The sequence below is a fragment of the Bacillus sp. FSL M7-1345 genome (assembly GCF_038006985.1).
Classification (GTDB): domain Bacteria; phylum Bacillota; class Bacilli; order Bacillales; family Bacillaceae_G; genus Bacillus_A; species Bacillus_A cereus_U.
In genome coordinates, this window is the sequence record NZ_JBBOWG010000001.1 from 3015731 (window position 1) to 3131073 (window position 115343).

Here is a 115343-nt window from a genome sequence, read left to right on the forward strand (position 1 = left end):
CAATTTTAGAGGTTCAAGTAGAAAAATCCCACAACATATTATAAATATGCTGTGGGATTGATATTAAAGTATTCTTTAGAAATTAAGCCTTAATAAAGATTGTATTTCAAATTCACTGGTTTACTAGCACTTTTGTTTTCAAATATGTAAGGATCCTATATCCCTTTAAATTTCACTATTTATTTCGTTACTTCTCCAAATTGCGCTCTCGTCACTTTCATCAAATCTTCAACTTTAAGCTCAATTTGCACGCCGATTTTCCCTCCGCTTACAATGATCGTTTCAAGTGATTGGGCACTCCCATCAATACATGTAGAAAGTAACTTCTTCATCCCTACTGGTGAACAACCACCGCGAATATACCCTGAAACTTTCGTAATATCTTTAACAGGAATCATTTCAATCTTTTTTTCACCGACTGCTTTTGCGGCTGCTTTTAAATTGAGTTCCTCATCTACTGGGATAATGAACACATGATAATCTTTACTATTCCCTTGAGCGACAAGTGTTTTATATACTTCTCTCACTTCTCTACCAATTTTCCCCGCAACTGATACGCCATCAATTTTCCCATCGTCTGGATCATATGACATCATCGAATATTCAATTTTTTCTTTATCTAATATTCGCATCGCATTTGTTTTATCTTTTTTCATGAGGCTCTCCTTTTAATACATAGAAATTTATTTCACATCATTAATTTTCCTTTTATTATACACCTTTTTCAAATTCTCCTACAAAACTTCACATATTGTTCAATTTAAAGTAAAACTTTAATTATTAGGTTTTGACTCTAAACATCCTCAACTTAAAGGTACTAAGAGAGAAAAAAGAAAACCGACTCTCACCTTCAAATAAAAGGCTTGATGTCGGTTTTACATTTAACGTCCAAACTCCTTATTAAATATTTTATCCCTCCCCTCAATAACCTCCGGACCTACTGCATTGATAGCAGTTACTAAAATATGCTCTCCTCCAATAGGTCCACCGACCCTCGTTTCAAATCCATAAGTCCCACCAGCATGCCCCCAATATGATTGTCCGTCCGGTGTTTTTTCTTCATAAATTCCTAGTCCAACCTTACCTATAGGTGAATCTACTGTTGTGAACATCTGATCCATTAGCTCTTGATTTAGAAGCTTTCCGCCCAACAGTGCACTAAGGAAGGTAGTCAAATCTTTCGCTGTTGAAACCATATCTCCAGCTGCATTCGCCCATGACTGATTTATTTCTGTCAAATCATACAAACGACCCGATCTATCCATATTATACCCATTAGCATGTTCACCCGGTATATGCGAACTTACTTCCATTACAAATGTCTCTTTTAACCCTAACGGTTCAATAAATCTTTTTCTAATTTGCTCGGCATACGTATCTCCTGTTACCTTTTGAATAATCTTCCCCGCTATAACAGTATTTGTGTTCGAATAGTCCCATCCCTCCCCCGGCGCAAATACAGGTGGCTTTGCAAGTGCTAAACTGATAAGTTCATCGGTACTATAGTAACGAAATGGGTTTTGGGGCAGTGTAAAATCTCGCATATCCTTATCTATATTGGTTGCAATTCCACTTGTATGATTCAACAACTGACGAATTGTAATTTTATTCCCATCATATCCGTTACCCTGTACGACTCCTGGCAACCATTTTTCGACTGAATCATCAAGGTTTAATTGTTTCTCTTCAGCTAGTTGTAGTACAACAGACGCTGTGAATGTCTTCGTTATACTTCCGATACGGAATGAAAAATTCGGCTCTACAGGTTGTGGTACCTCATAACTAGCTGTTCCTGTAGCATACGACCAGTTCTTTCCGTCCTTTAATCCGCCGGCTATAACACTTGGAATTTTTTTATTCGTTATTACTTGATCTATTACGTTTTTCACTTCTTCTCGATGTTTACTTTTCTTTTCCTTATCTACGGGGTCCTTTTTAGATTTTGCCGCAAATTCTGAAGCTAAAATATTGTTAATCTGTTTTTCTGCTCCTAATACATTAATGTTTATCGAGATAACATGTTGACCAGCTTCCGTTCCACCAGCAAAGTTAGTAAAACCAGGAATACCACCACCATGTCCCCATACTTCAGTACCGTCTGGCAATTTTGTTGCGTGAATGCCAAGCCCATACTTTCCTAATGGGGTATCAACTGTGTTAGTCACCATCTCCTTCTGCATTTCCGGTGTCAGTAATTTACCACCTAATAAGGCACGGAAGAACGTTGTCATATCTTCTCCTGTCGAAATCATTTCGCCACTAGCATTAGCAAATGATGGATTAAACAAAGTAATATCTACTAATTTATCTCCCGTATTCAAGTAGCCACGTGCATTTTTTTTCGGAATATCCATTGAGCTTCCAGGAAGGACCGTTTCTTTTAAACTAAGAGGTTCAATAATTCGTTTTTTTATCTGCTCGGCATACGATTCCCCTGTTACCTTCTGAATAATTAATCCTACAATAACCATATTCGTATTCGAGTATGACCAGCCTTTTACTGATTCTAATTGTAAAGCACGAGAAATTAATTGTTCCGCTGTATAATTCTCACTTGGATTCTCTATTAATTTCTCTTTAAGATCTGGAGTCAAATAATCTGCAATTCCGCTTGTATGATTTAATAGTTGGCGAATCGTAATTTTATTACCATCATAGCCGTTTCCATTTATAAGTCCCGGCAACCATTTCTCTACCGTATCATCAAGACTTAATTTCTTCTCTCCCGCAAGCTGCAGTACTACTGTAGTCACAAAGGTCTTTGTTGTGCTCCCGATTCTAAAAGCAGAATCAGCATCCACTTTATGATTTCTCTCAATATTCCCTTCACCTGAAGCATATGACCAACTTGCCTCTCCATTTTTCACAGTAACAATGACCCCTGGAATATTTTTCGTATCGGCAGCTTTATCGACAGCTTGCTCGGTTGATGTCTTTTTATTCACCGCTTGTATGTTTCCATAAGAAGGTATTGCTAGCGCTCCAACCAATATAGTTGCTGTTAAGGTAAGTGCAGTTCCTTTTTTAATGATGAATGATTTCATAATGCATCGCTCCTATTATTTTGAATTTTTCTATTGCTTCACACACTCACCTTAACTTCAATATTGTTAAATAACATAGTGACAAAACGCTTTAATTTACTCGTTACACTATGTGGAACTCTGTCACATAAAACATGTGACAAACTGTCAACTGCTTCATATGACATGCTTTGTTGTCTGTCTTTCTATTGACGATTTAAAAGATATGTTACATGATGAATCTGAATCATTAGATAATTAATCTTAAAATATAAGTAGGTGCTTAATTTATGTTCTCATTCACAAAAAAATGGATTTGGTATGACTGGATATTTGTGCTCATACGAACAGTTTGGCTAATTGTTATCATCGGTACTAATTTTATGTTTCCATCATTCATTCATACGTCAAGTATAATCGTACTTGCTCTCGCTTTTGTCGTTTACCTTGTACCATTAATTATTCGATATAAGAAAACAGAATGGTACCCTGCATTCGATATTATCACCGCAGGTTGTTTTTATCTTTATTTAGCATCCGTAGCCCCAAATTTACTTTGGCCTTTCATTTTACTCGTAATCACTATTGGCCTATGTAGTAATCAAAATAATTATATATGGAGCGGTATTTTTTGTGGATTTGTATTCCCATTATTGAACGCCTTGATTGCCGGGCGGTCGCCATACGAAATGATTGTTAGTTGTAGTATCGGTTTTGCCATTGGCGTTTCTTTTAATATATTAATTCAGTATCATAAACAATCTCGAATTATTGAAGAGCAAAAACTACTATTAGAACAACATATTAAAAGGATTGAAGAGCTTACTCTAATAGAAGAGCGTAATCGATTGTCACATGAGCTACATGACACAATTGGTCATACCCTTACTTCTCTCATCGCTGGCGTCACATCACTAAAATCATCAGTACCGAATTCACAGTTTGAAAGAATTGATTCACTTATCAGCATTGCTCAGCATAGTCTAGATGACATTCGAAAGCATCTACACGAGCTATCTCATAATCCACTTAGTAATTCATTAAGTGAATCACTGCAACAATTAACAGAAGAATTTATAAAATCTACAGGTACAACCGTTACATTTCGTACGATTGGCAATGAAACTCTTGTGATGCAAAAAGTGAATTTTTGCCTATATCGTTGTCTTCAGGAGTCGTTAACAAACGCTGTTCGGCATGGTAAAGCAAGCACCATATCCGTTCAACTGCATTTCGATGGACAACAGCTTCGATTACAAATTGAAGATAACGGTATTGGAATGGAAGAAATTCAATTTGGCTTTGGACTCAGTGGAATGAAGGAGCGACTTGAACAATTTCACGGTACATTATCGGTTCATTCTAGTGCTGAGCAAGGAACATTCATCGTTTGTAATATTCCATTACAAACAGAGCTTGTACATAACATAATTCGCTTATTGGTCGTTGATGATCAGGAACTTATTACAAATAGTTTAGAGCAAATTTTAGAGCATCACACTGATTTTACTGTTGTTGGTAAAGCACACGATGGAGCTGAAGCTGTAAAACTATGTGAACAATTACGGCCTGGCATTGTACTAATGGACATTCAAATGCCAGAAATGAATGGTATTGAAGCTTTACTAGAAATGAAGCGACGTTGGCCTAATATGAAAATTGTTCTTATGACAACATTTGAAGATTCCTTACAAGCAGCAACTGCACTAGAGCATGGAGCTGAAGGTTACATGTTGAAGTCTATTCATCCACAAGAAATGAAGGAAGCCTTGAAGCTTATTTATAATGGTGGGACTTGGATCGATCAATCGGTTGCTACACGAGTTTTCGAGGAAATGAAACTTCAGCGTGAGCAATTAGATAAAATCAAATTAACTAAACAAACTTCTCCGTATGGACTTACAAAACGCGAAATGGAAATTTTAGAACATCTATCAAAAGGATTACGCTATAAATCTATTGCTGCTAAGCTATTTTTATCTGAAGGAACGATCCGTAATTACTGTTCAAATCTCTATTCAAAGCTAGGTGTCAGCAATCGTGAAGAAGCGGTAAAAATGGCACGAACAGAAGATATCTTGTAGCTACTGTGGAATTAATAGGCTTCCCTTCAAAACTGAAAACATTGATTTTTCAAAATTCATCTGATATAATTTTGAAAAACTTATGTTAAGGAGAGATTTGTAATGCGAAATTTTAATACTTCTTTCCAACTTCATCATCATACGTAACGCCGTGTATCCGAAGAAAAATTTTTCTTCGTGGGTACAGGGCTTTTCCTGTTGACCCACGAAGCGTTCATAAAGCTATGTGGGTATTTTTATACCCGCATAGCTTTTTTTAATTTAAAAAAGGAGTGATTCTAGTGGAAATGAAAAATGTAAAAGGAACAAAAGACTATTTACCAGAGGAACAAGTACTGCGAAATAAAATTAAAAGAGCATGTGAAGATACATTTGAACGATATGGATGCAAGCCTTTAGAAACTCCAACGTTAAATATGTATGAACTTATGTCATACAAGTACGGCGGTGGTAATGAGATTTTAAACGAAATATATAAACTTCAGGATCAAGGGAAACGCGACCTTGCCTTACGTTACGATTTAACAATTCCCTTCGCAAAAGTTGTCGCGATGAATCCGAACATCCGCCTTCCTTTTAAACGATATGAAATTGGTAAAGTATTTCGAGATGGTCCGATTAAACAAGGGAGATTTCGTGAATTCATTCAATGTGATGTTGATATAGTTGGTGTAGAGTCTGTCATGGCAGAAGCTGAACTTATGAGCATGGCATTTGAACTATTCCGAACGTTAAACTTAGAAGTAACGATTCAATATAATAATCGAAAATTATTAAATGGTATTCTCCAGTCTATTAGCATCCCTACCGAATTAACGAGTGACGTAATTTTATCATTGGATAAAATCGAAAAGATTGGGATTGATGGTGTACGAAAAGATGTATTGGAGCGTGGAATTTCTGTAGAAATAGCCGATACAATATGTAATACCGTTTTATCTTGCCTAAAACTTACTATTGCCGACTTTAAAGAAACTTTCAATAATCCACTCGTTGCCGATGGAGTAAACGAATTGCAACAATTACAGCAATACTTACTCGCTCTCGGAATAAATGAAAATACGATATTCAATCCGTTTTTAGCAAGAGGACTCACAATGTATACAGGCACTGTGTATGAAATCTTTCTAAAAGATGGCACGATTACATCTAGCATTGGTAGCGGTGGTCGATACGATAATATTATCGGAGCCTTCCGTGGTGATAATATGAACTATCCAACTGTAGGGATTTCATTCGGTTTAGATGTTATTTATACCGTGCTTCAAAAACAAGAAACTATAACATCTACAGCAGATCTTTTTATCATTCCACTCGGGACAGAATTACAATGTTTACAAATCGCCCAGCAATTGCGCTCTACTACTTCCTTAAAAGTCGAACTTGAACTAGCTGGACGTAAATTGAAACGTGCCCTAAACTATGCAAATAAAGAAAATATCCCGTATGTGCTTATAATTGGCGAAGAGGAAATTGTTACAGAAACAGTAGTGCTGCGCAATATGAAGGAAGGTACTGAAGTGAAGATTCCCCTCTCTTCTTTACGTAATTATTTATAATACGAACCACCCTCATTTGGGTGGTTTTTCTAGTGCATAAATAAAGAGTCATTCAGTTTACATAATATAATTATCGATTGCTATAAATATGATTTTCAACCATATACAAAAAAAGAGGGCAGATATGCATCTCCCTCTTTTGTCTAACTATTATTATTCTTGTTCTTGCTCGTCCATAATCTTCTCAAACGCAGCAGATACTTTTTCAAATTCCTCGTCATTCTCTATGTATGAGAATTCATTATCTTCTTCTACTTTTAAAAAGAAGATATCAATGTCTTCCTCGGTTTCTGTTTGAATGTCTTCTACAAAGGCAACCGCAATATATTCTGCTCCTTCGACATCCATCGCTCCAAGCACTTCAACTTCCTGTTCTTCATTATTCTCATCGGTAAGACTAAAAATTTCGCCTACTTCAATTGCTTCCATATTCATTCTCCTCCTAGCATACTCTAAAAAATAAAACGTTCAAATTGCACACTTACTAACATATCTTTCCATAAAAAAGTTGAATTCATACAGAAAGAACAACAAATTCTTGCTGGTTCAGCAAAAGTATTCAACTATAAGGATATCATTTATGAATAGGAATGAACATATTTTTAATTAGATAATTGGATTAACTAATTTTAAATCCTCCATGTTCCATAATGATTCTTTCATATAGGTAGCAGATATGTCACCTTTCAATCTGTAAGTAACTACTAAAATGGTACCTCATACCCTGATTCGTTTCCGTACGTTTTTAGGATGAGAGATAAATCCTTCTATATAAACTAAAGAGACTTATGCTGATATTATCCCCTTTAAGTAGACAGTGTAAAAAGACCATGCACATACATGGATGTTACACTATTACTTGGAGGGGATTTTTCATGACTAAAAAAGGTTCAATATTTATTACATATTCAGAAGAATTAAAGTTAGCGGCTGTTCAAAGTTATTTAAACGGAGAAGGAAGTTACAATATGATAAAGGAAAAATATCAGATTAGAAGCTCTACACAACTAAAAAATTGGGTGAAAAAATATAAAGAATTTGGTGAAATTACAGATACTCGTGGAAAAAATGGTGGAATGAAAGGTATATCAAATCCTCTAAAAGGCAAACGCGTTCATTTTAAGACGATTGAAGAGGAACGTGACTACTATAAGGCACAGGTTGAATATTTAAAAAAGCAGTATCCGAATCTGTAAATGGAGGTGCACTAAAATATACGGTGAGGTATCATATCATTGAATCATTAAAGGGGAAATATCCAGTTATATGGCTTACGAAATTTGCGGGTGTACATCGTTCAAGTTACTATAAGTGGATTCATACAAAAAGTATGAAAAACATGCGACTAGAATCCGAGAAACGATTAAAAAAAGTAATACAATCTATTCACGTAAGGCACAAGGAATATGGTTATCCACGTATGAAAATCGCTTTACAGGAAGAGGGATATTTTATAAATCACAAAAAAGTATATCGCTTAATGAGCGAGCTCAACATTCAATCTATTATTCGAAAGAAGCGTCGCTTCTTTAAAGGGAACTATTCCAATGTTTTTCCGAATGTTTTAAACCGTGAATTCAAAGATCGCCAACAAAATGAAGCGCTTGTTACAGATATTACTTACCTACGATTCCAAGAGGGATTTCGGTATCTTTCTGTTGTACAAGATATTTATAATAACGAAGTTGTTTCTTGGAAAATATCCAAGCGCAACGATAATGAACTTGTATTAGATACAATTGAAATGTTGGCACAAAAAAGAGATGTGCGTGGAACCATTCTCCATTCAGATCAGGGATTCCAGTACACATCTCACGCCTACAACAAACGACTTTTAGGTTTAGGTATCATTGGCAGCCACTCTCGCAAAGGAAACTGCCATGATAATGCCTGTATTGAGTCATTTTTCTCCCATTTTAAATCGGAAATGTTGTATTTGAATCATTTTAAAACAGAAGCAGATTTAATACAAGCAATTGAAGAGTATATTTATTTTTATAACTATAAACGGTTCCAAAAACGACTCAACCACCGAGCTCCGATAGAATATCGAATCTCGATGGCTGCTTAGTCTTTTTAATATTGTCTACTTGACAGGGATAAGACCATGCAGCAATTCCAGTACATCTTTCATCGCAAAAGGACCGTCTTTTTTTACATGCTCCGCGAATTCAGAAACGAGACGTAATGTTTTCACACTTTCGATTGGATGATCCCCTGACGCACTTTCAGCAGAAAGCATAACAGCATTCGTTCCGTCCAATACAGCCTGAAATACATCAGTTACCTCAGCTCTTGTAGGAATAGAGTGATCTACCATAGATTGAAGCATTTGTGTCGCTGTAATTACATATGTATTCGTTCGATTGCACTCACGAATCATCATTTTTTGTAAAAGCGGAATAAATTGATACGGCAGTTCCACACCTAAATCTCCCCTTGCGATCATAATGCCATCTACTTCTTTGCATATGTCTTGAAAATTCTCGATTGCTTCCATCGTTTCTATTTTTGCAATTAAATTCGGGGAAGTTTCTTTATGTTCTTGTATAAACTCTCGTATTTCCTTTATATGACTAGGTTTTCGCACAAAGGAACACGCAATAAAATCAACATTCTCTTCTAAAAGAAACTGAATGTCTTTTTTATCTTTCTCTGTAATAGCTGGTAAACTAACAATTGCACCTGGTAAATTTACCCCTTTATGAGAGGCAATATTTCCACCTGTTTTTATCCTCGTTTCTATTTTGTCCGCACTTACCTTTTCAGCGATTAACTCAACTTCTCCATCATTTATAAGAATCCTACTACCAACTTTCACGTCATTCCCAATCCCTACATAATCAACACTTGCTTCTTCTTTATTCCCTTGTACTGGATGAGTATGTAAAATAAATAACTCCCCTGCTTCAAGTGTAATTTGTTCCTCTTTCATTTCACCCAATCTTATTTTAGGACCTTGTACATCCCCTAGAATTTTAATAGAATCGTCTAACGATTTTACTAAACGAATGATATCTTTATGACTTTCATGCGTGCCATGTGATAAATTCAACCGAACAATTTTCATACCATTGTTTATTAACTGCGCTAATGTTTCTTCATTATTACTTGCTGGACCAATTGTACAAACTCGATCAATTGTCATTTTCCCACCATCCTTTTTTAAATGTTTCCCATAAAATAAAGAGAAGATTCTTTTTATAGGAAAGACCGTGCAACTAAGGGCACACAGAGGTTTATATGAGGAGAAGCGATTGCTGAGTAAGTAGCTTAAATTTAACTTTTTGACTCCATAGTTATTGTTAGTTTCGTTGCAATAGGGTACTACTAATAATAAATCTTGTTTACATACGAACGCTAGATTGGGATATCGAAAACAACCAATGGAGGAACCACAATGACTACTCTTCGTAAAAAAATAATGGGACTAACTTTAGCGGGAACGGTAGTGCTATGGTCATTAGCAGCAGGAAGCATGATGAACGGTAACGAGGTAAAAGCTGAGGTGACAAAAGTAGGAAAGCAACCTAAAAATGTAATTTTTATGGTTATAGATGGGACAAGCTCTTCTGCTACAACATTAGCCCGGTGGTATAAAGGTTCACCTCTTGCACTAGATCAAATTGTATCCGGAGGTGTTCGTACGTATTCAGCAGAATCAGCTATTACGGACTCTGCACCGGCAGCTACAGCTTTAGCGACCGGAAATAAATCTAATTCAGGCTACGTGGGCGTATTACCTTCTGTTGTGAATTCACCTGGCTTAGAACCAGTGAAAGAAGACTGCAAGTTTCGTCCAGTTGCCAACGTCTTAGAAGGCGCAAAACGTTCCGGCCGCGCGACAGGAATCATTGCTACATCAGAAATTCAGCATGCTACTCCGGCTAGTTTCTCTGCCCACCATGCTAACCGCAAGAATTTTGAAGTGCTTGGTGAACAGCAAGTTTATCAAAATATAGAAGTTGTATTAGGTGGTGGAAAGGCAGCACTTCAGCCTACGACAAGCAATGGAATTCGTAAAGACAACGAAGATTTAGTAAAAGTGATTCAAGGAAAAGGGTACGACTTTGTCGAAACAAAAGATGCGTTATTAAACTCCAACTCAAATAAAATCTGGGGTTCTTTCTCTAATACTGCCCTTGCGTTCGATATGGATCGTGAAGAAAATCATCCTGAGCAGCCAACTCTTTCCCTGATGACGAGAAAAGCAATTCAAACATTATCAAAAGATAAAGATGGTTTCTTCTTATTCGTAGAAGGTAGTAAGGCAGATTGGGCAGCACATGCAAATGACCCAATTGGGATGATTAGCGATGTATTGGCGTTTGATGATGCGGTTACAGAAGCGTTAACATTTGCGAAGAAAGATGGTAACACTATGGTCATTGCTTTAGCGGATCATGGTAATAGCGGTATTTCCATCGGTAACAGCAATACAACAAAAGGATATGATACTACACCAGTATCAGCTTACATTGACCCACTGAAAAAGGCGAAAATGACACTTGAAGGTGCTACAAGTAAACTAAAAGATGATTTATCTAATATAAAAGAAGTAGCTGCACTTTACGGTTTAGACAACCTAACTGATGATGAAAGAAAAAAATTAAAAGCTGCACATAAGAAAACTGATGTAGGTCCAATCCTTACTAAATTATTGGCCAACCGGGCGAACATCGGTTTTACAACTGGTGGTCATACAGGTGAAGATGTATTCTTATACTCTTACGGTCCTCAAAAGCCATACGGTTTAGTCCAAAATACAGACATTGCGAAAATAATGGCCAAAGCAATGGGCTTTCAATTAGGAGAAATCACTAAGAAATTATTCTTAGATGCTGAAACAGCCTTTAAACAAATTGGTGCAACTGTAACGATTGACAAAAAAGATGCACGAAACCCGGTGCTTGTAGTAAAACGCGATAATACGGAGGCCAAATTGTTTGTTAATAAAAACATTATCTGTATCGGTGGAAAAGATCATGAATTAGGAAGCATCGTTGTAGAAAGCAATGGGAAATTCTATGTACCTGAAAAAGCAATTCAACTATTCACTAAGTATTCTCGCTAAAATAAAAAAGAATCCAAAGGACCTACTACATGCTCGTTCGCTGTACAAACCCAACATCTTTAGCGATATGGGACAAAAGACATTGAATTTCCTGTGCAAATAATTGTAACTCGTCAGATTTAAAAACAGACATAAAAAAACGCCATCCTTTCTATAAAAAGGATGGCGTTTTTTTCGTTATATAGATACAAATTTATCTTATTGAATCCATTCAACAATAGTATCCATAGTTTGTCTTGTTTTATTAAATTTTGGTTCTCCTTTACGATATCCGAATGCAACCATAACTGATACTTCAAGATTACCATCTTTTAAAATTCCTTCTTGACGAAGTAAAGAATCCACTTTTTCTTTATCGAATCCTTCCATTGGACAAGAATCAATACCGATTTGAGCTGCACTAGTCATCATATTAGCTAAAGCAATATAAGATTGCTTTGATGACCAATCAAATACAGCACGTTCGGAGTCTAACAATTTAAAATCCGATTCTTGGAATTTTTTGAAGAATTCATATCTCATCTGTTGAGCTTCTTCAGGCAATCCAATAATATCTTTCATCATGTGCTGAATATACTCTGCATCATAGTGCATATCTTTGATGGTTCTTGAAAGAACAATGACAAAATGACTTGCTGTTGAAAGCTGCCCACCTGCTCCCCATGAATATGGTAATAGTTTTTCTCTTAATTCTTTATTTTGAACCACAACAAATTTCCAAGGCTCATACCCAAAAGAAGAAGGAGATAATCTTCCTGTTTCTAAAATAAACTCAAAATCATCTTCTGAAATTTTCTTCATAGGATCAAACTCTTTACACGCATGTCTAAAGTTAAAAGCTTCCATAATTTTTTGTTTTGTGTTAGTCATAAAAGTTCCTCTTTTCATTAATTTATTACTTAACTAAATTATATTTTTTAAGTAATAATGTTACAAGTACGCACATTTTTGTGCTATAGTATCAAAAAAGATACTATTGTTAAGGGAGAGTCTTTTTATGATTAGTTCAAAAGAAGATGATGTAAATTATCCATTTTTAAATAAATATTCTTGTCCAGTAGAAGCTATCGTCGAGGTTATTGGCGGGAAATGGAAAGGGGTTATTCTTTATCATTTGTTAGATGGTAAAAAACGATTTAATGAATTAAAAAGATTAAAACCTAATATCACCCAAAGAATGTTAACACTTCAACTTAGAGAACTTGAAGCAGATGGCATCGTACATCGGGAGGTATATCGTGAAGTGCCCCCTAAAGTAGAATATTCGTTAACTGAACTTGGTGAGTCACTACGTCCAATTATCCTTTTAATGATGGAATGGGCAACTAATAATATGGAGCAGGTTTTGGAGAGTAGAAATAACACTAAATAATATTTAAAACCTGTACTTAACCATTACAAACAACTCAAAAAAAGATTGCCTCTTAAGATACAGGCAATCTTTTTTTCTTTTTTTAAATATGAAATTTATGTTTTTGCAGCCTATCTCCATCAAAGAGCTATTTTTGTTTTGTCATTTTCCGCTATAAAACATATACAGTTTCATATGGTAACGATCAAAAAGACATTCCATCCTGTGCAATCTACATCATATAATACGATTGTGATGGATAATACGAATGTAATGAATAAAACGATTGTGATGGGTAATAACTATGTTGCATTTGTTGCGCTTGTAATGCTTGTTGCTGTGCTTGTATAGCCTGATGAACGGCTTGAATAGTACTTTGCGCAGGCCCTTGACCTCCTAAAAGACGCATTTGCGTTTCATTGTAAAAATAATTACAAAGCATGCTTTATTCACCTCACCTCTGTAAATATTTTTGTATTCCATCTTTCATACTATGAATATTGAATGAAAAGGGATTATTCATTAAACTTTTCACCTTGCAATTCCTAAATCTCTTTCTATATCAAATAACGTTTTTGTTCAGTTTTCACTTTCATAATTCGATATGCAATATTTCATATTTTATTATCGTAATATCACTTTATTCCCTGTACTTCGTTGGAACCCTATTGATTTCAAGCGTTATATCAACATTTGTAATTTAATTCCTTATTTTAATCCTCTAATTTTACCATTAAACACTATATTCAAATAATTATATTGGATTTTTTTGCTCTACACATATATATAAATTTTGTGTATTATGTAGCAGAAGGGTAATTAAAAGACTTACTCTTTGCTATTGAGGGAAGAGCCTGAGAGCCATATCAGGCTCTTCTTTGCTTATATACCATGTATTATAATACGGATTTTATTACATTAACTTCTAACGCAACCACAGCATGTGTATCCACCCAAGGAAATAATACTTTGTTCTTTTCGGATCAAGTATTAGTAAACGGTAGTCCTGCTGTAGGGGTAGTAGTCAGCTTTTCATTTAGTAATCCTTCTCTTGCTTTTATGGTTCCTCTTGCTACCATCACCAATGCTTCAGGTAACTTTACCGCTGTATTTCTAGCCGCAAATGGACCTGGAACGGTAATTGTTGCTGCGTCACTTCTTGATTCTCCTCGAACAATGGCTAGCGTCACAATTACCATTGTGAATTGTCCGTAGTGGTTTTATTTTTATCATTGGGATGTTAAGTCTGTATTTCTTAACACCCACCGAAAATGAACAGTAAATAAAAAGATTTAGATAGTATATGGTGAGCCTCATATACTACCTCAACAAACTAAAAAGGCCTACTCGCACGAGTAGGCTTTTGAAACTATGAAAGCTTCGTTAATAATTGATTTAAATCTTTTTTCGTTTTCATCGTTAATGACTTCATTTTATTAACATCTATCTTTTCTTTCTCCGCTCCTACAATTAACGGATACATACTTTGCCCGATAGTTTTAAATTCAGTCGGGTGTGATGCCTCTAAATCTTTCTCAATTACATCCCACTTCTCATTAATTTGTTTTCCAAGTTTATTAACTGTTTCTAATTTAGGGCTTGCAGCTAATTGCTTGTCTAAGCTTTCAATTAATGTAACGACTTCTTTTACATTTGTTTTCACAGCTACGCTTTTCTTCGGATCTTTCGTTGTCTTTCCGTTATTGTTTGTACTTGTGCTTTGATCTGTTGTTTTCCCGCTAGTAGTTTGATCATTCGTTTTTCCTGTCGTTTCTTTTTCTTTTGTTGTTTTGCCGTTACTTTCTGTTCCTGATGATTCCTTTGTATTTTTTGTATCCTTATCTGTTTTTTCATTCGAAGAAGTATTTGTGTCTTTTTCAGTATCTTTCGTTGTTTTTGACGCTTCATCTGCACTTGTCGTTTTTGATTGCTCTTCATTTTGCGCTGTTGCTGGATCCTTCTTCGCTTCATCTTTATCTGTGAAGGTACTACAAGCTGCCATTGAAAGCATTGTACCAATTGCTACTGATGCGATAGCGACCTTTTTCATTTTCATAAAAATCCCCCTATGTTTATATAATTTATCCTCCTCTTTACGATTCTATTTTCTCTTAAAAAATCCCTTTTCACACGAATCACCATCTTTCCGACAGTAATCTTCATAATAATACGTACAAAAAACGATAAATTTATTTTAATATTCGAGTTTCTTCTACCTCATTTTTCTTCTCTGTAGCAAAAGAAAAAGAGTATGTTGTCACATGAAGATTTACAATCTACAAATGACAACATACTCTCCTATCAATTTTTTATCTTTCTTGACATTTTATTTACACAAAAAAATAAAATAATTCCTATTTTTTTATTTCTCAACACTTGTTAACATAATATTTTTATGAAAAACCACCGTTCGAATGAATGACTTGCCCAGTAACCCACTTCGCCTCTTCACTTACTAAAAAAGCGATTAAACGGGCAGCATCCACCGGTTCTCCCACTCTACCTTGCGGGAATTTCCATACTAAATGATACTGTAATTCCTCTGTAATCCATCCTGTATTCGTTGGTCCTGGATCAACAGCATTGACTGTAATCCCCTTCTCCATAGCTACTGGTGCAACTGACTTTGTAAATGCTTCTATTGCTCCCTTTGTTGCTACGTATGCCAGTTCATCTGGCATTGGCGCTAGTGACTGCCCAGAAGTAAGATTGATAATACTTCCACTCGTTTTAAGTGAAAAATGTTTCATAAATAATGAACTTAATAGCATAGGAGCACGAACATTGACCGTATAATGTTTATCTAACTGCTCTACATCTAACTCTTCAATTTTCGTATGAGTAGAATACGCCGCATTATTAATAAGAATAGATGGCTCACCTAAACGTTCTGATACCATATACAATACACGATTAGGCGAATAAGACTGCGATAAGTTGATTTCTGCCATTTCACATCGAACGCCGTAACTTTCAATTTCCTTTTTCAACAAAAAGGGTTCTTGATCATTCATTCCCCACGGCATTGCTTTATCATACCGAGGCCAGTACGTGAAAAAGACGTCTATCCCCTTTTGAGCAAGCACCTTGCATACAGCTGCACCAATTCCATTCAGACGAGTTGCCCCTGTTACAATTGCTATTTTCTTCACCTTTTCTCCTCCATCTATAGGTAGATCCTCTGCACGAATACAGAGGATCTACCTTCTTATTGAATATTTGACAATATACGCTCTGCACCTAATTTTAAAATTCTAATTAAAATTAAATTGGCAATGGTAAACAGTATAAATAAAATAATAAACATAACCCACAGTCCTACCTGAAGGACAAAGTATAATACACTTACTCCCGCTACAATAATTAAAGCTATTAAAATATTAGCTAAAAAATTCCATAAAGTTGTGTATCGACTCTTAAATAATTTCTGTTCTGTATCCCAATGTATATCTGCAGTTTGTGCATCCCAGCGCGTACCGATCAAATTAATTAACAATAACCCGTTCGCACTTAGCAAGAACCAAAGTATCATAAAGACTGGGGAAACTTTTGCTACAACTGCCATCGTAATACCGAATACTGCTAAAATGACCACATTAATTAACCAAGCAGTTATTGCTTTCGCAAAAAAGATATCCGAAGCCTTTACTGGTAAATAACGATTCACAAACCAAGAGCTTCCATCTCGTGAGAATGACGTTGTTGCAATAACATTACTCCCCATTAAAAATAAGGATGCACAAAGGCCAACACCAATTGCGAAACCTGCAGATTCTGGATTATCAATATATTCCGTAATCCATTTTAAATTTCCATCTTGTACAAATAAAACAAAGAACAGCATAATTGGCATAACGAAAGTTTGCACAATACAATTTAAGAAAAATTGTGGCGTGCGGAATAACGTTTTAAATTCTTTTTTCACATATGCTTTTAAATGTGAACTTTGTACCGTTGATTTCTGTAAACCTTCTGCTGAAATTACCTCTTTCTTTGCTGTACTCGTTGAAAGACCAATAACCCCTTTTAAATATGTACGCTCTGCAATGTAATAAAATATCCCGAAACATACGATTGAAATAAGGATAAAAATAATTACATATAAAAGACCTTTCCACGATGCGTTTTCTACTAATCCCATCGCTCCAAAATATGTAGTCGGAAAATAATTTGTCATTTGAACGAAAAGAGAGGATTGATTATTTACAAGGTAGTCCGCAGCTGTGTCTCCAGAAAACGCACTTTTATTTCTCCACTGCATAAATACATTAATCCCTACGATAAACAGTATACTTACGATTCCGATAAATATATTTCCTCGGTCTTTATTTTTCGCTATATTCGTATACCTCATAATAATTGTCATAATCAATGAAGCTAAAACTAACGGAAGGATCGGGAAGAATAAGTAAATGACAATCATATATAGGTAGTATGTAATAAACGCACCACTCTTTAAACCGTAAGTAATAAAGATAGGCCATAAAATAAACGAACTCATTACGTATTGTGTAATTAATACTGTAAAAAACTTCGCTGAAATAATTTGGGATGGTTTTAATGGTAATGGTAACAACATTTCAATGTCATTACTATAATAAAATACCGTCAAAATGTTCGTTATACTCATTAAAAATACCCATATACTCGCAATCGCTAGTCCCATTGCAATAATAATTCCTGGCTCCTGACCTATTTGTTTCATACCTTCATATATTCCATGCGTCATCGAACCAAATATTAAAAACCCAACAAATAAAATCGCTGCAAAGGAGAATAAATATGCCCATCGTTTCTTTTTATCAGTTATAAAATCTGCATAATTTAATTTCAATAATACCTTCGTTAACGTCCAAATTTTACTCATTACCCGTCATCTCCAAGAACATTTTTTCAAGTGATTCATTGGATTTAAAATGATCTCTCATTTCATTTAAATTTCCTTTAAACTGCAAATTCCCCTTATTAATAATAGCGACGCGGTCACATATTTTTTCCGCCACTTCTAATACGTGTGTAGAGAAAAATACAATCTTCCCTTTATCTGCATGTTCTCTCATCATTTCTTTCAAAATATATGCAGATTTCGGATCAAGCCCTGTTAACGGTTCATCTAAAATCCATACATCCGGCTCATGTATAAGCACACCAATAATAACAATCTTTTGCCTCATACCGTGTGAATAACTTTGAATTTGATCAGATAAAGCATTATAAAGATCAAACTTCTTCGCTAAAGACTCTATTCGTTCTCGCCTTACTTCCTTCGGCACTTCGTACATATCAGCCATAAAGTTTAAATATTCAATTCCTTTTAATCGTAAAAACATATCCGGGCTATCTGGAACATAGCCAAATGTTTTCTTCGCTTCCATCGGGTTTTTCATAATATCTTTACCATTGATTGTAATGGTCCCTTTGTCCACCCCATGAATACCAGTAATCATCTTAATTGTCGTTGATTTACCTGCACCATTCGGTCCTAAAAATCCGAATATTTCTCCGCTAGGTACAGATAAACTTAAATCTTTTACTGCGTAGTTAGATCCATTATAACTTTTTGACACATTCACAATTTCAATCATTACATCCAATCCTTTCCTTAATTACCAATTAACTATATTGATATTATAGCATACTTATATTTTCAGATTTTTACATTTTTCAGTTTTTTAACCTTTAAAATAAATATAAACTCCTAATCCAACGATTAAAACAACGGCTAGTATAATATAAATCATCGTAAGTCGTTTAATATTTCCTTTTGTCGCTTTACTATAATTCGCATCACCATTTCGCCCAATTAACACCGTTCCAATTACAGTAATCACTACAAGTAATATAACGATCATTATCCCAGTTAACATTTCTTCCTCCCCCTCCTTACAACCATTTTACGATATTTCCCTTTTTATTTTACAGAATATTTAACCTTTTTTACTATTATTATGAAATAAACCGCAAAACTATTATTACTATGAATTTCCATATGTGATATATTTATAACATATAGTGATTTATCCCGCATTAACTGGCAGTAAGACTCCCACCTCAAAATTCGGCTGGAGCAAAGAAGTTAGGTGGGAGATCAACTGCCCGTAAACGCCCGATTGGTGAAGGCTAATAATCAGTGGGGGATGAACACCCCCCCACTGATTAAAGTTTCACTTTATTTCTAACATCGAAAGGAGAATCTATCGTGAAAACAACTTGGATTAAATATTTAGGATTTCTCGGTTTCTTTGGGTTTCTCGGATTTTTTTACGAAAAAGGACTGTTTACTATGTTCTGTTTCTTCTCCTTTTTCACGACATATAGAAAAGTTCATCACGATGAGCTTTTTGAACAAATCGTCAATAAATCATGCCGCAATGCCTTTATCATTACATTACTAACAACAACTATCATTATGTTTATTGAAATGTTATTTCCGAATCCATTTTTACAAGAGATTGATATCGCTCTTATTTTCAGCACACTCATTCTTACATTCGGATTCTCTATCTTCTTTTACGATAAACCTGTGGATGAAATGGAAGATGCACCATGGCGTTCGTAACGAAGATAAAAGAATACCGCGCCAAAGTGCATATGACGCAGGAAGATTTAGCGAAAAAGGTTGGTGTACGTCGTGAAACGATTAGCCATCTTGAAAAAGGAAAATATAATCCTTCCTTACAGCTTGCTCATGATATAGCGAGAGCACTGCATAGTACGATTGATAAGATTTTTATTTTTGAGGATTAATAAAAGGGTACTCAAAAAACTCTAACCAACAACTGTTAAATATTTTATTATTGATGTTTTTGGACTTTTATTACTATATGGTTGCATATACATTATTCTTAATATACTCTAGTGAACAGCATGATTAATAATTCTTTTAGAGAATACCTTATGCTTTCTCTTTGTATGAATGCCGACAAGCAGATAAAAAAGGAGGCTAATCAAAATCAGCCTCCCTCCTCATTATTTATCCCACTAGTTACGGGCAGTAAGACTCCCACTGATTAAAGTTTCACTTTATCACCCATACAAAACCGCATGAAATACACCTAACAGTAAGTATTGATCCTCTATATAATCCTCATCATATACATTCATCTCGATGTAATACATATCTTCCTCAAGACGAATATTCCAATCTGCTATTACATAGCCCTTTCGTAATACCTTTCCAATCCCAAGTGAATTTTTGTGAACAACATATTCTTCTGTCTTATATGTAAAGGTAAATAAGAAATTTGCATCCAATAACTTTCCGTCACATACAATTATTTCATGCTCTGCACCATTATTATCGATGTACGTTACTAAAATCTTTCTTTGGCGCCGCCTACTTGCATCCTTTGCAATGATGCGAATATTGTCCTTACTATCCTTTATTTCATAATTGATATTACTACCAACTTTTGGAATGAAGTCTAGCACTTTCATCAAAGTATTTTTATAATAGCCCCGTACTACACTTACTTGTTTGCTTCCATTGTAAACCTCTATCGGCATCGTGTCTGCCTTACTATCACACAGTCGTTTGTAAGAAAGCTGCATAATCCGCTCTCCTCTTAAGTACTGATCAAACGTCACAGGATATTCTATCGCGCGCAGTTCCTTATTTAGCTCATATAAATAGCGTTGAACGCTCTCTACTAATGTTGCAGTAGATATACGCTCCTGAAGTTCAAATTCTTGCCAACCGGAAGAAACTCTCCACTGATTGTCCTCTTCATAGAAAAAACAAAGAATTAACTCATCATCTTCAATCGTTTCATAATTCATATGTATGTTCTGCCCGTGTTGAACTTGTTCCATCCACTGTCCTAAATAAATGCCCAGCTCTGCGACCTTCATGCATGACTTTTGAAAAAGTACTCTATCACCCACACAAATCGTTAAATCCCCTTCGATAAAGCCATTTGTATAAGCAACATACCGTGGCTCATCCTTCTGTGGAATAGCCTTGTCTAACTCAAATAAAAACGTTAACATCCTTCACTCACCTCTAGTTGTTACACAGCTCATACTTGACATCGCATTACTCTGAGAAACTATGTATTATATACACATATTTAATTAATACCTTATAACACGTGAATGACATTAGTATAGTAGCGCTATTTTTTCTTTGCGAATTCCCTCAAAACAACATACTCCCAATATATCAACCACAACTCAAATTATATCAGCTATTTTTTCAATATATCGATTTACCGACACCCATCGACAATAGGAAAATCTTATGAGAAGGAAACTACTTTTCCTTCTACAATTTCCATAATACGAAGCAGACTCTCCACTTCATAGGTCGGCTTAACACTTGTCTTGTTTTCTTTCAGACTCGGGTTATACCAACACGTATCAATACCGTAATCTTCTCCGCCTTTCATATCAGAAGTTAAGGAATCTCCAACCATTAGTACACTTGATTTATCAGTAATTCCAAGCTTTTCAAATGCATAATCAAAAATCTCACGTGCTGGTTTTTGATGGCCTACCTCTTCAGAAATAATGATATGATCAAAGAAGTTACATAAAGGCGAATTTCCAATTCTAGATTGTTGCACCTTAGTGTATCCATTCGTAATAATACCTAACTTACAATCTTGAAGATTCTCACATAGTTTCACTGCACCTTCTATAAGATGTACTTCTTTCCCTAAGTTTTCAAGGTATACGTCACTAAATTGCTGCGCGTCTACTTCTATATTATGAAGAACAAATAATTGTCTAAATCGATCTACCGCTAATTCACTTAGCGTAATCATTTTATTTTCTAAATCTCTCCATAATCCATTACTAATCTCTTTATAACTTGCAAGATAATCATTATACCCTGTAGGCATGCCAAATTGTACAAACGTGCTATTTAATGCGTTTCTTTCCGTTTCAGGGAAATCTAATAATGTATCGTCTACGTCGAATAGTATAACTTTGTATTTCATGATGTTCTCCTCAATTCCTATATTCTCATAGCTTAATTATAGCAACAATAAGAAAAGGAGGCTAATCCAAACCAGCCTCCCTTCTCATTATTTACCTTCTAGCAATAACACTTTCATTTCCTCTAACGACTCTTTCGTAAATCCAAGAGCTTTTTCAGCGTATGCTTCAACTGATCCATACTGCTTTTTAATTTCATCAATCGCAGCTTGTAAATACTCAGCACGAGCTTCAAACATCGCACCTAATATCGCTCTACTTTCATCGTTTTGTAATTTTGCACCTAAAAATGCCATCATTTTTTCGTTTAACTTCTCACGGAAACCGTTACTTAATAAATAGTCTTGCATTACCGTTTCTTCTGATACACCTAATAGAAGTAATAATAATGCGGAACCAAATCCAGTACGGTCTTTTCCAGCTGTACAGTGGTTTACTAATGGTAAGTTTTCTGGATTTTGTACTAACTTTAAGAAGCTCACGAATGCCTCATTACCACTTACAAAATCTTGATTCATTTTCACAAGATATTCACCAGGTTTTCCTAATACTGATAAATCACCAACTTGGAAAAACTCATTTATATTTAAATCTTTCGCTAAGTCTTGCATAACTGGTAAGCATACTTGGCGAGCACCTGTAATGCCTGGGTTCGGCTTATGCTTTACTTCAAAATCTGTACGGTAATCACAAATTAATTTTAAGCCTGACTTCTGTAAATACTCAATATCCCATTCTGTTAATCCTGCTAATTCTTCAGAACGATACAATTTACCCCATTTTACTTTACGGCCTTCAGTCGTTTCATATCCGCCCATATCACGGAAGTTAAACGCACCTTGTAATGGTAATCTACGCTCCGCGACTGTAACTGCTTGTCCATTACTTCCTACTAACCTAAAATAGGGACGCTCATTTTCACTCGGATTGGCAATTGTAGTAAATGACTCTCCATTTACCGTCACAAGTAATTCACCATTTTCTTCAATATAATCTGGTGAAGTACCCCAATAAATTTTAACTTCTTCTATATTATTTTCCCACTCTATATGTAACGTGTTATCTTCATTTCGTTCTACAGTTGCTTGTAACCAATTTATTTGTTGCTTCATACTTCCACCAACACTTTCTTCGTATAGTATAATCCTTCTCTATTGTATTATAGGAAAGCTTACTTTGTCGTTTCGATTTTTCTTTTTATCTTACAAACATGCAAAAAGTTCTTTTACTCGTTCAAAATTTGTACATGGATTCCCGCTAAATGAATTCGCGAGACTACGTCATTCATCCTTCTAAACCCTTTTCACATATCGCTCACTACAACTCAGCTGCTGACATCCATTCTTTTCAAAAACATCATTCATCCACTCATCTTGTACATTTGCCTCACCAATATAATAAGTGGCTCCTATTTCCTTTAATACAAACATCGTTTTTGTAAACAAGTCAGATTCATACCCTTTATTTCGCATACTCGGAGCGACTGCGAAATACATAAGTTTCCCTTCTTCTAACGTACCTCTTTCAATATACGGGACTACAATTCCTATCGGCTCTTCATTTGCAACAGCTGTTAAACAATGTTCTTTCCATTGCCCACCAATTTCTTGTTCCATCATATTTACAAATTGATCATACGCTATTTCTTCTTCCATCAGCTCATTCCAAAGAGAATAAAAAGCGTCTTCTCCGATCTCTTCAATAAGCTTAAAATCAATATCACTTTCTATATCTTCCACTTCATATATATCTTTAAATACTATTATATTTTCAGCAATATGTTCAAATGAATACTTTCCAAAGCATTTCTTATATACATCATAATTGGGACTTTTTGAAGAAACCTCAAATTGTAGATTTTCTAATCCACCTTTTTTCGCCTCAGTAACAAAATATTGCACCATTTCTTCAATTTGCTCTTCTGTAAAAACCTCTGCATTATTTTCTTTTATTATTATAGAAGAAGCACTTCTTCTTATTTTAAAATGTTTTTCTAATTGTTTTATAATCGTCATACTCTTCCCTCATCTATGTAATACTTGAATTTAAGTTTGGTCTCCTTGCATGAGCAGGATTGTCCTTGAATATATAGAATACTAGAAAAGATCGCATCTTTAAAGTGCGGAGGAGGTTCTCCATTGGATATTACAGCGCTGCAACAACAGTTAGAGCTTATACAACAAAATGATTATTCGCACATGCAACATATAGATATAAATGAGTTAACAACGAACATGCTTCAGCACATTGGAACTACTGACAGTTACATTCGCTATCAGCTGATTTATAATTGTTTTTCTCACTTTATTCAATATGAGCTTCTACTCGATGATCAACTTAAATTACTTTTACATACTTGTTTAAGCGATGAATACTTATATTTGGATATTAATTCCCCATATACAGATGGGGTTTTCACACGCTCTTATACTGTTTCATTAATTGCTTTAATCCTCCAATTTTCCAACTCCCACTACTTTCTAACTGAGGAGGATGTTACAGAAATAAAACAAAATCTCATAACATATACAAATTTAGAGACTGATTTCCGTGGATATATTGAAGATAAAGGCTGGGCTCATTGTATTGCACACGTTTCTGATGCATTTAATGAAATTATCCAAAATTCCTATATTACCTTTGAATGCTATGAAGAAATGATACATTGTTTATTAAATAAAATCTTCACTTCGGCAGATATTTATCATAATAATGAAGATGAAAGAGTTGTCACTCCGTTAGTATCGATGGTATATCATGACTTTGCACAAGAAGATTTAATTTCAATTATTCATAAAAAAGTACAGAGACTTCCTCAAATTAGAAAACGCCTTTCTCTCAATGAATATTGTATTTTATGCGCCAACATTAAAACATTTTTACGTACATTATTCTTTAGAACAAAAAATGATCACAACTTAGCTTTTACCGCACATAAGACGGAAAAAATGTTAAAGGAACTGCCCAACTATTATTAAGTACAAGGAGAAAAAATATGGGTTATATTGAAGACATGAGACAACGAGTAGGAAATCATCCACTCATTTTAATAGGATCACATGCCATTATATTAAATGAAAATAATGAAATATTACTGCAGCTCCGTACAGATTTTAACCGCTGGGGGATTATTGGGGGTGCATTAGAATATAATGAAACACTGGAAGACGCTGTGAAACGCGAAGTATTTGAAGAAACTGGACTTACCGTAAAAAATGTAGAACTGTTCCGTACATACTCTGGACCAGATTTCTTTCAAATCTATCCAAACGGCGATCAAGTTCATGGTGTACTTGTTATTTATATTTGCCGTGAATCTCAAGGTGAGCTTGTATGCGATCCAACTGAATCAAAAGAATTACGCTTCTTTCCGCTTGATGAGTTGCCTAGCAATCTTCCTCCTGTTATTGAGAGAATTATTAAGGAATTTCAGCACTCCAATTAATACATTAAAAATAGTCAAGATAGAACCTATCTTGACTATACTTTTCTAGAAAGAATGGTTATTCCTTTCATTTTAAATAGTAATATAAAAAACCTCATTTCCCGTCATTATAACGCGAAATGAGGTTGTTATCGTTCACCGTAAATCCGTATTGTCCCCATAATAGATACTTTATTAAATATTTTTTCTGTAACAATATTATTCCTTAAATAAACGATATTCGTGTTCTCTTTCTACAACTTTATACCCCTTTACAAATAACATAGTTATATAAGAAACAATAAATGAAAAAATAGTATACATGCCCACCCAAAAGAAAAATGCTGGATCATACACTGTAACATTTAATATAAGAAAAACAACAAATGTTACAATTGGCATCACATAAAATGTGCTCATTCTATACGTCCCAGCAATTGAAAGCATACAAATAAGTAATGGATACATACATAAAACAAAAATGAATTCACTCACGTTTTTGTCCCCCTTTCTGAAGAGATAATAGGTTTCTCGTAAACATTTTGGGGAACAACAAAGTTTTATATCTTTTAGCCCGTTATTAATAAATTCTTGCAAATATAATGTTAGATTGTTATCTCTATTTGATTTCCTTCAGGATCGCTTACTACACTTTCATAATAACCATCCCCTGTAGTGCGTGGACCGTTTAACACAGGGTATCCTGCTTCTCTTAACATTTCAGTTAATTGATTGACTTTTTCTTTGCTACCTACAGAAAAAGCAATATGCGCATATCCTATTGTTTGTGTTTGTATTTTATCGTCTATCCCTACCTGTCTCATAAGTTCTAGACGAGCGCCACCTTCAAAAGTTATAAAATAAGATTCAAACTGTTTTTTCGGGTTGCGATATAATCTATTCGCTTCACCATTGAAGTACTGTTTATAGAAATCACGCATGACTTCTAAATCATTAACCCAAATAGCTACATGTTCAATTTTCATAACCGACACCTTTTCTTTTATGTTATACAACCAACAATTTGATGTTTAATTGCAAGTACACTTAATTTTCTTTGTTTGTTCTAGTAATCATGAGATCAAGTCCAAGGCTTTTTAATCCATATAAATAATCTTCTTTCCAATCGCTCACTGTTATTTTTGGAATATGTTCCGCTGGAATGTACTTCGGACAACTTTTTACAATTTGATCTATTACAAATTGATTCACTTCATCGTTACAGAAAATAAACGCATGAGGATTAATAATAGCTATAAATGCAGAGATTAAACGGGTAATAGCATCTATATTATATTTCTCTGGATTATTAGAATCTCTCACTTCATCTCCACTTCTCAAAGCTTGTAAGAAATTTTTATTATCATACTGCGGAACGAAAGATATCTCTCCTGAGAAAAATGTACTTCCTCGTACCACATCTCCATTTATCATAATACCTGCACCTGGACCATTTTGACCTGAATACAAATATACAAGAGATGAATTATCATTATTTCCAGTGTTTTTATGATAGCCAAGGACTGCGGCATTCATATCGTTTTCTATTACTACAGGTATAGAGAATAGGTCCTCCAAGTGACTTTTCAAATTAAAATTCTGAAACTTTTCATAACCAGGTATATAAAAAATACGACCATTATCAACCGAACCGGGCACACCAATTGATATAGAGCTTATTTTCGGAAATGTAGCTATAAGACTTTCTATATGTTTAGATAATAGGTTTACGCCAGTATCAATTAATACACTTGAAGTACTTCCTTGTTCTTTTACCTCCCCTAAACAGTTGAAAATTGTATAGTTCGTCTCATTTTTTTCTAAAAATATCGCTAAACCTAACATATATTCCGGATTATACGCATATCGTTTTGCTCTTCTTCCACCACTTGAATCATCTAGACCGACTAGAGTGATTTCACCGTCTTGTTTCATTTTTTCTATAAATTTACTTACAGTTGGAAAACTGATTTCTAATGTATTACTAAGTTCAACTTTCGTTGCACTACCTTGCTCTAAAAGAGCTGTACGAATACCACGAAATATAGTCTCTTTAATCGATTTTGGAGTAACAAATTGTTCACTCACATCGCTCACCGCCTTAATCAACATACTTATTAAACATTTTTAATAAGTTGCGTTGACAATATATCATACATCATTTTCTAAAGCAATAGAGATGATATATTTCTCGTTACATGTACTCCCTACTCAGCTCGATCTATTCTCTCTAGTAACGGACGATACGATTCCAGACAAGAGAACAAATAATAATACAGCTAACAAGGCATTACGTATTCCGAAGACTTCCCCCAGTATACCTAAAAATGGTGGTCCGACTAAAAACGCTGTATAACCGATGATAGAAACTGCAGCAACATTAGAAGTCGCATTTTCACGGTCATCTCCAGCAGCAGACAGACCAATCGGGAAACCTAGCTCTGCACCAATCCCCCACAGCACTACACCAACTGCTAGAAAATACGAGTTGCTCCCAAATATTACGATTGAAATTCCTATGATAGCCATAATAATAGTAGCACGTACGACAGCGACACGACCGAAGTGATTAAGAAAATAACTACTACACATACGAGCTAACGTCATTGCCAATACAAAAATTGTGTACATATATAGAACCTGTCACTGCACTTTGTTGATGTCCGTCTACCATCACGATAGGTAGCCAATCATTTGCACTTCCTTCTGCAAATGCCATTCCAAGCACAAAAAGACCAATTAAAAGCACCTTTTTTTCCATACGTAAGGAAGTACGCTTCGCTCTCTTTTTGTTCCACGATTTCTCCTTCTTTCCTGTTCCATTCGGAAGAAAACGATGCACCATACATACAAGTAATAAAAACACGACCGAAATCGCAAGAAACTGATACAGAATTGGGATGTGAAGCGAGGCGGCGACGGAGCCACTAAGCGCGCCTACTAAAGTTCCTACGCTAAAAAAACCGTGGAATTTCGGTAAAAGTGTCGTCCCTAATTTCTGCTCAATTGAAGAACCTTCTACATTCAATGCTACTTCTGCCAATCCATATCCTACTCCAAATACTAGTAAGCTACCAAAAGCCCCTATGCTAGAAACAAAATAAATATTAATACCTAAACAAAGTAATCCAACAATTATAAAAAACATACTGCCTATAATAACGTCTCTAGCTCCCTTACAGTCAATGAAATGACTTGAACTCAGTAAACCAATTATTGAACCGACAGATAAACCGAACAAAATCCAGCCCATTTCTGCATTTGAAACTCCTAAAATATCCCGCGCCGCTGCTGTTCTAGAAATCCATGTAGCAAACGCGACACCTGGCAAAGCAAATAAGAGAAAAAGAGCGTTTCGAGAGGCAAGTAATGTCTTTGTATCATTCTCTGTACAATATTCCTTCATATGAAACACCTTTCACATTGTCTATACGATATAACACCAGTTTATTTATGCACTGGTAAAAAACAATTTCTATTCATCTATCGTTTTCATAACTTTAGCTGGGTTACCACCAACAACCACATTATTAGGTACATCTTTTGTCACAACTGCTCCTGAAGCAATTACAACATTGTCTCCAATTGAAATACCAGGGTTAATAATTGCTCCCCCACCAACCCAAACATTGTTACCAATCTTTACAGGTTTCCCATATTCTTTACCAGAATTCCGCTCTACCGGATGTAAAGGATGAGTGGCAGTATAAATATGGACACCAGGTGCAAACATACAATTATCACCGATTCGAACTTCACAAACATCTAAAATAACACAATTAAAATTTGCGAAAAAGCTCTTTCCAATGTGGATATTGTAGCCGTAATCACAACGAAAATCAGGATTAATGTGGGTTTTTCCGTCAGCTGAAGAACCTAAAAGCTGCTCTAACAAGGTAAAGCGGCGTTCATCACCAGTCTCCATAGCCTCGTTATAAAGGCGTGTTAAACGTTTTGCCTCAATCCTATCAGCTACTAATTCTTCGTCATCCGCAATATACATTTCTCCCGCCAACATCTTTTCTTTCTCAGTTTTCATATAATCATCTCCTTCGTTATCGAATGAATAACACTTATTAAATTAGTTTAATAAGTGACTTCAATTAAACTTATTAAACAAGTTTAATAAGTATCCCTATATTAACATATTTTTTTTAATATGCAATTAATAAATTTAGAAAGAAGATGCGAACTCCTCATTTTACATGCAGATATAACGAATAAATATTTAAGATTCATATAGAAAAAACAAGGGAACGCTTAACGTTCCCTCTCAAATCCAATCCGTTTTTTTATTTCCGCTAAATTCACCTTCGCAATAGCCCGTGCCTTTTCCGCACCTTTTTCTAACGCCTCATATAATAAATGAGGCTCATTCATATACTTAACGTATTTTTCGCGAGAATCCGCTAATTCACGGTCTACAAAGCGGAATAACTCTTTTTTCACATCACCCCAACCAATTCCAGTCTCATACTTTTCACGCATCGACTGAATCTCATCCTCTGTCGCAAATTCTTTATAAATCATAAATAACGTTTCCAGTTCTTTCGGTTCATTTGGAAGTGAAGAATCTGTTTTTATTTTGAATATTAATTTTCGGAGTTTTTCTTGCTCTGCAAATAACGGGATGACATTCCCATAACTTTTACTCATTTTTCTTCCATCAAGACCAGGTAAAATCGCTCCTTCTTCTTGTATCACATACTCTGGAAGCGTAAATGTCATACCAAATGTATGATTAAAGTACGTCGCAATGTCACGAGCAATTTCAATATGCTGAATTTGATCTTTTCCGACAGGTACATGAGTAGCTTGAAATAATAATATATCAGCCGCCATTAAAATCGGGTACGTATATAATCCCATATTCACACCTGCATCAATTTCTAATCCCGCTTCTTTATTTTGCTCTACCTTCGCCTTATACGCATGAGCGCGGTTCATAAGTCCTTTCGGAGTTAGACAAGCTAATATCCAAGCTAATTCTAGAATCTCCGGTACTTCTGTTTGTCGATAAAAAATAACATCTTCTCCAAGTCCAAGCGATAACCAAGTAGCTGCTACCTCTTTCGTATAACTACTAAACTGATTCGGATCATGCACCGCATTTAATGCATGATAGTCAGCTATAAAGTACAATGCTTTTCCTTCATTATTCTCTGACATTTGCAATGCAGGTTTAATCGCACCAATATAATTGCCTAAATGCGGGTAACCTGTTGGTTTAATTCCTGTTAACATAATTTTCTCACTCACTCTAACTCCTCCTTTCTCAAAATAAAAAGAGCCCCTCATCCTTAAAAAAGGACGAGAAACTCCCGCGGTACCACCTTAATTAGCTATATTATAGCTCACTTCAAGCTTCTATAACGTGAAGTAACCGTCTTCGCCTACTCATTTCAGCTAGAAGCTCCAGAGCCCATTCCATATTCATCCCTTACTGATTCTCACCAAATATCAGCTCTCTGAAAAGTTTTGAATATGTACTCTTCTCTTTCATTGCTTTTTAGTTATTTTTTACAGTTTATCACATTTGAGCTTAATATAAACCTGAATTTTCTCATTTTGCAACAAGGATTTTCATTCTTTGACCCTTTAACCATAATTAACCCCTTGTTTTTAACACTCAGTGGAGACTTAAGAATTTTAGTAATAATTATTACCAATTTATTCCACGTAATGTATAATCAATATATAGAACTTATTTACAATACAAAAACGGGGTGAAGTTATGGGTTGGTTTACTAAAAAAATTGGTAAGTTTAAGAACAGTATTCAGACTGACTATGATACTTTAGGGGTAATTATACATTTCACACCTATCGCTATATATTTATACACCTGCGATGAGTATATAGAAACATTTGACGGTGCGCTCACTTTTGAGACTGAAAACGGAAATCAAGTAGAAATCGGGGGTACTTTCATTTCTCTTGAAGTTGATACGAATTTTCGCATGGACGATATAATATTTGATTACAAACTAAAGGAAAGCAATCTACCTATTGTTGAATTAAAAGCCTACGTATGATGTTTATTGATGGATCAGTCATGGCACAGCTTGGTACTCCTAATATGCAAATAAATTATTAATAAAAAAGAGCTAAAACAGATAAAAATGTTTTAGCTCTTTTTTAGCTCTTTTTTAGCTCTTTTTTAGCTCTTTTTTAGCTCTTTTTTACGTATTCAACTTAACAAATCTATAACTATGCGTAACTAACACTTTTAATATCGCATATCCTGGAATTGCTAAAATAACCCCCATAATTCCAAATAAATTTCCGGCAGTTAAAATAATAAAAATGATAGTAATTGGATGAATGTCTAACTTTTTCCCCATTACTTGTGGTGAAATAAATTTCCCCTCTGCTAATTGTACAACCATCATGACAATAATTACTTTTAAAATCATTGCTGGTGAGTCAATAAAAGCAATAATTAACGCTGGCGTTATCGCAATAACAGGACCTACATATGGAACGACGTTTACAATCATCGCCAAAATAGCAAGTAATACCGCGTATTTAATGCCGATTATAAGATAACCAATGAATAGCATAATACCGATAAATAAACTAACGATAATCTGTCCTCTAATATACGAACTAATCGCATAATGCATATCATCTAATATTCTCTTCGCAGCTGGTTGTCTGTGCTCAGATATAAACTTTAAAAAATGATTTGGTAATTGCTCACCATCTTTTAAAAGATAGAACAATATAAATGGAACCATTACAAATGTTAAAACAACTTCAGTAAGTGTACTTAAAAATCCAGTTACATTTCCTGTTACTGATGATAATGATTTTGTAAAATTCATTGTAGAATCTTTTACGATATTAGCAACATCAATATTTAAACTTTCCTGCATTCTACCAATTACATTACTTTCTCCAAATTTACGTGCTGCCCTTTCGATTTCATGCCCGAAATATGGCAAGTTGTCTATTAAAGCATTTACTTGATCTTTAATAATCGGAATAACCGTCACCGCAAGAAAAACAAATAATCCAAGAACAAGTATATATATCGAGGCAATTGACACAATTCTCGACACACCTTTTCTTTCTAAAAGAGAAACGAATGGATGCAATATATAAAATAGTACTCCCGCTAATAATACTGGGAAAAAGATTGTTTTTAAAAATACGACGAACGGTGTAAAGACGAATGATATTTTTGTAAGTAATAATATATTTACAAACAGCAACGCAAATCCAAGTAGTACAGCTAAATAATTTTGTTCTTTAAAAAACTTTTTCAACTTATCTCTTTTTCTTATATTTACTTTCTCCAAGTGTACCACCTCTCTAATTAGGAAAAGCCCTAAAAAGGGCTTTATAAAATAATTAATAATAGCCTTTATTTCCTTGCAGCTTTTACTACAAATGATACAATAAGAATTAACACAATTGCCCCTAATAGTGCTGGCACGACATGAATCCCACCAAATGATGGCCCAAAAGATCCAAATAATCTACTACCTAACAAAGCTCCTAGTAAACCAGCAATTATATTTCCAAACATACCAGCCGGAAAATTTTTACCCGTTATAGAACTAGCAATTGCACCTATAATAGCACCAACTATTAATGTGATAATCCATCCCATTTTTAGTCCTCCATTTCTATTATAGAATAAATCTATTTATCAACTAACTTATTACGTAACCCTTGTAATTATTATATCCAGAAATGAAAAATCTTGTCAAACGCATGAAAATACAGAAAAAAGGAGCGTTATTATTTATGATTCAAAAATTAATAGCAAACTCTTATAATACTGCTTTGTCTATTTTAAACATTCAAATTCCTGCTTACGAAATTGAAGCAAAATACATAAATAGTACGGCCATCCCCCGTTTATACGATACTGTAACTGATATTCAAAACTGCGATGAGACATTCCATGGATATTTCCTGGAAAATTCACTCATTGGATTTATTTCTTTTAAAGTTGATGAAGATATAGTTGATATCCATCGTTTAGTGGTCTCACCCAATCATTTCCATAAAGGGATAGCAACTAAGTTACTACTTTTTATATTTGACATTTTCTCTTCTTCAAAAGCGTATATTGTACAAACAGGGAAGAACAATACGCCTGCCCTTTCTTTATATAAAAAACATGGTTTTATTGAAATTCAAGATATCGTACTTCCTGATGGAATGGTTTTGACCTCGCTAAAAAGACAGAATACACAAAATAGTTTGACTTAACTATTTATTTATGTTATTTTTTACCTTATAAAACCTTTTGCTGAATCCAAATTTTGGAGCGGGGGAACCATTTATGTAGCTTTTTGCTACTTGGGGCGAATCTTTTTTAAGTAGGGACACTCTCACTTCCCGAGTCCGACAGCTAACCTCGTAAGCGTAATGGGAGAGGAAGGTGCTTTTTTGCCTATGTTACACAGTATGCCTCCTTAGTTATAAATATGGGAACGATACCAATTAAAAACCTATATTTATAGAAAAGGAGAAATGTATAATGTTACGTTTATCAGATCACGAAGTAAAAATGATGGAGCAACGCATTCGATTGGAACAACATCGTACGTATCAAGCAAATAAGATGATCAATAATTTACATCACAAATACTTTTTCCAACATATTTTTCAGCCTAAAAGATAAGCAGTAAACCAAGTAAATACAGAGTACACCTTTTCGGTGCACTCTGTATTTTTTACTTCCTAGCCCTAATAATAAACGTCGTCGGCACCATTCTAGCCTTATATAAAGAATAGTACTTCGTAGACGGCTCTGCTACTTCTCCAGCAAATACATAAGATGGTTCAGGCTCTTCTATTCTCTCAATTATAAATCCCGCCCTATTTAACTCATTTATGTATGTACTCATTTTTCTCTTATATAATGTCGCTTGTACTTCTTCTCCTTTAAATGTTTCAAACGTAATAGGAGTTTCCTCATGATATGAAGAGCATAAAACAATTTCTTCTGTTCCATACTGCAAATTTGAATATACCGGATGCTCCCAGCTAAAAATAAAGCTTCCTCCTGGTTTTACATATGAATATATAAGTTCCAATGTTTTTCTTAAATTAGAAGTCCATCCTAATGCATAGATGGAATATACAATATCAAAATGTTCTTCTGGAATATTTAGCTCCTCTTCCATCGCACCACATATTAACTTTGGCTTCCAATCTTTTAGCGTTTCATTTGCTGTTTCAATTTGCGTCTTTGAAAGATCGAGCCCCCACAACTCTTTCGCACCACGCTCCGCCATATATTCCAAAGAATGTCCACTACCACATCCGATATCTAGAACCGTTTTATTCTCAATTAAATCAAACAAATGAATTTCATCTTCTGATGCCGTATACGGTCCATATTTAGGTAAACAATCTACTTGAAAAAAATGAGGTGCTACTACGTCCCAACACTTTTTATTCACTTGTAACATTTCTGTTTGTTCCATACTTTGCATTCCCCCTTCGTTCTCTTCCACCAGTACTTTTTATACGTGATGGCCTCATTTTCCTTTCAGATTGATGATATTCGCTAACAAAAAAAGAGTAGCTTCTCAGCTACTCCCTTTTCTTACGATGCATGCTCATCTTTCTTCTTCTTCATTAACGCTCTCTTCTTCATCGCCTTCGTCAAGTATCCACCTTTAAACGAACGGATTTCATAAGAAGACATAAACGCTTTCGGTGCAATTTCATTAATAATTTCTAAAAGTTCTTTTTCTCTTGAACGCTTCGCAACGATATCTAAGCGATAACGTATAGAATTTATTCCTTCACCTTCAAATACTGTAACGCCAAATCCAGAGTGGCGTAATTCATTTACTAATTCATTACAACGGTCTAGTAAACTAACTTGATACGTAATATATCCAATTGCTAATTTATTCTCTATATAACCGCCTAATAATAGTCCCGCACTAAAGCCGATGACATAGGCAACAATGTTCATCCAATTTGATAAATCTTGAAATACAATACCTAAACTGACAATGTAAATTGCTCCTTCTAACAATCCTACACCTGCAGCGGATCTTGTTTGATTCTTTACAAGCAAAATCGTACGGATTGTTAAAGTTGGAACGTAAATAATTTGAAGCACAAAAATAAGTAACGCTTGTAACATTGGTATCCACCTCTTTCGCAAATTCTTTTGTCATGATAACATACATAAGCTTTAGAAATCGATGGGTTTTTTAATTTTTTTTAATTTTTTTTCATACTATTGAAATGCCTCAAAAATAAGCGTATTATATTTGGCGTAAATCCGATAAATACCAGTAAATCACTCGTATTATATCATTTATTTTTAAACGCAAAAAAGGAACCAGATTAGGTCCCTTTCCTCATAACTCTATGTTTTTCGAAGCATGTTCTCTTTGTTTCTCTTCTTCTTTTACTAGCTGCATATTTGCATAGGCTAAATTCGCAATCATTAAAAAGTGTCCACCTAATATTCCAGTACCAAATGCCCACATTTCCATTTCATGCTCAATTTCATACATAATGATAGCCCCTAATATTGCGGCTGCAAATCGGTTTAGAACTCCTAATCCAGGAGCCTTTTCTTTCATCACAATACTTCTTCCTAATTTTTCAACTCTGCGAGCTAATAACCAAAGACAGTATGCACTTACAGCTAATCCAATACCGAATCCTGTCACTTGTTTTCCAAACGGAGTAACCGCCCACATTAGTAGTAAACCACTAAAGATCGTATACAATTGTAATCGATATACACGTAAGGCTACTTGAATCAAAATATCCGCTCCTAATTTCACATTTTATTATGTGTCAGAAGAAAAGCAGCAACTTACACAGTTGCTGCTTTCTCTTGTTCATGATCCATTTTTTGAATTTCAACACGTTTAATTTGATAAGCATCTTTTTCTAACACTTTAAATTCATAGCCTTCTGCTTCAACGCATTGTCCTTCTTCGATTTCATGATTTTGCATCATAATCCATCCACCGATTGTATCCACATCGTCTTCTTCAATGTGTAATCCAAACAAATCTTTTACTTCTGTGATAAGCACTTTTCCATCAACAATTTTATGATACTCGTTCACATGTTGAATTGGTGGTGCTTCATCTTCATCATATTCATCACGAATTTCGCCGACGATTTCCTCCAATATATCTTCAAGCGTTACAATTCCAGCTGTTCCTCCGTACTCATCATATAAAACAGCCATTGGAATTCGCTTCTTCTGCATTTGCAGTAATAAATCATGAATTGGAGTCGTTTCCATAACTTCAATAATCGGACGCATATACGTGCGAATCGATGATAAATCTTCTTGATCGTTGTTCATATATCGAATAAAGAAATCTTTTACATTGACCATACCGATAATATCATCTTTATCTTCTCCAAAAATCGGATAACGTGTGTATCGTTCATTTTGGATTACTTTCATGTGTTCTTCTACTGAATCTTCAAGATAGAAACCAACGATTTCTGTACGCGGTACCATGATTTCTTTCGCAATGCGATTATCAAATTCAAAGATATTATTTACATACTTGTATTCAGCTTGATTAATTTCTCCACTTTCGTAGCTCTCTGAAAGAATAAGACGTAACTCTTCTTCTGTATGAGCTACTTCATGTTCAGAAGCTGGCTTCAAACCGAATAAACCAGTTACAACACGAGCAGAACCATTCAATACCCAAATAAATGGATACATAACTTTATAGAATATCATTAACGGACCTGCTAATAACAATGTCACTTTTTCAGCTTTTTGAATTGCCATCGTTTTCGGAGCTAATTCCCCGACTACAACGTGCAAGTACGTCATCGTCATAAATGCAAGACCAAATGTTACTACTGATGAGATAGAAGGATTTAAGTTCCATTTCTCAAATAACGGGTGTAATAATTTTTCTATCGTCGGTTCACCTAACCAACCAAGTCCCATCGCTGTAACTGTAATACCTAATTGACAAGCAGATAAATATTCATCTAAATTTGTTGTTACCTTTTTCGCTGCTAACGCACCGCGTTTCCCTTCCGCAACAAGCTGATCAATGCGACTTGAACGTATCTTAACAATCGCAAACTCTGCTGCTACGAAAAATCCAGTAAATGCGATTAAAATCGCAACCATGACTAAATTAAATATTTCCAATGAATCCCCTTAGTTAAAAAACTAAGGTGTCCACCTCCTGTATACTATAATGTTTTCTTATTTGTTCGTTAGAAAACATAGCCCGATACAAAAATTAAAGAGGTCGGATTTCACTTATTCTATAATAATAGAATAAGTGTCTGTATTAAAGCTGTCGTTTGACCTGATAAAGATTTCGATATTTTTTCACGTTGTGAATCAGTCAATTCATCTAAAAGAGGCTTTAACTCCGTTAGCTCTGCTTCTAATCTATGAATATGGTCTGTCACTTCATTCACTTGTTTCGAAACGTGTTCATTGATACCGAGCAGCTTTTTCTTCTCCTCGATTCTCTCTTTAATCTCACAAAGCGGCATATGCATTTCTTTGCACTTCTCAATAAATTGTAATGTCTCAAATGCTGTTTCGTCGTAATAGCGATAATTAGATTGAGATCGCTCCGCTTTTAAGATTCCTAGATTCGTATAATAATCAATCGTTCGTTTCGACACGTGAGCCATGAGAGCCAACTGTCCGATTCGATACACCTTCCCAACGATCTTCCCCCCTTGTTTATATTACTATTATCATACAATACATAAACTGTACAGTCAAACGTGACGGTTTATCATTCATAATTTATACAAAATTTATCGTCTCATCTTATACAATCTAATTTATTAATTTAATTATATAATAAAATACTTAAATTCAAAAAACCAAAACGAACGAAATATAACCATGAAATTGCCCGTTCCTTTCTAATTTAAGTACATATCATAATAACATCGATATCAAATTTTTTTTATAATTAGGAGGAAAAAATGAAAGCTGTTATTCTTGCAGGTGGATACGGAACAAGGATTGGGGAAGAAACTCATTTAAAACCAAAACCTATGATTGAAATTGGAACAAAGCCTATTCTATGGCACATTATGAGTTTGTATAGTCATTACGGAATTACTGAGTTTATTATTTGCTTAGGCTATAAAGGATATGCAATTAAAGAATTCTTTCTAAATTACAACTTACACATGTCCGATTTCACGATACATTTAAGCGACAATACAATTACTAACCATTCTCATCGTATAGAACCCTGGACAGTTACACTGATTGATACCGGTCTAAATACCGAAACAGGTGGACGAGTTAAGAAAATACAAAATTACGTCGGGGACGAACCTTTCTGCCTCACTTATGGCGATGGATTAAGTAATGTAAATATAAAAGAACTCATTGCATTTCATAAAAAACACAACAAAATGGCTACTGTTACTGCCGTACAACCACCAGGCAGATTCGGTTCTCTCGTATTAGATAAACAGTCTGTAACATTCTTTCAAGAGAAACCATTAGGTGATGGCGGATGGGTGAATGGTGGTTTTTTCGTTTTAAATCCTGATATTTTCAATTATATTAGTGGAGATAAGTCTGTTTTCGAAACAGAAACTTTAGTGCATCTAGTAAATAAAAATGAACTGGCAGCCTTTCAGCATACTGGTTTTTGGCACCCCATGGATACATTGCGCGATAAAAATAAATTAGTCAAGCTATGGGAAAATAATAACGCTCCGTGGAAGGTCTGGTAATATGGCTTCATCATCTTTTTGGAATAAGAAAAAAGTATTTATTACAGGACATACTGGATTTAAAGGCTCATGGCTCACCCTTTTTTTAACTTCTTTAGGCGCGGAGGTAATTGGATACTCTTCTCACCCTCCATCAATCCCTAATCTTTTTGAACAATGTAACGTAGCAAAAGAGTGCACGACACTGAAAGGCGATATTACAGATTACGATTCTTTATTCCATGCCATGAATCAGCATAAACCCGACATAGTATTTCATTTAGCAGCTCAGCCAATCGTAACCACTTCATACAAAAATCCCATTGATACATTTAAAACGAATGTTTTAGGTACTGTTCACGTACTAGAAGCAGCCAAGTCCGTCGAAAGCGTACGTGTCATTATTAACGTTACAAGTGATAAATGTTATGAGAATGATGGAAGTGGCGATCGAGCATTTGTGGAAAAAGACCGACTAGGAGGGTTTGATCCTTATAGTGCTAGTAAAGCTTGCGCTGAACTAGTTGCAACGTCATATCAAAAATCATTCTTCCACACTAACACTCTTAAACTTGCCTCAGTCAGAGCAGGTAACGTCATCGGCGGTGGTGATTGGGCAGAAGATCGATTATTCCCAGATATCATTCGTGCATATTTACAAGATGATACGTTAAATATTAGAAACAAAAACGCTATTCGCCCGTGGCAACACGTATTAGATCCTTTACATGGCTATATCCTTTTAGCTGAAAAACTTTGGAAAGACACCAAATATGTAGAAGCGTGGAATTTCGGCCCGATGAATGAACCTAACAGAACAGTTCATGATGTCATTCAATCTATAATGAAATTATGGAATAAACCACTAACAATCCTTTCTCCCCATACAAATACTCTTTATGAATCACCTATTTTAACACTCGATAGTACAAAAGCAGTAAATAAACTCGGTTGGACTCCTAAGTTATCAACAGATAATTCTATTGCTTGGACTGTTGATTGGTACAAAAAATATGTATCCGGTGAAAATATGGAATCTTTCACGCGACAACAAATCGATACATTCAAAAACTTATAAGGGGGCTATAAAATGGAACAGAAAAAATGCCGTTTTTGCCACTCATTACTAACCAATACTTTTTAAATTTAGGTGTTTCTCCCCTCGCTAACTCATTTGTAGCTCCTGAAAATTCATATAAAATGGAACCATTTTATCCGCTGCACACATTTGTTTGTAACTCTTGTTTACTCGTGCAGCTAGATGAATTTGAATCTCCACAAAATATTTTTCATGACTATTTATACTTCAGCTCTTACTCCTCAAGTTGGCTACTACATGCTAAACAATATGTAGAAATGGCAATTAAGCGTTTCAACTTAACAAACCATTCGAAAGTGATTGAAATCGCGAGTAACGACGGATACTTATTACAATACTTTCAAAAAGAAAAAATCGAGACGTTAGGAATTGAACCAGCAAAAAACGTAGCAGAAATTGCTATCCAAAAAGGAATTCCTACTCATGTGAATTTTTTCAGTAATGACTTAGCGAAAAAATTACCAAAAGCTGATTTAATCGTCGCAAATAATGTATTAGCACACGTTCCAAACTTACATGATTTTGTTGCCGGTTTAAAAACGTTATTAAAACAAGATGGCACGATAACAATTGAATTCCCACACTTATTAAACCTCATATCCTTTAAACAGTTTGATACTATCTACCATGAGCACTTTTCCTATTTCTCACTTATAAGCCTTCAAAAAGTTTTAACTCATCATCATTTACAAATTGTTGATGTAGAAGAACTTTCAACGCACGGTGGTTCGTTGCGTATTTTTATAAACCATCTAAGTGCCCAATCAACTATCCATTCCAATGTTACAAAATTAATTCAAAAAGAAGTCGACCACGGGTTAAATACATTAGATTGCTATCTCCTTTTTTTTAAACGCATCGAACAATTGAAATTAAATATTTTAAAGTTTTTTATCGAGGCAAAAGCTTTAAGCAAACAAATTATCGGTTACGGCGCTCCTGCTAAAGGAAACACCCTTTTAAATTATTGCGGGATAGGTAAAGAATTTCTAGCTTATACAGTAGATAAAAACCCTCATAAACAAAATCTTCTTTTACCAGGAACTCGTATTCCAATTAAGTCTCCTGAAGAAATTAAACGTACAAAACCAGATTACATTCTCATACTTCCTTGGAATTTGAAAGACGAGATTATGAACGAATGCTCTTTCATTCGTCAATGGGGCGGTAAATTTTTAGTGACGGTTCCAGAAGTTGAGGTGATCGAGCCATGAAGAAAGTTGTTGTAACCGGTGGTAGTGGCTGGATAGGTAAATATGTCGTACATTCACTTATACAGAACGGGTATGAAGTGCATGCCACGTATAATAAAAATAAACCCTCTCACCTTCCTTGCCATTGGCATAAAGTAAACTTGCTTCGCGATGACGAAGTAAAAAAATTCATTTCCGATATTCAGCCTAGCCATCTCATTCACCTCGCCTGGGAAGCAGTGCCACCAGCATGCTATGTTTCAATTAATAATTACTATTGGCTAAAATCTAGTATTTCATTGATTCAACACTTCACAACATGCGGCGGAAAGCGAGTCGTTATTGCCGGTACTGGCGCAGAGTATGAATGGTTTAACGGCGTACTATTTGAAGATTCACCGCTTCTTTCTTATAAAACCCCGTATTCATTATGTAAAAACGCACTACACTCCTGGCTACAATCATACGCACAACAAACAGGCCTCAGCATGTGTTGGGGCCGCATTTTTCATATGTATGGCCCTCACGAACAAGGGAATCGGCTCGTTTCTAACATTATCACTTCCTTGTTAAAAAATGAGGAAGCTCTATGTACACATGGAAAACAATCAAGAGATTTCCTCCATGTGGGTGACGTCGCTGATGCTCTCGTAACAGTATTAGAACGCAACGTTACAGGCACAATCAATATCGCTTCTGGTCAATCTATACAAATTAAAGAATTAGCTTCTATCATTGCAAAAAAAATAGGAAAAGAAGATTTAATTAAACTTGGCACTATCCCTTTTCCAAAAGATGAACCTTTATTTGTCGGAGTTAATGCGGAACGTTTAAAAACTGAAGTAAACTGGGAACCAACATATGATCTTAACAGCGGAATTGAAGAAACAATTTTATGGTGGGAATCATCTATAAAAAAACATAACGATACACACCACTAAGACGTAAATCCTTCGTCCCTCTCGCTAATTCCTTATACCATTCTTCTAATCTTTCCGGCGTAATAATATGGTGCGTCCCCATTCCCACATGCTTACTAGCTTCAGAAAGAGTCGGACCAATTTGTAATTTTCTCTTTCTCATCGCATCGTTCCACGGACTAAATCCAAACCATAATATACAAGCAAGAAGCGGATAAATCATAGATTCATGCGCGGATAAATGTCTTCCCACCGTATAACTTCCATGTTCATGATTATGAATAAATCTACCTCTTCTCCATAACGCCCAATTTTCTGGTAAGTAACCGTGAAATCGCTGTTTCATTAAAGGTATTCCAAAGTTAAGTTCCGGATAATTATAGTTAAGATCATCGACCATAATAAGCCCTTCCAACCAATACATCCTCCCTCCCAATTCATTTAGTGATTTCCAAAACTGGTTTTTATCTTGTACACAAAAAAACTCAGTCGTATTTAAAATCATTTTCCATCCTTTTACTTCTTGTTCTACTCTCATCACTTCATGATCTGTCGCTAAGGCATCAAACTCTGGATTTGCAGAATCTCGCACTTCCCAATGCGGTGCGAATTTTTTACAAATTTCAACTGAACGATCTGTAGAACCTTTATTAATTAAAATGCCATGATCAAACAGTTTCGTATGATGCATTAGCCACCATGGTAATAAATACTCTTCGTTATAAAAATGAGAGATAACGGTTGTAGTAATGGAAATCTCCTCCTCTTTCTCTAACAATCTATTTTTTCATCCTACTCTTAATATACTTACCAGTTATGTAATTGGTTTCTTTTATTTTTAAAATATGTTTTTCTACCATATACTATGCTTTCTTAGACAACCACCATTTTCTAAAGAATCAACTCCGTACAATAACCATCCCAATAAACTGAAAATTAAGTTATAATATCATTATAAAATTATGAAGGAGGAATGCACTCATGTACTACAACACTTCATTCGAAAACGATCAACCTGTAGGCCGTCTATAAACTAAGACGGGCATTCATTTAACACATACACTTTGCCTCGTCTTAGGGAACTCATAATACCCTAAAATAGACGGAGGTAGTTTACATGAAACAAACAATTTTAGGAGCTATATGTTTATCACTAGCAGCAAGTATTTGGGGCGGTATGTACGTCGTTAGTAAATACGTACTCGACTTTATCCCGCCACTTACACTCGTTTGGCTACGCTTTATTATCGCTTTTGTTGTTTTATATGTGATTTTGAAAACAACTGAAAAAAAGCAAAAGAAAAAAGTAACCATACACAAAAAAGATTGGCTATTATTCGCTTGGATTGGCTTCATCGGATACTTCATTTCGATTACATGTCAATTCATCGGGACAAAATTATCCGACGCTCATACAGGCTCTTTAGTAACATCAGCTACACCTGCATTTATGGTTATATTTGCAGCGCTTATTTTAAAAGAAAAACTAACCACTCGTAGACTTTTATCTACTATCATAGCGACAATCGGTGTCATTATCGTTATCGGATGGGATATTGAAATCGGCTCCTATTTTATCGGTACAATCATTTTAGTTGGAGCCGCTATTACATGGGCTTTACTGTCCATTTATGTAAAAATCGCTTCAACTCGATTTTCATCTTTAATTATTACAACGTATGCAATATTCTTTTCACTCTTTTTTATTACACCTTTTATGGTGTGGGAATTCCAATCAACTCCTATTGAACATATGAACATGTACGTATTATTAGGAGTACTCTATTTAGGAATCGTCTCAACCGCAGGTGCATTTTTCCTTTGGAATAAAGGATTAGAATTAATGGATGCTAGCATCGGTTCATTATTTTTCTTCTTCCAACCTATCGTTGGTTCGCTACTGGGCTGGCTTTTATTAAATGAAACATTAAGCAGTAACTTTTTCATTGGTGGTATCCTTATTATATGCAGTGTTTTAATTACTACTTTTGAAAAGCAAAAATAGTATAAAAAAACAGGCAGAGACTTAGTCTCTGCCTGTTCGTATAAATATCCAAACTATTTCACTCCATACTCTTTACGCAGTCCAATGAGCTGGACGAGACAACACTTTCGGTAATTTCGTATGTTTGTCCCCTTTCGCCGCATTAATTTGAACTTGCGTAAGAAAAATACTATTTGTAAAATCTGTCCCGCGAATATCTGCATCTCGCAAGTCTGCTCCGATGAGATCCGCTCCCCTTAAATTTGCATCTCGTAAATTAGCCGCAATAAGATAAGCTCCTCTTAAATTTGCCCCTTGTAAATCTTTCTTTTTAAGATTAGCTCCCATAAGATCTGTCCCTCGGTGACTGATTCGTTTTTTACGTGCAACATTCATTTCCTTCCATACTAATTCACTCGTCTCTAAAAGGAGAATGTTCACTTCTGCACGGTGTAATGGCACATTTACTTTCATTAACTCATCTGGACTTAAATTAGAAAGACGCTCTGTCTCTTCAATTGCTTCCTTCAGCTCTTTATGAATTGTCTGCGTCGCCTTTAATAGAATAGCCTCATTCAAATACCAAAGCATTTCATGAAGCTGATGCATTACCGGAAAAGCATCATACATTTTTCGCGCATGCTCGGCATCTGTCCGCCAATCAATTCCTTTAAACGTAACTTGAGAAATCTTTTGCCCAGCACCGAAACATTCAAATACTGTACAACCTTTATATCCTTTTCCTCTTAAATCTCTGTGTATACTACATTTATAATCTGATTGTAAATTTGCACAAGGTTTACCGCCATCTTTATTTACCGCAAAATCTATTGATGCAGCGAACGGTAATGCTACACAACATAAACCAAAACATTTTTCACAGTCCGCTTTTAAACTATTGTGATTTACATCCTCTTCTACATGAAAATAATCGTTATGATTAGTCAAAATATATACCCCCTGTTGTCTTTTGACTATTTCATAATATTCCAACTGTACTAAATAATCAATTTAAAAATAAATAGACCTATTTCATTTCAAACAACAACATAATCCTTTTATTTCTTTTCATTTAAAAAGGACATCCACTACAATATTAATTATAATTAAATTACGAACTTTCAAATAATAAGGAGCGATACTATGGCATTAGAAATGAAAACAAACTGTCAAATTTGCGACCATTCCCTTCAGCCCGATTCTGAAGCATACATTTGCGTGTATGAATGTACATTTTGTGCACCATGTACAGAGGAAAGACAAAACGTTTGCCCAAATTGCGGCGGCGAGTTAGTACGTAGACCGAAAAAGAAATAATAAAAAGGCAAAAACGAACAGGAATATGTTCATTTTTGCCTTTTTATTTAACCTTTAAAATTACTTCTATTATTGATTTAAATGATTTTTAACTGCTCTTATAACCAATTCATGATCTACTTCTGGTGGTAATCCTGAGACTGTTATCATTCCAATAACCCCTACATTTTTTATTTGGATAGGAAAGGATCCACCAAACGCAGCATATTCCGAGCCATCTAAACGGTATTTTTCATGATATGGAATTCCGCTTATTTCACTTTCTATCTGCATATAATACGAGCTATGATTATGCAGAGAAACGACCCGTTTTTTACGCTCAATCCATTTCGTATTTTCCTCAGTTGTCCCTGTCATCTTGAAATGAAATAATTGCACACCATTTTTGGTTATATCAACAGCAATCAACTTTCCCTCTCGCTTTGCTGTTTCAACGATAAATAAACCTAATTGCAAGGCATCTTCATTTGTAAAAGAGGAAAATTGAAGTGTTTCCTCCTCTATTAATATTTGTTTACTTATTTCACTCAAATTTGAAGCACTCATATCTTTAACCTCCCTAATTGTTTTATACCAATTTACATTTTTCGGAATCACCAGACTCTATAGTACCGTAAAGCTTGTTTTCTTCTTACTGGTGCTATTATGAATTATATTTAACTCATTAAAAATGTATGTACTTTAAAGTGCTATAGGTACTAAACATTTAGTACAGGAATCGTCTACTTCTGTGATTCAGCTAATTCATTATAAGAAGTACAAAAAAAGCAAAGCGCCCACGCTTTGCTTCTTACAGAATTCCTTTTAACTTTTCACAAATTAACTTCGCTAAATACTCATAACCTTGTGGTCCAAAGTGTAAACCGTCTTTTTCATCATCTTTTACGAATATTTTATAATTTTCTTCTTGAATCATCTCAGCATATAAATTGAGAAAATGGCTCCCTGTTTTTCTTGCTACTTCCTCTACCACCGCTGCATACTGACCGAGTATTTCATTTGTTCTATTACGTTGTCTTTCTTCATCAACTGGTGCAGGACTAATAAGTAATACTTTTTCTGGTGAGATCGCACTTACAATTTTCTCTGAATTTTCTTTATATGCTTGTAATGGAACTTGAGCAAAAGAAACTGCATCATTCGTACCAAGAAAAACTGTTATAAAGTCTGGTTTATATGATAATACATCATCTTCAATCCTATTTAACGCATCGAACGTATTATCACCCGGAACACCTGCATTAACCACTTTCCAATTTGGAAACATCTCTTGCAAACGTGGTGTTAACCTCGGCGTTCCATCAAAAAATGTTTCGTCAGCTGTAATACTATCCCCAAAGCATACTAACGTTTTCATAAAGCTAACTCTCCTTTTACGTATGAAACAGCTTTCCTTCTATCGCTTTCATATATCTTTCAGCAGAACGTTCCACTGCCTCATTTGCATTTTCTTTTACTACTCGGTGAAAAGCATTATATAAACGATCAAATTGTAACGGTTTCACTCGATTCGCCATTTCCTCAACTTTTCTCGCCGGTAATGGAATTAAATTTGGATAGCTGTACATGAAGCTCACCCACTGTTGATCCGCTACAACTTGTATGATATCACCTGTTAATAAAATACCTTTCCCATCATTTCCTTCTTCCCAGTGTAATACAGAACCGCCACTAAAATGTCCTCCGAGACGATGAACAGTAATTCCATCCGCTAATCGTAAAGACTCGCCAGGCCAATAAATGATACGACTACTCGGGCGCATTACCCACTCTTTGTCGTCTTCATGTATATAAATTGGCACATCAAATGTTTCTGCCCATTCTACTTGTGTTGAATAATAATGCGGATGAGATAGTGCAATCGCATCTAATCCGCCCCACTCTTTTATCTTCTCAATTGTCGTTTCATCTAAATAAGTAATACAATCCCATAGCAAACGATATGACTCTGTTTTTACTACAAATGCCGTTTGACCAATCGCAAATTCTGGTTTTGTCGTAATACTATAAAGCCCATTTTCTTCTTCTATAATTTCATTTTTATATGTATCACTCGTTTGCAAGTTTTCTAAAGTCGTCCAAGACTGCCCTTTCGGATTAATATATTGTCTCTCCTCATCACAAATAAGACAACTTACCGGTTCTTCTACACTCGCTGCATACTGAACGCCACACGTTGTACAAACGAAATTGTTCATAGTCATTCTCCTATCCCTTTAATTTTTTATTAAGCTGATATTTGTTGATAGTTTTCTGCTTTTTTATTTTCAATTGATAAGCTGAATTTCGTCCATCCAATAACGCCAAGCTACTAAGTAATCTTCTAAATCTTTTGGGTAGTGCCTTATACACGTATCTATACGTAAATATAAGCCTATGACTATTTCCTCATATAAATCTCGTTCTTTTTTATGAAATATACATGGTTTTATCGCATAACCAATCACTTCTTTTGTTAAATCTTCCGGAGTTGAACAGAATGCGTAAATTAAATCGTATATAGGATCTCCTAAGACTGGTAAAGGATCTATCACACCATATAACTTATTATCCTGAAATATTAAGTTATGGAATCCAAGATCACCATGTATTAAAAACGGTCTATCCATTCCAGTACTTCTTTTTGGACTATTTACAAGTGTAAGAACAAGCTGATGTTCTTCATCACTTATGTACTGCCTCAATGTTTCACGAACTTTCATTACATTTGTTAATAAAAATTCTGCCCAAGATTGAACCGGACTATCTTTCCATCCCCATCTATCTACCTCTGGAACTATTTCATACGTATTAATTACTTCTTTTACAAGTGTACAAAGTGTGCTCCTCTTATACCCAAGTTCGCACGAAGTAGTCCCTACAAGAAAGGAATACACAATATATCTGTTTAAAGGATCCTTAAACAAAAGTGTTGAAAATAAAGTATTCCCATCATAAAAAGAAAGAAAATCAGCTTCTTCACGTACCACTTCCGATTTATTCAACTTTACAACATATCTTCCATCCAACAAATATACAGTACTTGTCGTTCCTCCGCTCAACACTTTCATGCTATTTGGATAATGTGAAATAACCTTCTCATTAACTAGTTGTTTAGCGATTACTGAAATGTCCATTCACTCACCCTTACATCTGAAGATTCCCTCAATTCAAAAGACAACTTTACTATTATTTGACAATTACAAGAGAATCCCTTCCAACATCTTAATATTACAGAAATTAATTTTCATTTTATTAAAACGGCTTCTTTCAAGATTTCATCATATAATTCATTCCATTTATAATGATACGCTGCACCCTCTTCTACTCTAACAAACATCCTTTTATCGGATTCATACTCACCGTCAAACTTATGCACTTCATTAATCTCCATCCGGTAGAACGGCTGATACCCTACTTTTGGATACGGACTATTTTCATTCCAACTTGGATTATCACTATGGTCAACGATAATATATCCAAATAAAGTACATTCTCCTTTTACATAACCTTCTTCCCACGCTTCTCTTTTAAAACATTCTTCTGGTAGTTCCCCTTCTTCTATATGCCCACCAGGAAAGTCCCAACCACGCTGCTCATGGTCTATTAGTAAAACCTTTTTATTATGAAAACAAAAACCGTGAACACTCGTAATTCTTTCGTATTCTGGCAATATACAATCTTTTTTCCACGTTAACTTCACCTTTGATTCCCCATAATTTGCATATATCGTTACCATTTCCCTCACTCCAAATGATCTTCATTTAATCTAGTAATTTCTATTGAATTGTCTCTTTCTTTTAACTTACGAGCTAAACTTTCCACACCAAATACTTCTGTAAATGTGTGACTACCTACAATTAAGTTAATGTCTTTAAATTTCGCATGTTGTACTGTATATAATGTTTTTTCTCCTGTTATGTACGTATCACAACCTTTTTCTAGTGCACGCTCAATAAGGTTTGTATTATTTCCTGCACCTGTTAAAATCGCAATCCGTTTTACTGGCTTATCATGGTTTTTCCAACTCTTCACTTTCTCTTCCATTCTCTCTTCAAGTTTTCCAACTAAGTTTGAAAAGGGAATCGCTTCTTTATATTCTCCTATTCCTGGTAGCTCTTCTTCCTCATACGTGGAATATTCCAGTATTGTATCTATCCCAATTTCATTAAATAACGACGTACACGTGCCAAACTTTACAAAATCTAACGGCAAATGAATCCAAAAATGATTCATTTCATATTCTTTTAATTTTTTAATACAAGCCTCTTCCATACCGAATAAAAAACTCCACGGCGCATGATGTGTAAGTATCATATCAACCCCATTTTGATATGCTTCTTCAATCGTCTCTAGCGTCAAATTTGTCGTGTAACCTATTTTGTGAAATTCCTCTTTACTAATGTGAGTGAAACCATACTCGTCATCACCGTATTTATTAAGATGCTCTTCAAAAAGAGATGTAATATGTTCTTTAAACTGCGTTATATTCATTTTCATTTCTCCTTTCTTCTACTTTTATATTTCAAAAATAAGGAAATACTATGTAACGACGTTACATACATATAGGAGGACAATATGAAACCTGAATTTTTAAAAGCTATACATGAAGCGATTGGAAATGTTGAACATATTCATATAGAAGAAAGTGGTGCAGATAGTTTACTCATTCATCACGATGATGCACAGCAATTAAAACAAGTTGCTGAAACTTTAGAACATAATAATTTCCGCTCTACTATTAGAACAGCTGGGGATGCTTCTTATATTGAAGTGTTGAACAGGTAATGAAAGTCCGGATATATTCCGGTCTTTCTTCTATATCTTCAATTATTACTGCATTTGATAATCTATTTAACATTTTTTGAAAGACCTAAATGCATTTTGAATAATTGAAAGATCGTACATTACCATTTCAATTCACCTACACCCGGCTCAATAAACTTCCCTGACACATCCTCATTTGATTCTATTACCCAATCATATATATTTTGTGCTCCTTCAGCAGGAGTCATATTCGCATCAGAAGCACCAATGTCCGTCTTTAATTTCCCTGGATGAATGGCGGTTACACGAATTCCTTTATCCGCAAACTCTTGCTGTAAACAGAGTGTTAACATATTTTGTGCTGCTTTCGCAATTCGATATGAATACGAAAACTCTCCTTGAGGAAACTCTTTGGCCGCCATTTTATGTAATGACCCTAACTGAGAGGATATATTAATAATTCTCGGATGGTTCGACTTAGTTAAAGCCGGATATGTACCTTTTATAGCTCGAATAACACCTAAACAATGAACGTTAAATAGGTCCGTTAACTCTTCTGAATTGGTACGTAAAACCTCAGTTTCCTTTCCAGTAATTCCGGCGTTATTTATAACTAAATCAATATACTCTGTATACTCCTCAACTTGCTTCTTAATACACTCAGTACTCTCATCATCTGACAAGTCTGCTAATATAGGAAAACATCTAGAAGAAAACATCTGTTTTAACTGTTCTATCGCTTCCACACTTCTAACTAGCGGATAAACGATATGCCCATTCTCATGAAATACTTTTACTAACTGTAACCCTAATCCTCGATTTCCACCTGTAATAAGTACCCTCATATATCCGTCTCCTTATTTTTATAATAAATAAGAAAATCTGCCCACTTACCATTCCCCATAGAAAACGCCTCTCTCATACATTCAAATGAAAAACCAGCTCTTTCTGCCAAACGAACGGATGGCTCATTATCAACATGTATATGTAATTCGATTCTATGAAAATGAAGGCCATTAAAAAATAACGGCAGCGCAGCTATTACACTTTCTACTCCGTATCCATTTTTCCAATATTGATTATGAATAGAGTAGCCCATCATTGCCCATTGATAGTCCATACGTAAAATTTTTATAAGCTCTAGCTTTCCAATATTGGCGCCATCTTCTTTCTGAAAAATACCTAGAACGTACATTTCATCCCGTCGTGCCGCCTCATCAAATCCTCTTATCCATTCCGTGAACCATTCCTTTGTTGAAGACGACATGTCATGATAGCCATCATCGTATTTATATTGAGATGGTAACCTCTTATTGAATCCATCTAACCAACTTTCATAATCCTCTTTTTGAAATGGACGGATAATCAGTCTCTCTGTCTCTACTTGTAATAGTGGCAGCTTCATTTATATCTCTTCCTTTAATTATTAATTGAATATTCTTTATTATCTTACACAAAATACAAAATCTAGTAAATTATTATGTTTTTTATAAACAAAAATCCAGTTATGCTTACTACATAACTGGATTCCTTATAGTTTAACAACTTTTTTATTTTAAAATAACAACTTCCCTTAATTCCCTCTTCAACACTTTCCCTAAAGCGTTTTTCGGTAATTCGTCCATAAATACAACTTCCGGTATTTTATAGTTTGCTAGTTTCTCCTTACAATGTTGAATAATTTCTTCTTCTGTTAAAGGTGTTTGAATGTCCTTTACAATGTAAGCTGTTGGAATCTCACCCCAAAAGTCATCTGGAATTCCAACTACTGCAACTTCTAAAACACCGTTTATTTCATGAATAACATCTTCTACTTGATCTGGATATACGTTGTCACCACCGCGTACGATAACGTCTTTATATCTTCCCATAATATGTAGAAATCCATCGTCATCTATCATGCCAGCATCGCCCATGTTAAACCAATTATCTTTTACTACCTTCTTTGTCGCCTTTTCATTATTCCAATATCCTTTAAACATGTACGGACTTCTTACATGAATCTCTCCAACTTCATTTGTTGTTAGTTCATCACCTGTTTCTGGATGAACAATTTTCAATTCTACATGTTTAAGAGTTTTTCCTACAGAAGACATCTTTTCTTTTCCCATCATTGGATGCCATGAGGTTACAACCCAGCCTTCTGTACTACCATACCCTTGCACCATATATATTCCTTTTTTCATATATTTTTGAATGAGTGTTTCTGGCACTTTTGTACCACCGCTTTGCGCTATTTTAAAGGTTGAAATGTTACGCTCTTTTTTATTTAGTTCATCAAGCATATAACTATAAACCGCTGGAAACGCAAGCATCGTAGTAATTTTCTCTTCTTCAATCTTATCCCAAATAAGAGTAGGATTTGAATCAGATAAGAAAATCATCGTTATGCCATGATAAATGCAATTTAAAATAGAAAGCACCCCACTCATATGAAACAATGGATGCACTGATAAAAAGCGTTCACCTGCTGGAATTTCTCTTTGCCCCGCAATCTCAGCAAAATAATAGTGTAAGTTTTTATGTCCAATCACACATGCTTTTGCCTGTCCAGTCGTTCCTGAAGTAAATAAGTAAATCGCATCATCATCTTCATGAACTTCTACGTTCGGTTCTGTAATTGGCTGTTCTTGCAATTTTAATTCAAATGAACCAAAGCCTTCTTCTGTCGTTTTAATTACATAAGGAATTTCTTTAATAGCATCAATCTTTAATAACACTTCACTAAATTCTTCATCAATAACTAATACTTTTAACTTTGCTTCTTTTACAATCGTTTCTAATTCATAAGCAGTAAGCTGATGATTTAGCGGAATAAATACCGCTCCAATTTTCAAACTTGCCATCAGAACGCTTGGAAACGGGGGATTATTTTTACATAGGATTCCTATACGATCCCCTCTTTGCAAACCGTTATGTAACAAATAATGTGCAAGCTGATTTACTCGTTCATTATACTGCTGAAATGAATATCTTTTCTCTCCCCCTACAAGCGCTTCCAAATTTGGTGATTGCATTGCTCTTTTTTGTAATAATTGTCGCATCGTTCTCAAGTAAAACTCCCCTTTATATATGTTAGGTTTTTTATTTTACCAGATTAATTATTAATTTACTAAAGATTACACTTAGTGAATATAAAATCAATAAAAATAGCCATCTACTTAACAAGTAAATGGCTATTTCCTCTTATATATTTGAATACTCCTTATTCATCACATATCGTACATACTCAGGTGCACTTTTATTAATCTCTTCATCACTAAGCTTATATTCTGCACCATATAAATAAAACGAAGGTATAAATTCCATTCCCGTGTATAAGCTTGTAGCGTGAAATGGTTTCGTCAACTCAGCCATTGTAATCCCGCTATTTTCATAGTCTTTTTCTAATCCACCTATAGAAATAGCTACACCAAACTCTTTTCCCTTCACTTTATCCCCTTTAGATCCGTAAGCAAATCCATACGTTAACACATCATCAAACCATTTCTTTAATAAAGGCGGTGAGCTATACCAATAAAATGGAAATTGAAATATATATCGGTCGTGTTCTACTAACAGCTTTTGTTCCTCTTCAACATTAAACTCCCAATTTGGTGCCGCTTTATATAGTTCATGCACCGTAACTTCATCGGAATGTTTCTCAAGCTCTTCTATCCATCTTTTATTAATTCGAGACTTTTCAATATCAGGATGTGCTACAATTACAAGTGTTTTCATATAGTTTCTTCCCCCTTATAAATAATTCAAACCCTTTAGTATTAGTATGAATGAGTCACATATAATTGAAAAGTACGTACTTTCAGGTACTATAGGAACCTTGAGGTACCTTTGGAGGTGTTATATGAATCAAAATGATGACTGCCCAATTGCAACAACACTCGATGTAATCGGCGGAAAATGGAAAGTTTATATTTTATGTGTTTTGATGGATGGAAAAATGCGAACAAATGAAATCAAACGAGAAATTCCAAACCTTACACAAAAAGTTCTTACACAACAACTTCGGCAACTTGAAGCTGATGGGATTATTCATCGTACCGTATATCAAGAAGTACCACCAAAGGTTGAGTACACAATAAGTGAACACGGAAAATCTTTAATGCAAATTATGAATGAACTATTTGAATGGGGAAAAGATCATCAGATGAAAAGATTAAATGACTAAAAGAACCCTACCTACTTTGTTACATCTTCTATGCAAAGAATTCTTTTGAAATTTTGTAATAGGAGTATCGTCACATCACTATTAAGTTAAGAAAATAGATTACCCCCAAAATGAACTTCTTTGCTATAAAAGACAAAAAGTTTCTGTTTTGGGGGCACTATAAAATTTAAACTTGATACCGATGTGTTACTATCCCAATTTGATATAGGCTTCGTGAATTTCGTGTGTTTGTCCTCGTTGTAGCTGGAATGGATTTGGCAATTGTTACAAAAAAAGAACCAACATTCTTACAAATCTGAAAAAACGAAAATGGCTGTTTATGAAACTTTCTATATTTATACTTAAAGTTGGTGCTACTTCTTTATTGCATTAGATAGTAATGTAATTTATAATACGTTTAAATGATTAAATTCTTAAACGGAAGGTAATGTTAGCGAAATGAACTGTAATGATAAAGTAATGCATATTTTAGAAAATTTAAGACCATGTTTTCAAGGGTTGGGAGATCCAACTCGTCAGCAAATTGTATCACTTTTAATTGATAAAGATAGCTTGAATGTGACGCAAATTGCGGAGCATATTCCCATGTCAAGACCTACTGTATCTCATCATTTGAAAATATTGAAACAATCAGGGTTACTTCAAGTTCAGAAAAAAGGCACTGAAATGTATTATTGTCTTGAATTTAATGAAACAATAAATCTTTTAAAAGAACTTGTTTCTTTAGTTGAAGATGAATGTAAGAATTAGGTACTCATTTATAGTTTAGGGACACCTTTTGTCCCTTTTTTTAGCGACATTACGTTTAAATGTTTAAGTTTTTAATCATTTAAACTTACAATCTCATACTAATTAAAATGGAGGTTTCAGATGAATAAGAAAACAGTATTAATTGTTGGTGGGTATGGAGTTGTTGGTAGTCAAATTGCTCAAATTTTACATGATCGACATCCTGATTTGGAAATTAGATTAGGGGGAAGAACCTTAGGGAAAGCGTTACCTTTTGAATCAGAGAGAGTAAAAATAGTCAAGGTAGACAACACAACAGATGATCCTTTAAGAAATTCGGATGATAATTTCACATTAGTTGTTAATGCGGTTAATGACCCGCAAGATAGACTACTTCTATCTGCAGTTCGAAAAAAAATCCCATTGGTTGACATTACTCGTTGGACTGAACGCTTTAAGAGTTCTATTGATCGATTAAAAAATGTTGAGGTCCAATCCCCTGTTGTATTAGCTTCAGGGTGGATGGGGGGGACAGCAGCCCTTTTTTCTAAAATTTATTCAAAAGATCTTCAAGAGGTTACGGTTGATATCAACGCACTATATTCTCTTCAAGACAAAGCAGGACCAAATTCAACAGCATATATGGACCGGTTAACTATTCCATTTGAAGTCAAAGCTCGAGAGGGAATGCGACAGGCTTATCCAATGACTAATCCAATCAAAGTCCGCTTTCCCAACGGTTATATAACCAAATGTTATCGTTTGGATACTCCTGATCACGTAACCCTGCCAGAATCAATTCATGCTGTTTCGGCTAACTTTCGTATTGCTTTTGATAGTAAAATATCTACATATGGACTGGTTTCTCTGGTGAATACAGGGATTTGGAAAATGATTAGCGGAGAAAAATTTACCGATTTACGGAAAAATATTCTCTATAAACCCGGAAAGGGAAGTGCACATAACATAGTTATTCACCTTAAAGGTTATGATGCTACTGGTGTATTGCATAGACGATGTGTGAACATATCAGATCCATTAGGACAGACACATCTTACTGCTTTAGGAGCAGCTGTCCAAGCAGAGAACATTTTGCTAACATCTGATATTGTGGTTCCGGATTCTGAAATTTACTTTCCGGAAAATCTATTAGATTTGGGTGTGAATGCATCTACAATTTTAGATTTTTATAGGGAATATGGGGTTAATATTACGAAAGAAAATATATAAAAGATACCGTTCTATTCGTGGTAGTACACATAGGGCTATCAAGCTAAGAAATACAAACACCTCCAAAACGAGAGAATGTGCATCTTCATGTGAAAATGTACATTCTCTCGTTTTGCGGTGTTATAAAAGTCTTAAAAATTATAGCCACAGAATTACTTTCCTATCCTCTTCTTAATTTTGAAGTCTAGAAAGTCAGCATTTAAACCAAGCTTAATAATATTGCTTTTGTACGATTATCCGTTACTTCATAATAAATTTCTAATCCTTTCCGAGTACCTGTAACGATTTTAGCAGCTCTTAGTTTGGATAAATGTTGACTAATTGTACTTTGAGGCATTTGTAATGTTTCATACATTGTTGTTACATTAGTAGGGCCTTTTGTAATCATTATTTCTACTAAGGATAAACGGGCAGGATGCGCCAATACCTTCAATGCTTCAGCAACCTCTTCATACATTTCTTTTTTTGTTTTCATATTTCTTACTCCCCTTTTATATAAATATTAATGATATCCATATATATAATTCGAAAGGATATACGATTTTATGTCCGTCAATTAAAAAATTTAAATATTAAAAATTCCTTCAGTTTGAAACTAGATGGGTTTATTACCATAAAACGAATTCCCACCTTCAATATTCTATAGATTCTTCTTTTCATTCCCTTGATGTTGTGTGGTAGGAACGTTTTTGTCCTCATTTTCAGGCCCGTTATTTTCGTTTATATTTCCTTGCTGTGATCCTCTACCGTTATTCTCTTGCTCATGTCCATTATTTCCTTGAGACCCTCTACCATTGTTCTCTTGCTGGTGTCCATTATTTCCTTTTTGAGGCCCTCTACCGTTGTTTTCTTGCTGGTGTCCATTATTTCCTTTTTGAGGCCCTCTACCGTTGTTTTCTTGCTGGTGTCCATTATTTTCTTTTTGAGGCCCTCTACCGTTGTTTTCTTGCTGGTGTCCATTATTTTCTTTTCGAGGCCCTCTACCGTTGTTTTCTTGCTGATGTCCATTATTTCCTTGCTGAGACCCTCTACCGTTGTTTTCTTGCTGATGTCCATTATTTTCTTTTATTTGCTTCGGTTGCTGTTCCTTGGATTGCTTTTGTTCTATACGCTCTTGTTTCTCGTATCTTTCTTCTTTTACAGGAGACGAATCCGATGATACATCAGGAGATGACTTTGGTTGCGAATGTATCTCCTCATCGCGCTCCCCTTGATTAGACGGCGGTGCAGGAGGAGTAATCGATTTCTGCTTCTCATCTTGCTTTATATAAACACCTGTGCCAACTCCTGCTTTCTTGGCGTTCTCTCGCATTTGCATCGTACTGCTTTGATATACGACTGTAACGTGTTTTGTCTCATACTCTTTCTTTAATTTTTGCATAGCCTTTTCCAACTGTGGTTCTAGCGACTTGTCCTTTGTAACAGCTGTTAGCATAACTTGCTTATCATTCGTTAAGTACTTATCCTCTTGACTCTGCTTTATAATAGTACGTATTACGTCTTGCAGGTCTTTATTTTCCCATCGTTTCATTTCTTTTAAAATACGCCTTCCATCATCATTACAAGCTCGCAAATCTATAACACGAAGATCCTTTGTTACGCTCACCTCTAAACTTGGATTTATATCCACTGAGACATAAGCAAATACTTTTTCTTCCGGTTGGTTGTAGAAAAACAGCAACACACATAGAAAACAAGTAACAAGTAATGATGCAGGCTTTAAGAAAGAAGGGATTGAAAAACGCGGTGCTCTTTGCTCTTGTTTGTTAAACAAGATTTCCTCTCCAATCATGTAAGAGTGTACTTGTCTTTTAAACGTAATAAACTCTCCATTTGGAGTTAAAACAACTACGCTATGTTTTTTTATATCCATCACAATTCCTTTATTCATCATGCTTCTCCCCTCTTATATAATCAAGAATATATGTATAGTTGTTTGCAAAAATAATACACATCGCAATAATGTATTTTCTATGTCGCTCCAACGTTTTACGACTTACCCTAACACGCGGTTCAATATGTTTCAGCGGTAACTTTTTCTTTCTGAACAGCTCTTCCATCATTTTCTCGTCTTTTATAATAATCTTTACAATTTCTATTAAGTGCTCACGCGTATCACGATGCTTAGGAGATTCCTTAGCAAGCTCTGAAAATGTGATTTTAAACTCAGCTAGCACACTTTGAAAATGAAGAATTTCCTCCTTACGGTTACTATTTTCCATCTCTTTCATATACTCCGTAAGCGATACTTGCATTTCTAACATTTCCTCTTGCTTATCTTCTTTTAAAAAGACAAGATTATGCTTAGACTCCTTGCGTATATAGTCAATTACATCTCTTTTTATAAGAAGATCAGCAAACGCTAGAAAAGATTTCCCTTTTTTATATGAATACTGTTCAATTGCTTCGTTAAAAGCAAACAACCCAATGCTATATTCATCATCCTGTTCTGTAATATATCGACGGCAGACAGACGAGATTGATTTTCTAATAAACGGCTGATACTGTACGATAAAAGCTTCCTTATCTCCTCCGTTGTTTTGTATGTTAAATACGATATCTTCTATTTTCGTTTTTTTTAAGATCTTCATTACTAAACTCAACACTAGTAATCTCCCTGCCTCCTTCTGCTTCAAATAGCAAAATGGTCACTAAACAAGTGACCATTTAACCACATTTTCTTAGTACTTTTCTTTAGGCTTGTCTTCTTGCTGTTGCTCATATTTTTCGAGGCCGACTATTTTATATGACTATTTTTTCCACTTGTACTAAAGTGAAGTCTGTATTTTGTACTACTTTCTTGTTTTCTTTTGCAATACCACTTGTTCTTCTTGCTCTTTTCTATTTTAGCTGCAATCTTTGAATAACTCTTCGCTATATTTTTGGTAATTTTAGCTTTTTCTTTCATTTGTTTTCTTCTACTTATATATATTCGAAGGAACAAATAATTTTATGGGGGTCAAAAAAATATTTTTATAAAATAGTTATTTTTTCAAAAATAAAAACCATCAATTTGAAAAAAGATTGTTCAAATTGATGGTTTTATTGTTATATATATTAATTTTTTATAACTAAGGTTAATCATTTCTTTAATTTATTATCGCTAATAAACTAAAATTCCATAGTGCCCCCAGAACGAAATGTTGTACTAACTTGTAGCAAAACAGCTTATTTTGGAGTATTAGTTTTTCTTAGCTTGCTGGCAATGGCCCATCGCTATCAAGCTAAAACCTTATATTACCCCATCGCCATCAAGTTAAGGTTTTGAAGTACCCCCTAAACGAAAAAATTCTTTATCAATAGGGGCACCATATCAAAAAAGAAAATTGTAAGTTTAGACACATTTTAGATACAAAATAACCGGTTATTTATTTTCCTACCTTTCTAGGGAGGTTTTTCTTGTAATGGTCTTAAATGATTGATTTAAGGTTATAAACTTAAATCATAAATAAAAGATAGAGTAAAAACTATATAAGAAATAAATGTAACGAAAACAAGAAAACATATAAACTGAGCATTAGATACATATTGTTCTATTCCTTTTTTCATTTTAATTAGTATTATTTTTCAGATGTGAAGTATCAATTTGAATTTCACCTTTCCAAGATCCAATTACTTTTCCAATTCTATTTATATTTACATCTAAAGTAAGGGGCTGTTTAAAATCGTCTTTTCCCTCAGAAACTATAACAAATGTAGCAACACCTTCGGGTTTATCATTATCACGAATGCCTACATCATTTAATTTTTTACCTGCTGCCATAAGTTCAAAAGGAAGACGGTCATCTGAATCATGGATAAATGATAGTCTCCCTTCATGTTTAATCTCAGGGTTTTCCTCTTGTTGCCCATTAATTTTACCATCACTTTCAAGCTCTAATCCTGATGTATCAAATTCAAATGGTACTAAACTTCCGTCAGCTTTTTCCATTCTATAATGAACTGATATACGTGAATCTGCGATATATAATTCTTTGAAATGTACAGTAATACCTTGATCTGTAATTTTTTCATCAATAGGAATATATTTACCATTCTTCATCATATCTTGTGTGACACCATTTTCATCTTGTATTCCTTCATTTACAACTTTATCATTTGTAATTGCATCAGAAAAATATGAGGCAACATTTGTAGCCGCTACTTGTACTTGTGGAATCATTGCTGTTGTGAAAAGTGCTGCTGCAGCTACTGCTGTATACATGAAACGTTTTGATTTTTTACTCATGTTTGTAAAGAGTCCCTTCTTCTGTTGTTTTTTGTGATTTATATTAGAAACATTGTCTAGCTTGGAACGACTTTCAAATGTTTTCCATGCTTGTTCTATATCAATTTTGATTTCTTGTGGTGAATTTGCAGATTCTTCATCTAGCATTACGTTTTCCCATTGATTTAATTTGCTGATTTCTACTAATAAATCTTGGCATGCTTCACATGTATCTAGGTGCTTTGTGTATTCCTTTCTTATATCATGAGAAAGTTCTCCATCAATATATGTTTGAATAAATCCGACATCATAACATTTCATTTGTTATGCCTCCTCCATTTGTTTATAAATCTTGCGAAATTTCATTTTGGCTCGGACCAATAATGTTCCAATAGAAGATATTTCAATTTGAAGTATTTCTGCAATTTCTTTATATTGAAAACCAGAGAATTTCATTAGTAAAAGGGTTCGTTCTCGATCATTCATTTTATTTAGTATCGTTTGTACCTTTGTAATTTCTTCTTTTCTTATCCAATCATCGTCTAATGATGAAACATTTTGTACTTCATGGTATTGTATTTCTTTATCAATCTTCGCTTGTTGCCTTTTTTCAGATCGCAAATGGTTATAAGCTACATAAGTAGAAGATTTAATCAACCATCCAGGTATGTTTTCAATTACTTTCCAGTCGCTACGATATAATTGTAAAAATACTTCTTGTGCTAACTCTTCAGCGATAGATTGATCTTTAACAATCCATATAATCTGTTTCACAGCATAAGCATAGTACTGCTTAAATAAATCTTCAAAAGGCATATCAGAAGCATGACTTTCTTCATTTTTTATGGTTAACATGTTAGTTTAAACCTCACTTTCAATTTGATGCCTGTATTATAGAGAAACCAGAAAAACGGATTTTGTGACAGTTTTTCTGGTTATTTTTTTATTATGTACTAAAAAAAGCATTCATCTGATTAAAAGATAAATGCCAAAAGGGAAATAAAAACATAAAACTATAACTCTTGCAGTAGTTTTCTATTAATGGGGTACCGACACATCGCTATCAAGCTAATAAAAAGAAATGCCCCCTAGAATGAAAAAAACGCCATCCTTTCCTATGATTCTACAGAAAGAATAACGTATTTTTTCATTTTAGTGGAACAATTAATCTCTTAAGTTGATGAGCATGCAGCAAGCCCCTTTAAAGGTAATATTGCAGTACCAGGCTGCCCTCTATACTGAAAAGGTAATATCACAACTCAAACTGCTATATTTATTTCCTGTCGAATACACTCTTTTTTATTAGCACGTTTCCATAAATATATGGTGTAGAAGAATAAAATTGCAATAATAATATATGCAAAAAGCGACGAGGCTTGAACATTCCCCATAAAATTAAAGAAATTATTAAAAGTGTGGAAAGTAATGGTGATAATAATTGATTGCTTATTTACGATAAGTAAGGACAGAACAAGTCCAACTAAAAATGCATATATGATTTGTAAAATGGTATCTTCAATAGACTGCCCACCAATTAGTTGTAATAAATGGGTGATACCAAACAAAAAACTTGAAATCAAAACTGATTTTTTTATCCCCTTTGAAAACAACATTTTGAGCATAAATCCACGAAAAAAGATTTCCTCAATAAATGCAACAACAAAAAATTGCATGATAAACATAAAAAATAAGTCAGATACCGATGTTGTGTTTAATCCTTTATTACCAAGTAGTATTACTAATAGAACAAGCACTAATGGGGAATTTAATAAAATGGTATTCTTCATTGAATTATTTAACTTAATATCAAAGAAATAGAATTTCCACTTGTTCTTTATTGTTAAATATATTAAAATTCCCACTGCTAAAGGAACAAGTCCAATAAATTGTAATACTGGACTGGATGGCTTAGTAATAGTTTGATAGGCCCCGTTAAGCGTGTAAAAAATCATTAATAAACATTCTAACCCAATAATTTTTAAAACAATATTCTGATTTACCTTCATCTAGAATCCTCCCCTATTTATCGATTTGAGCATTTTTCTTTTGGATTACTGCACTGTTACTATTTATAGATTAATAGTAACTTATTAATTCATCAAATAATTTACTGATATTTCAAAAAAATATAGTATAAAACACTTTATTGTCCTCATGATAAGGTAAACAAATACCTCAAACGAGAAAATTGATCTCTTCAAATTGAAAATATATAAAATTCCTTTTTGGGGGTTTTATATATTTTTTTAGTTGATGGCGATGTGGTGAGACCCCATAAAGAAAAGACACCCTAAGGTGCCTTCCTCCGACTTGAACCACTTTAATTTAATAATATGTATTGGACATTAAGTAAACACGTCCTATAAAACAGAATCATTTATTTTCAACAGATTGTTAGTGTACAAATACAAGAGAATCGAGATCGTTTGTTTGGCTAGATTAAAGCAACGCCACACCACACCTATATGGTTGAAATGTGTTACGCCTTCTAATCGGAGAGTCAGCTTTATAGAACGTGTCCACAATTTATATTTTACTACATGTAATATTTATTTTATGTAATTTTTACAAATATGTATAATTACATAAAATTTACGAGAAAAAGAGAGTATACTTTGATATTGTGTAATAAAGATAAGGCCCACCTACGGAAATAGGTGGGTTTTTTGTTAGGCATTACTATCTCATTGCACAAAAGGGAATTTGCATTAAAATAATATCATATTCTTAGAGTTCTTATATTGAGAAAAAAGACACTCTTATGAGTGCCCCTTTTTTTAGTAACCGAATCCGCCGCTACCGCCGCCCCAACAACTACATCCTATAATGATTAACAGGATGAATAGAACGATCAGTAAAGCAAATCCGCCACCTAACTGTCTACGCTTAAAGACTAAAGTTACCTTTAGCCCTCCAAGACTCGCTACGAGCGAATGGCTAGTTCTTACTCGACGGGAATCCCACCCGTTATATGATACGACCTAGGCTCGGCCGCACACCTGCCTCGTTAGTTAATATGAAAATGAAACCCAATGTCTTTCAGGCGAAAGTATAATCTTGGTTTGGAAATATACAACTGTTTGGACATAAAAAAGACCATCGAAATGATGGTCTTGCAGACTGTAGACAAATGCATAAAATAGCGGATGAACCTTTCTCTGAACACTTACTTTACTTCTTTCATAAATAGTCTAACGTTTTCAGCGATTTCTTTGAATTTGGTATGGTGTAAATAATGTGATCCATCCATGGTTACTACTTTTCCATGTACCGAGTCTTTGATCTGCCCTTCATGCAGAGGTATCCATCCTGCTACACCTTCATTATTCGCTTGTACAAAGAGAAGAAGTGGAAGATATTTAGGGAAGATTAAACCTTGAGCCCCTTTAAAATTAGACGAAATATGGTCCATCTCATTCAAGGTTGTGTCATTATACATGTTTTTATTCGAAATCATTTTCATTTGCTCTACGGTTTTTTCATCAAATGCCAGTCCAGCATAGGGGTCAGCACTGATTTTCATAACCAATCTTAAGAGACCTGATTTTTTGAGATATGCAAACGTTTTTAATGGGAAATTGATATCCATACCCAGTTGTGTTGCAACACTGCTATCGATTCCGACAAATGCAGTCACCTCGTTTGGATATTTGTTCACATAATCAATTCCATAAATGCCTGTAATGGAGTGGCCCATGAGCATGTATCTGTTAATATTAAGCTGCTGTAGAGCTTCATGAACTTCACTTACCATATTCTCCGTGGTTCGCTCTTTTACAGTTTCATCACTTAATCCATAACCGAAAGGCTCTACCGCAACAACTTTGTAAAATGGAGATAATTCATCGATAAGAAGCTTAAAATCAAGCCCTGGAGTAGCTGTTCCATAACCAGGCAGGAGCACGATCGTTTCCTCGCCCTCGCCTTGAATTAACACATTCATGTTTCTCCCGTCTACAGATACGTGCTGCCCGTAGGGCACTATTCGTTTTTGCTCCGAATGACTACTCATCACATTTACGATATAAACAATACCTAAAAAAAGTACAATGGCTAGAACGATTGCTCCTATGATTTTAAGTAAGATGTTTCGCGCTTTCTTTATTTTCATTCCCCTCAGCGTTTTCTTTTCCTCTTGTTGTGTCACTTTCATCTTCTCCTGTCCTGATCTGTTTGCCTTCCTTCATGTGCCTGTAATGAAAACTTAACCAATGAAGATGTACTCACCATGACGACAATATGAACTGAATATGAACTGCCAAAAAAAATGCTACGGCTCTATATGCAAGTAAGCTTGCATATGAGTCGTAGCATAGAGAATGAATCTAACTAATCTGTTGGTGTAGTGATTGGCAAGGTGACAATGAAGGTCGTTCCTTGACCAAGTTCACTTTTCACTCGGATGTCACCTTGATGAAGCGACACGATCTGTTTAACGATAGCGAGTCCCATACCACTTCCGTCATACTTACGACTGTGGGAACGATCGGCCTTAAAAAAACGCTCGAATATACGCTTCTGGTCGTCAAGGTGAATACCAATACCAGTGTCGGATATTAGGATTGTCACGTTTTTGGTATCTTGTTTGATGCTTACGTTAATCACGCCGGCATCCTCGGAAAATTTGATGCTATTTCTGAGGATATTCGTCCATACCTGATTTAACAGGTCATGATCAGCCGTTACTTTAACTGTCTGTAAATCAAGCTCGAAATGTATATCGCGAGCAGACCATTGTGGCTGGAGCGCCACGATTATCCGTCGGATTTGTTCATCGAGGCTGAGCGTGACGATCCGCAGTTGCTTTGACTGCGATTCAAGAAAACTCAGCTTTAGCAGGTTATCGCTCATTTTGGACATCCTTTTCGCTTCAGCGATGATAATATCAAGATAACGGCTTCGTTCGTATTCTGAAAGGTCAACTTGCTTAAGCACTAGAGCATAGCCGGATATCGAAGTGAGCGGAGACTGAACCTCGTGCGACACGTTCGTTACGAATTCCCTGCGCATCCGCTCAAGTTGCTGCAGATCGTGCATCATTTCTTCGAAGCTGCGAGCCAAAGTACCCAGCTCACTCGTTTGCTTAATATTCAACTTGACGTTGAAATCTCCAGATGCTATCCGCTTGGTCGCTTTTGTCAGCTTTTTTATCGGTCTTACCAGGAATACAGAGGCAACTAGAATCAATAAGCTTCCTGCAATCAACGAACATGTTGCAAAGACCAATGCCCATTTTGTGACAAAAGAGGCTGAAGGAGAGGCGAGCGCTTCCAAAAATATCGCTTTCGTTCCCATTTCCGTTTTCAACGGCAACCCTAAGAGGACCGTGGCAATACCATTAGGAGTGTCCTGAACAACACCTCCATCTAATACTTTCTTTAGTTGCTCCATCGTCACAGGCGCAGGTTTGTGTCCGTGAAGTTTACCGTAAGACTTGAACTGACCCGTTGCTTCGTAAATTCGAATATAATAAGAATCGAGCTGCTTCATTTCACTTACGAACAAGTCCGCTTCATGTAACGGAAAGGTCTTGTAAATCCGGACGATGTCTTGGCCAAAGTTACGTAAGTTGATTTGAGCGTTTTCGTTCAATTTATCTTCGAATATCCAAGTTGACACCAAAAAAGAAATGATCGTGCCCCCGATGATGGAGACTAAAAATGTCAGGACAACACGTATATATAAGGATCTGATCATTCATAAACCTCAAGCCGATACCCAAGCCCGCGCACCGTTTCGATCCGAAAATCGGGTGTTGTCGCGAACCGTTCACGCAGCCGTTTAATATGTACGTCTACCGTTCGATCATCTCCGGCGTAATCGATACCCCAAATCTGATCGATCAACTGCACGCGCGTATAGACTTGTCCGGGTGTTCCAGCGAGCTTATACAGCAATTCGAACTCCTTTAGCGGCAACGTAAGCGACTCCGTCCCTTTCATCACCTTATAGGTCTGTCGATCAAGGATGACGTTCCCTAAATGGATCGTCTGCGTGGAGCCAATCTTGTATCGTTTGAGTAGTGCCCTAACACGAACCGTCAACTCTAACGGATCGAATGGTTTGGTTAAATAATCGTCCGTCCCAAGTTCGAAACCTTTCACTTTCTCCCATGTTTCTCCTCTCGCAGTCAGCATAAGTAAAGGTAGATCAGGATTGGCTCTTCGGAGCTCCTTGCTTAACGTCCAACCATCCATAATCGGCATCATAATGTCAAGTACGACAAGATCGACATTCGTTGAGATGTAGACGGCCAGTGCTTCCTTGCCGTCCGCTGCTTCAGCTGTTGCGAATCCGTCGTTGCGTAGAAATAAACAGACGAGTTCGCGAATGTTCGCATCGTCGTCAGCAACTAGTATAGTAGGCATCGGTTCCCTCTTTTCCCTGTTTTCCACCGCATTATTTCAAGCAATCATTATACTATAAATTAACACGTATGTTGATTAACCAAAGTAATACAGTTTCTTGATTTATCGACCTGTAGAATTCAAGTGTTTCTTTCAAACTAATTTGTCACTCAATTGACAAGGCTTCACAAAGAAACAGGCGTGTGAAACCTGCAAATGACAAGCGTTTATTTTGTCTTTTGGCCTTGTGCACGAAGAAATTTCAGCAAAGCATAGGCAATTATAGCTGTGAATAACTGATTGAACAACGCATTGGATGTTGTGCCAAACAATACGGGAACGTTCAAATTCAGCTAAATCCAGCGGAAAAATGATTCAATTGCCCAGCGCTATTTGTACATGGCGGCGATTCCTTCGGACAGATAGATTGGTAGAACACATATTCCCCAAACTACTCCAGTAATTACACCATCTGAAATAACACGTCCCATACCCACTAATTATTTTTCATCAAATGCGTAAATGGCGTATCAACTTTGATTGCACATTCGTTCCAAATCATTACTTGTTAATTTAAGTGAATTCCACCATAAAGATTCATATAGGTTTAGTAATTAGTCAAAGTTATTAGGGTGTTCTGTCGTATAATTTATATATTATCATATAATTACCTCCTGATTTTTGTATATTATAGTTCTACATCAACACATAATATATAACTTTTTCTCATTGCTTATTGAACTAATCTGCTCCGTTCAAGAAGAACCCTATCAGTTTAAATAACTCAGATTTTGGCAAAATTAAATTGATTCAAATGATACCCACCTTTTAGTAATCTCAGAAAATTTCTTAGTCGCGAGTGAGGTTGGTTTTCTTATAGCTAATCCAATAGTTCGATAGCTATCACTTTCAAGTGGAATGGCTGCAAAAGAAATTTTTGATGTCGGTATAATCATTTCTGGCAATATACTAATTCCTAGATTATTCTCCACCATAGAGATCACTGAGTATTCATTCATATTTTCGAATCGAATATTGGGGCTAACTTTATTCTCCCTAAATATTTTTTGAATATCATCATAACACTGATATGTTGGCATAATAAAAGGTACATTTTCTATTTGTTGCATTGATACTTGGTTTTCCTTACATAATGGGGATTGGTTAGATACAACACATAAAAGTCGATCCCTCTTCAATTGTACGATTTCAAAGGATTTTTCAAATGATTTAAAGTAAGTATCATTATTAATAAATCCACAATCTAATCTCCCGTTTTGTAACCAATTCTCAACCTCAGCATAGTTTCCTTCCAGTAATTCAATTTCAATATTTGGAAACTTTTCCTCCATTTTTTTAAGAATACCAGGAATCCAGTTTTTAGAAATACTCGAAAAAACCCCCACTCTTACTGTTCCTTTTTGGAACCCATTGATAGCGGCTACTTCCTGCTTCAGCATGTTGTTATAGTATAAAATTTTCCGAACGGTAATTAAAAGCTCCTCTGCATTTTTGGTCAATGTTAAAGTAGAGTGATTACGAATAAATAAAGGAAAGGAAAACTCTTTTTCCAAACTGCTAATTGCATGACTTACAGCAGATTGGGTGAAACCTAACACTTCTGCAGCTTTTGTAAAACTATTGAGTTCTGCCACTTTGTTAAATATTTCATATTTTGTTAAAGTCACTATGGTCCTCCTCATGAATTTTATTCATGTCTCCATTATATTTCTTCGTTTTATTTAATGCCATTACCAACATACAATAAGTGCATGCTCTATTATATGACCCTTGACAAGGGATGTATTTTTTATGGAAGGATGAAGTGAAATGCAAAAAATTTTAGTTACAGGTGCTGCAGGTAAAATTGGCCAAGATGTTACAAGATTCCTAGATAAGCAAGGGAATTACCAGTTACGGCTAGCAGATATTAACTTATCTGCTTTAGAAACTTTTAAAGATACAAATCACGAAATCATATATTTAGATGTTTCTGATTTAGCTGCTTGTCAAGAATTTACGAAAGGTATAGATATAGTTATACACTTGGCAGGTAATCCTTCGCCAAATGCTGATTTTTATGGCTCCTTATTAGAAAATCATATAAAGGGAACCTATAATATTTTTAGAGCTGCTAGCGATAATAATGTATCCAAAGTGATAGTTGCTTCCAGTGCTCAAACAATTGAAGGCTATCCTTTGGATTATCAACCACATGCTTATTCACCCACGAGGCCCAAAAATATGTACGGGGTAAGTAAGTGTTTTGCAGAGGCTGTTGCTTCTTATTTTGCTTATGAAGAAGGGTTACAAAGTCTTGCTATTCGTATAGGTGCATATGATGATTATAATCCATATGGTAAACCACTAACAGCTAGAGATATGAGTGCATACTTAAGCCCAGAAGATTTTATGGACCTTCTCTTAAAGTCGATGACGGCAAAGAACTTACCTCCATTTTCAATTTTACATGGGGTATCTAACAACAGGTTTAAACGAATTGATATTGAAGGAACAAGAAAGTTAGTTGGTTATAGCCCAAGTTCTGATGCTTTTGTACTAAGTGGTATTAAGTTCTTTGATTCTTGATAAAGGCATATCTAGAAAAGAGATTATATTATTGTTATTTAGCTTTTATTTGTTCTATTTTCAATAGCTACAGTTTCTATAATCATAAATATTCCAATTTTCCCAGATAGAGCACACTATTCTTCTGTCTCATTTGTGGAACAACTCTATTGTCACCACTAGTTCCACAGATGTTCTTTTCCTTTTCAACATAATGGGGTAGCACCACACATCCATCAACTTAAGGTATCTTTTTATACAAAATGTGGTTTTTTCACGTAGTCTTTTATTATCTTTTATAGATAGCATAAAAGTAGGCACATCAAATAAACCCTGACGGGTTTCAAATTTTCCGCTATGCTACCTGATGGGCAGAAGTGGTATACTCATACACAACACCTAAAATATCAAAGACTGTTTTTTTCTCATATCTGTGAGATTTTCGTCCGTTTCGCTGTAGGAGGTTAAACAGACGAAGGAGAATCTTTGATAATTCTTGGGTGTTTTTATGTAGTGCTTGATGAAAAAGTAAGAAATAATCTTTAATTATGTACATCGCTTTATATTCACTTAGTTCTTTCTGTTTCTTACGTAACAGGAGTTCTCTCATTTTAAACATAGTAGAAGAACATAATAGGATACTAATGAGTTGTCCATAAAGGTGGCATTCTAATCGCTCTTGTTTAATAGATTTACAACGATGAATTCGAAACCAAGATTTCCATATTTTAAATAACAGCTCAATTTGCCAACGCAGTGAATATAAATCATAGATTTTCTCTTTCGGTACCCATTCCGTAGGAATGTTTGTCATATATACCGTAATTCCTTGTAAAAGTTTCGTACGCTCTGTATATGTAATCCCTTTTTTCTTTTCACGAATAGCTCGATCATGTAGACGTTTCTGTTTTTGCTCCTCTGTACATCTATAAACCACAATGCGAGTGGGTAGTTTGTCTTTGCTCCCTACATATACATCATGTAATTCATACACTTGGCCAGGTTGTAATTGGTTCATGATGTCTTCCAAATGAATTTGTATATATACCGGTCTCAATTGAGCAGGTTTTGTTTTAAATACCACTGTTTCGAATTCTTTTCTATATATTTTAGTTGGTAATTTAAGACGCGATAAATAATACCCTTCCTTATCTTGGATCGATTTAAAGTCTTGTAAACGAAAATACCCTAAGTCACGAATATATAGTTCATTCTTTTGTGTCATGTCCATTCGAGTCGCCCCATATGCCTGATCACTTCGTTTTCCTGGTTCAATTTTCACATCAGAAAACTCTCCACTCAACAAGTCATACTCTAATTGAATTTTCACACCAGCTGTATGACTACAGCCTCCGGCACCAGGATAAGTAGCTGCGAATCGATCTGGAACTTGAAAGGTTGTAGAATCAAGGATGCGAATCCGCTCAAAGTAAGCAGAAAGAGAATGAGAAATTGTAGATGATCCTCCAATTTTAGCTTGTAGAAGTGTAGTAAATACATTTCGAAAGAAGGCTACAGAAGCCGAGTTAAATCGTCGATTCAGTCCCTCAGGACTTAATAAAATTCCTGTTGAAGTTTCTAATTGACTACAAAGTTGAGTAAGAGAGGTTGTAGCGATTTGTTGATTTAACCATACACACAAAGATAAAAAATGGTGCCCATGGCACTTACGTTTTCGTTTCATTCCGCCTGCTTCTATAGCTAATTGATTCAGTGTAGCGGGAGACATATAGCGATATAACTCTTCGGCAAATAAAGACAACTCTTGTTTTTGATGCATATTCATAAAAAGCACGTCACCCTTTCTCATTAACATAAGAGAATAGTAACGTGCTTTTAACTTCAAGAATAGTCTAAATCCTTAAGTTGATGGATGTGGGGTAGCACCACATTGCTATCAAGTTAAAAAATCTGTTGTTTCCCAAAACGAAAAAATGAGCTGAATTCTTATAGACAACTGTGGAAGGATAAAATTTTCGTTTCGGGGGTATTTCAAAACCTTAAGTTGATGGGCATGGGGTACTATAAAATTTTAGCTTGATGAGCATGGGGCAGCGTCAGGAAAATGCGGATTTACAATGCTAAGCAAAATTTCATAAGAAAAAGCCGATTTCCGGTACTCTAAGAGAATAATTGGCTTTTTACTGTTAAGTTGTTTGTAGTGATTGTAGGGAGTCTAATGATGCAATTTCTTTTATACTAAATCGGTATTTTCCTAGAATATTAATGTGTTCCCATTCTAATGGAGAAATATATTTCAATAATTCTTCATTAAGATGGGAATCAAATAACTCAACTTTCGCACCTATAAAATAAGCGGGGAGATTTAGCTATATTGAATTTAGAGTCTATCAATTGTGTACTGTACAACTTGAGTAAAATGAAAAACACCTCAATCCTTGGTATAGTGAGATTACCTAGAAATCACTACCACAGAAGAGGTGCCTTAACTACAATAGCTCAAAATAACCAATATCATCAACTACCAAAAGAACTTAATTCTATTTTTTCCGAGCTTGAAATGAATATCCAGCTAAGGATGCAGTCTATCGCTTCTTATAAACGGTGCCAATGTTCAATTGGCGCCCTTTCCTGCTGCTGTTTAGTATGAATGCGATTAAAAAAGTAACTCGACTTACGAAAAAAACCGCTCCAAAGTGTTGATTGTGCTTATCATCGTAACCGCAGTAAAAAAGTTGAATTGCTAGCACACTATTTTGAAACCTTGGTTAACTATTCCAACTTTGAAGTATTTCCTGTTATTAATCAATGAGTAAGGGGCAAAATTTAAAGTATATGGTGGCACTATTTGTACTTCTTTCTGTAATCTCTACTCATCGAATAAACCTAGAGCTATCACTCATGCCTTCAGTTGAACACCCTGATGACTGAGCTAAGATAAATTATGGATGAAGCGCCCGTGCCATCGCATCAAAATAATTCTGACTGGCACGCTGACTTACTACGGCTTCAGGCACAAATACTTCAAAACAATGGAAGCAACCGGGGTAGAGGTGAAATTCAACGTCTACTCCTGCTTGTGCAAGTCGTGTTACATATTCAATAGTTTCATCTCGAAATAAATCGAGTTGACCTACACATGTATAAGTTGGCGGTAGCCCTGCTAAGTTTTCTGCTCTCGAAGGTACGGCATAGGGAGATAGTTCGTTGGAATCTTTCTCCTTGCCCAAGTACATACTCCAAGCCGCCAAATTGTTTGCTCTATTCCATGTTGCGTGGTCTTCTGTAATCTCATAGCTTGATGGTGTTATGTTGCGGTTGTCAAGCATCGGATACAGCGGCATCTGGAATATAATAGATGGACCTCCTTTATCCCGAGCCATTAACGCAAGCGCTGCTGTTAGTCCACCGCCTCCACTTGCACCGGCGATCGCAACTCGATTCACATCAATGCCCAGCGAGTCTGCCTCATTTGTCATCCAAACCAATCCTGCATAACAATCTTCGATAGCCGCTGGATAAGGATGTTCGGGAGCAAGTCGATAATCGACAGACACAACAACACATTTAGCAGTCTGAACAAAGCGTTCACACAAAACATCGTCCATATCGGGGTGTCCCATTACGTATCCGCCACCATGAATCCACAGCATAGCTGGAAGTTTATCAAGATTGTTCTCAACTGGTTCGTAAACTTTAACTAACATCTCGCCGGCAGCGCGAGGAATCATTCGCTTGGTCATGTGTACAAGTTCTGATTTTTCCAAATGTGGATTCGACAAGAGACTTCGACTCGACTCTAAATTCTCCTCTAATTGAAAGCCTGGAAATTGTGAGAAAGCCTGTTTTAATTCTGGTAATACTCGACTGTCAATTTTCATATAAATTCCTCCAGGTAAATAATGAGACTTGATTCAATTCTTATGGAATGATTAACGGAATAGATGTGTCTCCTGTTCTCCTTCAGCTTCCCATTTGGCAATTTCCTCTCGTACACGAGGGGCAACTTCTGTTCCAAGCAATTCTATGGCACGCATGACTTGATCATGTGGCATGGTACTTAATGGTACATACATCATAAAGCGTGTAATCCCTACATGCTTACGAAGATGTATGATTTTTTCGGCGACTGTATCTGGATCACCAACATACAACGCCCCTTCAAAACTTCGTGCAGCATCAAAGCTGGAACGATCATAATAAGGCCACCCCCGCTCTTTACCAAGTTTATTCATGCCTGCCTGAGTGGAAGGGAAAAATGTATCTGCTGCTAATTCCGTATTCTCTCCAACAAATCCAATTGAATGAGATCCCACCTGAAGTTTTGATACATCATGACCAGCGTGAGCCGCCGCTTTCTTATATAGCTGTACAATTCGTGCAAAGTGCATTGGGCTACCACCAATAATCGCCAGCATAAGTGGTAATCCCAGAAAACCGGCACGGATAGCAGACTCCTGATTTCCACCGCTACCAACCCATATCGGTAAAGGATTTTGAACAGGTCTTGGATACACACCTAAACTATTAATTGCTGGTCTATGTCCGCCTTCCCAAGTCACTTTTTCGGACTGACGTATTTTGAGCAGTAGGTCCAAATGTTCTTCAAACAGTTCTTCATAGTCCTTCAAGTTATAGCCAAACAATGGAAAAGATTCGATAAAGGAACCACGACCCGCCATAATCTCTGCGCGTCCATTTGAAATGCCATCCAGTGTAGAAAAATCCTGAAAAACGCGCACAGGATCAGCTGAAGAAAGCACAGTTACTGCACTCGCGAGCCGTATCTTTTTCGTTTGTGGTGCCGCCGCTGATAGAACCATCGCTGGAGAGGATGCTGCATAATCCTTCCTATGGTGCTCACCAACACCAAACACATCAAGTCCTACTTGATCAGCAAGAACGATTTCTTCAACAACTTCACGTAATCGCTGTGCGTGACTTATCACTTCACCACTATGTACATCTGGTTTCGTTTCTACAAAAGACGTAATACCTATTTCCATTTGTTATCTCTCCTAGTCCAATTAGATTTTAAGTCAAAAAAATTAATCATTTCCTTTATGGTAGTAACGTGTTTCTCATATTGGCTAACACACGTTTATTTCATGAAATCTTAACTCGTCTGGTCATAGCCCAAAAAAGAAGAGCGAAAGCACTGACAGAGGCTCCGAGTAAGGAAACCCCTCCCCAGCCAAAGTGTGCGTATATTTGAGTCGACGCAATTGAACCACCAGCACTGCCGATAGAATAAAACACCATATATCCAGCAGTAAGTCGACTCCGTGCTTCTGTATGCAATGGAAGGATCATGGTTTGATTCGTGACATGTATTGCCTGTACGGCCAAATCAAGTAGAACTATCCCTATCACTAATGCGATTAACGACTGCTCTATATAACTGATGAACAACCATGAAATCAATAATAGAGCTAAAGCAATACCTGTCGTTCGTTGTCCGTAACCTTGATCGGCCAATTTCCCTGCCCGTGCCGCAGCTAAGGCTCCAGCCACACCTACAAGACCGAATGCGCCAATTGCACTATGAGATAGAGCAATTGGAGGTGTACTAAGTGGCAGTACTAGTGAAGTCCACAAAATGCTGAAATCAGCAAAAATCAGCATGGCTAGAACAGAGCGAACGCGTAACGTTCGTTCTTGAATAAACAAAGCAAGCACCGATCTAATCAACTGAGGGTAAGATAGCGATTTTACCTCGCGCTCAACATTGGGCAACATCTTTATAAACATAAAAACCATCAAAAGCATGAGCGCAGCAGAAAATAGATATACAGCACGCCATCCCGCAACATCTGTTAATATACCAGCAAAAGTACGTGCAAGAAGTATGCCAATAACAATCCCACTTGTTACAATGCCAACGACACGTCCTCTTTCTGTAGGGGAAGCGATGGTCGCTGCAAACGCCACGAGAGTCTGTGTCACAACTGCAAGCAGACCCACCAAAGCCATACCTGCGAAAAGTACCATGCTGGAGGAAGCAGTACCAACTATAACCAGAGCTGTTGTAGATAATAGCATCTGACCGACAATTAGACGTCGCTGGTTTAGCAAATCTCCAAGCGGTACGAGTAGCAGTAAGCCCAATCCATAAAAAATTTGTGTAACGGTAATAACAATACCAATAATGGAATGGTTAATACTAAACTCATTAGATAGTTGATCAAGCAACGGCTGTGCAAAGTAAATATTGGCAACAGACATTCCACAGGCAGTCGCAAACAATAATGCCAAAGCGTGAGACATGGATGGCTGTTGATTCAAATTAGGTTTTGTTATGGAAGATTTATGACTTATCTTAGTGTAGAGTGGATCATCGTCTACATTTGTCTCTGTTTTAAACATACATTAACCTCCAATCACATTAGATTTTTAATCATAACGTACCGTTCAGTACAATATGATTACTGGTAAATATAACTTAGTCTCATTCATGATGTCAACGATTTTTTTCACTAAAGTTAATGTTGCATTAAATGAATGGAGCTTGATTTGACAGGAAGAATGGCTAATTATATAATAATTACATACTGTTTGGTAATAAAAACAACAATTGTAATTACCTACACACCTATCCTAAAACAATTAATAAAATCAAAGTTTGAGGAGGAGAATTCTTAATGGCAAGAACCCGTGAATTTGATGAGGATCAAGTTTTAGATGCAGCAATGCAGTTATTTTGGGAGAAGGGATATGAGGCTACCTCATTAAGTGATCTTACTTCTAGAATGGGCATTCAACGCCCTAGTATTTATTCGACTTTTGGAGATAAGAAAGAATTGTTTGAAGCCGCACTTCGCAGGTATACAATGTCTCGGGCCTCTGATATACGAAATAGGCTTCAAAGTCACTCCTCTGTAAAAGAGGCATTTTCTATTTTCTTTGCCGATGTCGTCAATGAAGAATACGCAGGGGATCTTAGTAAAGGTTGTTTTTGTATCAATACAATGGTTGAACTAGCACCTCATGATGAGAGATTTGAAATTTTGACCAGAGAACATCAAATGTACCTCGCCGTCATTTTTCAGGAGACGATCGAACGAGGAATTCAATCAGGTGAGCTGGAAGTCAACACAGATGCAAAGTCTTTGGCACAGGCACTGATTGTATCGTTAATCGGTCTAACGGTTATGATGAAATCTCGCCCCCAACGTTCATTTGTGGACAATGTAATAGCAGCGACGCTCACATTACTTAAGTGACATGATTGTATTTAAAAGTACGAAAACCATACCTTTATAGGGGTAACGTCAAATCTCCATCAAGCTACAATTTTATAGTACCCCCAGAACGAAATTTTGTGCTAACTTGTAACAAAAATGCTCATTTTTTCGTTTTGGGGCTGATTTGTTTTCTTAAGTTGATGGGCATGTGGCAATGGCCCATATAACAACAATTAGTTAAATTAATATTTTATTCGTTGTTTTATTTCTTTAAAACGATCATGTATTAATTTCTTGATATCCGGGTGATCTTTATATAAGGTAACGGTATACATGATGGAAGATGCAAGAATAGTAGACCATATTAACCAATCTCCAGCATGAGAAAGAACTTTAATTATTTCACTCGTAAACTGTTCCTGTCCCGCTTGAAATGTCGATACGAGCGAGTTAAGATTGAACAACAATAAAATAACAATCCTGCCCAAAAGCATAATAATCCATCCGATAATATACGTATAGCCTCCAACACTACATAATTGATTATTATGATGAAAAACTTTCACCCTCTTAGCTTGCCAATAACCAACTATCGCTCCTAATATAAGCAAGCTAATTAATTCAATTGTAATAATATAGTCCAATCTATTTGGAAGACCCATATAAGTTCTGATTATAGCCATGATTGGTATACCAAGAAGATCGAAGCTATCTACTTTCTTCGGGATAAGCTGCCTAATAATCAATACAATAACAACTACAAGAATAATAATGAAAACTTTATTCATGCGATTAATCCCTCTTTTTTTCTTTTAAATAATACTCAATAAGTTGATTTACTTTTTCTTCTGGATATGATTCTGGTGTTTGAAGGACATGAATTACTAGCCCATCAATAAATCCGTACAGTATCTCTAATTCAAATTCTCTATTGTGACCTGGTGTGACGTATCCTAGATCCCTCATTAAATCTAGAATTATTCCCATAAGATACCTCGTATGGTCATCCATTTTCTTCCGAAGTTCAATAAGTTCTGGAGAACTAAAGGATATACCCAGAAATGTAATCCAAACCTTCCCTTCCAACATTTCTTCTTTATTAGAAGGAATAATAAATTTCATTAATCTTCTAAGTGCTTCTTCTTTCGTTCCCTTAAATTCACTTGTACGAGTGTTTGCCCGTTCTTCCATTCGATTCAATACTAAATTCATTGCATAATGAATTAATTCATTTTTAGACGAAAAATGATGCTGAACAAGTCCAACCGAAATGTTTGCCTCGTCAGCGATTTGCTGTATAGAAGCTTTATCAATACCTTTTTCTAATATTACACGCCAAGTAGCAGTGGCTATCTGATTCTTCCTTTGTATTTGATCAACAATTTTAGGCACTCATATCCTCCTCCCTTTTTATAATATGATCATATTATTTTAGGTTTCACATTGCTCTCAAGCTAACAAAACAAAATTCCCCTATAATAAAAAATACGGTATTCCTACCGTATCCTCTAAAAAAAGAAACAGCATCTACTAGCATTTTTGAAAAAACGTTAGGTAAAAGTAAGAACATACAGTAGCTGGCTTTATTTTTAATATCATTCTTATTCCCCTTACAATCGTTCCAAAAAGATAGTAACTTTCCCCAAGAAGACTCTTACTGTCGACGTTCAAAAGCAAGACGTACAGCAAGACCTGTCAAGACGCTTGCCATAAGCCAACGCTGCACTCGCAGCCACGTTGGCTTATGGCAAACCATTTGGCAACTCTACTTGCTGTAAATACAATTAGGAGGTTGACTATAAAGCTAACCGTTATTTGTGTAAAGCCCAGAACTGCACCTTGTAGAAGCAACGATCCTTTCTCAGGATCTTCAAATTGAGGTAGAAGTGACACATACAAAATAGCAATCTTAGGATTCAGCAGATTCGTCATAAGTCCCATTAAAAATAATTTCCGTGGCGGCTCAATAGCAATAGTACGAGGTTCCATAATAGATGTAGCACCAGGCTTAATCGAATTCCATGCGAGCCAGAGTAAGTAAGCAGCACCTGCCCACTTAACTGCTTCATAGAGAGACGGAACAGCTAGGAAAAGGGCTGTAAGTCCGAACATTGTTGCAATTATATAAATTATGAAGCCAAGCATGATACCCAAAAGAGAAATGAATCCTGCCATACGCCCCTGCGTAATCGAGCGAGAAATGAGATAAATCATGTTAGGCCCAGGTGAACAAACCATACTAAGTGAAACAATTGCAAAAGCTAGCAAAGTGCTAAAACTGACCATGAATCTTCCACCCCTTTATCTTACATAAATTTCTTATCGTCCATTTTATCATGATTGAGGAGAAAAAAGATTAATGTATGCCTATTCATATAAGGTTAACATAGCGTATTATTATCGGGATTCACTGTATTTAGAAGACTATGAAAAGTCCTCCATTTTTTTAAACTGGGGGACTTTCGTGATCACAAGGCTTTAAAAGTAACCTATCCATAGTGATATTAAAGTTACTACTAACAGGGCAAGAAGAAATGTGATATTTCGAATCCACTTTTGTATATCATCAAAATACCGTTCTATAAATGCAACGTTGATATAAAACATGAAAAATACAACAAAGAAGGTAAAGTTACCAAATTTATCATTCAATTTTTCATTAGTAAATGTGCTTACATGAAGGAATAGTAAAGCAAAAGTTACTAAGAATAACTCAAATAGCCTTTTTTTGCTCACGCCACCACCACCCTACAGTAATTTCCTTTCGTTTTATTTTATCTGAACGTAGTGTGTAGCAGACTGTAAATATTATTTACTTATGTAAAAAAAGGCTAACAATTCAAGATCGTTAGCCTTAATCGCGCCTTTTAAAAAATAACTCAATATAACAAATGAATGATTCTTCAACTTACACTATATTCTCCTTTTATTACAAAAAACGAACCTCGAATTGTTCCAGCAAGTTTAGACTTCTGTCTAGCAAACTTAAACTTCTCTACTAACTCCGTTGGTATCTCCATTCCCTCAGAAAGCTTAAATCCAACGGCCCGCTTCTTTGGGTTATCCAACGTATACATGACGTTGACTGCAAGACCATCCTCATAGAAGACATAGGCAAATTTAATATTTTCCACTTGAAAACACGATGTTTCTAAAGGTTTTGCCGCAAACTCAATATCACGTTCTTCTTTCAAAATGCGGTTCACATAACCAAGAGTCTTCTCACTTTCACTAGCTGGTACAACCGTAAATTCATGCTTGTATTTATTCATAAAGTAACGTGCTTCATGGGCACGTAAACCAGCAAGTGCTTCTGCTACAGGTGAAGACTCCATGCCAGCTGTAGTTACGTTTTTAAAATCAACTATATTGGACAATTCCATCTCTCCTTTTAACACTTTACTTCCTAACAACTGGAATCCATATTTCACCAAATACTAAGCCGTTTCGCTGCCCCATCTCAACTGTTGTATTTGGCCCACCAACATAGGAAAAATCTTTTACTTCTGCTAATGCTTGACCAAATGCAATACCAGTAAGCTTATTACTTAGCTCCTCAGCTGTATTGCCTTCCCCTTTAACTACTAGGTATTCTCCCCTCGGAAACTGGATAACTCTAGATTCTTCTTGTATCGTTGCCTCTGTCATGACACCAGCGTAATACATCATCTTGTTATTCACCGCTTCACTCACAGAAAAAATGTAATCATTTGTAGCTAAAGCTTTTAAAGTGTCCAGCCTTCCATCTTCTTTAACAGCTGACCAAAAGTCTTCCTTTTCTTTATTTATTCCAGCAAAGTCTGTGTATTCGCTCTTAAGTTCAGTTCCAATACCTAACACGATAAAGCTATCTTTTTCTTCCAAAGTATAATTTTTCATATTCAAAACCTTCCTCTTTTTAAATTAATCAAATGATTTATCTTTTCATCTGATGAGTTTATAATATCCTTAAATCATGTCAAAAAATGATACTGTTTAGGAGACCAACATGAAAAAAGTTGAACGGATTAATACCATCATGCGGTACATCAACAACCGCTCCCACTTTACAATTTCTGAAATCATACAAGAATTTAACATCTCACGATCGACAGCTATTAGAGACATTAGAGAGATTGAAGCCATGGGGATGCCGCTCGTCGCTGAAGTTGGAAGGGCTGGGGGCTATTTTGTCATGCATAACTCTATCCTGCCCGTCGTTCGCTTTACTGATAATGAGGTCAAAGCTCTTTTTATTGCCTTTATGGCCACAAGAAATCAACAACTTCCCTATTTGAAAAGTCGTCAGTCTCTAGCTGAAAAACTACTAGGACTCATCTCAGAAATCCAGCAAGATGACCTTGTTCTTTTAAATCAAATCTTGCTTTTTGAAGGGACTAACCCTCATAATCCTGACCTACTTGAGCTTTCTGACCTCCCCCATCCTATGTTAGAAAAACTCATCCAAATCCTTCTTTTGGATAGCCATTTATTGATTACCATAAAAGAAGAAGCGGAAATCAAGTCTTATCCAATTTATCTACTACACCTTTATCAAGAAAAAAGCCATTGGATAATTGAAGTCTTTGACATAAAAGAAGAAAAAAAGAAGATGCTCCCTGTCGATCATCTCATCAATGTCGAACCCTATACGATGAAAAAGAGATTAAGTAAGAAAAAGATTTTAGAAAAACTCAGTAAGAAGGACGAAGCAATCAACCTTGTACTTGAACTTGGTCCAAAAGCGATTGCCCAGTTCAAAAAATACCATCCTTTAAAAATTTCTATTTCCTATACAAATCCTTACCAATCCACAGCCATTTTAAAGACTTTTATCAATGTTAACAATCTCGATGAATTAACAGAAATAACAAATTGGCTACTTTTCCTAGGTAAGGATATCAAAATTAGGGAAGTGCCTGAAGAATTGTTAGAAGGTTTAAAAGAGAGATTATGTTTATACTGCCCATAAGCAGTGACCAGTTACACTCAAAATAATATTGAGTTTGACTAGATGCCAGTTACCCCTATTTAAATACCTAGTAAAAACATTTTATTCGTTACCGCTACTTTAAACGCTCTTCTAAGAATAACGCCAACACAAAAAAAGACATGAACTAATCTTTGTTCATGTCTTTTTATATTAGATTTTAACCCTCACTAAATTACTTGTTTAATATTCTAATGTGGATTTATCTTATCCATAATCTCTTTCATTCTTTTTTCAAATCCCACTATTTTAGCACTTGAACTAACAATAGCGAATTAGAATAATGACTTAATACTTGCTAGGACAGTAAGTATACCTACAATAATGACAAATACATTGCTCATTTTCCCTCTGTATTTAGCCAGTACTGGTACTTTACGAATCGCATACATTGGTAATAGACATAAGATCGCAGCAACTAACGGACCGCTAAGGGCATCAATGATTCCAAGAATACTTGGATTTGCATAAGCAACATACCAACATGTTAATACGACAAAAGCAAGAATCATTGTCTTAACTGTTTTTTCTTCGATAGCTTTTCCGCGTGTTTTACCAAACTTGATAATTACGTCACGCATTACCTCATATGCCCCTATATAATGGCCAAGGAAAGACTTAGTTATAGCCACAAAAGCAATGATAGGAGCTGCAATAGTGATTACTGGTGAATTAAGCTCATTAGCAAGATACGATAGAATTGATAAGTTTTGTTCTTTAGCCATCATAAGATCTTTTGGAGTTAAACTCAGTGCACTACTCCAAACAAAGAACATAACTACTACGAATGTCATAATATAACAAACTTTTTGTATTTGAGCACATTTGGCATCAGTAGCTTCTATTCCATAGGTAGCTCTCTGTTTTATAACAAATGACGAAATCAGAGGAGAATGATTAAATGAGAATACTATGATTGGTAGTATCATCAATATCACTCCAAAATACCCTGTCCCTGTTGAAGCAGTAGAAACACTTGAAAAACTGAGCATTGACGTATTCCACTGTGGAATTAAAGATATTGAGATAAAAAGTAAAGACACGATAAAAGGATATACTAGCATGCTCATTATCTTTACAATGATATCTTGACCAAAATTTAGTATAGCTATAAGGCCGAGCACTAATACAAGAGATAAAATGGCCCTTGGAGGCTCCGGCATGTGCAATTGATGCACGATAAAACTACTTGCAGTATTTGTAAGTGCAACCGAATACATCAGCACGATCGTATAAATTGAAACGAAATATACTATGTTAAAAATGATACTTGCCTTATTTCCAAAATACTCTCTTATTGTACCTGTGATCCCCTCATCAGCAGAATTAGAAGCGTATATCATTTTAGCAAGTGCCCTATGTGAGTAATACATAACAGGAAATGCAAGTATCGTAATTAACAGTAATGATAATAAACCACCTGAACCTGCATTAATAGGTAAAAAGAGTACTCCTGCTCCAATTGCTGTTCCAAAAAGGCTCAATGCCCAGGTAGTATCTTGTTTATGCCACTTTTTAGGATCTAGATATTCCTCATTTTTCACTGCAGTATTTTCAGCTTGAAATTCTATTTTTTTTGCAGTATTCCCATTCATATAACAAATCCCCCTTGTATCCTATTCTTACGTCTCTTTTTAGGCTTAAGAATATAGACCATTCTTAAAAATGAATCGCTTACTTGATGCACCATATTGTAAACGATTCCACCTAAAGCTGTCTCTCTTAATGTGCGAGGCATTTATCCTCCAACCCTATACTTCGTCAGCATTGATGATATTGTTTACACCAGCTAATACGATGTCCGCTGCTACTAAACTATTTTGAAGAAATTCTCCTTCTGGTCACACACCTTTCTGCAATTAATCGTTTCAGTCTGTCCAATTTTAAAATGTTTGATATTTTCTCCGTAGGTAATCGGTTACCTCTCGACGCCCTCATTATAACGTTTATATTTGCGAGTCTAATTTTTTTTTATTTTTAGAAAGACAGAATAAACAGAATTATGAATAGATAATAAATTACAATTGGCATGTAGCAATTGTGTCTATTTTTTGAAGCTGTATTAGTTAGCAAAAAGGAGAAAATAATACAGATATCCTTTTTGTTAAAACGTTGACTATATTGGGAACTCATTATAAAGATAGTTATATTCCCTTTTGCTGAAACATCTTATTTTAGACGCGAAAACTGTTATAATAAATAATCATTGTAGATGTAAAGGAATAAATTAAGAAAACATAAAATCATCCAACCGAATATTTATCACAAATATCGAATTAATATGCATTTTTCAGAAAAAAAGAACTTCTCTAACTTAGTACCAGCGCACCTTCTATAACGTTTGACATGTTACACCTTTTAAAAGAATAACACCATAAGTTTCCATTTACTATATGTAATATTTATTAAGTGTAGTTTTTTCTAAATATGCATAATTTCATATTTAGAAAAAGAGAGTATACTTTCGTATTGTGTAATAAAGATATGGCCCACCTACGGAAATAGGTGGGCTTTTCATGTATAAAAATTGCATTTATTATATGACGATTAGAATTGCGGTCAAAATATTATCTCTTCCCCTTTAACTCTCTCAGTCTGCTTTTTTCAGCGTCTGAACCTACTTACGTACCAACTACATAACCAGTAAAAATACTAACAATTATAGCAATAACTAAGATTAATGTGATTTTAATCCACTTTTCCAAACATATATTTCATTTCAGAAGATTTAGTTACCATAGGGCACCGAACCGATGGTCCACTTACCCTAACTGACGTTTAAATGCTTTACCGGCGAAGAAGTAAGCGATAACCATAATTCCTACACACCAAGCAAGTGCAATCCAAATATCGTTGCCAACAGTCCCTTCATATAAGAGGGCACGAATCGCATTCACGATTGAAGTTACAGGCTGGTTCTCAGCGAACGCACGAACAATTTTTGGCATCGTTTCGGTAGGAACAAAGGCCGAACTAATAAAGGGCAGAAAAATTAGCGGGTATGAGTAGGCTGTCGCCCCTTCCATAGACTTCGCTGTCAACCCGGGAATGATAGCCAACCATGTTAGCGCCAGCGTAAACATCCCAAGTATTCCAGCTACCGCAAGCCAATCCAGAATATTAGCGCTGGAACGGAAGCCCATTAAGAGCGCAACAAGGATAACCACCACGATAGTAAGTACATTAGCAACAAGTGAGGTTAATACGTGAGCCCATAATACCGACGAGCGCTTGATAGGCATAGTAATGAAACGTGCCATCAGCCCACTCTTTACATCTGTAAACAACCGCACGGATGTGTAAGCGACACCGGATGCGATAGCCATCAGCAAGATTCCCGGCAATAAATAATTGACGTAGTTATCCGTTCCTGTCTTTATGGCGCCGCCAAATACGTAGACAAACAACAGCATCATCATAATCGGTGTAATCGCTACCGTAATAATCGTATCTGGACTCCGCATAATGTTGCGCATTAAGCGCCCTAGTAATACCCCTGTTTTGCTTTTCATTTACATCTCCTCCTTTTTGCCGATGATCGCAAGGAAAATTTCTTCCAATGTCGGCTGCTTCTCGATATACTCCACTTTTGCTGGCGGGAACATCTCTTTAAGTTCAGTAAGAGTACCAGTCGTAATAATTTTTCCGCCATGCAAGATAGCGATACGGTCCGCCAGTTGTTCGGCTTCCTCCAGGTACTGGGTTGTCAGCAAGATGGTTGTGCCACCGCCGGCAAGTTCCTTGACGGTATCCCACACTTCAATCCGCGCTTCGGGGTCAAGCCCTGTCGTCGGTTCATCGAGAAAAATGACTGCTGGCGTTCCGATCAAACTCATCGCGATGTCAAGCCGGCGCTTCATCCCACCTGAATACTGGTCTGCCCTCTGGTTAGCTGCATCGGTCAGGCTAAATCTTGCAAGCAAATTATCAGCGACTTGAGCAGGACTAGAAACTCCACGCAAATTGGCAATCATTATCAAGTTTTCTCTCCCCGTGAGCATGCCGTCTAAAGCTGCAAACTGCCCTGTCAGACTGATACTTTGACGAACATGATCCGATTGACGCTGGACGTCAAAACCGCAAACACCTACTTCGCCGCCATCTTGCTTCATCAGCGTAGAGAGGATATTGACCGTCGTCGTCTTGCCCGCTCCATTTGAGCCCAGCAGCGCGAAAATTTCGCCACGCTGCACTTCAAAATCTACCCCTTTTAACACTTCCTTATCTTTAAAGGATTTTTTTAACCCTTTTACAGAAATCGCTGTGTTGCTCATGCTTTTTTCCTCCTTAAAAAATGTTTTGTAAAGCTATACTGCCTACACTCCTCTATTTAGTATTACTGATATTCTGTATTACTTAGTACTGATTTAAAAATATAACTGAATAGCGATGGTGGCAATTCACATTTGTAACCAGCTAATCAGTCGGTATTACCTTTTGCATTTATTTTTTTCTCAATTGCTTCATGATACTTTCATTCAAATCTTCACGATACTTGGAGACATAAGTTTTAGCGTTTGCCACTAGTTCGTCAGCAAAGGATGCCACGTCCTCCCCAGTGATTTCCAGCACTTGTCTGCCTTCCGCCGCACCGGCTTCAAACAAATCGATTAATTCATACTGTATGTGTAGCATATCCATCCCGTTGCCCGCTGAGAAATTCCACATGTAGTTTTGGATTTTCTTAAACACAAATTGGTAGTCCTCTGGCAGAGCTCCAACCCGTGCCATCATCATTTTGTACTCTTTTTTATCACCAATTAATTTTTTGAACATTTCCAACATATTATTTTTCCTCCTTTTTTATAAAGCAGAACAAGAAACTCCCAAAATATCGGCCGAATATTTTATCTTATGAGGCTAGTTTGACTTCAAGACGTTAATTTTTGATGATACAAAATCCCATTTTCTCCAAAACAATTCAAGCTCCTGGCGGCCATCCTCATTTAGTGAATAAAACTTACGAGGCGGCCCCATATCTGATGGTTTCTTTTCAATATTCACAAGTTTTTTCTTCTCTAATCGCACAAGGATGGTATAGACCGTTCCTTCTACGACTTCAGTAAACCCAAGCTCATTCAGGTGGCGGGTAATCTCATAGCCATAGGTCTCACGGCGGCTGATAATTTCCAGCACACAACCTTCCAGCGAACCTTTCAGCATTTCAGTTAAATTTTCCATGTTCTGATCCTCCTTTACCCCCTATTCTGTCTGACTTATATTCAGTATCACAGAGTACTAAGGCTAATTTTTACTGAATAGCTTTTGAAAAACCACACTATTCAGTATTACTTATTACAAGTACATTGTATGACTAAGTAGATAGAATGTCAACTCGATTTTTAAATTTTTTCTTAAATCCGCTTTTGCCTATTGGATACTGAATATATTTTTAAAAACTACGCTATTCAGTATTACTCATTACCACTACATTGTATGACTGTGTAGATAGAATGTCAACTCGATTTTTAAATTTTTTCTTAAATCCGCTATTATCTATTGGATACTGCCTATTTTCTTCTTAAGAAATCTCACCACATACCTATCCAGCTAAAAAAAGGAAATACCCCAAAACAAAAATTCCGCATTTTTGTTTTGGGCGTTATAATATTCCGAAGTTAATGGGCTAGCTCTCCTTATTAAGAAGACGGATCATTTTTTTGTTCTTCTACTAATGCACCTGTGCATCTAATACATGAGCTTGCGAATACATACAAATTCTTTATAAAGCCAACTCTACATATAGGACATCCTTTTTGTTACGATAACATCATATTCATGTCTTCTGCTGCAGTTGTAATTAGTTTTAAACCAAATGTTTCTTGTAATACATCAAGCACACCAGGTGAAATAAATTCAGGTGCCTTTGGACCAATGCGAATATCTTGAATACCAAGACTAAATAGCCCAAGCAAAATGGCAACAGCTTTTTGTTCAAACCATGATAGGACAATACTCACTGGCAATTCATTTACTTCACATTGAAAAGCATCTGCTAAAGCGGCCGCTATTTTCACTGTAGAAATTGAGTTATTACATTGCCCTAAGTCAATATAACGCGGAATCTCCGTACCAGGTACAACCCCATAATTCACATCATTAAAGCGGAATTTCCCACAAGAAGTTGTTAAAATAACCGTTTCTGGAGGAAGTGACGTTGCTAATTCACGATAGTATTCCCCGCCTTTTCCTGGTGCATCACAACCTGCGATGACAAAGAAACGCTTTATTTTCCCTTCCTTTACTGCCTCAATAATTTCTGGAGCTAATGATAATACTGTATTATGATGAAATCCTGTTACTAACTGTTCATCCGACTCCATATGTACTTCGGGAAGCTCTAGCGCTTTTTGAATCAATGGTGCAAAATCATCATTTTCAATTTTTTGTACGCCCTCTAAGCCTGCAATATCATATGAAAAGAATCGATCAGAGTATGATCCTTTAATTGGCATAACACAGTTCGTTGTAGCTAATATGGCACCAGTGAATTTTTCAAAAAGGCGTCGTTGATCGTACCATGCCTTACCAATGTTTCCTTTTAAATGTTTATATTTTTTCAGCTTTGGATATCCGTGTGCTGGTAACATTTCAGAATGCGTATAAATATTAATTTCTTTTCCTTCTGTTTGCTTTAATAGTTCCTCTAATGCAAATAAATTATGACCAGTAACTACAATTGCCTTACCTTCTACATGATTTTGTGTAATTTGAACAGGCTCTGGAACACCAAAGTGATTCGTATGTGCCTCATCCAACAACTCCATCACCCGTAAAGCTGATTTCCCAACTTTCATAGCCATATCAATATGTTCTTGTTCATTAAAGTTAGAATTTGTTAATGTCATATATAGCGCTTCTTGAGTTGTAGCATCTACAAATGCATCTGTATACCCTAGCTGAGCAGCATGAGTACGATAAGCAGCAATTCCTTTTAATCCAAACACAATCGTATCTTGTAAACTTGCAATGGTTTCATTCTTACCACAAACACCCATCACTTTACATCCGCCTGTTGGCGTTTGTTCACATTGATAACAAAACATATCATCCCACCCTCTCCCAATCATTCCTTACAAACTAAGCATAATGCCCATTGAGAAAAAGGGATGTGATATCAATCACAATAATATATGAAAATTTGTGACAGTTCATATTGTTGACATAATATTTTTATTGACACTCTAAAATTTATACATAGGCATGTACACTTCTGTTGATGCTTCCAAATCACTAAATAATTGCTTTAAAGAAAGTCTAACAATATATAAATAAAAATGAATCTTTTACTAGCTCATTGTACAAAACTAAGATTTCTTACTATATTTGGCGATAAAGCGTTTTGAATCTCTTGCGTAAATAATTTTGATTTATAAAACACAAAATTCCACATATAAATACGCTATTCTTTCTTATAATCCAATAGAAAGAATAGCGTATTTTATTAGTTGAGAATGTTTTAAGGTTATTATGGGAACTCCCTTTATTTACAGTAGTTTTACACTACCTTAACATTGTTTACATTAATTTATGATATATTAATATAGAAACTACTTAAGAAATTTCATGTACATTTTTATCTTTATAATTTCTTATTTAATTGATAGAGAGATCATGTTATATCTTTATAACAGGGGTGAATTAGGATGACTGAAACTTTAAAGACACTTATAATGCTTGATGTTACTTACGTTATTATAGCAATTATGACGGTACTGGTATTTGTATACTTGGAATTAAAATCTCAGTAACGTATTCAGGCGTAATCGATAGCTTCGCATTTAAATATAGTTAGAAAAAAGAGAGGAGAAAATTGTTTTCTCCTCTCTTTTTTATTCCCACAGTTTCTTATTTCAACAAATCCAATGTATGTAAAAGTAATCCTCTGTCCCCTACTTCCCCATGACCAGGTACTACTGAATTTATATTTCCATATCGGTTCAACACATTTTCAATTGATGTGGACCATTCATTTACATATGCATCAGCAACATTTCCTAAATCTTTTGCTTCCGCAGATTTCACTAAACAGCCTCCAGCTAAAATTTTATATTGTGGTAACCATACAACAATGTTATCTTCTGTATGACCTTTCCCCGGATAGAACGTTTCTACTTTCATATTTCCAAACTTCATATTCGTAATTGTTTGCAAGTCTCCAAGCGGCTGATCATATCCATTTTTCTTTGCTAGTTCCGCAGTTAATGCTGTACTATGCGCTTTAATGCCTCTTTCTTTCAACGTTTTCATTCCACCAATTCGATCAGCGTGTGCATGTGTAATAATGACATCCGTTACGCGCTTCTGAAATTTCTTTTCTACCATCTCTATTAGTTCCTTCGTTAACTTATCATCCCAAGAAGAATCGACAAGTACTAACCCTTTAGAAGTATTAAGAACTAGACCGTTCGAAGGAACTGCTTCTCCATTAAAATAACCTAACTCCGTATGAACCCATACATTTTTATTTAACTGAGAAATTGAAATAGTTCCTGTCTCATTCTTTATTATTTTGTTCTCTACCTTTCGTTCTGCTTGTACAGAAGAAATTGTGCTACTAAATTGAGTTACGCCTAGTAAACTTACACATAATCCTACTTTTATCAACGTATTCTTTTTCATCCTTATCAATCCTTTCTTTCAAAATAAATAGTTATTACCTATAATAGACAATTCATTCCAAAAGTTTGTTCCATCTTTTCTTACATATTTTTCATGCGATTAATAAAAAAGCGTACAAAATTCTGTACGCTTTAAAACTTAATCTTCTTTTTACCATTCACGCTTTTTATTAATTTTCATTTTTTCTTCAAACGCCTTCTCTAAATCAATTTCTAATTTGTTTGCTAAATCACATACATTCCAAATTACATCAAACATTTCTAAACCAATCTCTCTTTTCGAATCTTGTATTTTATCACGCTTTAATATAACTTCCGCTAATTCACCTAATTCCACCATCACATACATCGTACGCTCTTCAATTGTTGTATCTTGAAACCCTTTTTCTTTACTGAAATTTGATACATATCTCTGGAATTCCACAATATTCATACTTAATCTCCCTTCATCACAAATACTCCGTTTTTCTATTACAATTAAAATCACAATTGTATTTTGTTAAATAATAACATTCATACTATAATTTATTTATAGCCCATAAACGGAGGTGTTTCAATAACTCTCTTCGCTTCCCCATCCTTATTCGTAGTAGCAATCATTTCATTTGCACTAGCTTATTTCATCGGGGTAAAACAATACACTTGGCTCTTATCAGGATTCAATGAACGCCGCGTGCCGGATAAAGTGAAGCTATCAAAAATAGTTGGTCTTTATAATGTAATTGCCGGTGTTATCGCCACAATTGGTAGTGTCTTCACTGCTCCTAATGTCAAAATCGTTATTCCTATCATTGTAATTGGACACGTCATAATAGCCGCATATGTAAATACACGTATGGTTCAGTAAAAAAAGATCATCCAAATGGATGATCTTTTTCATAATTTATCGACATATTGCTTTGCTTCTAGTAATGAAAAACCAAATGCTTCTCTTACTCTCTTAACTGCTGTAATCGTTTTTCCATCTTCCACAAGCTGACGCAATTCTTTATTAATTTCGGGTTCTCTTTCTACAATTCCTATTTCTTTCGTAATTAATTGTAATCTATCTTCAATCCTTTTTAAACGCGCATCATTTTTCTTTTCAATTTTAGTTAGTTTTTCAGCGATATAAATGAACCCAAAGACTGCTATCGGTATAACCATCCAAAATTCCATGAACGTTCCCCCTTACTAGCTTTTATTTATTTTTTTACTAACTTATGTAAATTTTACCATGACACACATTTAATGTATAATAGTAATATACAACATTATTGATAAACCTATTATTTTAGGGGGACACTTTATGAAACGATTTTTGAATACGTTACTACAATTTGTAGTTCTTTCAATTGCACTACATTTATTATTTGATATAGTTGGTTGGCTTGTTTTCAATGCACCAATTGAAAACAAAGGAGCACTTATTTCCTACATATCAACTCTATGGCTAATGTATATGTATAGAGATAAATTTCTTCAGTTTATAATGCGAATTTCTGCAAAATAAAAGAGGACACTTCATCAAAAATGATGAGGTTTTTTCTTTTATTCTCTTTCTCTATATTAAAAATTAACTTTTAATTCCATTCACATCACCTCTCATAGATTAACAATGTATAATAAAGTTAATATTCTATTTTTAAAAAGAAAGGAGCAACTATGAACTTAAAAAGTAACAATATATACGAGAAAATGAACCAATATTCCGTTGCTGGTTTAAGCCTTGCCGTCATACGTGATGGCAAACTAAACGAAGCGACTGCCTTTGGAACACTTGAATCTGGAACAAATAGAACTGTCACTACGGATTCCATCCTCAATTCTTGTTCTATTAGCAAATTCATCACCACAATGCTCGTACTAACATTATCAGATCAAGAAATCGTACATTTAGATGAAGACGTAACTGATAGACTCACATCCTGGAACATCCCTACCAATCTATTTACTTCACAGAAAAAAGTCACGTTGCGAAACTTATTAAGTCACCAATCTGGAATCATTGATCCTCCTAATAGTTTTGAACATTATAAGCTAGAGAAAGGAATACCTAAAATTCCTGAAGTCCTTTCTGGTAGAACATTATATTGCCCAGTACCTATAGAAATGAATTATGAACCAGAAAGTGAATTTCACTACTCAGACGCAAACTTTTGTATAATCGAACAACTACTAGAAGATATTACTGGGAAATCATTTAGTCAGTTACTAGAAGAACTTATCTTCCAGCCACTACAAATGAAAAATAGTACACTCTTCTCTCCCGAAGTCATAGATAAAACCGATGCTTTTGCTTGCGGGCATAATAAAGATGAAACTGTAACAAATGAGAACTATCCATTTTATCCATTCGCAGCTGCTTCAGGCATTTGGACAACACCAACCGACTTATCAGCTTTAGTAATCGAACTCATTCATTCCTTACAAGGAAATAGCAAACTAGAACTTTCTCAAAAAACAGTACTAGATATGATTTCTCCTCAAGGCTGCTCAAAATGGACTGGATTAGGTATTTTTCTAGAGGATTCGAATGAAGACTTACAAATTTACTCACTTGGATGGGGTGTTGGATTTCAATGTATGATTGTTTGTTATCCTTATAGAGGTAATGGGGCTGTTATTATGACAAATACAGACTTAGGTGTTCATCAAATGGAGGGCGTCATTGGTGAAGTTTTAAAAATGCTATCTTTATAATGAATTAGACATATATAAAGAAAGAAGCTGATCCCCAGCCTCTTTCTTTATATAACATTTTTCGCAACAATTTTTATATGTTCCGGCGCGATAATTTCCGTTATACTTTCTTGGAAATCTTCATGCAACAATTCTTCAATATGTTCTAACTGCACTTCGACATGTGTACATTCTAAATTATGTATATTCAATAGTGCATAATGATCTTTTTTCTTAATTATTAAATATTGATTTTCTTCTGTTACGAGCATTGAACCTAATCGGGCTCCTAGTAGGCGTTGATCATCAAACTTCATAATTGCTTCTCCTTCCTTCACATAAATATAATTTACAAGTAATTATATTTATGGAAATAGCTCTAATGTAGACTATATCATAATTTACTAAAATATAAATATCATTTTTCTTCCCAATGAAAATTCCTGTTTTTTCATATATTTCGATACAAAAAAACTTTCTCAACACAAAAATAAGAATTTTCAGTTTTTTATCCCGTGAAAATCTATTATAATAAAGTTAATAAATGTTTGACCTCTCCTAATTCATGTACATATGGATGATCAGTAGTTGCTGCTACTGATCTATTTTTTTGATTTCAGAAAGCAAATACGCCGCATCCTTTCCTACCCCACAAATAAGTGCCGAACCCCTTTGAGATTGCCAGGGCAATCCGATATAATACAATCCTCTTACTAGACTTATTCCCTTTATATGATTAGGAAATCCTTTCTCATTCACAGCCTTTTCTATTTCAATCCATTTATAATCTTGAACAAAACCAGTTGACCATATAATACTTTGTGCCCTATACGTATCACCATTCTGAAACATAATGTTATTTTCTGATGCACTTACTACTTTTCCCCATAGTTTTATTGCTCCATTACGAATGAGTTCCTTACCTTCAAAACCAAAAATAGGATCCTTTCTCTTCTGAAACCACCTTCCTCTCTTTGTATTTATTTCAGCATACAATAAACCTATTTTTTCTAACCAATTGAAAATACTTTTTCTAAAAAGATGTAACGGTAAAAACGTTAAAGGATGACTGATAGACATCGTAACTTCATGAGTTTTTGCAAGTTCTACTGCTATTTGCATGCCTGAATTCCCGCCACCTACTACTAGTACTCTTCCCTTTGGAATTTGCGATGGTGATATATATTGTGATGAATGTATTTGAAAAATATGTGATGAAAGATGTTGTGAAAATGAGGGGATGAATGGTTGCTGAAAACCACCTGATGCGATAATAACTTTTTTCGATTGTAAAATTTCTGTAGGAGTGTGTAATTCAAATATTTCTTTCTCTTTCCTTATTTTTAAAACTTCAGTTTGCAATTGTACGGGTAATTTATGATGCCTTGCATATCCTTCTAAATAATTTGCAATCTCATCTTTATATGGAAATCCATTTTTCTCTCCTATTAATGCCATACCTGGCAAACTACTATATGCCCTCGGTGTAAAAAGCTGCAAAGAATCATATCGGTTTCTCCATGAATCACCAATTTGGTTTCCCGCCTCAAGTAATAAGAAACTATATCCTTCCTGCTTCAAGTAGTATCCCATTGTTAATCCAGCTTGACCAGCTCCAACGATAATTATATCTTTCACTCCAATCCCTCCTTCTCACAAACACATGAATACATGTTCATATGTTTCCATAATCATAACATTTTATTTTTATATAATTCAATATCTACCCAAAATAAAAAGAGCAGTTTACTATAAAGTAAACGCCCCTTAATATGTATCATCTCGTTACTCATTAATATTTCAATTGTCCCTAAAGGATCTAACGGCCCATACACACTATCACCTAAATTTATTATCATTTCGACCTTACGACGTGAAATATCTTTTAATACCGCCTTTAAAGCGTGACTATTTCCATAAATATCTGAAATTATCGCTATTTTTCTTTTCATTGTAACCCCTATTTTGATAAATTATTTATGACACCTCAATTTCTAAACCATTTCCTCATAAAATGTAATTCTATTTGAAAATGGATCAATCACTGTTAATTCAAGTGTATCCCAAGGTGTTTTTTCTATATTAGGTTTAGAATATAAATATTCTTTACTCGATAAAGTAGCATAATAACTTTTTAAATCCTCTATTTTCACACGAATCGCACCACCTGGTGAAGCATCCCCATGATGTTCTGATAAATGTATCACAACATCATGTAACGAAATTTGCATATATAACGGCATATTGTCCTCATACCGATGTTCCCAATCCAACTTAAACCCTAAAAAGTTAATGTAAAACAAATGAGCCTTTTCAACATCAAAAATTCTGAATATAGGTGTAATCATTTATAATCCCCTCCTATTTATAAACATCCGCAGCCAATTCCCGCAAAACATCTACATTCATCACTTCAAAGCAACCATTATTTTTCTTTATAATCTCTTTATCACAAAAAACATTTAATGTTCGTAATAAATGCCGATAACTCGTTCCTAACAATTCGGCTGTTTCCGTTAAATTCCCACTAAACACAATTCTATTTCCGTGCTGAACCGCTCGTTCCCCTGCTGCTAACATGTAACTCGCAAGTCGATTTTCAAGCGGATACAGTAAATTAATTGTACTATTTTTTGAAAGTCGATTTAATTTATTGGCTAAAGAACCACAAATACATCTTAAAAATTTCGCATCATGAAACAACTGATTTCTAACTTTCCCTAAAGGCAAGCCAACACAATAAGAATCTGCCATGACTTGTACGTTTGAAGTGATCCTTTGAGAGTGAATTAACTCTACATCCCCTAACAATTGCAAGCTATCATAAAAACATAATAATACGGACTTTCCATTACTTAATGTGTTAAACGCTTTCGCTTTTCCTTCAACAAAGAAATATAAATAATCTATCTCTTCATTTTCTCTACAAATGAACTCATTCTTTTTAAAAAATATAAGTTCCATATATGGCTTCATATCACTACTAAAAAATGAGTCAATATTATTTTGTTTCATATAATCTGCTAATTTATTTGAATTACATACTTTCTTCATAGTTCCCCACCTTTACAACTCATCCCCATTTTAATCAAAATTTTCTTCTTCTACTATGACATATGTCATAGTAATACACAATTTCAACATGATACAGTCATTACAAACATGAAATACAAAGGGGATATTACATTGTATAACTTTCTTTCTGTCTTTATTGGTGTGCTTATTGCCATTATGCTTCCATTGAACGGAATTTTATCTGAGTTGATTGGCAATTATACAGCGAGTGTTGTCATTCATCTTGTAGGTTTAATAGCAGTTGTTTTCGTGCTAGTCCTTAACAAAAATAAAATTCACTTTGAAAAAGGTATTCCGCTTTATTTATATAGCGCTGGAGCGATTGGTGTATTCACTGTTCTTTTTAGCAATATAAGCTTCTCTGCTCTTGGTGCCTCTATTACTATCGCATTAGGCTTACTTGGTCAATCTATCGCTTCTATCGTAATTGATCATTTCGGTTTATTAGGTATGAAAGTTGCGAAGTTTGAAAAGAAAAAACTAGTTGGGTTATTATTCATCTCTTCTGGAATTATTATCATGACAATTTATTAATGGGGGCAAGAATATGTTATATATTTGTATCGCTATTTTAGTTGGAGTATCCATCGTTGTTGCTAGAATTATTAACGCGAATTTAGCAAAGAAAATTGGAAATTGGGAAGGTACGTTTTTTAATTATATTACTGGATTATTTTTCTCTATGTTATTTTTAATTTTCAGTTCAGATTCGTTGTATATTTCTAGTCATACACTGCAATCCATACCTATCGCTGTATACTTAGGCGGATTAGTAGGTGTTATCGTCATCTCATTATCAAACTATATTACTCCTAAAATTCCAGCATTTTATTTAACGTTACTCATCTTTATCGGACAATTATTTACGGGGACTATCATTGATTTCTTCTTGTCACACGAACTCTCAATGGGCAAAATTGTCGGTGGAATTTTCGTATTAATAGGGCTTACTTACAATTTACTCGTTGATCGCCCTATAAAAACTGTGAAGCATAGCCACGTACAACTATAATACTTTACGCTTACCTATCATATATTAATAGAAAAGCTCTTCAAACGAAGTAATAGAGAGGAGAATATTCTATTAAGAAAATTATTTTACTGCTAGGTAGTGTATTGATTATTTTTGGAATCGTATGGTTTTTCAACTCTGGAAAATCTATTCAAGATTTCTATACAGCAAGCAAACCAAAGAAGAAAGCTACTATTATTTCAACTCAAAGAGACCCAAATGCACCTCCTGTCTTTTTAGGAAAACAGGAAATAAAAGATATACATGTAGAGTCAATTAAAACAAAAAAATCTATCTTCCTTACAAAAACAGATGAATTAAAAACATTCATTAACAGTATGGACACAGCAAAAAAAGGCGATTTAACGCTAGATGAAGAAGGTTCTGATTCAGTAGATTGTAACATGTGGATTACTTTCCAAGATGGGACTTATAAACAATATTTAATTTGGATAGTAGATAACAACAGTAGTGAAGTTATGATTGCCCATCAAAACACTCCTGATGACGTAGATCTTACTTATTATCAATTAAATGAAGGGAATTCGAAAAAAGTATATAACTTATTTAAAAAGGTTATTTAATAGAAAAAGTCATGAGCTAATAGGCCCATGACTTTTTCTATTTATATATATTCAGGGAACACTTTACAGCTCTTTTCCTGCTCCATATCATGACCAAAGAAAACAATCGGGTTCTCTTTTATCACAACCTCTTTCAAACGTTTAATTGAAGCTAAAGCTAATTCCGGATCAAATCCAGCGAACGGCACTTCATCTTCAAAATTTTCTTTCGTATAAGATGCATCAATTGTTAATAACACAGGACCGGATTTTTCTGTCTCAATTAATAGTGACTGATGCCCCGGAGTATGTCCTGGTGTATACAATAATTGAACTCCTGGTACGACTTCATAATCCCCTTCAATGATTTTGTAGTTTAAATTCGGCAATATACATTCTTTCATATATTCTTCACTATGTTGTGCCGCCTCATATTCAGCACGCTGCACGATAATCGGTGTATTTGTAAAAGCACCATTTCCTCCTGCATGATCAAAATGTAAGTGAGAACTAATAATATACAGAAGGTCTTCTGGCTCATACCCTGCACGCTTTAAAATATTTACGATTCTATCTTCTTCAGTCATTTTCGGTAAAATCTGCCCTTCAACAAATGTACCGTCAAATAAATTTTCATTATTAACCGCACTTTCTGGCATACCTGTATCTACTATAATTGGCCCTTCTTCTGTCTCCAATAAATAACACCATACTGGTAAGTTTAATAAATTCCCCGGTGTGAGCGTACTATTAACAGAAGAATGATCTAACATACAACGACCAGCTGGTACGAAATAAAGCTTCTTTACCGTCATTATGTATCCACCTTTACATTTAGTTTTGAATAAAACAATACAGTAAAGAATTCCTCTTGTTAGAAATAAACTCCTTCTCACTTTTCATTGTTTCAGTTATTATTTTTGAGTCATTCACAAATTCTCCTTACATCGTTAATTACTATTCGTTATCCTCCTAAGAATCGAGAGTAATAAAACAACTGTTTGTATTCTGAAATAAAGTTCGAAGTAAGAAAGCACTTTAAGCAATACAGAAACAAACGCTAGTATACGAATGGAAAGGATACACACTTAAACGAATGTTAAATATAAAATAACCGACTACCTACATGTTGAGAAAAGGAGTCGGTTATTTTTTTATTTATTATTGCTCTTTATGTGCGGCGAGCTGAGATTATAAAAGGTAATATGCTATTGTTTTTTCACTGTAATATTTCCGTTATGTGTGTTTAATTTAATTACATTTTCTCCTTTTCCAATAACCGTATTTCCATTATATTTATCAAGAATATTCGCTCTGCCATTGTCAACAGAAACATTAAATTGAACATTAGTTGGTTCTTTTTCAGTTTCAATATTAATTTTTCCATTGTGAGTCGTAAAATTGAGATTTCGATCCAGTTCATTCGTTTTCAGAGTAAGACTTCCATTTTTAGTTTGCCCCTCTATTTCACCTTCAACATGGTCTAGCATTATTCGTCCATTGTTCGATTTCACATGAATATTTTGTGCCAATATATCTTTGAAATCCATAATTCCATTGTTTGTTTCTGCGATAATTTTTGGCGAATTGATTTCTCTTAATTCCACACGTCCATTGCTTGTATTGATATTAAAATGTGTTGCGTTTAGTTTTTTAGCAGCAACGTAGCCATTATTATTGGAAACTTTTAATGAATCATATTGTTTTTCGGGTAGATACACATTTAATGTTAATGGCGCCAATACTTCAGAAATATTAAAGTTGAACCAGCTCTGTTGTTTTTCTTTGTAAGAAATGAGAAGCGTTGAATCTTTCTCATCCGCAGCTAATGTTCTTTTTACGTTAGGATTAACCTCGCCATCTAATTTTACTTTCATGTTACTATCTGTTGTAGGATTGATGTTAACACGAACGTTATTCGTATCGATAATGACGCTTGACACATTATTATTATTAATGACCTTTTCTTCTGAAATTGGTACTGCAGCAATTGAACGATAAGTGAATAAACTTCCGATAATACCAATAATAAAAATAATACCTGCAATGATTGAAAGACTCTTTTTATTTATCATGCTTCAAACCACCTTTTACTAGTGCCATATTGAACTTTAAATAACGAACAAATCCATTATTTGCCATCTTCGTTAAAAATAACATAGCAATTACAATGAAATATCCAAGTCCACAAAGTGCTAAAGAAACGAAAAGATTAAATAGCAAGAATGTATTTGGATGTATAATAGTATCAACAATAACAAGCAGTGGTGAACCTAAAAATGAAATTCCTAGAACCCATCCTGAAAAAATCAATGCCGCTAATGTAATTGCAGGTCCAAGCACGATTAACAAATTGAAAAAACCTAATCCAATTACTGCCCAAATTGCCCGAAAAACATTTCCTGTTGTTGCACTTGCTGTTACTTTCTCAATATGATAATCTGCTAATAACTCTTTGGCGATTTGAGCTGGAGAACCTAATGAAGCTACAATTTCTTCTTCACTTTTCCCTTCCTCTAATCCGAAAGTAAAATGTTCTTCATAATCTTTTAAAATATCTGTACGCTCTTTTTCAGATAATCTTTTTAGAGATGCATTTAATTGTTGTAAAAATTTATTTTTCGTCATTACGTACACCTTCTTTTATTAATTGATTGACACCTTGTGAAAACTCATTCCATTCCTCCAAAAGTTGATACAAATACGTTCTACCTTTATCCGTCAGTGTATAATACTTCCTTGAAGGTCCTTCTGAAGACTCCTGTAAATACGTTGTAAAATATTCTTCTTTAGTTAATCTACGAAGTAAAGGATAAACAGACCCTTCTGATATTTCAATTTGATTGGAAATACTTCGAACTAATTCATATCCATAACGGTCTTGCTTATCGAGTAAGACAAGAACACAAAGTTCTAAAACTCCTTTTTTAAATTGTACATTCAATGTTCATTCACCCTATTCTAATTGACATTCACTACTATTTATTATTCAGTACCATTTTATAATAAGTACTCGCAAATATAATATACCACTTAGTATTATTCATTGCAAGGTACACTGGAAAAATAAGTATAACTTTAAATTAATGATACAACGCTTATAAAATCAAAACGATGGCTTTCCCCTTCCAATTATGGAATTCTAAATGCGGATGAATCAAACCTTTTACAAAATGGAAAGGACTCAACTTTTTTACATAACAACACTTCCCATCTATAATGAAAGAGAAAAAGACTCTTACTTTAATGGAGGGAATAAAAATGAAAGCAATTGGTTTACATGAATACTTACCTATTGAAGAAGAAAACAGTTTAATTGATATTGAAGTTGAAAGACCTGTTGCCACAGGAAGAGATATACTTGTTAAGATTAATGCGATTTCCGTTAACCCAGTTGATACAAAAGTTCGCTCTCCGAAAGATAAAAAAGAAGATATAGCGAAAATACTTGGCTGGGATGCTTGTGGCGTTGTTGTACAAACTGGCGAAGGTTGTACATTATTTAAAGAAGGCGATGAAGTGTTTTACGCTGGAAGCATTACGAGACAAGGTACATATAGTGAATACCATTTAGTTGATGAAAGAATCGTTGGTAAAAAACCAAAAACTTTAAGCGATGCTGAATCTGCAGCAATTCCTTTAACAGCTATTACAGCGTGGGAAGGTTTATTCGAACGTTTAGGCATTGATTACGCTAAGAAAAGTGAAAATACATTTAAAAATATTTTAATTATCGGCGGAGCTGGTGGTGTAGGTTCAATCGCAATTCAGCTTGCGAAATGGGCTGGACTAAATGTCATCGCAACTGCTTCCCGCGGTGAAACGATAGACTGGGTGAAAAAGTTTGGTGCTGATCATACAATTAACCATCACAAACCGTTAAAAGATCAAATAGTAGAACTTGGGCTAAAAGATGTCGATTACATCTTCTGCTTAAACAATACAGATCAACATTGGCAAGCAATCGGTGACCTCATTAAACCACAAGGGAAAATTTGCTCTATCGTAGAAAATGAGCACCCTCTTGAAATGGGGATTTTAAAAAGTAAAAGCGCTACATTCGTTTGGGAGTTTATGTTCACAAAAGCGATGTATGAAACTGGTGATATGATTACGCAGCACGAACTATTAAATAAAGTAAGCGAGCTATTAGATGAAGGTATTCTTCAAACTACTTTAAATGATACGTTAACACCAATTAATGCAGAAAACCTTAAAAAAGCACATGCATTACTTGAGGGTGGACGTACAATTGGGAAGATTGTATTAGAAAAGTTTTAATAACAAAAGTCCGATTTCTAAATAAGAAATCGGACTTTTTTATTACCTTTATTTACTTGAAATCTCTTGATCATTTTGAACTTCTAACGGAGCTCTCTTCCCTATTCCGAAAGCATAGAAACTAATTGTTACGATAGCTAAGAAAACAATACCTACAATTAGTGAAATACGAGTATCATCGTTAAACCACATACCGATTAATACCATAATTAAAAAGGCAATTGTTAAATAGTTTGTAACAGGAGCAAATGGCATTTTGAATGGATGATCTTTCATCTCTGCTCCTTTTTCTTTTCTAAAACGAATTTGACTAATTAAAATAACAAACCATGGCACCATACCAGGAAGTACACTCGCACTATATACATATACGAATAAGTTTTTTGGTGCAATATAACTTAACACAACACCAACCGCTAAACCGATAATTACACCAACTGTACCAAATAAAGGTACACCGTTATTAGAAATCTTCGTAAAGTATTTCGGTGCTTGTCCATTCACACCTAGTGTATAAAGCATACGTCCAGCACTATAAATACCACTATTACAACCAGACATCGCCGCTGTAATAACAACGAAGTTAATAAGTCCCGCAGCTGCCGTAATACCAACCTTCGCAAAAGTTGCTACGAACGGACTACCAATTGAACTTAATTGATCCCAAGGATACACAGTTACAATAACGAAAATAGCACCAATATAGAAAATTAGAATACGCCAAATTGTACTTTGAATTGCTCTAGTAAGTGTCTTCTTCGGATCTTTCGCTTCACCAGCAGTAATCCCGATTAATTCCACACCTTGATATGCCCCAACTACAAGTGATAGCGCAAAGAAGAATCCTGAAAAACCACCTGTAAAGAAACCACCATTTTTCCACAGATTAGATATACCAATTGCTTCTCCTCCGTTCCCAATTCCGAAGAAAATGAGACCGAATCCGGCAATAATCATTAATAAAATCGTAACAATTTTAATCATTGCAAACCAAAATTCAAATTCACCAAATGACTTAACCGAAATTAAGTTAGCCGCACCAAGAATAACCATCGCGATAACACCTGGTATCCAAGCTGGTAAATCCGGGAACCAATATTTCATATACGCTCCAACTGCGATAATCTCTGACATCCCAACGATAACCCACTGGAACCAGTTACTCCATGCCGTCATATAACCAGCTAATGGATGAATATACTTGTGACCAAATGTCGCAAATGAACCTGTGCTTGGCTCCATATACAACATTTCTCCCATGGCACGCATAATGAAGAAGATAAAAACACCTGCGATTGCATATGCAAGCATTACTGACGGACCTGTCCATTTAATCGTGCTGGCTGACCCCATAAACAAACCGACACCAATTGTTCCGCCTAAAGCAATCATTTGAATATGACGTGCTTCTAAACCTCGTTTCAATTCTTTGTTTGCCACTTCACTTCCCCCTCTTAGATGATTCATTGCCGTGATTTCAAGCTATACCCTAATTCTTTTCAGGTATGAAAATGATGAAGCAAGTATTATGTTGAAACAAACTTAAAAATTGTTTTGCATCTCTTATTAAGTCGTTTAACCCTCTTCATCTTCCTCACCTTGTGCAATTGTAAAATTGCTTATTTTATAATAATTCATTTATCTGAAAAATACAATTACTTTTTCTGGTAGATCGTTATATGCTAATCGAACACAACCCATTACTATACTAGTAACTTTATTCCTGTACGTTGTTTTTCTTTAATCATTTCTCAAAGGACCTACTCATTCATCATTAAAAATGCATAAAGTAATGTAAACCCGTTAAAACAAAAGAGTGACACAATGTTTTCCCCTCTTACGTAAAGGAGGAAGTATTATGGGATATGGTGGTAGTTACGGTGGCGGCTGTGGTTTTGGTGGCGGATTCGCCTTACTAGTTGTGCTCTTTATCTTATTAATCATAGTTGGAGCTAGCTGTAGCGGATTCGGCTGCTAAGAAAAGACACTCTTAAGAGTGTCTTTTTTTATGCATTCATTTTAAATTGTAATAACACTCCTATTTTTTTAGGTATTACTGTCCTGGGTTTCGCTACATATCCATCAGGCTAACAAATAACCCAATACGAAATGAACTGTACCCCATAAAATGGATAGTTTAATAAAAAGGCCTTTGTATAACAAGAACGATATAAACTATTCCTTTTAGTTATTATTGATTTATTAAAATAAAAATTGAGACCCAAAAGACAAGAAAGGTTGGCATTTTGCCAGCCTTTCTTGTTTACTACTTAATTCATTTTACAAATGAAAATTTTATTTTGGGATACTTAAAAATCCTCGCTTAATGAGCATGGAGTCAGGTTGAAAAAATATAGAATACCGTATAAAATTCAGAATTTTATACGGTATTCATGCAAGACTTTTGTAACATTTATGAAAGAAATTTGAAAGGTGTTTATACTAAGATAAACTTCGGAACGTTAAATGCAGTTTAACAAATAGAAAAAATAAGGTAGCACAAAGTGAGGAGCACAATTATGAATGGAAATGCAAAAAAAAGTATGCGAAAAGTCCTTCCTGTAGGGATTGCAATGGGGATTTTATTCAGCGCCAGCCCCGTAACAGAATATAAAGTGAAAGCAGATGTTGATACATTCGCAACGATTGTTACAACATTTGGAAATGTATATGACACGTTTCTTAAAGAGCCATTTGGGAAATGGTTAGAAGAACAAGATGCAAAAAACAGTTATGCATCTCGTTTAGAAAATGTTGCTTATAAAGCTCCTACTTTTAACAAAGGGGAATTTGGTATTAGTGTGTTTGATTATTATAAAGATCAGAATTTTAGCAAGAAAATTAAAATTGCTTATACCAATGGGAAAGTTGAATATAAAACAATCAAGCATGGAGAACAAATTCGTATTAAGGGCGCTGGTACAATAGTAGACTTAACTCCTGATGAACCAGAACTATCTAAACATGATATTTTGTATATTACACAAAAACAATTAGATGAAGGAAATACGGGTGTTTCACTTACGAATTTCAAAACCTATTATCTAAAAAGTGACAATAGCGGTGGTAAAAATGTTTTAGCAGCTGAATTTGAACGTCAAGAATTCCCAGGATATTTTCTTACTAATGGCTCTGGTTTACGTGATATTCGTTATGTTAATGAAGATCTTTTTAGTAAACTACCAGAAGAAAAACGAGTATTAGCAACAATTACTTCACAGCCAGTAGGCAAAGATGTTCTTTCTAATTATGTTACGAATAACTCCGAAGCTCTTGCAGATTTTAATAATCGGTTACCTGATATATTGGCAGATCGTACTAGCATCCTAGAGACACCTATCGCACTACCATTTACTACACTAAATGATGGTAAACCTTATCAAATTATCCCCTATAAAAAAGGGACGAATAAAGTATTGGTAAAAACAGGTTCAAAATATCTTTCAGGGAAAGAAGGAAATACACTTCAATATTCCGATTCAATTGGTGATGATGAATTGTTTGAACTTGTTCAGACCGGCAATTCTCATGATGATAAATTCCAGTTCCATTTGAAAAACAAGAATGGAGTAAGTTTGGCTGGTAATCAAAATGTTCAACAATTTGGTACTGATTGGAGTTTCAAATCCGAAATTCGTTTCCCTGGAAAAAACAACAATGAAATTCATAACTGGTTAAAAGAGTGGTATCCGGGTAAAGAAAATGAGAAGCAGAAGTATGACGGAATAGAGATTGCAACTGATGAACAGGACCCTACTAAATGGAGTGCAAAAGATTCCTCTGGAAACGTGATAAAGAACAGTTGGGTAAACCGAGGTGATCAGTATTATTTTGCAGATGCTGATGGGATTTTCTTGACGGGGTGGCAAGACATTGAAGGTAAGACGTATTATTTTAGTCCAGATAATTCTGGCATGGTCACGGGAGGTTCATCTAACTCATATATTAATGATAAGTACTATCACTTCAATGATGATGGTTCCTTGCAAAAATCAGCCTTGAAAGGTGATACCTATTCCGATGCTTCTGGAGCGTTTATTAAAGAAGGCTTGAAAGATATAGATGGTAAAATTTATTTTTTCCAAAATTACAATGTAAATAAAAAGGAAATACGTATAGAAGATCAAGAGGTTATCCTTCACTTTTCCGACAAAGGTGTGCTTGAGAGCGTTTCTAATCTAAATGGAGAAGCTATAAACAGCATTGTTAATGTTCAGTTTGACAACAAAATATTAGCATTTAATAAAGACGGTTCGATTTTGAAAACAGGGATCAACAAAAACGAGAAATCACTGGCATATTATAGTTTAGAAGATGGAGTTTTCTATACCGGTTGGAAAATTATAGACGGTAAAAGATACTATTTCACAAATGGATTCAATGATACGTTCAATGATTATAAAGACATTGACGGTAAAAAATATTATTTTCATGAAGACGGATCAGTTAACCGAGCAGGGTTTGAAAAAACCGATGGTAAGCTATACCATTTCGACAATAACGGCGTAGCACAAACGGGCTGGCAAACTATCGATAATAAATATTATTACTTCGATGAGAATGGGGCAGCTAAAACAGGATGGTTCCAAGTTGGTGGTGGATATAGACCTTTTCCTCTTGCATACGGATACCTTTGGTATTGTGCTAGAGAAGATGGTTCACTTTATGCAGACGGTTGGTTTAAAATCGACGGTAAAGATTATCACTTCGACTATTGGGGACATAAAATGCCATACTAAAATAATAACATGATGATAACAAGGGAATGCTGGTCTATACTGCATTCCCTTGTTCTATGTATGCTATATTTAGCTCGACACGACAAAAAATATTGTACATTAAGGGAAAATTTCACATACAAAAAAGACGATTCAAGTATAAATGAATAATAAAGTCATTTAATTCTTATTGAACTAACAGAGGGCACCCTACATGCCCCTCAACTTAAGAGATTTTAATACTCTTAAATACAAAAAACGTTATCTTTTCTAAACAAGCTAGATTAGAAAGGATGACGTTTTTTCTTCATGAGGAGTAATTGGAGCATTTGAAACATGATAGAAGAACAGAGTAACATTGCAATCAATTGACCATATAAATGGTTCTCCAATCGTTCTGGTTTTATCTTTTTACTGTATCTTTAAAATAAAGTTTAATCATTGTGCTCTTTATATTATTAATCATAGTTGAAGCTAGTTGCTTTTGCTGATTTACTTACTAGTAAAGAAAAGGCACTCATTGGAGTGTCTTTTCTTTATGAAAAAAATCCTCACACAATGTGCAGGGATGAAACAAACAAATTATAGATATAAACTTATTATTTAGTAAGAACAAATATATGTCTCAGCCTCATTATTCTTACGTTTTATTCTTCCCTTACGTATTAACTCGTTTAGTTCTTTTACTTCTTTGAAAATTGTTTCAATTTCTCTTACTGTAGATCTTTTTACTTTTCCTTCGTATGTAAATTGTTTTAAGGTGTTAAATACTAATTCCTTTTTCTCCTGTTCAATTAATTTATGAATTGGGCATTCAGAAATTGATTGACCATTAGAATAAAAACACAGGATATTATCTCTGTGTTTCTTCAAATTTTCTTTTTTGAATATATGCTTGAGCATGAATAATTTCTTCTTGAAGCTCTTTTAATTCTTTCATAGATTCTGATTCAATCGCCATGTAAGTAGTAACTAAACTGATCATCATATCCATCTTCTCTACTATATTTTGAATGACCTGTTTAGATTGCTCTTTTTTAGGGTGCTGTATTGCTGTTAATACATCGTCCATATAATTGTTCTTTCTTTGCCGGATATCATAAATAAACTGCTTTGTGTTTGAGTCCATTTGTCTTTCCTCCGTTTTAGATATATTACTATTCTATCATACCCAAATAGGAAATATTGGATTCCACTGAATTTACACATGTCTCGCGCATCTCCTCAAATGAGAAAATTGTTACTACAGAAAAAGGAAAAAAAATTAAGCGAATATAAAGCTGTTTACATGATTCAAGATCATCTGTATTTGGCGTACGAAGCTCTACAAAAAGGAAAAAGAAATTTTCTATGCTTGCTCCCTGTTTTACTTTTCTACCTGATAAATTGTAAATCTGACAGGTGACAAAAATAAAAGGAACACTACTTTTATTTTAAAGTTGTGTTCCTTTTATTTATAAACTATTTAATTATAAAAGATAAAATCCCTATAATTATACATGCAATTCCGCTTAAGAATTGTCCTAGTCCCGCTGCTTCTCCTAAAATAAAGAAATTAAAAATATTTTTTCTTGTTTGTGTTTTTCCTATAAATGCTTCATCCGTTTTCATTCTATATATACCCCATAATACTAAGATTACGCCAAAAAGTATAAATAATAGTTTTAAAATCATCGTGTAGTTACCTCTGTTCCGTATATTTTTTATGTATGTGATTCTTTATTTTCATTCTATAAAGGCAGTTTAGAAAATAAGGTTCCTTTTCCATACCACTTTATTTTTCTAGTACATCTGAATGAACTAGTTTTTAATCATCTGTTTTAATTACATCTGTTGAAATTGAAACTTTCTTCTGGCACCTGTCCATTTTTTATATTTAATGACGGGTTTTCTTTTTCAACGGCAGTTATCAAACTAGAAGATGAAGATACTGGACCTACTAGAACAAGCAAATACTAAGGTTGCAGGAGTTACTTTTTTTCATTTAAACCATTTTATTTCTTCCTCTCTTTCATCCTATCTACAAGATTACAAAAGATGAAATTATACTTATACTTTTCACTTCAGATTAAAATATAATCACCTTCGATACAGTAATCTTATTATATATATCTTTCAATTTCCTTTCGTAAATGTTACAAAAGTCTTTCAATCGCCTCATTTTTTTCTGATGTAACAGGAAGAGTAAACCAAAATTCACATCCCTGTTTCCCATCTTGGCGGTCCCGAACACCAATTTGTCCTTTATGCAGTTCAACTAGCGATTTTGCAATAGCTAAACCAAGTCCAGAACCTCCAGATTGTGAACTTCTTGATGGATCCGTTCTAAAAAAGCGTTCAAATATACGCAATTGATCATCTGGAGAAATCCCCTCCCCTTCATCACACAAAGTGAATTGGACTTGCTGCTTCTGTTTATTTTCCTCTACAATTAATTCGATTGTTCCACATGTAGGAGAATGCCGAATCGCGTTATGCAACAAATTATTGATAACTCGCGCTATTTTACATGGCATAATCCAAATTCTTGGTAATGTCTCAGAAACGTGCAATTGCAAATCAATCTCTTTATCTTGCAATAAGATAGCATGTGAATCTATTACTTTTAATAGAATGCTATCTACATGTATTAAACTTGGATGAAAAACTTCTTGTCCAAGTTCTAACTTAGAAAGGTCAAATAAGTTATTAATTAATCCACTTAATCGTTGTATATCATTTAGGATTGTCGTTAAATATTGTTGTTTCATATCAGGGTCTTCAATTAATCCATCTTGTAACGCTTCTGTCATCAATTGTATGCTAGCCATGGGAGTTCGTAAGTCATGGGAAATATTCGCAATCAGCTCTGTACGTGCTTTCTCTCCTTTTTCTAACTTAGCAAAGCTTTCGTCTAGTTTTTTAGCCATTTCTTGAAAAGCTGTCGCTAATTCTTTAAACTCTTCCGGTTCTTTCCCTATTATGTACATCGTCCCAAATCGTCTATCACTAAATTGTTTGGTTAAGGCAATTAAATTTTGAATAGATTTCATAATAGGGCGTGTCATTAACCAGTAAATAATCGTAGAAATAATCATTGCTACAATTACTATTACTATTAATAACCGTGTCTGTTCTGGTCTAAGTAACATTTGCCTTTCACTATACCATATAGAAATTACCATGATACCCGTGCTTAATAGGTTCATCAATAAAAGTTGATTTCGTAACTTCATTTATCATTCCCTCCATCTGGTTCAAAGCAATAACCGATGCCCCAAACCGTATGAATCCAACGGTTCTTTGTTGTATGCTTCTCCAATTTCTCACGTAAACGACTCATTAATACAGTTACTGCATTTGTGCAACCTTCATACTCAAATCCCCAAATTTGTTCAAGAAGTTGAGACCGTGAAAACACCTGTTTAGGATGTTTTGCCATGAGATAAAGCACCTCAAACTCTTTCACCGTTAACTCTATTTCATATTGACAAACAAATACACTTCTTTTCGTTGGATCAATTTTCAAATCTGGAAACTCTATCATTCCTGATGTAGGCTCTATTCCTTGAATTGTTACTTGACTTCCTCTTCTTAATATAATTTGTACCCTTAATACTAATTCACGAGGTGAAAAGGGTTTTGTTACATAATCATCCGCTCCCATTGTTAATCCTAAAATCCGTTCTCTTTCTTCTCCTCTCGCAGTTAACATAATAATAGGTACATTGGAATGTTGGCGAATTTCCTCACATAGTTCCCAACCATCTTTTTCTGGCATCATCAAATCTAAAATAATTAGATCTGGTTGAAATTGTTGAAATATATTCCATCCTTCTGCTCCGTTCACAGCAGTGTATACCTCATACCCTTCCCTTTCTAAGTACCGTTTACATATCTCCCGTATATTATCTTCATCTTCTATAATTGCAATTTTTGTTTTCATACATTAAATCTCCTCTGTTCCTTCATCAATGGCGAATGATATAAAATCAATATGCGTAAATTCATCTTAATTTATATACATTGCATTTTTCTTTCGAAAATATAACAAAACCCTTTCACAACTATCATAAAAAATTATCACTCAAGTAAAAAAGTTTCTTTTTCTATAGCCGAGAAAAAGAAACTTTTCACTTTTAAGACATACATGCAACTTAACCTAAATGGTATTTAGAGCGACCTTCTTTTCCCTAAATTAACTTTTTTATCTTCTGTTACATCATGAATTATCAATCTAACTTATTAAGTAAATTTTGAAAGAATCCTTTTACTTCATGCATAAAATGTAACGTCTAATAAAATTAGGAGTTGTACTTCAAATTCAAGTTACATTATCCCTATTAAATCCATTTTTCTTTGCCTGATCAAATCACTTCAGACTACCTATGTTTCTACAAGATAATCGTTTAATTATTCATTTTCAGAGATTTATTTGCTAGTTATGATTACATGCTATTTGGACTAACATCACCAACTGAGCCACCGTTATAAATTGGGAAAAATAGAGTAACAGTAGTTCCTTTCCCAACTTGGCTTTTTATACTTATTTTCCCACCATGACTTTCAATAATTCGATAACTCATCATGAGCCCAACACCCGTCCCTTTTTCTTTTGTACTATAAAAAGGTTCACCTAGTCTTTTAATTCTTTCTGAAGGAATACCTACCCCTTTATCTAAAATACAAATCTTAACCTCGGTACTATTATGTTTTTTCACATTAATGATGATTTCTTGACCATTTTGTATAGCCTCAATAGAATTTTGTAAAATACTATAGAAAACTTGTTTTAATTGAATTTCGCAACACTCAATCAATAAGTTTTCAACATCCATATTCAATGTAATACGAATATTCTTCATAATTGCCTGTGTACTTATTAAGTCGACTACATTATCTAATATAGTACAAAGGTTTTTGGGTTCAAATACTGCAGCATTCGGTTTTGCAATAGATAAAAATTCTTGAATAACTTTTTCAATACTACTGATTTCAGAAAGCATTAGACTTAAATATTCTTTATCCTTCCCTACTTCCTGCTGCAATAATTGCATGAATCCTTTAATTACTGTTAATGGGTTACGAACTTTATGAGCGACCCCAGCTGCCAATTGCCCTACTGCATTAAGGGTATCTGATTTCTTTAATAATTCCGTCGTTATTGTACGCTCTGTAATATCACGTACAATAATCATAATTTCATCCTCAAAAAGCGGTAAAAGTCTTGCTTCAAAATAATAAATTTCATCATCTAGTTGTAGAGAATAATCTATTAATACAGGAGCGGCTGAAGTTTTTATTTGATTAATAGCATTCTCAAATTGCTTTATAATAGAAACTGGTAATATTTCTTGGAATTTCTTTCCTATAAATTCTTCAATTGGAACATAAAATTTAGATATGGAATTAACTTTACAGTCCCTAATGGTCCCATCAAGGTCCGACAAAAAATACAAATCAGGAATTGCTTTAAAAATCAATTCTAGTTCAGTCGAGGTTTGTTTAAGTTTCTCTTCCATCCTCTTACGCTTAGTTATATCAATTCCAATTGCTCCGATACTCCATCCTAAAGTTGGAATACTATGTAAAATATCGGACCACATAATAGTTTTTATCTCACCATTTTTACATGTGATATCCATCTCCCAATCTCTAAAATCGTGACCATTTTGCAATAAATCGTTACGATTAGGTCTATGAGGATGTAGCAATTTCATCGCTTTTGGATTGTTAATTATTTCATCTGCATTATATCCAGTTACTAATTCACATTCCCGATTCCACATAATAATATTTCCTTTTTCATCAATAGCATTAATCATAATTGGCATATTTTGTAATATACTACCTAAACAATTTTCCTCATGATTTGTTATCGCATTCATTTGTGAATCTTTTTCATGAATTTTTTTAAGGTGTAATTGTTGTGTTGCCATCTCTTCAATTAGATTTGCAATGCATTTAAAATATTTTATATGAGAATCCACAATCCCCCCTTTATTAATACTTGTTCCTATAACAAAGGTTGCTATATGCTCCTGCTCAATAATGATCGGAATATGCATTTCTTGGGACGATTGGATTTTTGGATTATGAAAAAAAGGGTCACCTTTGGAAAATATAACATTTTGATTATTATCAAGGAGACAGAATGGAACTTTAGTTAAATTATAAAATTGCTCTGTTATATTCTTAAACTCGTTTATATTTATAAGATCTTTAAGTGTGTATTTCATTATTTAACCCATCTCCTTTATATTTACTATATCTTTAAGACTCCCAATATAAATTTTCCAACTAGAAACAATAAACAATTCCCTATTACAATGATGGATTCGTTCTGAAATACCCTAGGATCAACCGCATACTTGTATAGAGTAATAATACAAAGGTTTAAACTATAAAAAGGGCCGCAAAGCTTTCTTAAAAAAACGCTATGCGGGCTTATGTTTTCTTGTTTCACCTAAATAAAAATCAATTGTATTTCTTTCTGAATCAACGGCACGCTATAAGTAAATCTATTATCTTCTTACTTTTATATAAACTATTTAATTCTAAATCATACTGATAAACCTAGTTTATAATCATTGTACAAACAAAAAATAATCTATATTTCCCTATTATCTTTACTAATTTTAATATTTACAAACTAAGCAATTACTGATAACGTTGTAATTGAAATAATTACAACATTTCATCATCCCTATCAAATCTCGAAATCTTATGTTGTATCATATCTGCCATCTTAAAATGAGCATAAATTTTTGAGTAATAATGTTTTCATTTAAATGCTATTGGTTTATTCATACTATTTCCCTTTATGTTTAGATTCATAACATGAGTATGTCCAAGTTTGATAATACATTTTTATTCACCAAAATTTTTTGTCCCCTCCTAAAGACATTTTTTCATGCTCTCCTCCGTAATATAAGTCTATTTTGATAACAAAAATAGATTTTGTAACTTTTGTAACTGATTTTGTAATTAATGAAACCAAACATAAACCAAACGAAAACGAAACATAAACCAAATATAAACCAAGCATAAACCAAATATAAACCAAACGTAGAACAAACACAGGCCAATACCAGGTTTTAGATAAAATCTTATATCCCCCACATGGCAACTATATTCACAATTTATTGTAGATGATAAAAAACAGTTGCTAAAAAATCTCTTGTTTAATAAATAAAATTTGTAAAACTGTAGTACTAAAAATTATCAGCACGAATGATAATTTTTATAAAAAAGAGAGTCTCATTTTTCAATGAGACTCTCTTTTTTATATATTTAAACAGAATTTTCAGCTCTATCATTCAAAATAAATACTCGAGTGAAAACCACCATAATTACTACAATAACTAAAAAATATAGGGGCATGACTACTAAGGAACCTGTATGCAGCTGGCTCATTCCCCAAATTGTCAGCGTGACTATTATATAGTACCCTAAGCTAAATAATGCGCCTGCTGTACCAATGACATTTTGAAAATCTACTAATGCTAGACTGAGACAGTTAGGTAACGCTATCCCAATTCCTAATAGCAATATAAACATCGCTACTAAAAATCCAATCATATATAGTATATTCGGATTTGATCGGATGGACGTAATAACAGATAACACGATAGCTCCCCCCGTCATTACAATACAACCTATATATATGATTTTCTCCGGTTTATACATAGGCAGTAACCGTTTTGAAACTTTCGCTCCAATAATAGAAGCAGACGCAACTACAATTCCTAGAAATCCGTACATACTAGGTGATAACTGAAAGTATTCAATAAAGATAAACGGCGCTTCTGCATAATAGCTAAATAAAACACCATTTGCTCCCCCAATTAATAACCCATATGTTACTACTTTCGGATTTGTAATTAATCTTTTCGCTACTAAGAAAACATTTATTTTATTCGTTACTGAGTCCATTTTTGTTTCCGGAAGAGAAACAAAAGTATACAGAAAAATCCCCACACTCATAACAACTAAACTCAAAAATACTATTTTAAATCCAAACATTTGATCAAGAAAGCCCCCGATTAGCGGGCCTATCGCTGGTGTAAAAGCAATGACTGCCGAAATTTGAGCAAACATGACGTGACGCTTATGCCCATCTACACTTTCACGAAGAATCGTTTGTGTAACAACTGATCCCGCACTTGCCCCAAACGCTTGAATAAAACGACTTAGTAATAAAAATTCAATGGAACTTGCAATAAAGCATAAGAAACTCCCTACACCATATACTACAATTCCAAGTAACATCGCCCGACGACGACCAATTATATCTGATAACCATCCAAGAAAAAATACACCTAAAGCAAATCCAGCAAAATAAACACTAAGCGTTAACTGTACCTCATTATTACTTACGTGCAACGCCTTTGAAATATCCGGTAAAGACGGTGTGTAAATTGTTTCACTAATTTGTGGAAATGCCACAAGAATAATCATTAACCAAAGTGATGGTACCGAGACTTTTTTCATTTTTCATACCCTCCTATAACTTTGAAAATCTCAGAAATGAATAGACTTTCCTTAGCTACGGAACAGGAGGGGCCATTATAGAAATTCGATCATAAAACAACAAAGAAAACACCTCAATTACGTATGTTAATACTTATAGGAGGGGAATATTAACATTGATTTCAAAATATAGTCTTTCAAT

Annotated in this window: 119 protein-coding genes, 9 pseudogenes, 1 riboswitch and 1 other annotated feature; of the genes and pseudogenes, 36 read left to right on the plus strand and 92 right to left on the minus strand. The window is 34.9% G+C overall.

Annotated features, from left to right (window positions below):
* Positions 1–179: 179 nt before the first annotated feature.
* Complete coding sequence (gene ybaK, locus MHB76_RS15740) at positions 180–656, minus strand: Cys-tRNA(Pro) deacylase (RefSeq protein WP_078174486.1); 477 nt, start codon at positions 654–656, stop codon at positions 180–182.
* Between the two features lie 225 nt (positions 657–881).
* Complete coding sequence (locus tag MHB76_RS15745; RefSeq protein ID WP_340987085.1) at positions 882–3044, minus strand: serine hydrolase domain-containing protein; 2163 nt, start codon at positions 3042–3044, stop codon at positions 882–884.
* A gap of 269 nt (positions 3045–3313) precedes the next feature.
* On the opposite strand from MHB76_RS15745, the gene MHB76_RS15750 reads away from it, so the two are divergent.
* Together MHB76_RS15750 and MHB76_RS15755 are read left to right on the plus strand one after the other, a co-directional pair.
* On the plus strand, positions 3314–5107 hold the full coding sequence (locus tag MHB76_RS15750) for a helix-turn-helix transcriptional regulator (protein ID WP_078174488.1): 1794 nt from the start codon (positions 3314–3316) through the stop codon (positions 5105–5107).
* 287 nt (positions 5108–5394) lie between these two features.
* On the plus strand, positions 5395–6666 hold the full coding sequence (locus MHB76_RS15755) for a histidine--tRNA ligase (protein ID WP_078174525.1): 1272 nt from the start codon (positions 5395–5397) through the stop codon (positions 6664–6666).
* A 153-nt stretch (positions 6667–6819) separates the two neighbouring features.
* Here the strand turns inward: MHB76_RS15755 and MHB76_RS15760 are convergent, their stop codons facing one another.
* Positions 6820–7101: a DUF1292 domain-containing protein gene (locus tag MHB76_RS15760; RefSeq protein ID WP_002013967.1), complete on the minus strand. Its 282-nt coding sequence runs from the start codon at positions 7099–7101 to the stop codon at positions 6820–6822.
* A gap of 440 nt (positions 7102–7541) precedes the next feature.
* On the opposite strand from MHB76_RS15760, the gene MHB76_RS26330 reads away from it, so the two are divergent.
* Positions 7542–7862, plus strand: a complete 321-nt coding sequence (locus MHB76_RS26330) for a transposase (protein WP_016103355.1) — start codon at positions 7542–7544, stop codon at positions 7860–7862.
* A gap of 23 nt (positions 7863–7885) precedes the next feature.
* Entirely contained in the window at positions 7886–8737 is an 852-nt protein-coding gene (locus MHB76_RS15765; protein WP_016103639.1) for an IS3 family transposase, read from the plus strand.
* 15 nt (positions 8738–8752) lie between these two features.
* Here the strand turns inward: MHB76_RS15765 and MHB76_RS15770 are convergent, their stop codons facing one another.
* Positions 8753–9814 (minus strand): pyruvate kinase, encoded by a 1062-nt coding sequence (locus MHB76_RS15770; RefSeq protein ID WP_340987087.1) that lies wholly within the window; start codon positions 9812–9814, stop codon positions 8753–8755.
* A gap of 252 nt (positions 9815–10066) precedes the next feature.
* On the opposite strand from MHB76_RS15770, the gene MHB76_RS15775 reads away from it, so the two are divergent.
* The gene (locus tag MHB76_RS15775) at positions 10067–11740 is read left to right on the plus strand and encodes an alkaline phosphatase (RefSeq protein ID WP_078174490.1); all 1674 of its coding nucleotides are present in this window, start codon (positions 10067–10069) and stop codon (positions 11738–11740) included.
* A gap of 198 nt (positions 11741–11938) precedes the next feature.
* Here MHB76_RS15775 and MHB76_RS15780 read toward each other — a convergent pair whose 3' ends face one another.
* Positions 11939–12628, minus strand: a complete 690-nt coding sequence (locus MHB76_RS15780) for an NAD(P)H-dependent oxidoreductase (RefSeq protein ID WP_439823133.1) — start codon at positions 12626–12628, stop codon at positions 11939–11941.
* A gap of 109 nt (positions 12629–12737) precedes the next feature.
* Here MHB76_RS15780 and MHB76_RS15785 point away from each other — a divergent pair, with 109 nt between their 5' ends.
* On the plus strand, positions 12738–13112 hold the full coding sequence (locus MHB76_RS15785; protein ID WP_002128279.1) for a winged helix-turn-helix transcriptional regulator: 375 nt from the start codon (positions 12738–12740) through the stop codon (positions 13110–13112).
* Between the two features lie 211 nt (positions 13113–13323).
* Here MHB76_RS15785 and MHB76_RS15790 read toward each other — a convergent pair whose 3' ends face one another.
* The 7 genes from MHB76_RS15790 to MHB76_RS15820 form a co-directional block, all read right to left on the minus strand.
* Positions 13324–13533 (minus strand): DUF3947 family protein, encoded by a 210-nt coding sequence (locus MHB76_RS15790; protein ID WP_078174492.1) that lies wholly within the window; start codon positions 13531–13533, stop codon positions 13324–13326.
* 541 nt (positions 13534–14074) lie between these two features.
* Positions 14075–14290: a hypothetical protein gene (locus MHB76_RS15795; RefSeq protein ID WP_078174493.1), complete on the minus strand. Its 216-nt coding sequence runs from the start codon at positions 14288–14290 to the stop codon at positions 14075–14077.
* A gap of 170 nt (positions 14291–14460) precedes the next feature.
* Complete coding sequence (locus MHB76_RS15800; protein ID WP_078174494.1) at positions 14461–15147, minus strand: hypothetical protein; 687 nt, start codon at positions 15145–15147, stop codon at positions 14461–14463.
* A gap of 337 nt (positions 15148–15484) precedes the next feature.
* Positions 15485–16243 carry an SDR family oxidoreductase gene (locus MHB76_RS15805; RefSeq protein WP_078174495.1) on the minus strand — a complete coding sequence of 253 codons (759 nt, stop codon included), beginning with the start codon at positions 16241–16243 and terminating at the stop codon, positions 15485–15487.
* Positions 16244–16299: 56 nt separating this feature from the next.
* On the minus strand, positions 16300–17958 hold the full coding sequence (locus MHB76_RS15810) for a putative ABC transporter permease subunit (protein WP_002161087.1): 1659 nt from the start codon (positions 17956–17958) through the stop codon (positions 16300–16302).
* A complete protein-coding gene (locus tag MHB76_RS15815) occupies positions 17951–18676 on the minus strand; it encodes an ABC transporter ATP-binding protein (protein WP_078174496.1) in 726 nt (241 codons plus the stop codon). The genes MHB76_RS15810 and MHB76_RS15815 overlap by 8 nt, the downstream gene beginning before the upstream one ends.
* 87 nt (positions 18677–18763) lie before the next feature.
* A complete protein-coding gene (locus MHB76_RS15820; protein ID WP_002142517.1) occupies positions 18764–18958 on the minus strand; it encodes a hypothetical protein in 195 nt (64 codons plus the stop codon).
* Between the two features lie 332 nt (positions 18959–19290).
* Between MHB76_RS15820 and MHB76_RS15825 the strand changes: the two genes are divergently transcribed.
* On the plus strand, positions 19291–19650 hold the full coding sequence (locus MHB76_RS15825; RefSeq protein ID WP_002110899.1) for a DUF3796 domain-containing protein: 360 nt from the start codon (positions 19291–19293) through the stop codon (positions 19648–19650).
* A complete protein-coding gene (locus tag MHB76_RS15830) occupies positions 19638–19838 on the plus strand; it encodes a helix-turn-helix transcriptional regulator (protein WP_002110900.1) in 201 nt (66 codons plus the stop codon). The genes MHB76_RS15825 and MHB76_RS15830 overlap by 13 nt, the downstream gene beginning before the upstream one ends.
* 279 nt (positions 19839–20117) lie before the next feature.
* On the opposite strand, the gene MHB76_RS15835 is transcribed toward MHB76_RS15830, so the two are convergent.
* From MHB76_RS15835 to MHB76_RS15850, 4 genes are all read right to left on the minus strand, one after another.
* Positions 20118–21080, minus strand: a complete 963-nt coding sequence (locus MHB76_RS15835; protein WP_002161084.1) for a tubby C-terminal domain-like protein — start codon at positions 21078–21080, stop codon at positions 20118–20120.
* 248 nt (positions 21081–21328) lie between these two features.
* A complete protein-coding gene (locus MHB76_RS15840) occupies positions 21329–22033 on the minus strand; it encodes a YjjG family noncanonical pyrimidine nucleotidase (RefSeq protein ID WP_002110902.1) in 705 nt (234 codons plus the stop codon).
* Between the two features lie 87 nt (positions 22034–22120).
* Complete coding sequence (locus MHB76_RS15845) at positions 22121–23143, minus strand: tyrosine-protein phosphatase (protein WP_078174497.1); 1023 nt, start codon at positions 23141–23143, stop codon at positions 22121–22123.
* A gap of 180 nt (positions 23144–23323) precedes the next feature.
* On the minus strand, positions 23324–24046 hold the full coding sequence (locus MHB76_RS15850; RefSeq protein WP_283751103.1) for a GNAT family N-acetyltransferase: 723 nt from the start codon (positions 24044–24046) through the stop codon (positions 23324–23326).
* A gap of 123 nt (positions 24047–24169) precedes the next feature.
* On the opposite strand from MHB76_RS15850, the gene MHB76_RS15855 reads away from it, so the two are divergent.
* Both MHB76_RS15855 and MHB76_RS15860 read left to right on the plus strand, forming a co-directional pair.
* The gene (locus MHB76_RS15855; protein ID WP_199661592.1) at positions 24170–25009 is read left to right on the plus strand and encodes a DUF2785 domain-containing protein; all 840 of its coding nucleotides are present in this window, start codon (positions 24170–24172) and stop codon (positions 25007–25009) included.
* 17 nt (positions 25010–25026) lie between these two features.
* Complete coding sequence (locus MHB76_RS15860) at positions 25027–25476, plus strand: NUDIX hydrolase (RefSeq protein WP_078174498.1); 450 nt, start codon at positions 25027–25029, stop codon at positions 25474–25476.
* Positions 25477–25674: 198 nt separating this feature from the next.
* Here the strand turns inward: MHB76_RS15860 and MHB76_RS15865 are convergent, their stop codons facing one another.
* From MHB76_RS15865 to MHB76_RS15890, 6 genes and pseudogenes are all read right to left on the minus strand, one after another.
* The gene (locus tag MHB76_RS15865; protein ID WP_078174499.1) at positions 25675–25950 is read right to left on the minus strand and encodes a YbeF family protein; all 276 of its coding nucleotides are present in this window, start codon (positions 25948–25950) and stop codon (positions 25675–25677) included.
* 110 nt (positions 25951–26060) lie between these two features.
* Entirely contained in the window at positions 26061–26441 is a 381-nt protein-coding gene (locus MHB76_RS15870) for a VOC family protein (RefSeq protein ID WP_078174500.1), read from the minus strand.
* Positions 26442–26502: 61 nt separating this feature from the next.
* Positions 26503–27543, minus strand: a complete 1041-nt coding sequence (locus tag MHB76_RS15875; protein ID WP_078174501.1) for an ROK family transcriptional regulator — start codon at positions 27541–27543, stop codon at positions 26503–26505.
* A 123-nt stretch (positions 27544–27666) separates the two neighbouring features.
* Positions 27667–28861 (minus strand): annotated as a pseudogene (locus MHB76_RS15880) (MFS transporter).
* A gap of 69 nt (positions 28862–28930) precedes the next feature.
* Positions 28931–29494 (minus strand): maltose acetyltransferase domain-containing protein, encoded by a 564-nt coding sequence (locus MHB76_RS15885; protein WP_078174502.1) that lies wholly within the window; start codon positions 29492–29494, stop codon positions 28931–28933.
* Between the two features lie 221 nt (positions 29495–29715).
* Positions 29716–30753: a tryptophan--tRNA ligase gene (locus MHB76_RS15890; RefSeq protein ID WP_078174503.1), complete on the minus strand. Its 1038-nt coding sequence runs from the start codon at positions 30751–30753 to the stop codon at positions 29716–29718.
* A gap of 5 nt (positions 30754–30758) precedes the next feature.
* Positions 30759–30967: a binding site (T-box leader), on the minus strand.
* Between the two features lie 222 nt (positions 30968–31189).
* Between MHB76_RS15890 and MHB76_RS15895 the strand changes: the two genes are divergently transcribed.
* Positions 31190–31489 carry a hypothetical protein gene (locus tag MHB76_RS15895; protein WP_078174504.1) on the plus strand — a complete coding sequence of 100 codons (300 nt, stop codon included), beginning with the start codon at positions 31190–31192 and terminating at the stop codon, positions 31487–31489.
* A gap of 147 nt (positions 31490–31636) precedes the next feature.
* On the opposite strand, the gene MHB76_RS15900 is transcribed toward MHB76_RS15895, so the two are convergent.
* Together MHB76_RS15900 and MHB76_RS15905 are read right to left on the minus strand one after the other, a co-directional pair.
* Positions 31637–32758, minus strand: coding sequence for an AI-2E family transporter (locus MHB76_RS15900; RefSeq protein ID WP_340987103.1), 1122 nt, complete (start codon positions 32756–32758; stop codon positions 31637–31639).
* Between the two features lie 65 nt (positions 32759–32823).
* Positions 32824–33072 (minus strand): GlsB/YeaQ/YmgE family stress response membrane protein, encoded by a 249-nt coding sequence (locus MHB76_RS15905; RefSeq protein ID WP_002110912.1) that lies wholly within the window; start codon positions 33070–33072, stop codon positions 32824–32826.
* A 137-nt stretch (positions 33073–33209) separates the two neighbouring features.
* On the opposite strand from MHB76_RS15905, the gene MHB76_RS15910 reads away from it, so the two are divergent.
* Positions 33210–33680, plus strand: a complete 471-nt coding sequence (locus tag MHB76_RS15910) for a GNAT family N-acetyltransferase (RefSeq protein ID WP_078174505.1) — start codon at positions 33210–33212, stop codon at positions 33678–33680.
* Between the two features lie 28 nt (positions 33681–33708).
* Positions 33709–33853, plus strand: a riboswitch (cyclic di-AMP (ydaO/yuaA leader).
* 98 nt (positions 33854–33951) lie between these two features.
* The gene (locus MHB76_RS15915; RefSeq protein WP_088078954.1) at positions 33952–34095 is read left to right on the plus strand and encodes a hypothetical protein; all 144 of its coding nucleotides are present in this window, start codon (positions 33952–33954) and stop codon (positions 34093–34095) included.
* A 52-nt stretch (positions 34096–34147) separates the two neighbouring features.
* Here the strand turns inward: MHB76_RS15915 and MHB76_RS15920 are convergent, their stop codons facing one another.
* From MHB76_RS15920 to MHB76_RS15940, 5 genes are all read right to left on the minus strand, one after another.
* Positions 34148–34903: a class I SAM-dependent methyltransferase gene (locus MHB76_RS15920; protein ID WP_078174506.1), complete on the minus strand. Its 756-nt coding sequence runs from the start codon at positions 34901–34903 to the stop codon at positions 34148–34150.
* A gap of 122 nt (positions 34904–35025) precedes the next feature.
* A complete protein-coding gene (locus MHB76_RS15925) occupies positions 35026–35577 on the minus strand; it encodes a DUF2179 domain-containing protein (RefSeq protein ID WP_002110919.1) in 552 nt (183 codons plus the stop codon).
* Between the two features lie 220 nt (positions 35578–35797).
* On the minus strand, positions 35798–36211 hold the full coding sequence (locus tag MHB76_RS15930; RefSeq protein WP_002110920.1) for an ATP synthase subunit I: 414 nt from the start codon (positions 36209–36211) through the stop codon (positions 35798–35800).
* A gap of 53 nt (positions 36212–36264) precedes the next feature.
* On the minus strand, positions 36265–37587 hold the full coding sequence (locus MHB76_RS15935) for a hemolysin family protein (RefSeq protein WP_070128815.1): 1323 nt from the start codon (positions 37585–37587) through the stop codon (positions 36265–36267).
* A gap of 119 nt (positions 37588–37706) precedes the next feature.
* The gene (locus MHB76_RS15940; protein WP_033710905.1) at positions 37707–38114 is read right to left on the minus strand and encodes a MerR family transcriptional regulator; all 408 of its coding nucleotides are present in this window, start codon (positions 38112–38114) and stop codon (positions 37707–37709) included.
* A 276-nt stretch (positions 38115–38390) separates the two neighbouring features.
* Between MHB76_RS15940 and rfbF the strand changes: the two genes are divergently transcribed.
* The 4 genes and pseudogenes from rfbF to MHB76_RS15960 all read left to right on the plus strand — a co-directional run bounded on the left by rfbF (position 38391) and on the right by MHB76_RS15960 (position 42370).
* Complete coding sequence (gene rfbF, locus MHB76_RS15945) at positions 38391–39158, plus strand: glucose-1-phosphate cytidylyltransferase (RefSeq protein ID WP_199709997.1); 768 nt, start codon at positions 38391–38393, stop codon at positions 39156–39158.
* Between the two features lies 1 nt (position 39159).
* On the plus strand, positions 39160–40215 hold the full coding sequence (gene rfbG, locus MHB76_RS15950) for a CDP-glucose 4,6-dehydratase (protein WP_340987111.1): 1056 nt from the start codon (positions 39160–39162) through the stop codon (positions 40213–40215).
* 12 nt (positions 40216–40227) lie between these two features.
* Positions 40228–41450, plus strand: a pseudogene (locus MHB76_RS15955) (methyltransferase domain-containing protein).
* Positions 41447–42370, plus strand: coding sequence for an NAD-dependent epimerase/dehydratase family protein (locus MHB76_RS15960; RefSeq protein ID WP_078174511.1), 924 nt, complete (start codon positions 41447–41449; stop codon positions 42368–42370). The pseudogene MHB76_RS15955 and the gene MHB76_RS15960 overlap by 4 nt, the downstream one beginning before the upstream one ends.
* Here the strand turns inward: MHB76_RS15960 and MHB76_RS15965 are convergent.
* A complete protein-coding gene (locus tag MHB76_RS15965) occupies positions 42339–43127 on the minus strand; it encodes a glycosyltransferase family 2 protein (protein ID WP_078174512.1) in 789 nt (262 codons plus the stop codon). The genes MHB76_RS15960 and MHB76_RS15965 overlap by 32 nt on opposite strands.
* Positions 43128–43466: 339 nt before the next feature.
* Between MHB76_RS15965 and MHB76_RS15970 the strand changes: the two genes are divergently transcribed.
* A complete protein-coding gene (locus tag MHB76_RS15970) occupies positions 43467–44354 on the plus strand; it encodes a DMT family transporter (protein ID WP_078174513.1) in 888 nt (295 codons plus the stop codon).
* Between the two features lie 72 nt (positions 44355–44426).
* On the opposite strand, the gene MHB76_RS15975 is transcribed toward MHB76_RS15970, so the two are convergent.
* Positions 44427–45281, minus strand: a complete 855-nt coding sequence (locus MHB76_RS15975) for a pentapeptide repeat-containing protein (protein ID WP_078174514.1) — start codon at positions 45279–45281, stop codon at positions 44427–44429.
* A 195-nt stretch (positions 45282–45476) separates the two neighbouring features.
* Between MHB76_RS15975 and MHB76_RS15980 the strand changes: the two genes are divergently transcribed.
* The gene (locus MHB76_RS15980; RefSeq protein WP_001162783.1) at positions 45477–45650 is read left to right on the plus strand and encodes a DUF1272 domain-containing protein; all 174 of its coding nucleotides are present in this window, start codon (positions 45477–45479) and stop codon (positions 45648–45650) included.
* Between the two features lie 69 nt (positions 45651–45719).
* Here MHB76_RS15980 and MHB76_RS15985 read toward each other — a convergent pair whose 3' ends face one another.
* The 6 genes from MHB76_RS15985 to MHB76_RS16010 form a co-directional block, all read right to left on the minus strand.
* Positions 45720–46196, minus strand: coding sequence for a heme-degrading domain-containing protein (locus MHB76_RS15985; protein ID WP_078174515.1), 477 nt, complete (start codon positions 46194–46196; stop codon positions 45720–45722).
* Positions 46197–46440: 244 nt separating this feature from the next.
* The gene (locus MHB76_RS15990) at positions 46441–47007 is read right to left on the minus strand and encodes an SGNH/GDSL hydrolase family protein (RefSeq protein ID WP_078174516.1); all 567 of its coding nucleotides are present in this window, start codon (positions 47005–47007) and stop codon (positions 46441–46443) included.
* A 16-nt stretch (positions 47008–47023) separates the two neighbouring features.
* Positions 47024–47848 (minus strand): MBL fold metallo-hydrolase, encoded by an 825-nt coding sequence (locus MHB76_RS15995; protein ID WP_078174517.1) that lies wholly within the window; start codon positions 47846–47848, stop codon positions 47024–47026.
* Between the two features lie 69 nt (positions 47849–47917).
* The gene (locus MHB76_RS16000) at positions 47918–48766 is read right to left on the minus strand and encodes a phosphotransferase (RefSeq protein WP_078174518.1); all 849 of its coding nucleotides are present in this window, start codon (positions 48764–48766) and stop codon (positions 47918–47920) included.
* Between the two features lie 110 nt (positions 48767–48876).
* Positions 48877–49368: an NUDIX hydrolase gene (locus MHB76_RS16005; RefSeq protein ID WP_088079248.1), complete on the minus strand. Its 492-nt coding sequence runs from the start codon at positions 49366–49368 to the stop codon at positions 48877–48879.
* A gap of 5 nt (positions 49369–49373) precedes the next feature.
* On the minus strand, positions 49374–50123 hold the full coding sequence (locus MHB76_RS16010) for a Nif3-like dinuclear metal center hexameric protein (RefSeq protein ID WP_016105521.1): 750 nt from the start codon (positions 50121–50123) through the stop codon (positions 49374–49376).
* Between the two features lie 84 nt (positions 50124–50207).
* On the opposite strand from MHB76_RS16010, the gene MHB76_RS16015 reads away from it, so the two are divergent.
* Entirely contained in the window at positions 50208–50417 is a 210-nt protein-coding gene (locus tag MHB76_RS16015) for a hypothetical protein (RefSeq protein WP_002066340.1), read from the plus strand.
* 119 nt (positions 50418–50536) lie between these two features.
* Here MHB76_RS16015 and MHB76_RS16020 read toward each other — a convergent pair whose 3' ends face one another.
* The 4 genes from MHB76_RS16020 to MHB76_RS16035 form a co-directional block, all read right to left on the minus strand.
* Positions 50537–51241, minus strand: coding sequence for an SDR family NAD(P)-dependent oxidoreductase (locus tag MHB76_RS16020; protein ID WP_078174520.1), 705 nt, complete (start codon positions 51239–51241; stop codon positions 50537–50539).
* Positions 51238–51801, minus strand: a complete 564-nt coding sequence (locus tag MHB76_RS16025) for a GNAT family N-acetyltransferase (protein WP_002199821.1) — start codon at positions 51799–51801, stop codon at positions 51238–51240. Before MHB76_RS16025 ends, MHB76_RS16020 begins: the two co-directional genes overlap by 4 nt.
* Before the next feature lie 145 nt (positions 51802–51946).
* Positions 51947–53449 carry a class I adenylate-forming enzyme family protein gene (locus tag MHB76_RS16030; RefSeq protein WP_078174521.1) on the minus strand — a complete coding sequence of 501 codons (1503 nt, stop codon included), beginning with the start codon at positions 53447–53449 and terminating at the stop codon, positions 51947–51949.
* Between the two features lie 133 nt (positions 53450–53582).
* A complete protein-coding gene (locus MHB76_RS16035) occupies positions 53583–54116 on the minus strand; it encodes an NAD(P)H-dependent oxidoreductase (RefSeq protein WP_078174522.1) in 534 nt (177 codons plus the stop codon).
* 124 nt (positions 54117–54240) lie between these two features.
* Here MHB76_RS16035 and MHB76_RS16040 point away from each other — a divergent pair, with 124 nt between their 5' ends.
* The 3 genes from MHB76_RS16040 (at position 54241) to MHB76_RS16050 (ending at position 56523) form a co-directional block, all read left to right on the plus strand.
* Positions 54241–54564, plus strand: coding sequence for a winged helix-turn-helix transcriptional regulator (locus MHB76_RS16040; RefSeq protein ID WP_002137377.1), 324 nt, complete (start codon positions 54241–54243; stop codon positions 54562–54564).
* Positions 54565–55002: 438 nt separating this feature from the next.
* On the plus strand, positions 55003–55314 hold the full coding sequence (locus MHB76_RS16045; protein WP_000995769.1) for an ArsR/SmtB family transcription factor: 312 nt from the start codon (positions 55003–55005) through the stop codon (positions 55312–55314).
* 120 nt (positions 55315–55434) lie between these two features.
* Complete coding sequence (locus MHB76_RS16050; RefSeq protein WP_002161057.1) at positions 55435–56523, plus strand: hypothetical protein; 1089 nt, start codon at positions 55435–55437, stop codon at positions 56521–56523.
* Between the two features lie 199 nt (positions 56524–56722).
* On the opposite strand, the gene MHB76_RS16055 is transcribed toward MHB76_RS16050, so the two are convergent.
* From MHB76_RS16055 to MHB76_RS16115, 13 genes and pseudogenes are all read right to left on the minus strand, one after another.
* Positions 56723–56998 (minus strand): ArsR/SmtB family transcription factor, encoded by a 276-nt coding sequence (locus MHB76_RS16055; RefSeq protein WP_016105526.1) that lies wholly within the window; start codon positions 56996–56998, stop codon positions 56723–56725.
* Between the two features lie 165 nt (positions 56999–57163).
* Positions 57164–58414 carry an anti-sigma-I factor RsgI family protein gene (locus MHB76_RS16060; RefSeq protein WP_340988198.1) on the minus strand — a complete coding sequence of 417 codons (1251 nt, stop codon included), beginning with the start codon at positions 58412–58414 and terminating at the stop codon, positions 57164–57166.
* On the minus strand, positions 58407–59129 hold the full coding sequence (gene sigI / locus MHB76_RS16065) for an RNA polymerase sigma factor SigI (RefSeq protein ID WP_002099727.1): 723 nt from the start codon (positions 59127–59129) through the stop codon (positions 58407–58409). The genes MHB76_RS16060 and sigI overlap by 8 nt, the downstream gene beginning before the upstream one ends.
* 131 nt (positions 59130–59260) lie before the next feature.
* Positions 59261–59431, minus strand: coding sequence for a hypothetical protein (locus MHB76_RS16070; RefSeq protein ID WP_176108015.1), 171 nt, complete (start codon positions 59429–59431; stop codon positions 59261–59263).
* 642 nt (positions 59432–60073) lie between these two features.
* Entirely contained in the window at positions 60074–61051 is a 978-nt protein-coding gene (locus MHB76_RS16075) for a DUF4179 domain-containing protein (protein WP_078174523.1), read from the minus strand.
* A gap of 3 nt (positions 61052–61054) precedes the next feature.
* A complete protein-coding gene (locus MHB76_RS16080; protein WP_048543752.1) occupies positions 61055–61585 on the minus strand; it encodes an RNA polymerase sigma factor SigX in 531 nt (176 codons plus the stop codon).
* 404 nt (positions 61586–61989) lie between these two features.
* A complete protein-coding gene (locus MHB76_RS16085) occupies positions 61990–62736 on the minus strand; it encodes a CPBP family intramembrane glutamic endopeptidase (protein WP_078174524.1) in 747 nt (248 codons plus the stop codon).
* A gap of 771 nt (positions 62737–63507) precedes the next feature.
* Positions 63508–63603, minus strand: a pseudogene (locus MHB76_RS16090) (YjcZ family sporulation protein); the annotation flags it as partial.
* A 293-nt stretch (positions 63604–63896) separates the two neighbouring features.
* Positions 63897–64877, minus strand: a complete 981-nt coding sequence (locus MHB76_RS16095; RefSeq protein WP_078174083.1) for an alpha/beta hydrolase — start codon at positions 64875–64877, stop codon at positions 63897–63899.
* A 182-nt stretch (positions 64878–65059) separates the two neighbouring features.
* Positions 65060–66427, minus strand: coding sequence for a sensor histidine kinase (locus tag MHB76_RS16100; protein WP_078174084.1), 1368 nt, complete (start codon positions 66425–66427; stop codon positions 65060–65062).
* Positions 66424–67098 (minus strand): response regulator transcription factor, encoded by a 675-nt coding sequence (locus tag MHB76_RS16105; protein ID WP_001142154.1) that lies wholly within the window; start codon positions 67096–67098, stop codon positions 66424–66426. The genes MHB76_RS16100 and MHB76_RS16105 overlap by 4 nt, the downstream gene beginning before the upstream one ends.
* A 386-nt stretch (positions 67099–67484) precedes the next feature.
* A pseudogene (locus MHB76_RS16110) lies at positions 67485–67730 on the minus strand (GNAT family N-acetyltransferase); the annotation flags it as partial.
* Between the two features lie 147 nt (positions 67731–67877).
* Entirely contained in the window at positions 67878–68765 is an 888-nt protein-coding gene (locus MHB76_RS16115; RefSeq protein WP_002190250.1) for a LysR family transcriptional regulator, read from the minus strand.
* A 142-nt stretch (positions 68766–68907) separates the two neighbouring features.
* Between MHB76_RS16115 and MHB76_RS16120 the strand changes: the two genes are divergently transcribed.
* Complete coding sequence (locus MHB76_RS16120; RefSeq protein WP_002014092.1) at positions 68908–69666, plus strand: NAD-dependent epimerase/dehydratase family protein; 759 nt, start codon at positions 68908–68910, stop codon at positions 69664–69666.
* Between the two features lie 334 nt (positions 69667–70000).
* Here MHB76_RS16120 and MHB76_RS16125 read toward each other — a convergent pair whose 3' ends face one another.
* The 4 genes from MHB76_RS16125 to MHB76_RS16140 form a co-directional block, all read right to left on the minus strand.
* A complete protein-coding gene (locus MHB76_RS16125; protein WP_080019313.1) occupies positions 70001–71431 on the minus strand; it encodes an IS4-like element ISBce2 family transposase in 1431 nt (476 codons plus the stop codon).
* A 1117-nt stretch (positions 71432–72548) separates the two neighbouring features.
* Entirely contained in the window at positions 72549–73487 is a 939-nt protein-coding gene (locus tag MHB76_RS16130) for an alpha/beta hydrolase (RefSeq protein ID WP_016095153.1), read from the minus strand.
* Positions 73488–73538: 51 nt separating this feature from the next.
* Complete coding sequence (locus tag MHB76_RS16135) at positions 73539–74612, minus strand: LLM class flavin-dependent oxidoreductase (protein ID WP_016095154.1); 1074 nt, start codon at positions 74610–74612, stop codon at positions 73539–73541.
* A gap of 100 nt (positions 74613–74712) precedes the next feature.
* On the minus strand, positions 74713–75972 hold the full coding sequence (locus MHB76_RS16140) for an MFS transporter (protein WP_078174085.1): 1260 nt from the start codon (positions 75970–75972) through the stop codon (positions 74713–74715).
* 275 nt (positions 75973–76247) lie between these two features.
* On the opposite strand from MHB76_RS16140, the gene MHB76_RS16145 reads away from it, so the two are divergent.
* A complete protein-coding gene (locus tag MHB76_RS16145; protein ID WP_063217442.1) occupies positions 76248–76829 on the plus strand; it encodes a TetR/AcrR family transcriptional regulator in 582 nt (193 codons plus the stop codon).
* A 203-nt stretch (positions 76830–77032) separates the two neighbouring features.
* On the opposite strand, the gene MHB76_RS16150 is transcribed toward MHB76_RS16145, so the two are convergent.
* The 6 genes and pseudogenes from MHB76_RS16150 to MHB76_RS16175 form a co-directional block, all read right to left on the minus strand.
* A complete protein-coding gene (locus tag MHB76_RS16150) occupies positions 77033–77578 on the minus strand; it encodes a hypothetical protein (protein ID WP_002137530.1) in 546 nt (181 codons plus the stop codon).
* A 4-nt stretch (positions 77579–77582) separates the two neighbouring features.
* Complete coding sequence (locus MHB76_RS16155; RefSeq protein WP_002066410.1) at positions 77583–78182, minus strand: TetR/AcrR family transcriptional regulator; 600 nt, start codon at positions 78180–78182, stop codon at positions 77583–77585.
* Positions 78183–78444: 262 nt separating this feature from the next.
* A pseudogene (locus tag MHB76_RS16160) lies at positions 78445–79076 on the minus strand (LysE family translocator).
* A gap of 192 nt (positions 79077–79268) precedes the next feature.
* Positions 79269–79526, minus strand: coding sequence for a DUF3963 domain-containing protein (locus MHB76_RS16165; RefSeq protein ID WP_078174087.1), 258 nt, complete (start codon positions 79524–79526; stop codon positions 79269–79271).
* Between the two features lie 167 nt (positions 79527–79693).
* Complete coding sequence (locus MHB76_RS16170; protein WP_078174088.1) at positions 79694–80203, minus strand: phage tail protein; 510 nt, start codon at positions 80201–80203, stop codon at positions 79694–79696.
* On the minus strand, positions 80190–80669 hold the full coding sequence (locus MHB76_RS16175) for a GyrI-like domain-containing protein (protein ID WP_078174089.1): 480 nt from the start codon (positions 80667–80669) through the stop codon (positions 80190–80192). Before MHB76_RS16175 ends, MHB76_RS16170 begins: the two co-directional genes overlap by 14 nt.
* 109 nt (positions 80670–80778) lie before the next feature.
* On the opposite strand from MHB76_RS16175, the gene MHB76_RS16180 reads away from it, so the two are divergent.
* A complete protein-coding gene (locus tag MHB76_RS16180) occupies positions 80779–81741 on the plus strand; it encodes a helix-turn-helix transcriptional regulator (RefSeq protein WP_078174090.1) in 963 nt (320 codons plus the stop codon).
* A gap of 293 nt (positions 81742–82034) precedes the next feature.
* Here MHB76_RS16180 and MHB76_RS16185 read toward each other — a convergent pair whose 3' ends face one another.
* The 10 genes and pseudogenes from MHB76_RS16185 to MHB76_RS16225 all read right to left on the minus strand — a co-directional run bounded on the left by MHB76_RS16185 (position 82035) and on the right by MHB76_RS16225 (position 90813).
* Positions 82035–83354 carry an aromatic amino acid transport family protein gene (locus MHB76_RS16185; protein ID WP_002110964.1) on the minus strand — a complete coding sequence of 440 codons (1320 nt, stop codon included), beginning with the start codon at positions 83352–83354 and terminating at the stop codon, positions 82035–82037.
* Between the two features lie 146 nt (positions 83355–83500).
* Positions 83501–83658, minus strand: a pseudogene (locus MHB76_RS16190) (L-serine ammonia-lyase, iron-sulfur-dependent, subunit alpha); the annotation flags it as partial.
* Between the two features lie 611 nt (positions 83659–84269).
* A pseudogene (locus MHB76_RS26335) lies at positions 84270–84464 on the minus strand (PRK06770 family protein); the annotation flags it as partial.
* 57 nt (positions 84465–84521) lie between these two features.
* A complete protein-coding gene (locus MHB76_RS16195; protein WP_002014105.1) occupies positions 84522–85271 on the minus strand; it encodes an ABC transporter permease in 750 nt (249 codons plus the stop codon).
* Positions 85272–86033 (minus strand): ABC transporter ATP-binding protein, encoded by a 762-nt coding sequence (locus MHB76_RS16200; protein ID WP_002161044.1) that lies wholly within the window; start codon positions 86031–86033, stop codon positions 85272–85274.
* A gap of 169 nt (positions 86034–86202) precedes the next feature.
* Positions 86203–86544, minus strand: coding sequence for a DUF1048 domain-containing protein (locus tag MHB76_RS16205; protein ID WP_002014108.1), 342 nt, complete (start codon positions 86542–86544; stop codon positions 86203–86205).
* 75 nt (positions 86545–86619) lie between these two features.
* The gene (locus MHB76_RS16210) at positions 86620–86940 is read right to left on the minus strand and encodes a PadR family transcriptional regulator (protein WP_002128372.1); all 321 of its coding nucleotides are present in this window, start codon (positions 86938–86940) and stop codon (positions 86620–86622) included.
* Between the two features lie 578 nt (positions 86941–87518).
* Entirely contained in the window at positions 87519–88805 is a 1287-nt protein-coding gene (hcp, locus tag MHB76_RS16215) for a hydroxylamine reductase (protein ID WP_078174091.1), read from the minus strand.
* 802 nt (positions 88806–89607) lie between these two features.
* Positions 89608–90381: a BcII family subclass B1 metallo-beta-lactamase gene (gene bla2 / locus MHB76_RS16220; protein ID WP_078174092.1), complete on the minus strand. Its 774-nt coding sequence runs from the start codon at positions 90379–90381 to the stop codon at positions 89608–89610.
* Between the two features lie 150 nt (positions 90382–90531).
* Positions 90532–90813, minus strand: a complete 282-nt coding sequence (locus MHB76_RS16225; protein WP_078174093.1) for a MazG nucleotide pyrophosphohydrolase domain-containing protein — start codon at positions 90811–90813, stop codon at positions 90532–90534.
* A gap of 123 nt (positions 90814–90936) precedes the next feature.
* Here MHB76_RS16225 and MHB76_RS16230 point away from each other — a divergent pair, with 123 nt between their 5' ends.
* On the plus strand, positions 90937–91227 hold the full coding sequence (locus tag MHB76_RS16230) for a DUF3784 domain-containing protein (protein ID WP_016105545.1): 291 nt from the start codon (positions 90937–90939) through the stop codon (positions 91225–91227).
* A 29-nt stretch (positions 91228–91256) separates the two neighbouring features.
* On the opposite strand, the gene MHB76_RS16235 is transcribed toward MHB76_RS16230, so the two are convergent.
* A complete protein-coding gene (locus MHB76_RS16235) occupies positions 91257–91538 on the minus strand; it encodes a hypothetical protein (RefSeq protein WP_016105546.1) in 282 nt (93 codons plus the stop codon).
* Between the two features lie 130 nt (positions 91539–91668).
* On the opposite strand from MHB76_RS16235, the gene MHB76_RS16240 reads away from it, so the two are divergent.
* Both MHB76_RS16240 and MHB76_RS16245 read left to right on the plus strand, forming a co-directional pair.
* Complete coding sequence (locus tag MHB76_RS16240; RefSeq protein WP_078174094.1) at positions 91669–91872, plus strand: hypothetical protein; 204 nt, start codon at positions 91669–91671, stop codon at positions 91870–91872.
* Positions 91873–92024: 152 nt separating this feature from the next.
* Positions 92025–93062, plus strand: coding sequence for a serine hydrolase domain-containing protein (locus MHB76_RS16245; RefSeq protein ID WP_078174095.1), 1038 nt, complete (start codon positions 92025–92027; stop codon positions 93060–93062).
* A gap of 47 nt (positions 93063–93109) precedes the next feature.
* Here the strand turns inward: MHB76_RS16245 and MHB76_RS16250 are convergent, their stop codons facing one another.
* From MHB76_RS16250 to yeiL, 5 genes and pseudogenes are all read right to left on the minus strand, one after another.
* A complete protein-coding gene (locus tag MHB76_RS16250) occupies positions 93110–93358 on the minus strand; it encodes a hypothetical protein (protein WP_002110984.1) in 249 nt (82 codons plus the stop codon).
* Positions 93359–93635: 277 nt separating this feature from the next.
* A complete protein-coding gene (locus tag MHB76_RS16255; RefSeq protein ID WP_016105549.1) occupies positions 93636–94679 on the minus strand; it encodes a flavin-containing monooxygenase in 1044 nt (347 codons plus the stop codon).
* 125 nt (positions 94680–94804) lie between these two features.
* Positions 94805–94993 (minus strand): annotated as a pseudogene (locus tag MHB76_RS16260) (metallophosphoesterase family protein); the annotation flags it as partial.
* Between the two features lie 42 nt (positions 94994–95035).
* The gene (locus MHB76_RS16265; protein WP_078174096.1) at positions 95036–95389 is read right to left on the minus strand and encodes a glyoxalase superfamily protein; all 354 of its coding nucleotides are present in this window, start codon (positions 95387–95389) and stop codon (positions 95036–95038) included.
* 13 nt (positions 95390–95402) lie between these two features.
* Entirely contained in the window at positions 95403–96095 is a 693-nt protein-coding gene (gene yeiL, locus MHB76_RS16270; protein WP_002110988.1) for a transcriptional regulator YeiL, read from the minus strand.
* A 108-nt stretch (positions 96096–96203) separates the two neighbouring features.
* On the opposite strand from yeiL, the gene MHB76_RS16275 reads away from it, so the two are divergent.
* The 3 genes from MHB76_RS16275 (at position 96204) to MHB76_RS16285 (ending at position 97712) form a co-directional block, all read left to right on the plus strand.
* Positions 96204–96650: a DMT family transporter gene (locus tag MHB76_RS16275; RefSeq protein WP_002121099.1), complete on the plus strand. Its 447-nt coding sequence runs from the start codon at positions 96204–96206 to the stop codon at positions 96648–96650.
* Positions 96651–96663: 13 nt separating this feature from the next.
* Positions 96664–97128, plus strand: a complete 465-nt coding sequence (locus tag MHB76_RS16280) for a DMT family transporter (protein ID WP_002121102.1) — start codon at positions 96664–96666, stop codon at positions 97126–97128.
* A gap of 104 nt (positions 97129–97232) precedes the next feature.
* Positions 97233–97712, plus strand: a complete 480-nt coding sequence (locus MHB76_RS16285; protein WP_002161034.1) for a hypothetical protein — start codon at positions 97233–97235, stop codon at positions 97710–97712.
* Between the two features lie 41 nt (positions 97713–97753).
* Here the strand turns inward: MHB76_RS16285 and aiiA are convergent, their stop codons facing one another.
* The 4 genes from aiiA to MHB76_RS16305 form a co-directional block, all read right to left on the minus strand.
* Positions 97754–98506: a quorum-quenching N-acyl homoserine lactonase AiiA gene (gene aiiA, locus MHB76_RS16290; protein ID WP_002110992.1), complete on the minus strand. Its 753-nt coding sequence runs from the start codon at positions 98504–98506 to the stop codon at positions 97754–97756.
* A 393-nt stretch (positions 98507–98899) separates the two neighbouring features.
* On the minus strand, positions 98900–99766 hold the full coding sequence (locus MHB76_RS16295; protein ID WP_002199793.1) for a DUF4097 family beta strand repeat-containing protein: 867 nt from the start codon (positions 99764–99766) through the stop codon (positions 98900–98902).
* Positions 99756–100319, minus strand: coding sequence for an HAAS signaling domain-containing protein (locus MHB76_RS16300; protein WP_078174098.1), 564 nt, complete (start codon positions 100317–100319; stop codon positions 99756–99758). Before MHB76_RS16300 ends, MHB76_RS16295 begins: the two co-directional genes overlap by 11 nt.
* A complete protein-coding gene (locus tag MHB76_RS16305; protein ID WP_002199791.1) occupies positions 100306–100635 on the minus strand; it encodes a PadR family transcriptional regulator in 330 nt (109 codons plus the stop codon). The genes MHB76_RS16300 and MHB76_RS16305 overlap by 14 nt, the downstream gene beginning before the upstream one ends.
* A 317-nt stretch (positions 100636–100952) precedes the next feature.
* Between MHB76_RS16305 and MHB76_RS16310 the strand changes: the two genes are divergently transcribed.
* Positions 100953–101972 carry a zinc-binding alcohol dehydrogenase family protein gene (locus tag MHB76_RS16310; protein WP_070139748.1) on the plus strand — a complete coding sequence of 340 codons (1020 nt, stop codon included), beginning with the start codon at positions 100953–100955 and terminating at the stop codon, positions 101970–101972.
* Positions 101973–102020: 48 nt separating this feature from the next.
* Here the strand turns inward: MHB76_RS16310 and MHB76_RS16315 are convergent, their stop codons facing one another.
* Positions 102021–103412, minus strand: a complete 1392-nt coding sequence (locus tag MHB76_RS16315) for an amino acid permease (protein ID WP_078174100.1) — start codon at positions 103410–103412, stop codon at positions 102021–102023.
* Positions 103413–103830: 418 nt separating this feature from the next.
* On the opposite strand from MHB76_RS16315, the gene MHB76_RS16320 reads away from it, so the two are divergent.
* From MHB76_RS16320 to MHB76_RS16330, 3 genes and pseudogenes are all read left to right on the plus strand, one after another.
* A complete protein-coding gene (locus tag MHB76_RS16320; RefSeq protein ID WP_078174101.1) occupies positions 103831–103950 on the plus strand; it encodes a YjcZ family sporulation protein in 120 nt (39 codons plus the stop codon).
* A 541-nt stretch (positions 103951–104491) separates the two neighbouring features.
* Complete coding sequence (locus MHB76_RS16325; RefSeq protein WP_078174102.1) at positions 104492–106711, plus strand: N-acetylmuramoyl-L-alanine amidase family protein; 2220 nt, start codon at positions 104492–104494, stop codon at positions 106709–106711.
* A 410-nt stretch (positions 106712–107121) separates the two neighbouring features.
* Positions 107122–107181, plus strand: a pseudogene (locus MHB76_RS16330) (YjcZ family sporulation protein); the annotation flags it as partial.
* Between the two features lie 112 nt (positions 107182–107293).
* Here MHB76_RS16330 and MHB76_RS16335 read toward each other — a convergent pair.
* The 7 genes from MHB76_RS16335 to MHB76_RS16365 form a co-directional block, all read right to left on the minus strand.
* A complete protein-coding gene (locus MHB76_RS16335; RefSeq protein WP_340987141.1) occupies positions 107294–107593 on the minus strand; it encodes a hypothetical protein in 300 nt (99 codons plus the stop codon).
* Entirely contained in the window at positions 107544–107819 is a 276-nt protein-coding gene (locus tag MHB76_RS16340) for a hypothetical protein (RefSeq protein ID WP_078174104.1), read from the minus strand. Before MHB76_RS16340 ends, MHB76_RS16335 begins: the two co-directional genes overlap by 50 nt.
* A 332-nt stretch (positions 107820–108151) precedes the next feature.
* The gene (locus MHB76_RS16345; RefSeq protein ID WP_078174106.1) at positions 108152–108364 is read right to left on the minus strand and encodes a hypothetical protein; all 213 of its coding nucleotides are present in this window, start codon (positions 108362–108364) and stop codon (positions 108152–108154) included.
* 461 nt (positions 108365–108825) lie between these two features.
* Complete coding sequence (locus MHB76_RS16350; RefSeq protein ID WP_078174107.1) at positions 108826–109905, minus strand: sensor histidine kinase; 1080 nt, start codon at positions 109903–109905, stop codon at positions 108826–108828.
* Complete coding sequence (locus MHB76_RS16355; RefSeq protein WP_078174108.1) at positions 109902–110615, minus strand: response regulator transcription factor; 714 nt, start codon at positions 110613–110615, stop codon at positions 109902–109904. Before MHB76_RS16355 ends, MHB76_RS16350 begins: the two co-directional genes overlap by 4 nt.
* Positions 110616–111117: 502 nt before the next feature.
* A complete protein-coding gene (locus MHB76_RS16360) occupies positions 111118–112908 on the minus strand; it encodes an ATP-binding protein (RefSeq protein WP_078174109.1) in 1791 nt (596 codons plus the stop codon).
* Positions 112909–113962: 1054 nt separating this feature from the next.
* Positions 113963–115162: a multidrug effflux MFS transporter gene (locus MHB76_RS16365; RefSeq protein ID WP_078174111.1), complete on the minus strand. Its 1200-nt coding sequence runs from the start codon at positions 115160–115162 to the stop codon at positions 113963–113965.
* Between the last annotated feature and the right edge of the window lie 181 nt (positions 115163–115343).

Coding starts and splice junctions, on each gene's coding strand:
- MHB76_RS16015 (WP_002066340.1), top strand. CDS start 50,208: ATGAAACCTGAATTTTTAAAAGCTATACATGAAGCGATTGGAAATGTT.
- MHB76_RS16345 (WP_078174106.1), bottom strand. CDS start 108,364: ATGATTTTAAAACTATTATTTATACTTTTTGGCGTAATCTTAGTATTA.
- MHB76_RS15820 (WP_002142517.1), bottom strand. CDS start 18,958: ATGTTAACTGGGATAATGATCGTTATATTACTTGTAGTGATTACTGTA.
- MHB76_RS15850 (WP_283751103.1), bottom strand. CDS start 24,046: ATGACGATTATAAAACAATTAGAAAAACATTTTAAAATAAGAAGAAGT.
- MHB76_RS15970 (WP_078174513.1), top strand. CDS start 43,467: ATGAAACAAACAATTTTAGGAGCTATATGTTTATCACTAGCAGCAAGT.
- MHB76_RS16105 (WP_001142154.1), bottom strand. CDS start 67,098: ATGCCTACTATACTAGTTGCTGACGACGATGCGAACATTCGCGAACTC.
- MHB76_RS16365 (WP_078174111.1), bottom strand. CDS start 115,162: ATGAAAAAAGTCTCGGTACCATCACTTTGGTTAATGATTATTCTTGTG.
- aiiA (WP_002110992.1), bottom strand. CDS start 98,506: ATGACGGTAAAGAAGCTTTATTTCGTACCAGCTGGTCGTTGTATGTTA.
- MHB76_RS16240 (WP_078174094.1), top strand. CDS start 91,669: ATGAAACGATTTTTGAATACGTTACTACAATTTGTAGTTCTTTCAATT.
- MHB76_RS16210 (WP_002128372.1), bottom strand. CDS start 86,940: ATGGAAAATTTAACTGAAATGCTGAAAGGTTCGCTGGAAGGTTGTGTG.
- MHB76_RS16080 (WP_048543752.1), bottom strand. CDS start 61,585: ATGTTAACCATAAAAAATGAAGAAAGTCATGCTTCTGATATGCCTTTT.
- MHB76_RS16130 (WP_016095153.1), bottom strand. CDS start 73,487: ATGAAAATTGACAGTCGAGTATTACCAGAATTAAAACAGGCTTTCTCA.
- MHB76_RS16055 (WP_016105526.1), bottom strand. CDS start 56,998: ATGAAAACAAAAAAAGAAATGTATGAAGAGGTTGCTGAAGCATTGAAG.
- MHB76_RS16060 (WP_340988198.1), bottom strand. CDS start 58,414: ATGAATAAAGGAATTGTGATGGATATAAAAAAACATAGCGTAGTTGTT.
- MHB76_RS16250 (WP_002110984.1), bottom strand. CDS start 93,358: ATGAAGTTTGATGATCAACGCCTACTAGGAGCCCGATTAGGTTCAATG.
- MHB76_RS16125 (WP_080019313.1), bottom strand. CDS start 71,431: ATGAATATGCATCAAAAACAAGAGTTGTCTTTATTTGCCGAAGAGTTA.
- MHB76_RS16195 (WP_002014105.1), bottom strand. CDS start 85,271: ATGAAAAGCAAAACAGGGGTATTACTAGGGCGCTTAATGCGCAACATT.
- yeiL (WP_002110988.1), bottom strand. CDS start 96,095: ATGAAGAAAGTATGTAATTCAAATAAATTAGCAGATTATATGAAACAA.
- MHB76_RS16140 (WP_078174085.1), bottom strand. CDS start 75,972: ATGTTTAAAACAGAGACAAATGTAGACGATGATCCACTCTACACTAAG.
- MHB76_RS16025 (WP_002199821.1), bottom strand. CDS start 51,801: ATGAAGCTGCCACTATTACAAGTAGAGACAGAGAGACTGATTATCCGT.
- MHB76_RS16275 (WP_002121099.1), top strand. CDS start 96,204: ATGAAATACAAAGGGGATATTACATTGTATAACTTTCTTTCTGTCTTT.
- hcp (WP_078174091.1), bottom strand. CDS start 88,805: ATGTTTTGTTATCAATGTGAACAAACGCCAACAGGCGGATGTAAAGTG.
- MHB76_RS16185 (WP_002110964.1), bottom strand. CDS start 83,354: ATGAATGGGAATACTGCAAAAAAAATAGAATTTCAAGCTGAAAATACT.
- MHB76_RS15770 (WP_340987087.1), bottom strand. CDS start 9,814: ATGACAATTGATCGAGTTTGTACAATTGGTCCAGCAAGTAATAATGAA.
- MHB76_RS15915 (WP_088078954.1), top strand. CDS start 33,952: ATGTTACGTTTATCAGATCACGAAGTAAAAATGATGGAGCAACGCATT.
- MHB76_RS15885 (WP_078174502.1), bottom strand. CDS start 29,494: ATGAAAACTGAGAAAGAAAAGATGTTGGCGGGAGAAATGTATATTGCG.
- MHB76_RS15890 (WP_078174503.1), bottom strand. CDS start 30,753: ATGAGGGGCTCTTTTTATTTTGAGAAAGGAGGAGTTAGAGTGAGTGAG.
- rfbF (WP_199709997.1), top strand. CDS start 38,391: ATGAAAGCTGTTATTCTTGCAGGTGGATACGGAACAAGGATTGGGGAA.
- MHB76_RS15860 (WP_078174498.1), top strand. CDS start 25,027: ATGGGTTATATTGAAGACATGAGACAACGAGTAGGAAATCATCCACTC.
- MHB76_RS16000 (WP_078174518.1), bottom strand. CDS start 48,766: ATGGACATTTCAGTAATCGCTAAACAACTAGTTAATGAGAAGGTTATT.
- MHB76_RS15835 (WP_002161084.1), bottom strand. CDS start 21,080: ATGTTAACGTTTTTATTTGAGTTAGACAAGGCTATTCCACAGAAGGAT.
- MHB76_RS16300 (WP_078174098.1), bottom strand. CDS start 100,319: ATGACGAAAAATAAATTTTTACAACAATTAAATGCATCTCTAAAAAGA.
- MHB76_RS16325 (WP_078174102.1), top strand. CDS start 104,492: ATGAATGGAAATGCAAAAAAAAGTATGCGAAAAGTCCTTCCTGTAGGG.
- MHB76_RS16335 (WP_340987141.1), bottom strand. CDS start 107,593: ATGCTCAAGCATATATTCAAAAAAGAAAATTTGAAGAAACACAGAGAT.
- MHB76_RS16355 (WP_078174108.1), bottom strand. CDS start 110,615: ATGAAAACAAAAATTGCAATTATAGAAGATGAAGATAATATACGGGAG.
- MHB76_RS16075 (WP_078174523.1), bottom strand. CDS start 61,051: ATGAAATGTTATGATGTCGGATTTATTCAAACATATATTGATGGAGAA.
- MHB76_RS16145 (WP_063217442.1), top strand. CDS start 76,248: ATGGCAAGAACCCGTGAATTTGATGAGGATCAAGTTTTAGATGCAGCA.
- MHB76_RS16040 (WP_002137377.1), top strand. CDS start 54,241: ATGAATCAAAATGATGACTGCCCAATTGCAACAACACTCGATGTAATC.
- MHB76_RS15845 (WP_078174497.1), bottom strand. CDS start 23,143: ATGAAGCAACAAATAAATTGGTTACAAGCAACTGTAGAACGAAATGAA.
- MHB76_RS15810 (WP_002161087.1), bottom strand. CDS start 17,958: ATGAGTAAAATTTGGACGTTAACGAAGGTATTATTGAAATTAAATTAT.
- rfbG (WP_340987111.1), top strand. CDS start 39,160: ATGGCTTCATCATCTTTTTGGAATAAGAAAAAAGTATTTATTACAGGA.
- MHB76_RS15750 (WP_078174488.1), top strand. CDS start 3,314: ATGTTCTCATTCACAAAAAAATGGATTTGGTATGACTGGATATTTGTG.
- MHB76_RS15840 (WP_002110902.1), bottom strand. CDS start 22,033: ATGAAATACAAAGTTATACTATTCGACGTAGACGATACATTATTAGAT.
- MHB76_RS15895 (WP_078174504.1), top strand. CDS start 31,190: ATGGGTTGGTTTACTAAAAAAATTGGTAAGTTTAAGAACAGTATTCAG.
- MHB76_RS16020 (WP_078174520.1), bottom strand. CDS start 51,241: ATGAGGGTACTTATTACAGGTGGAAATCGAGGATTAGGGTTACAGTTA.
- MHB76_RS15785 (WP_002128279.1), top strand. CDS start 12,738: ATGATTAGTTCAAAAGAAGATGATGTAAATTATCCATTTTTAAATAAA.
- MHB76_RS15985 (WP_078174515.1), bottom strand. CDS start 46,196: ATGAGTGCTTCAAATTTGAGTGAAATAAGTAAACAAATATTAATAGAG.
- MHB76_RS15920 (WP_078174506.1), bottom strand. CDS start 34,903: ATGGAACAAACAGAAATGTTACAAGTGAATAAAAAGTGTTGGGACGTA.
- bla2 (WP_078174092.1), bottom strand. CDS start 90,381: ATGAAAAAGAATACGTTGATAAAAGTAGGATTATGTGTAAGTTTACTA.
- MHB76_RS16280 (WP_002121102.1), top strand. CDS start 96,664: ATGTTATATATTTGTATCGCTATTTTAGTTGGAGTATCCATCGTTGTT.
- MHB76_RS16180 (WP_078174090.1), top strand. CDS start 80,779: ATGAAAAAAGTTGAACGGATTAATACCATCATGCGGTACATCAACAAC.
- MHB76_RS16100 (WP_078174084.1), bottom strand. CDS start 66,427: ATGATCAGATCCTTATATATACGTGTTGTCCTGACATTTTTAGTCTCC.
- MHB76_RS15905 (WP_002110912.1), bottom strand. CDS start 33,072: ATGGGATGGATTATCACATTAATAGTTGGTGCTATTATAGGTGCAATT.
- ybaK (WP_078174486.1), bottom strand. CDS start 656: ATGAAAAAAGATAAAACAAATGCGATGCGAATATTAGATAAAGAAAAA.
- MHB76_RS16320 (WP_078174101.1), top strand. CDS start 103,831: ATGGGATATGGTGGTAGTTACGGTGGCGGCTGTGGTTTTGGTGGCGGA.
- MHB76_RS16350 (WP_078174107.1), bottom strand. CDS start 109,905: ATGAAGTTACGAAATCAACTTTTATTGATGAACCTATTAAGCACGGGT.
- MHB76_RS16200 (WP_002161044.1), bottom strand. CDS start 86,033: ATGAGCAACACAGCGATTTCTGTAAAAGGGTTAAAAAAATCCTTTAAA.
- MHB76_RS16010 (WP_016105521.1), bottom strand. CDS start 50,123: ATGAATATAACGCAGTTTAAAGAACATATTACATCTCTTTTTGAAGAG.
- MHB76_RS16120 (WP_002014092.1), top strand. CDS start 68,908: ATGCAAAAAATTTTAGTTACAGGTGCTGCAGGTAAAATTGGCCAAGAT.
- MHB76_RS16360 (WP_078174109.1), bottom strand. CDS start 112,908: ATGAAATACACACTTAAAGATCTTATAAATATAAACGAGTTTAAGAAT.
- MHB76_RS16340 (WP_078174104.1), bottom strand. CDS start 107,819: ATGGACTCAAACACAAAGCAGTTTATTTATGATATCCGGCAAAGAAAG.
- MHB76_RS15800 (WP_078174494.1), bottom strand. CDS start 15,147: ATGAAAATGAAAAAGGTCGCTATCGCATCAGTAGCAATTGGTACAATG.
- MHB76_RS16135 (WP_016095154.1), bottom strand. CDS start 74,612: ATGGAAATAGGTATTACGTCTTTTGTAGAAACGAAACCAGATGTACAT.
- MHB76_RS16175 (WP_078174089.1), bottom strand. CDS start 80,669: ATGAAAAATTATACTTTGGAAGAAAAAGATAGCTTTATCGTGTTAGGT.
- MHB76_RS16225 (WP_078174093.1), bottom strand. CDS start 90,813: ATGAATATTGTGGAATTCCAGAGATATGTATCAAATTTCAGTAAAGAA.
- MHB76_RS15775 (WP_078174490.1), top strand. CDS start 10,067: ATGACTACTCTTCGTAAAAAAATAATGGGACTAACTTTAGCGGGAACG.
- MHB76_RS16005 (WP_088079248.1), bottom strand. CDS start 49,368: ATGGTAACGATATATGCAAATTATGGGGAATCAAAGGTGAAGTTAACG.
- MHB76_RS16050 (WP_002161057.1), top strand. CDS start 55,435: ATGAATAAGAAAACAGTATTAATTGTTGGTGGGTATGGAGTTGTTGGT.
- MHB76_RS15925 (WP_002110919.1), bottom strand. CDS start 35,577: ATGTTACAAGCGTTACTTATTTTTGTGCTTCAAATTATTTACGTTCCA.
- MHB76_RS16205 (WP_002014108.1), bottom strand. CDS start 86,544: ATGTTGGAAATGTTCAAAAAATTAATTGGTGATAAAAAAGAGTACAAA.
- MHB76_RS15780 (WP_439823133.1), bottom strand. CDS start 12,628: ATGAAAAGAGGAACTTTTATGACTAACACAAAACAAAAAATTATGGAA.
- MHB76_RS15960 (WP_078174511.1), top strand. CDS start 41,447: ATGAAGAAAGTTGTTGTAACCGGTGGTAGTGGCTGGATAGGTAAATAT.
- MHB76_RS16310 (WP_070139748.1), top strand. CDS start 100,953: ATGAAAGCAATTGGTTTACATGAATACTTACCTATTGAAGAAGAAAAC.
- MHB76_RS16085 (WP_078174524.1), bottom strand. CDS start 62,736: ATGAAGGTAAATCAGAATATTGTTTTAAAAATTATTGGGTTAGAATGT.
- MHB76_RS15910 (WP_078174505.1), top strand. CDS start 33,210: ATGATTCAAAAATTAATAGCAAACTCTTATAATACTGCTTTGTCTATT.
- MHB76_RS16035 (WP_078174522.1), bottom strand. CDS start 54,116: ATGAAAACACTTGTAATTGTAGCACATCCTGATATTGAAAAGTCTCGA.
- MHB76_RS15815 (WP_078174496.1), bottom strand. CDS start 18,676: ATGATTGAAATTGTGAATGTGTCAAAAAGTTATAATGGATCTAACTAC.
- MHB76_RS16235 (WP_016105546.1), bottom strand. CDS start 91,538: ATGGAATTTTGGATGGTTATACCGATAGCAGTCTTTGGGTTCATTTAT.
- MHB76_RS15755 (WP_078174525.1), top strand. CDS start 5,395: ATGAAAAATGTAAAAGGAACAAAAGACTATTTACCAGAGGAACAAGTA.
- MHB76_RS16070 (WP_176108015.1), bottom strand. CDS start 59,431: ATGAAAGAAAAAGCTAAAATTACCAAAAATATAGCGAAGAGTTATTCA.
- MHB76_RS15790 (WP_078174492.1), bottom strand. CDS start 13,533: ATGCTTTGTAATTATTTTTACAATGAAACGCAAATGCGTCTTTTAGGA.
- MHB76_RS15870 (WP_078174500.1), bottom strand. CDS start 26,441: ATGAAAATTGAACATGTAGCTATTTGGGTTAATGATTTAGAAGTCATG.
- MHB76_RS15980 (WP_001162783.1), top strand. CDS start 45,477: ATGGCATTAGAAATGAAAACAAACTGTCAAATTTGCGACCATTCCCTT.
- MHB76_RS15745 (WP_340987085.1), bottom strand. CDS start 3,044: ATGAAATCATTCATCATTAAAAAAGGAACTGCACTTACCTTAACAGCA.
- MHB76_RS15995 (WP_078174517.1), bottom strand. CDS start 47,848: ATGAACAATTTCGTTTGTACAACGTGTGGCGTTCAGTATGCAGCGAGT.
- MHB76_RS16045 (WP_000995769.1), top strand. CDS start 55,003: ATGAACTGTAATGATAAAGTAATGCATATTTTAGAAAATTTAAGACCA.
- MHB76_RS16295 (WP_002199793.1), bottom strand. CDS start 99,766: ATGATAAATAAAAAGAGTCTTTCAATCATTGCAGGTATTATTTTTATT.
- MHB76_RS26330 (WP_016103355.1), top strand. CDS start 7,542: ATGACTAAAAAAGGTTCAATATTTATTACATATTCAGAAGAATTAAAG.
- MHB76_RS15795 (WP_078174493.1), bottom strand. CDS start 14,290: ATGGTAATTGTGACGCTAGCCATTGTTCGAGGAGAATCAAGAAGTGAC.
- MHB76_RS15830 (WP_002110900.1), top strand. CDS start 19,638: ATGGCGTTCGTAACGAAGATAAAAGAATACCGCGCCAAAGTGCATATG.
- MHB76_RS16245 (WP_078174095.1), top strand. CDS start 92,025: ATGAACTTAAAAAGTAACAATATATACGAGAAAATGAACCAATATTCC.
- MHB76_RS15990 (WP_078174516.1), bottom strand. CDS start 47,007: ATGAAAACGTTAGTATGCTTTGGGGATAGTATTACAGCTGACGAAACA.
- MHB76_RS16265 (WP_078174096.1), bottom strand. CDS start 95,389: ATGATTACACCTATATTCAGAATTTTTGATGTTGAAAAGGCTCATTTG.
- MHB76_RS16150 (WP_002137530.1), bottom strand. CDS start 77,578: ATGAATAAAGTTTTCATTATTATTCTTGTAGTTGTTATTGTATTGATT.
- MHB76_RS15760 (WP_002013967.1), bottom strand. CDS start 7,101: ATGAATATGGAAGCAATTGAAGTAGGCGAAATTTTTAGTCTTACCGAT.